Annotated in this window: 112 protein-coding genes, 1 tRNA gene and 2 riboswitches (2 of these 115 cut by a window edge); of the genes, 58 read left to right on the top strand and 55 right to left on the bottom strand. The window is 69.1% G+C overall.

The annotated features are described in order from the left end of the window. Positions 1-155: the 3' portion of an aminoacyl-tRNA hydrolase gene (gene pth / locus ABD736_RS06285; protein ID WP_344790883.1), read on the top strand. The gene continues 439 nt to the left of window position 1, outside the view; the window shows 155 of its 594 coding nt (coding positions 440-594); its start codon lies beyond the left edge, outside the window; it ends in the stop codon at positions 153-155. A gap of 110 nt (positions 156-265) precedes the next feature. Continuing rightward, the gene (mfd, locus tag ABD736_RS06280) at positions 266-3,835 is read left to right on the top strand and encodes a transcription-repair coupling factor (RefSeq protein WP_344790882.1); all 3,570 of its coding nucleotides are present in this window, start codon (positions 266-268) and stop codon (positions 3,833-3,835) included. Here the strand turns inward: mfd and ABD736_RS06275 are convergent. Together ABD736_RS06275 and ABD736_RS06270 are read right to left on the bottom strand one after the other, a co-directional pair. Beyond that, positions 3,832-4,881, bottom strand: a complete 1,050-nt coding sequence (locus tag ABD736_RS06275) for an alanine racemase (protein ID WP_344790881.1) — start codon at positions 4,879-4,881, stop codon at positions 3,832-3,834. The genes mfd and ABD736_RS06275 overlap by 4 nt on opposite strands. Further along, the gene (locus ABD736_RS06270) at positions 4,878-5,597 is read right to left on the bottom strand and encodes an alanine racemase C-terminal domain-containing protein (protein WP_344790880.1); all 720 of its coding nucleotides are present in this window, start codon (positions 5,595-5,597) and stop codon (positions 4,878-4,880) included. The genes ABD736_RS06275 and ABD736_RS06270 overlap by 4 nt, the downstream gene beginning before the upstream one ends. Positions 5,598-5,715: 118 nt before the next feature. Between ABD736_RS06270 and ABD736_RS06265 the strand changes: the two genes are divergently transcribed. After that, positions 5,716-6,738 (top strand): sugar-transfer associated ATP-grasp domain-containing protein, encoded by a 1,023-nt coding sequence (locus ABD736_RS06265; protein WP_344790879.1) that lies wholly within the window; start codon positions 5,716-5,718, stop codon positions 6,736-6,738. Between the two features lie 3 nt (positions 6,739-6,741). Here ABD736_RS06265 and ABD736_RS06260 read toward each other — a convergent pair whose 3' ends face one another. The 6 genes from ABD736_RS06260 to ABD736_RS06235 all read right to left on the bottom strand — a co-directional run bounded on the left by ABD736_RS06260 (position 6,742) and on the right by ABD736_RS06235 (position 12,100). Then, positions 6,742-7,278: a hypothetical protein gene (locus ABD736_RS06260; RefSeq protein ID WP_344790878.1), complete on the bottom strand. Its 537-nt coding sequence runs from the start codon at positions 7,276-7,278 to the stop codon at positions 6,742-6,744. Positions 7,279-7,488: 210 nt separating this feature from the next. After that, complete coding sequence (locus ABD736_RS06255) at positions 7,489-8,079, bottom strand: VIT1/CCC1 transporter family protein (protein WP_344790877.1); 591 nt, start codon at positions 8,077-8,079, stop codon at positions 7,489-7,491. Between the two features lie 63 nt (positions 8,080-8,142). Then, positions 8,143-8,883 carry an FAD:protein FMN transferase gene (locus ABD736_RS06250; protein ID WP_344790876.1) on the bottom strand — a complete coding sequence of 247 codons (741 nt, stop codon included), beginning with the start codon at positions 8,881-8,883 and terminating at the stop codon, positions 8,143-8,145. After that, on the bottom strand, positions 8,880-9,350 hold the full coding sequence (locus tag ABD736_RS06245; RefSeq protein WP_344790875.1) for an FMN-binding protein: 471 nt from the start codon (positions 9,348-9,350) through the stop codon (positions 8,880-8,882). The genes ABD736_RS06250 and ABD736_RS06245 overlap by 4 nt, the downstream gene beginning before the upstream one ends. Next, complete coding sequence (locus ABD736_RS06240; protein ID WP_344790874.1) at positions 9,347-10,645, bottom strand: ferredoxin reductase family protein; 1,299 nt, start codon at positions 10,643-10,645, stop codon at positions 9,347-9,349. The genes ABD736_RS06245 and ABD736_RS06240 overlap by 4 nt, the downstream gene beginning before the upstream one ends. A 165-nt stretch (positions 10,646-10,810) precedes the next feature. Beyond that, positions 10,811-12,100 (bottom strand): S53 family peptidase, encoded by a 1,290-nt coding sequence (locus ABD736_RS06235; RefSeq protein ID WP_344790873.1) that lies wholly within the window; start codon positions 12,098-12,100, stop codon positions 10,811-10,813. A gap of 169 nt (positions 12,101-12,269) precedes the next feature. Here ABD736_RS06235 and ABD736_RS06230 point away from each other — a divergent pair, with 169 nt between their 5' ends. Next, positions 12,270-12,908, top strand: coding sequence for a nucleoside triphosphate pyrophosphohydrolase (locus tag ABD736_RS06230; protein WP_344790872.1), 639 nt, complete (start codon positions 12,270-12,272; stop codon positions 12,906-12,908). On the opposite strand, the gene ABD736_RS06225 is transcribed toward ABD736_RS06230, so the two are convergent. Further along, positions 12,905-14,353: an MDR family MFS transporter gene (locus tag ABD736_RS06225; RefSeq protein WP_344790871.1), complete on the bottom strand. Its 1,449-nt coding sequence runs from the start codon at positions 14,351-14,353 to the stop codon at positions 12,905-12,907. The two genes, ABD736_RS06230 and ABD736_RS06225, sit on opposite strands and share 4 nt — an antisense overlap. A 56-nt stretch (positions 14,354-14,409) precedes the next feature. Here ABD736_RS06225 and ABD736_RS06220 point away from each other — a divergent pair, with 56 nt between their 5' ends. The 13 genes from ABD736_RS06220 (at position 14,410) to ABD736_RS06160 (ending at position 27,221) form a co-directional block, all read left to right on the top strand. After that, positions 14,410-15,696 carry an ATP-binding protein gene (locus ABD736_RS06220; protein WP_344790870.1) on the top strand — a complete coding sequence of 429 codons (1,287 nt, stop codon included), beginning with the start codon at positions 14,410-14,412 and terminating at the stop codon, positions 15,694-15,696. 1 nt (position 15,697) lies between these two features. Beyond that, positions 15,698-16,744, top strand: a complete 1,047-nt coding sequence (locus ABD736_RS06215) for a tetratricopeptide repeat protein (protein WP_344790869.1) — start codon at positions 15,698-15,700, stop codon at positions 16,742-16,744. Positions 16,745-16,761: 17 nt separating this feature from the next. Next, on the top strand, positions 16,762-18,039 hold the full coding sequence (gene hisS / locus ABD736_RS06210) for a histidine--tRNA ligase (RefSeq protein ID WP_344790868.1): 1,278 nt from the start codon (positions 16,762-16,764) through the stop codon (positions 18,037-18,039). A gap of 111 nt (positions 18,040-18,150) precedes the next feature. Continuing rightward, positions 18,151-19,431 carry a phosphopyruvate hydratase gene (gene eno, locus ABD736_RS06205; protein ID WP_344790867.1) on the top strand — a complete coding sequence of 427 codons (1,281 nt, stop codon included), beginning with the start codon at positions 18,151-18,153 and terminating at the stop codon, positions 19,429-19,431. A gap of 110 nt (positions 19,432-19,541) precedes the next feature. Then, positions 19,542-19,997 carry an FtsB family cell division protein gene (locus tag ABD736_RS06200; RefSeq protein ID WP_344790866.1) on the top strand — a complete coding sequence of 152 codons (456 nt, stop codon included), beginning with the start codon at positions 19,542-19,544 and terminating at the stop codon, positions 19,995-19,997. 25 nt (positions 19,998-20,022) lie between these two features. After that, positions 20,023-20,538, top strand: a complete 516-nt coding sequence (locus tag ABD736_RS06195; protein ID WP_344790865.1) for a DUF501 domain-containing protein — start codon at positions 20,023-20,025, stop codon at positions 20,536-20,538. Between the two features lie 53 nt (positions 20,539-20,591). Continuing rightward, positions 20,592-22,142, top strand: a complete 1,551-nt coding sequence (locus ABD736_RS06190) for an NAD(P)/FAD-dependent oxidoreductase (RefSeq protein ID WP_344790864.1) — start codon at positions 20,592-20,594, stop codon at positions 22,140-22,142. A 95-nt stretch (positions 22,143-22,237) separates the two neighbouring features. Continuing rightward, a tRNA-Leu gene (locus ABD736_RS06185) sits at positions 22,238-22,311 on the top strand. A 198-nt stretch (positions 22,312-22,509) separates the two neighbouring features. Further along, positions 22,510-23,787, top strand: coding sequence for an MFS transporter (locus ABD736_RS06180; RefSeq protein ID WP_344790863.1), 1,278 nt, complete (start codon positions 22,510-22,512; stop codon positions 23,785-23,787). Beyond that, the gene (locus tag ABD736_RS06175) at positions 23,784-25,031 is read left to right on the top strand and encodes an alanine racemase (protein WP_344790862.1); all 1,248 of its coding nucleotides are present in this window, start codon (positions 23,784-23,786) and stop codon (positions 25,029-25,031) included. Before ABD736_RS06180 ends, ABD736_RS06175 begins: the two co-directional genes overlap by 4 nt. Positions 25,032-25,102: 71 nt before the next feature. Further along, complete coding sequence (locus ABD736_RS06170; protein ID WP_344792221.1) at positions 25,103-26,419, top strand: D-arabinono-1,4-lactone oxidase; 1,317 nt, start codon at positions 25,103-25,105, stop codon at positions 26,417-26,419. 2 nt (positions 26,420-26,421) lie between these two features. Beyond that, positions 26,422-26,817 carry an SRPBCC family protein gene (locus tag ABD736_RS06165; RefSeq protein WP_344790861.1) on the top strand — a complete coding sequence of 132 codons (396 nt, stop codon included), beginning with the start codon at positions 26,422-26,424 and terminating at the stop codon, positions 26,815-26,817. Positions 26,818-26,873: 56 nt separating this feature from the next. Next, positions 26,874-27,221 (top strand): YciI family protein, encoded by a 348-nt coding sequence (locus ABD736_RS06160; RefSeq protein ID WP_344790860.1) that lies wholly within the window; start codon positions 26,874-26,876, stop codon positions 27,219-27,221. Positions 27,222-27,337: 116 nt separating this feature from the next. Here the strand turns inward: ABD736_RS06160 and ABD736_RS06155 are convergent, their stop codons facing one another. Further along, positions 27,338-29,869 (bottom strand): DEAD/DEAH box helicase, encoded by a 2,532-nt coding sequence (locus ABD736_RS06155; RefSeq protein ID WP_344790859.1) that lies wholly within the window; start codon positions 29,867-29,869, stop codon positions 27,338-27,340. 139 nt (positions 29,870-30,008) lie between these two features. On the opposite strand from ABD736_RS06155, the gene ABD736_RS06150 reads away from it, so the two are divergent. From ABD736_RS06150 to ABD736_RS06140, 3 genes are read left to right on the top strand one after another with little or no spacing between them, the layout of a single operon-like run. Further along, on the top strand, positions 30,009-30,545 hold the full coding sequence (locus ABD736_RS06150) for a MarR family transcriptional regulator (protein ID WP_344790858.1): 537 nt from the start codon (positions 30,009-30,011) through the stop codon (positions 30,543-30,545). A 47-nt stretch (positions 30,546-30,592) separates the two neighbouring features. Next, positions 30,593-30,874: a hypothetical protein gene (locus tag ABD736_RS06145; RefSeq protein WP_344790857.1), complete on the top strand. Its 282-nt coding sequence runs from the start codon at positions 30,593-30,595 to the stop codon at positions 30,872-30,874. 5 nt (positions 30,875-30,879) lie between these two features. Beyond that, a complete protein-coding gene (locus tag ABD736_RS06140) occupies positions 30,880-31,779 on the top strand; it encodes a serine/threonine-protein kinase (RefSeq protein WP_344790856.1) in 900 nt (299 codons plus the stop codon). Between the two features lie 58 nt (positions 31,780-31,837). Here ABD736_RS06140 and ABD736_RS06135 read toward each other — a convergent pair whose 3' ends face one another. Genes ABD736_RS06135 through ABD736_RS06125 form a run of 3 tightly spaced genes read right to left on the bottom strand, consistent with a single transcriptional unit; the run spans position 31,838 to position 33,988 of the window. Further along, on the bottom strand, positions 31,838-32,572 hold the full coding sequence (locus tag ABD736_RS06135) for an ABC transporter permease (RefSeq protein WP_344790855.1): 735 nt from the start codon (positions 32,570-32,572) through the stop codon (positions 31,838-31,840). Further along, complete coding sequence (locus tag ABD736_RS06130; RefSeq protein ID WP_344792220.1) at positions 32,569-33,315, bottom strand: ABC transporter ATP-binding protein; 747 nt, start codon at positions 33,313-33,315, stop codon at positions 32,569-32,571. Before ABD736_RS06130 ends, ABD736_RS06135 begins: the two co-directional genes overlap by 4 nt. Next, positions 33,308-33,988: a TetR/AcrR family transcriptional regulator gene (locus ABD736_RS06125; RefSeq protein WP_344790854.1), complete on the bottom strand. Its 681-nt coding sequence runs from the start codon at positions 33,986-33,988 to the stop codon at positions 33,308-33,310. The genes ABD736_RS06130 and ABD736_RS06125 overlap by 8 nt, the downstream gene beginning before the upstream one ends. A 154-nt stretch (positions 33,989-34,142) precedes the next feature. Between ABD736_RS06125 and ABD736_RS06120 the strand changes: the two genes are divergently transcribed. Both ABD736_RS06120 and ABD736_RS06115 read left to right on the top strand, forming a co-directional pair. Continuing rightward, positions 34,143-34,712 carry a LemA family protein gene (locus tag ABD736_RS06120; RefSeq protein ID WP_344790853.1) on the top strand — a complete coding sequence of 190 codons (570 nt, stop codon included), beginning with the start codon at positions 34,143-34,145 and terminating at the stop codon, positions 34,710-34,712. Positions 34,713-34,742: 30 nt separating this feature from the next. Beyond that, on the top strand, positions 34,743-35,657 hold the full coding sequence (locus ABD736_RS06115; protein ID WP_344790852.1) for a M48 family metalloprotease: 915 nt from the start codon (positions 34,743-34,745) through the stop codon (positions 35,655-35,657). Between the two features lie 91 nt (positions 35,658-35,748). Here ABD736_RS06115 and ABD736_RS06110 read toward each other — a convergent pair whose 3' ends face one another. Beyond that, on the bottom strand, positions 35,749-36,669 hold the full coding sequence (locus ABD736_RS06110; protein ID WP_344790851.1) for an aminoglycoside phosphotransferase family protein: 921 nt from the start codon (positions 36,667-36,669) through the stop codon (positions 35,749-35,751). A 35-nt stretch (positions 36,670-36,704) separates the two neighbouring features. After that, the gene (locus tag ABD736_RS06105) at positions 36,705-37,955 is read right to left on the bottom strand and encodes a winged helix-turn-helix domain-containing protein (protein ID WP_344790850.1); all 1,251 of its coding nucleotides are present in this window, start codon (positions 37,953-37,955) and stop codon (positions 36,705-36,707) included. Between the two features lie 73 nt (positions 37,956-38,028). On the opposite strand from ABD736_RS06105, the gene ABD736_RS06100 reads away from it, so the two are divergent. Further along, complete coding sequence (locus ABD736_RS06100) at positions 38,029-39,252, top strand: AI-2E family transporter (RefSeq protein ID WP_344790849.1); 1,224 nt, start codon at positions 38,029-38,031, stop codon at positions 39,250-39,252. Positions 39,253-39,256: 4 nt separating this feature from the next. Next, complete coding sequence (gene ilvA, locus ABD736_RS06095; RefSeq protein WP_344790848.1) at positions 39,257-40,519, top strand: threonine ammonia-lyase; 1,263 nt, start codon at positions 39,257-39,259, stop codon at positions 40,517-40,519. Positions 40,520-40,826: 307 nt separating this feature from the next. Here the strand turns inward: ilvA and greA are convergent, their stop codons facing one another. Together greA and ABD736_RS06085 are read right to left on the bottom strand one after the other, a co-directional pair. Then, entirely contained in the window at positions 40,827-41,318 is a 492-nt protein-coding gene (greA, locus tag ABD736_RS06090) for a transcription elongation factor GreA (RefSeq protein ID WP_344790847.1), read from the bottom strand. 94 nt (positions 41,319-41,412) lie between these two features. Further along, a complete protein-coding gene (locus ABD736_RS06085) occupies positions 41,413-41,817 on the bottom strand; it encodes a DUF4307 domain-containing protein (protein ID WP_344790846.1) in 405 nt (134 codons plus the stop codon). A 145-nt stretch (positions 41,818-41,962) separates the two neighbouring features. On the opposite strand from ABD736_RS06085, the gene mca reads away from it, so the two are divergent. Both mca and ABD736_RS06075 read left to right on the top strand, forming a co-directional pair. Continuing rightward, complete coding sequence (mca, locus tag ABD736_RS06080) at positions 41,963-42,835, top strand: mycothiol conjugate amidase Mca (RefSeq protein ID WP_344790845.1); 873 nt, start codon at positions 41,963-41,965, stop codon at positions 42,833-42,835. Next, on the top strand, positions 42,832-43,095 hold the full coding sequence (locus ABD736_RS06075; RefSeq protein WP_344790844.1) for a hypothetical protein: 264 nt from the start codon (positions 42,832-42,834) through the stop codon (positions 43,093-43,095). Before mca ends, ABD736_RS06075 begins: the two co-directional genes overlap by 4 nt. Here the strand turns inward: ABD736_RS06075 and trhA are convergent. After that, a complete protein-coding gene (trhA, locus tag ABD736_RS06070) occupies positions 43,085-43,792 on the bottom strand; it encodes a PAQR family membrane homeostasis protein TrhA (protein ID WP_344790842.1) in 708 nt (235 codons plus the stop codon). The genes ABD736_RS06075 and trhA overlap by 11 nt on opposite strands. Positions 43,793-43,843: 51 nt before the next feature. Here trhA and ABD736_RS06065 point away from each other — a divergent pair, with 51 nt between their 5' ends. The 3 genes from ABD736_RS06065 (at position 43,844) to phoH2 (ending at position 47,375) form a co-directional block, all read left to right on the top strand. Continuing rightward, on the top strand, positions 43,844-44,638 hold the full coding sequence (locus ABD736_RS06065; protein ID WP_344790841.1) for an isoprenyl transferase: 795 nt from the start codon (positions 43,844-43,846) through the stop codon (positions 44,636-44,638). 83 nt (positions 44,639-44,721) lie between these two features. Beyond that, positions 44,722-45,837, top strand: a complete 1,116-nt coding sequence (locus tag ABD736_RS06060) for an aminotransferase class V-fold PLP-dependent enzyme (RefSeq protein ID WP_344790840.1) — start codon at positions 44,722-44,724, stop codon at positions 45,835-45,837. A gap of 224 nt (positions 45,838-46,061) precedes the next feature. Continuing rightward, on the top strand, positions 46,062-47,375 hold the full coding sequence (gene phoH2 / locus ABD736_RS06055; RefSeq protein ID WP_344790839.1) for an RNA 5'-3' helicase PhoH2: 1,314 nt from the start codon (positions 46,062-46,064) through the stop codon (positions 47,373-47,375). Between the two features lie 139 nt (positions 47,376-47,514). Here phoH2 and ABD736_RS06050 read toward each other — a convergent pair whose 3' ends face one another. From ABD736_RS06050 to xseA, 5 genes are read right to left on the bottom strand one after another with little or no spacing between them, the layout of a single operon-like run. Continuing rightward, positions 47,515-48,915, bottom strand: a complete 1,401-nt coding sequence (locus ABD736_RS06050; RefSeq protein WP_344790838.1) for a class II fumarate hydratase — start codon at positions 48,913-48,915, stop codon at positions 47,515-47,517. Between the two features lie 47 nt (positions 48,916-48,962). After that, positions 48,963-49,604 (bottom strand): carbonic anhydrase, encoded by a 642-nt coding sequence (locus tag ABD736_RS06045; RefSeq protein WP_344790836.1) that lies wholly within the window; start codon positions 49,602-49,604, stop codon positions 48,963-48,965. Beyond that, positions 49,604-50,266, bottom strand: coding sequence for a DUF4245 domain-containing protein (locus tag ABD736_RS06040; protein WP_344790835.1), 663 nt, complete (start codon positions 50,264-50,266; stop codon positions 49,604-49,606). Before ABD736_RS06040 ends, ABD736_RS06045 begins: the two co-directional genes overlap by 1 nt. Beyond that, entirely contained in the window at positions 50,267-50,533 is a 267-nt protein-coding gene (locus ABD736_RS06035) for an exodeoxyribonuclease VII small subunit (protein ID WP_344790834.1), read from the bottom strand. Positions 50,534-50,578: 45 nt separating this feature from the next. After that, entirely contained in the window at positions 50,579-51,808 is a 1,230-nt protein-coding gene (gene xseA, locus ABD736_RS06030) for an exodeoxyribonuclease VII large subunit (protein ID WP_344790833.1), read from the bottom strand. A gap of 77 nt (positions 51,809-51,885) precedes the next feature. Here xseA and ABD736_RS06025 point away from each other — a divergent pair, with 77 nt between their 5' ends. Genes ABD736_RS06025 through ABD736_RS06015 form a run of 3 tightly spaced genes read left to right on the top strand, consistent with a single transcriptional unit; the run spans position 51,886 to position 54,043 of the window. Continuing rightward, positions 51,886-52,917, top strand: coding sequence for a 4-hydroxy-3-methylbut-2-enyl diphosphate reductase (locus tag ABD736_RS06025; protein ID WP_344792219.1), 1,032 nt, complete (start codon positions 51,886-51,888; stop codon positions 52,915-52,917). Then, positions 52,914-53,567, top strand: a complete 654-nt coding sequence (locus ABD736_RS06020) for a DUF6264 family protein (RefSeq protein WP_344790832.1) — start codon at positions 52,914-52,916, stop codon at positions 53,565-53,567. The genes ABD736_RS06025 and ABD736_RS06020 overlap by 4 nt, the downstream gene beginning before the upstream one ends. A 23-nt stretch (positions 53,568-53,590) precedes the next feature. Further along, positions 53,591-54,043, top strand: coding sequence for a GNAT family N-acetyltransferase (locus ABD736_RS06015; protein ID WP_344790831.1), 453 nt, complete (start codon positions 53,591-53,593; stop codon positions 54,041-54,043). A 13-nt stretch (positions 54,044-54,056) separates the two neighbouring features. Here ABD736_RS06015 and fbaA read toward each other — a convergent pair whose 3' ends face one another. From fbaA to ABD736_RS06000, 3 genes are all read right to left on the bottom strand, one after another. Then, entirely contained in the window at positions 54,057-55,085 is a 1,029-nt protein-coding gene (gene fbaA / locus ABD736_RS06010; RefSeq protein ID WP_344790830.1) for a class II fructose-bisphosphate aldolase, read from the bottom strand. 50 nt (positions 55,086-55,135) lie between these two features. Next, positions 55,136-56,398, bottom strand: a complete 1,263-nt coding sequence (locus ABD736_RS06005) for a DNA recombination protein RmuC (RefSeq protein WP_344790829.1) — start codon at positions 56,396-56,398, stop codon at positions 55,136-55,138. 145 nt (positions 56,399-56,543) lie between these two features. Continuing rightward, positions 56,544-57,131: an exonuclease domain-containing protein gene (locus tag ABD736_RS06000; protein ID WP_344790828.1), complete on the bottom strand. Its 588-nt coding sequence runs from the start codon at positions 57,129-57,131 to the stop codon at positions 56,544-56,546. Positions 57,132-57,162: 31 nt separating this feature from the next. Between ABD736_RS06000 and ABD736_RS05995 the strand changes: the two genes are divergently transcribed. Continuing rightward, positions 57,163-57,924 (top strand): class I SAM-dependent methyltransferase, encoded by a 762-nt coding sequence (locus ABD736_RS05995; RefSeq protein WP_344790827.1) that lies wholly within the window; start codon positions 57,163-57,165, stop codon positions 57,922-57,924. Here the strand turns inward: ABD736_RS05995 and ABD736_RS05990 are convergent. After that, positions 57,893-58,915 (bottom strand): DMT family transporter, encoded by a 1,023-nt coding sequence (locus ABD736_RS05990; protein WP_344790826.1) that lies wholly within the window; start codon positions 58,913-58,915, stop codon positions 57,893-57,895. The genes ABD736_RS05995 and ABD736_RS05990 overlap by 32 nt on opposite strands. 60 nt (positions 58,916-58,975) lie before the next feature. Between ABD736_RS05990 and ychF the strand changes: the two genes are divergently transcribed. The 3 genes from ychF (at position 58,976) to ABD736_RS05975 (ending at position 60,823) form a co-directional block, all read left to right on the top strand. Further along, on the top strand, positions 58,976-60,052 hold the full coding sequence (ychF, locus tag ABD736_RS05985; RefSeq protein ID WP_344790825.1) for a redox-regulated ATPase YchF: 1,077 nt from the start codon (positions 58,976-58,978) through the stop codon (positions 60,050-60,052). Between the two features lie 149 nt (positions 60,053-60,201). Further along, positions 60,202-60,444, top strand: a complete 243-nt coding sequence (locus ABD736_RS05980) for a DUF433 domain-containing protein (protein ID WP_344790824.1) — start codon at positions 60,202-60,204, stop codon at positions 60,442-60,444. Between the two features lie 19 nt (positions 60,445-60,463). Next, entirely contained in the window at positions 60,464-60,823 is a 360-nt protein-coding gene (locus ABD736_RS05975) for a DUF5615 family PIN-like protein (protein ID WP_344790823.1), read from the top strand. Positions 60,824-60,827: 4 nt separating this feature from the next. Here the strand turns inward: ABD736_RS05975 and ABD736_RS05970 are convergent, their stop codons facing one another. The 4 genes from ABD736_RS05970 to ABD736_RS05955 all read right to left on the bottom strand — a co-directional run bounded on the left by ABD736_RS05970 (position 60,828) and on the right by ABD736_RS05955 (position 64,791). Continuing rightward, on the bottom strand, positions 60,828-61,931 hold the full coding sequence (locus ABD736_RS05970; protein ID WP_344790822.1) for a tyrosine-type recombinase/integrase: 1,104 nt from the start codon (positions 61,929-61,931) through the stop codon (positions 60,828-60,830). A gap of 484 nt (positions 61,932-62,415) precedes the next feature. Then, a complete protein-coding gene (locus ABD736_RS05965) occupies positions 62,416-63,309 on the bottom strand; it encodes an arginase family protein (protein WP_344790821.1) in 894 nt (297 codons plus the stop codon). Positions 63,310-63,775: 466 nt separating this feature from the next. Further along, positions 63,776-64,420 carry a dihydrofolate reductase family protein gene (locus ABD736_RS05960; protein ID WP_344790820.1) on the bottom strand — a complete coding sequence of 215 codons (645 nt, stop codon included), beginning with the start codon at positions 64,418-64,420 and terminating at the stop codon, positions 63,776-63,778. A gap of 29 nt (positions 64,421-64,449) precedes the next feature. Then, a complete protein-coding gene (locus ABD736_RS05955) occupies positions 64,450-64,791 on the bottom strand; it encodes a YciI family protein (protein ID WP_344790819.1) in 342 nt (113 codons plus the stop codon). 94 nt (positions 64,792-64,885) lie between these two features. Between ABD736_RS05955 and ABD736_RS05950 the strand changes: the two genes are divergently transcribed. The 5 genes from ABD736_RS05950 to ABD736_RS05930 all read left to right on the top strand — a co-directional run bounded on the left by ABD736_RS05950 (position 64,886) and on the right by ABD736_RS05930 (position 67,784). Beyond that, positions 64,886-65,509 (top strand): GNAT family N-acetyltransferase, encoded by a 624-nt coding sequence (locus ABD736_RS05950; RefSeq protein ID WP_344790818.1) that lies wholly within the window; start codon positions 64,886-64,888, stop codon positions 65,507-65,509. A 39-nt stretch (positions 65,510-65,548) separates the two neighbouring features. Next, on the top strand, positions 65,549-65,839 hold the full coding sequence (locus ABD736_RS05945; RefSeq protein WP_344790817.1) for a DUF1905 domain-containing protein: 291 nt from the start codon (positions 65,549-65,551) through the stop codon (positions 65,837-65,839). Then, complete coding sequence (locus ABD736_RS05940) at positions 65,836-66,489, top strand: CHAD domain-containing protein (RefSeq protein ID WP_344790816.1); 654 nt, start codon at positions 65,836-65,838, stop codon at positions 66,487-66,489. The genes ABD736_RS05945 and ABD736_RS05940 overlap by 4 nt, the downstream gene beginning before the upstream one ends. A gap of 81 nt (positions 66,490-66,570) precedes the next feature. Next, entirely contained in the window at positions 66,571-66,972 is a 402-nt protein-coding gene (locus ABD736_RS05935; protein WP_344792218.1) for a DUF929 family protein, read from the top strand. Between the two features lie 68 nt (positions 66,973-67,040). Beyond that, positions 67,041-67,784, top strand: coding sequence for a class I SAM-dependent methyltransferase (locus ABD736_RS05930; protein WP_344790815.1), 744 nt, complete (start codon positions 67,041-67,043; stop codon positions 67,782-67,784). Here ABD736_RS05930 and ABD736_RS05925 read toward each other — a convergent pair. The 5 genes from ABD736_RS05925 to ABD736_RS05905 all read right to left on the bottom strand — a co-directional run bounded on the left by ABD736_RS05925 (position 67,778) and on the right by ABD736_RS05905 (position 74,002). Then, complete coding sequence (locus ABD736_RS05925; RefSeq protein ID WP_344790814.1) at positions 67,778-68,659, bottom strand: MerR family transcriptional regulator; 882 nt, start codon at positions 68,657-68,659, stop codon at positions 67,778-67,780. The two genes, ABD736_RS05930 and ABD736_RS05925, sit on opposite strands and share 7 nt — an antisense overlap. Positions 68,660-68,803: 144 nt before the next feature. Beyond that, positions 68,804-69,922: a substrate-binding domain-containing protein gene (locus ABD736_RS05920; protein ID WP_344790813.1), complete on the bottom strand. Its 1,119-nt coding sequence runs from the start codon at positions 69,920-69,922 to the stop codon at positions 68,804-68,806. A 71-nt stretch (positions 69,923-69,993) separates the two neighbouring features. After that, the gene (mmsB, locus tag ABD736_RS05915; protein WP_344790812.1) at positions 69,994-71,298 is read right to left on the bottom strand and encodes a multiple monosaccharide ABC transporter permease; all 1,305 of its coding nucleotides are present in this window, start codon (positions 71,296-71,298) and stop codon (positions 69,994-69,996) included. Then, a complete protein-coding gene (gene mmsA, locus ABD736_RS05910; RefSeq protein WP_344792217.1) occupies positions 71,299-72,816 on the bottom strand; it encodes a multiple monosaccharide ABC transporter ATP-binding protein in 1,518 nt (505 codons plus the stop codon). It lies immediately after the preceding gene. A 172-nt stretch (positions 72,817-72,988) separates the two neighbouring features. Then, positions 72,989-74,002, bottom strand: a complete 1,014-nt coding sequence (locus ABD736_RS05905; protein WP_425554993.1) for a LacI family DNA-binding transcriptional regulator — start codon at positions 74,000-74,002, stop codon at positions 72,989-72,991. A gap of 132 nt (positions 74,003-74,134) precedes the next feature. Between ABD736_RS05905 and ABD736_RS05900 the strand changes: the two genes are divergently transcribed. Further along, complete coding sequence (locus ABD736_RS05900; RefSeq protein WP_344790811.1) at positions 74,135-74,725, top strand: DinB family protein; 591 nt, start codon at positions 74,135-74,137, stop codon at positions 74,723-74,725. Here the strand turns inward: ABD736_RS05900 and ABD736_RS05895 are convergent. Further along, positions 74,722-76,215, bottom strand: a complete 1,494-nt coding sequence (locus ABD736_RS05895; RefSeq protein WP_425554992.1) for a DHA2 family efflux MFS transporter permease subunit — start codon at positions 76,213-76,215, stop codon at positions 74,722-74,724. The genes ABD736_RS05900 and ABD736_RS05895 overlap by 4 nt on opposite strands. 140 nt (positions 76,216-76,355) lie before the next feature. Next, positions 76,356-76,442: riboswitch (glycine riboswitch) on the top strand. A gap of 1 nt (position 76,443) precedes the next feature. Beyond that, positions 76,444-76,534, top strand: a riboswitch (glycine riboswitch). Between the two features lie 26 nt (positions 76,535-76,560). On the opposite strand from ABD736_RS05895, the gene gcvT reads away from it, so the two are divergent. The 3 genes from gcvT to gcvP all read left to right on the top strand — a co-directional run bounded on the left by gcvT (position 76,561) and on the right by gcvP (position 80,965). Beyond that, positions 76,561-77,706, top strand: a complete 1,146-nt coding sequence (gcvT, locus tag ABD736_RS05890; RefSeq protein ID WP_344790809.1) for a glycine cleavage system aminomethyltransferase GcvT — start codon at positions 76,561-76,563, stop codon at positions 77,704-77,706. Positions 77,707-77,708: 2 nt separating this feature from the next. Next, positions 77,709-78,080 (top strand): glycine cleavage system protein GcvH, encoded by a 372-nt coding sequence (gene gcvH, locus ABD736_RS05885; RefSeq protein WP_344790808.1) that lies wholly within the window; start codon positions 77,709-77,711, stop codon positions 78,078-78,080. Positions 78,081-78,151: 71 nt separating this feature from the next. Beyond that, positions 78,152-80,965: an aminomethyl-transferring glycine dehydrogenase gene (gcvP, locus tag ABD736_RS05880; protein ID WP_425555023.1), complete on the top strand. Its 2,814-nt coding sequence runs from the start codon at positions 78,152-78,154 to the stop codon at positions 80,963-80,965. Positions 80,966-81,050: 85 nt separating this feature from the next. On the opposite strand, the gene ABD736_RS05875 is transcribed toward gcvP, so the two are convergent. After that, entirely contained in the window at positions 81,051-81,797 is a 747-nt protein-coding gene (locus ABD736_RS05875) for a CPBP family intramembrane glutamic endopeptidase (protein WP_344790806.1), read from the bottom strand. Positions 81,798-81,970: 173 nt separating this feature from the next. Between ABD736_RS05875 and ABD736_RS05870 the strand changes: the two genes are divergently transcribed. The 3 genes from ABD736_RS05870 to ABD736_RS05860 all read left to right on the top strand — a co-directional run bounded on the left by ABD736_RS05870 (position 81,971) and on the right by ABD736_RS05860 (position 86,572). Further along, positions 81,971-83,758, top strand: coding sequence for an ABC transporter family substrate-binding protein (locus ABD736_RS05870; protein ID WP_344790805.1), 1,788 nt, complete (start codon positions 81,971-81,973; stop codon positions 83,756-83,758). A gap of 193 nt (positions 83,759-83,951) precedes the next feature. Continuing rightward, positions 83,952-85,499: an ABC transporter permease gene (locus ABD736_RS05865; RefSeq protein WP_344790804.1), complete on the top strand. Its 1,548-nt coding sequence runs from the start codon at positions 83,952-83,954 to the stop codon at positions 85,497-85,499. Then, entirely contained in the window at positions 85,496-86,572 is a 1,077-nt protein-coding gene (locus ABD736_RS05860; RefSeq protein WP_344790803.1) for an ABC transporter permease, read from the top strand. The genes ABD736_RS05865 and ABD736_RS05860 overlap by 4 nt, the downstream gene beginning before the upstream one ends. An 8-nt stretch (positions 86,573-86,580) precedes the next feature. On the opposite strand, the gene ABD736_RS05855 is transcribed toward ABD736_RS05860, so the two are convergent. Continuing rightward, entirely contained in the window at positions 86,581-87,300 is a 720-nt protein-coding gene (locus ABD736_RS05855) for a PH domain-containing protein (protein WP_344790802.1), read from the bottom strand. Between the two features lie 87 nt (positions 87,301-87,387). Here ABD736_RS05855 and ABD736_RS05850 point away from each other — a divergent pair, with 87 nt between their 5' ends. Continuing rightward, the gene (locus ABD736_RS05850) at positions 87,388-89,076 is read left to right on the top strand and encodes an ABC transporter ATP-binding protein (RefSeq protein ID WP_344790801.1); all 1,689 of its coding nucleotides are present in this window, start codon (positions 87,388-87,390) and stop codon (positions 89,074-89,076) included. Positions 89,077-89,181: 105 nt separating this feature from the next. Next, positions 89,182-91,101 (top strand): translational GTPase TypA, encoded by a 1,920-nt coding sequence (typA, locus tag ABD736_RS05845; protein ID WP_344790800.1) that lies wholly within the window; start codon positions 89,182-89,184, stop codon positions 91,099-91,101. Between the two features lie 251 nt (positions 91,102-91,352). On the opposite strand, the gene ABD736_RS05840 is transcribed toward typA, so the two are convergent. The 3 genes from ABD736_RS05840 to efeU are packed head-to-tail and all read right to left on the bottom strand — an operon-like array spanning position 91,353 to position 95,486. Continuing rightward, on the bottom strand, positions 91,353-92,657 hold the full coding sequence (locus ABD736_RS05840) for a Dyp-type peroxidase (RefSeq protein WP_344790799.1): 1,305 nt from the start codon (positions 92,655-92,657) through the stop codon (positions 91,353-91,355). Next, positions 92,654-93,904, bottom strand: coding sequence for an iron uptake system protein EfeO (gene efeO / locus ABD736_RS05835; RefSeq protein WP_344790798.1), 1,251 nt, complete (start codon positions 93,902-93,904; stop codon positions 92,654-92,656). The genes ABD736_RS05840 and efeO overlap by 4 nt, the downstream gene beginning before the upstream one ends. Continuing rightward, complete coding sequence (gene efeU / locus ABD736_RS05830) at positions 93,888-95,486, bottom strand: iron uptake transporter permease EfeU (protein ID WP_344790797.1); 1,599 nt, start codon at positions 95,484-95,486, stop codon at positions 93,888-93,890. Before efeU ends, efeO begins: the two co-directional genes overlap by 17 nt. Before the next feature lie 115 nt (positions 95,487-95,601). Between efeU and ABD736_RS05825 the strand changes: the two genes are divergently transcribed. The 8 genes from ABD736_RS05825 to ABD736_RS05790 all read left to right on the top strand — a co-directional run bounded on the left by ABD736_RS05825 (position 95,602) and on the right by ABD736_RS05790 (position 102,058). Continuing rightward, positions 95,602-95,976 carry a hypothetical protein gene (locus tag ABD736_RS05825; RefSeq protein ID WP_344790796.1) on the top strand — a complete coding sequence of 125 codons (375 nt, stop codon included), beginning with the start codon at positions 95,602-95,604 and terminating at the stop codon, positions 95,974-95,976. Positions 95,977-95,985: 9 nt separating this feature from the next. Then, a complete protein-coding gene (gene fdxA, locus ABD736_RS05820) occupies positions 95,986-96,306 on the top strand; it encodes a ferredoxin (RefSeq protein ID WP_344790795.1) in 321 nt (106 codons plus the stop codon). Positions 96,307-96,319: 13 nt separating this feature from the next. Beyond that, the gene (gene dapC, locus ABD736_RS05815) at positions 96,320-97,435 is read left to right on the top strand and encodes a succinyldiaminopimelate transaminase (protein WP_344790794.1); all 1,116 of its coding nucleotides are present in this window, start codon (positions 96,320-96,322) and stop codon (positions 97,433-97,435) included. Positions 97,436-97,499: 64 nt separating this feature from the next. Next, positions 97,500-98,783, top strand: coding sequence for a citrate synthase (locus tag ABD736_RS05810; protein ID WP_344790793.1), 1,284 nt, complete (start codon positions 97,500-97,502; stop codon positions 98,781-98,783). A gap of 90 nt (positions 98,784-98,873) precedes the next feature. Then, a complete protein-coding gene (locus tag ABD736_RS05805) occupies positions 98,874-99,365 on the top strand; it encodes a flagellar protein FlgN (RefSeq protein ID WP_344790792.1) in 492 nt (163 codons plus the stop codon). Next, positions 99,365-100,795 carry a flagellar hook-associated protein FlgK gene (gene flgK, locus ABD736_RS05800; RefSeq protein WP_344790791.1) on the top strand — a complete coding sequence of 477 codons (1,431 nt, stop codon included), beginning with the start codon at positions 99,365-99,367 and terminating at the stop codon, positions 100,793-100,795. Before ABD736_RS05805 ends, flgK begins: the two co-directional genes overlap by 1 nt. A gap of 13 nt (positions 100,796-100,808) precedes the next feature. Then, entirely contained in the window at positions 100,809-101,690 is an 882-nt protein-coding gene (gene flgL / locus ABD736_RS05795; RefSeq protein ID WP_344790790.1) for a flagellar hook-associated protein FlgL, read from the top strand. Beyond that, positions 101,687-102,058: a flagellar assembly protein FliW gene (locus ABD736_RS05790; protein ID WP_344790789.1), complete on the top strand. Its 372-nt coding sequence runs from the start codon at positions 101,687-101,689 to the stop codon at positions 102,056-102,058. The genes flgL and ABD736_RS05790 overlap by 4 nt, the downstream gene beginning before the upstream one ends. 250 nt (positions 102,059-102,308) lie before the next feature. Here ABD736_RS05790 and csrA read toward each other — a convergent pair whose 3' ends face one another. The 13 genes in view from csrA to ABD736_RS05725 are tightly spaced (at most 50 nt apart) and all read right to left on the bottom strand, a layout consistent with a single transcriptional unit that may run on beyond the window. Beyond that, on the bottom strand, positions 102,309-102,560 hold the full coding sequence (csrA, locus tag ABD736_RS05785) for a carbon storage regulator CsrA (protein WP_344790788.1): 252 nt from the start codon (positions 102,558-102,560) through the stop codon (positions 102,309-102,311). Positions 102,561-102,578: 18 nt separating this feature from the next. Beyond that, entirely contained in the window at positions 102,579-104,579 is a 2,001-nt protein-coding gene (locus ABD736_RS05780) for a flagellar biosynthesis protein FlhA (protein ID WP_344792215.1), read from the bottom strand. Between the two features lie 50 nt (positions 104,580-104,629). Further along, positions 104,630-105,727 (bottom strand): EscU/YscU/HrcU family type III secretion system export apparatus switch protein, encoded by a 1,098-nt coding sequence (locus ABD736_RS05775; RefSeq protein ID WP_344790787.1) that lies wholly within the window; start codon positions 105,725-105,727, stop codon positions 104,630-104,632. A 4-nt stretch (positions 105,728-105,731) separates the two neighbouring features. Next, entirely contained in the window at positions 105,732-106,499 is a 768-nt protein-coding gene (locus tag ABD736_RS05770) for a flagellar biosynthetic protein FliR (protein WP_344790786.1), read from the bottom strand. 1 nt (position 106,500) lies between these two features. Next, positions 106,501-106,773: a flagellar biosynthesis protein FliQ gene (gene fliQ, locus ABD736_RS05765; protein WP_344790785.1), complete on the bottom strand. Its 273-nt coding sequence runs from the start codon at positions 106,771-106,773 to the stop codon at positions 106,501-106,503. Next, on the bottom strand, positions 106,773-107,438 hold the full coding sequence (gene fliP / locus ABD736_RS05760) for a flagellar type III secretion system pore protein FliP (protein WP_344790784.1): 666 nt from the start codon (positions 107,436-107,438) through the stop codon (positions 106,773-106,775). The genes fliQ and fliP overlap by 1 nt, the downstream gene beginning before the upstream one ends. 10 nt (positions 107,439-107,448) lie before the next feature. Then, a complete protein-coding gene (locus ABD736_RS05755; protein WP_344790783.1) occupies positions 107,449-107,856 on the bottom strand; it encodes a FliO/MopB family protein in 408 nt (135 codons plus the stop codon). Further along, positions 107,856-108,569: a flagellar motor switch protein FliN gene (gene fliN / locus ABD736_RS05750; RefSeq protein WP_344790782.1), complete on the bottom strand. Its 714-nt coding sequence runs from the start codon at positions 108,567-108,569 to the stop codon at positions 107,856-107,858. The genes ABD736_RS05755 and fliN overlap by 1 nt, the downstream gene beginning before the upstream one ends. Continuing rightward, the gene (locus ABD736_RS05745; protein ID WP_344790781.1) at positions 108,566-109,465 is read right to left on the bottom strand and encodes a flagellar motor switch protein FliM; all 900 of its coding nucleotides are present in this window, start codon (positions 109,463-109,465) and stop codon (positions 108,566-108,568) included. Before ABD736_RS05745 ends, fliN begins: the two co-directional genes overlap by 4 nt. Continuing rightward, complete coding sequence (locus tag ABD736_RS05740) at positions 109,465-110,286, bottom strand: OmpA/MotB family protein (protein ID WP_344790780.1); 822 nt, start codon at positions 110,284-110,286, stop codon at positions 109,465-109,467. The genes ABD736_RS05745 and ABD736_RS05740 overlap by 1 nt, the downstream gene beginning before the upstream one ends. 1 nt (position 110,287) lies before the next feature. Beyond that, positions 110,288-111,121 (bottom strand): motility protein A, encoded by an 834-nt coding sequence (locus tag ABD736_RS05735; protein WP_344790779.1) that lies wholly within the window; start codon positions 111,119-111,121, stop codon positions 110,288-110,290. Between the two features lie 12 nt (positions 111,122-111,133). Next, a complete protein-coding gene (locus tag ABD736_RS05730) occupies positions 111,134-111,352 on the bottom strand; it encodes a flagellar FlbD family protein (RefSeq protein WP_344790778.1) in 219 nt (72 codons plus the stop codon). An 8-nt stretch (positions 111,353-111,360) separates the two neighbouring features. Further along, a protein-coding gene (locus ABD736_RS05725) for a flagellar hook protein FlgE (RefSeq protein ID WP_344790777.1) crosses the window boundary here: on the bottom strand, positions 111,361-111,508 show its final stretch. The gene runs 1,022 nt beyond the window's last position; only the last 148 of its 1,170 coding nucleotides appear in the window; its start codon lies off the right edge, out of view — the gene reads right to left on this strand; the stop codon is at positions 111,361-111,363.

The raw sequence follows: 111,508 nt of genomic DNA, 5'->3' as shown, positions 1-111,508 counted from the left end.
CATCGGATGCCGCAGATCACGTCCTCAAAGCGTTCAGTTCCGCCGAGCGGAAGAATCTGCCGATCTTGATCGCCGATGCCGCCGACGCGATCGAGCTGATCACCACCGACGGCCTCACCGCCGCCCAGCTCAAGTTCCACACGAAGTCGGCGTAGCGCGCCCTCTCGACTGCGCCAGACGGTCACCACCGCACCCGCCGGCGGCTCACGCGGCGCAGCGGTGACCGTCCAGGGCAGTTGGACGCGCCTTCCGTAGACTTGAACGCGTGGTACTCGAGGGATTGATCGAGGCGCTTTCGCGCGCCCAGAGCTTCGACGACGCCCTCGCGTACGCGAGTCGCGCCGCCGATTTCCAGGCCACTGACGGCCTTCGGGTGCCGCTGCTCGCGGCTCTGTTCGCAAAGCGCCCGAAGGAGCAGCAGGCGCTGCTGGTGGTCACCGCGACGGGCCGCGACTCCGAGGCTCTGCGCCAGGCGCTGCCGAGCTTCGCGCCAGAGGCAGAGATCATCGAGTTCCCCGCGTGGGAGACCTTGCCGCACGAGCGCCTGAGCCCCAGCGCCGAGATCGTGGGGCGCCGACTCACGACGCTGCGGCGGCTGAAGCAGTGGCAGTCCGAGGCGCCGGAGACCAGGCATCCGCTCATCGTCGTCGCCAGCGTGCGCGCCGCTCTGCAGCCGATCGCCGACAACCTCACCGACATCGACCCCGTCGAGCTCGAGGTCGGTCATCGGGGTTACGACCTCGATCGCATCACGCAGACGCTCGTCGATCTCGCCTACGCGCGCGTCGACATGGTCACGCGCCGCGGCGAGTTCGCGGTGCGCGGCGGCATCCTCGACGTGTTCAGCCCGATTGCCGAGCACCCGTACCGCATCGACTTCTTCGGCGACGAGGTCGACCAGATCCGGTGGTTCTCGGTCGCCGACCAGCGCTCGCTCGCCGAGCCCGTGCACAAGGCGACGCTGCCGCCGAGCCGCGAGCTGCTGCTCTCCGAGAGTGTGCGTCAGCGCGCCCGCGAGATGCAGCACGAGTTCCCGAGCCTGTCGAGCCTGCTCGAGCGGGTCGGCCAGGGCATCCCGGTCGAGGGCATGGAGTCGCTCGCACCGGCCCTCGTCGACAAGCTCGTCCCCGTCACGGCCTATCTGCCCGAGGGCGCCGCCGTCGCCGTCGTCGCGCCCGAGCGGGTCGCGAGCCGCGCGGTCAGCCTCGCCGAGACCAACCGCGAGTTCCTCGCCGCGGCGTGGAGCGCCGCCACGGTCGGCGCCGCCGCGCCCATCGACCTCGAGGCGGGCGACTTCTTGACGCTCGAGGCGCTGAAGGCGAGCGTCCCCGACAGCCCGTGGTGGACCTTCTCGACCTTCGACGCCGGCGAGGCGGGCGACGCCGTACGCGTCGCGGGCAACGCGGTGCCGAGCTTCCAGGGCAATGTCATGGGCGCGCTCGAGCACGTCGGCGAGCTGCTGCAGGGCGGCTGGAAGGTCGTCATCGCCGCCGCCGGCCAGGGCCTGGTCGGCCGCGCGTCCGACGTGCTCGGCGAGGCAGGGCTTGCCGCACGCGTGGTCGACGATTACCCGGCGGATGCCGAGGCGGGCGTCGCCTACCTGGTGAAGGCCGCCGTCGAGCACGGCTTCGAGCTGCCCGAGGAGAAGCTCGCCCTGATCGGCGAGACGGAGTTCTACGGGCGCACGATCGGCTACGACTCCCGCCAGGTGAAGAAGCTGGGCAGTCGGCGCAAGAACGTCGTCGACCCGCTGCAGCTGAAGGCAGGCGACATCGTCGTGCACCAGACGCACGGCATCGGCCGGTTCGTCGAGCTCGTGCAGCGCGAGGTCTCGAGCGGCGGCCGCAACGCGGTGAAGACGAAGCGCGAGTACCTCGTGCTCGAGTACGCGCCGTCGAAGCGCGGCGGCCCGCGCGACAAGCTCTACGTGCCGACCGACCAGCTCGACCTGCTCACCCGCTACGTCGGCGGCGAGGAGCCCGCGCTGTCGAAGATGGGCGGCAGCGACTGGGCCGCCGCGAAGTCGAAGGCGCGCCGTGCGGTGCGTGACATCGCGGTCGAGCTCGTGAAGCTGTATTCGGCGCGCATGGCCGCGAAGGGCTTCGCGTTCCCGCCGGACACGCCCTGGCAGCAGGAGCTCGAGGACGCGTTCCCCTTCGCCGAGACCCCCGACCAGCTGCAGACCATCGACGAGGTCAAGGCCGACATGGAGCGGCCGATCCCCATGGACCGCCTGATCTCGGGCGACGTCGGCTTCGGTAAGACCGAGATCGCCGTTCGCGCTGCGTTCAAGGCGGTGCAGGGCGGCAAGCAGGTCGTGGTGCTCGTGCCGACCACGCTGCTGGTGAAGCAGCACTTCGAGACGTTCAGCGAGCGCTTCGCCGGCTTCCCGGTGCACCTGCGCCAGCTCAGCCGCTTCCAGACCGACAAAGAGGCGAAGGAGGTGCTCGACGGGCTCGCCGACGGCACGGTCGACGTCGTCATCGGCACCCACCGCCTGCTGGCGAAGGGCGTGACCTTCAAGGATGTCGGGCTGGTCATCGTCGATGAGGAGCAGCGCTTCGGCGTCGAGCACAAAGACGCGCTGAAGAAGATCAAGACCAACGTCGACGTGCTGGCGATGAGCGCGACCCCGATCCCGCGCACCCTCGAGATGGCCGTCACGGGGATTCGCGAGATGTCGACCCTGGCGACGCCCCCCGAAGACAGGCATCCGATTCTCACCTTCGTCGGCCCCTACAACGACAAGCAGGTGGCGGCGGCGATCAGGCGAGAGATCCTGCGCGAGGGCCAGGTGTTCTTCGTGCACAACCGAGTCTCGTCGATCAACCGGGTCGCGTCGCAGATCGCGGAGCTCGTGCCCGAGGCGCGCGTCGCCGTCGCGCACGGCCAGCTGAGCGAGCACACGCTCGAGCAGATCGTGGTGGATTTCTGGGAGCGCAAGTTCGACGTGCTCGTCTCGACGACCATCATCGAGACCGGGCTCGATATCTCGAACGCGAACACGATCATCATCGACCGCGCCGACAAGTACGGCCTGTCGCAGCTGCACCAGCTGCGCGGGCGCGTCGGCCGCGGGCGCGAGCGCGCCTACGCGTACTTCCTGTGGGACGAGAACAAGCCGCTCTCCGAGACGGCGCACGACCGGCTCTCGACGCTCGCGGCCAACAACGAGCTCGGCTCGGGCATGCAGATCGCGCTGAAGGACCTCGAGATCCGCGGCGCGGGCAACCTGCTCGGCGGCGAGCAGTCCGGCCACATCGCAGGCGTCGGCTTCGACCTGTACCTGCGCATGATCGGCGAGGCCGTCGGCCAGTTCCGCGGCGACGTCGCGGAGGGCCAGACCGAGCTGCGGCTCGAGCTGCCCGTCGACGCGCACATTCCCGAGGACTATGTGGATTCAGAGCGCCTGCGGCTCGAGGCGTATCAGAAGCTGTCGGCGGCGTCCGGCCCGAACGCGCGCGACAACGCGATCGATCTCGTCGTGGAGGAGCTCACCGACCGCTACGGCGAGCTGCCCGAGCCCGTGCAGAACCTCGTCGCGGTCGCGCGTCTGCGCAGGCACGCGCAGCTCGCAGGGCTCGGCGAGGTCGTGACCATGGGGTCGAACCTGCGCCTCGCGCCGGCGGATCTCGCCGACTCGATCCAGGTGCGGCTGCAGCGCATGTACCCGGGGGCCAAGCACTTCCAGCAGCAGCGCGCGATCTCGGTGCCGATCAAGACGGTCGACGGGCAGCACCTGCCCGACACCGAGCTCATCGCCTGGGTCGGCGACCTGCTGAAGGCGATCTTCCCGCTGCCCGAGAAGGTGGCGGAAGAGGCGGCGTCGGCCTAGCCGACGTACTCGCGCGGAAGGCGCGCGTCGAGCCGGGTGTGCAGCTCCTCGCCGATCGTGCCGATCGCCTCGGCCCAGGTGGTCGAGGTGATCGAGTGCTCGGCGCCGTCGCCGAACACGACGGCCTCGTCGCCGACGGCGAGCTCGGCGTCGGCAGCGGCGATCACGAGGTACTCGGCGTCGATGCGGATGACGGGGCGAGCCGCCCCGCGCACCGCCACGGTCACCCGCCCCGCGGCGCTCGACGGCAGCCCGTGCCAGGCGCCGACCGCGACGAAGGCCTGGCCGCCCTCGACCGCGGCGACCGGCGCGCGCAGCGAGGCGATGGGGGTGATGCCGAGCTCGTCGGCATACGGGCCGCCGGCCGGCGCGATGCCATAGCTGAACGCCCCGATGCGCACCAGGTCGTAGTCGAATTCTGGCCGCAGCGTGCCCGCCGCGCTCGCCGCCAGATGCCGCAGCCTCGGCCGCAGCCCCGCCTCGCGCGCTTGGTCGACGGCCTCGTCGAAGCGGGCTCGCGCGAGGTCGTCCTCGGCGTCCGAGGCTTCGGAGATGTGGCTCCAGACGCCCTCGACCGCGACCCGGCCCTCGGCCTCGAGCACCGCGGCGCGCGACACGAACTCCGGCCACGCCTCGCGTCGCACGCCGTTGCGGTTGAGCCCCGTGTCGATCTTGAGGTGCACGCGCGGCACCAGTCCCAGGGCAGCGCCCGTCGCAGCGACCGCCTCGAGCACGACCGCGCTGCCGACGCCCAGATCGACGTCGGCGCGGATGCCTGCCGCGAGGTCCTCATCGGGCGACAGCAGCCACGCGAAGAGCCGCGGCGCGCCGCCGGCGAACGCCCGCACCGCCAGCGCGGTGCCGAGGTCGAGGCATCCGACCCATTCGACGCCCTGCGCGAGCGCCCGCGAGACGATGGGTTCGAGACCGTGCCCGTACGCGTCGTTCTTGACCACGAGCATGAACTGCGCGGGCGCGACGCGCGCACGCAGGGCGGCCACGTTGCGGTCGAACGCGGCGAGATCGATGACGAGCCGGGCGGTCACGAGCGGTACTCCTTGTCGAAGCGCGAGGCGACGCCGACGGCGAGTTCGGCGGCGTCGAGCTTGGTCGCCTCGGCCCACTCCGCCAGCGTCGGCTCCCCGTCGGCGGTGCCGAGATAGACCACCTCGTCGCCGATCGCGACGGGGTCGTCGCCGATGTCGACGACGCACACATCCATCGCGACCCGCCCGACGATCGGGTGTCGCCGCCCGTCGATCATCACGTCGGCTCGGCTGCCGAGGGCGCGCACGACGCCCTGCGCGTAGCCGCCCGTCACCAGCGCGAGCCTGCTGTCGGTCGGCGCGCGGTGCAGATAGCCGTACGAGACGCCTTCCCGAGCCCGCACCGGCTTGACGTTCACGACGCGCCCGGCGGCGCGCAGCACGGGCTCGCCCGCGGTGCCGGGCAGGCCGTAGAGCTCACGACTGACGAGCGCCCACTGCGCGGGCACGGCGGCGGCGGGCGACGCCGGCACGATCGTCGCGTCGGGGAACGCCGCGCGTGCGGCATCCGTCTCAGCGGGCGAGACGAGCAGGCCCTCGACGCCCGCGTCGAGCGCCGCGCGCGCGACCTGCGTGAGCCCGTGACCGAGCGCATCGTGGCGCACGTCGGCGAGCAGGGGAGTGAGGGCGGATGCCACGGCCGCGCGCGCATTGCGCGTGATCGCGCCGAGATCGATGACGGCGCTGACCTCGACGCCGGGGCGGCCGATCGGCATTGTTGGGTCCTTTCGTCTGGGCCCGTTCTGGGGCCAGCCTAACCAGCGGTGGTGGCATCGGCGGCTTCCCTATAATCGGGTGACCCCGTCGACCCGTTTCCCCTTTTCAGGAGTCCTCGTGAGCCCTCGCTCCGGCCTCAGTGCCCGCATCAATCAGGTTGTGAGCCGTGCTCGGCGCATCGACGTCGGCTCGGTCGTGCACCGGGCTCGGGAAGCCGCGAAGCAGCACCACAAGTCGACCGCGGTCGTGCTCGTCGACATGCTTCTTGAGGCAGGGTTCCACGAGACCGCCTTCCAGGACTACGTCGACTGGGATTTCGCGATGCTGACCGCCGCCGAGCGGAAGACGTTCATGACGCACCCGCTCTCGCAGCGCCTCTCCGAGCAGTTCGACGCTCCGGCAGGCCGGCTGATCTTCCAGGACAAGATCGCCTTCAACGAGGCCTTCGACGAGTTCCTCGGCCGCGAATGGCTGCGGGTCGAGGGGGCGTCTGTCGACGAGGTGCGCGACTTCGTCACCCGGCACGGGCGCGTGATGGGCAAGGTGCCGTTCAGCAACTCGGGGCATGGCGTCGAGCGGCATGAGGCCAAGGACGTCACCGACTGGGCCGGGTTCCGCGAGTCGCTGATCGCCAAGGGGCAGACCCTGCTCGAAGAGCTCATCGTGCAGCATCCGACGCTCGCCGAGCTCTGCCCTGGCACGGTCAACACGACGCGTGTCACCGCCTTCTACGACGGGCAGCGCGCCCGCATCCTCTCAATGGCGCAGAAGTTCGGCCGCGGGGCGGCGAGTGACCAGCAGACCTACGGCGGCTTCTACACGATGCTCGACATCGAGACCGGACACTCGAAGGGCCCCGGCTACGACTCCCACGACAGCGTGCACCACGTGCACCCGGAGTCCGGCGTCTCGATCCCGGACTTCCAGCTGCCGCTGTTCGAGACGGTGCAGCCCTTCATGGACAAGGTCGTCGGGGTCGTGCCCGAGGTGCGCTACGTCGGCTGGGACGTCGTGATGGGGCCGACCGGCCCCGTGCTCGTTGAGGGCAACTGGGCCGTCGGCGTCTACGACAACAAGCCGAGCGTCACGGGCGTACGCACGGGCAGCCGCCCGCGCTTCCAGCAGGTGATGGGGTTCTAGGAGTCACTGTGGCTTTCTCTCCCGACCAGTCAACAGGTGGTGGGCCGTCCACCCGTATTCGGGATCGTCTACAAGCGATTTGAGGATCTTGCGGCCTTCTTCACCGCCGTAACGCCTCACCTTCCGCAAAAAGAACGCAGAGGCGTAGCGTCCGGCATGTTCACCGGTGACGAGAGCGACCAGCTTCGGATAGTCGATCTTCTTCGCCCGCACCTCGATCGCCGAGGCCAGCCCCTCCTCAACGCTCGGATCGTCGGTGCCGAGGTAGAGCTCAATCAGCTCGTCGAAGGACACGGTCTTGGTCGCACGTTCCAGACCACGAGCGAGGTAGTTCCGGCTGTATCCGAACAACGCCTGATCGTGCATCAGCTCCAGGACCACTGCGGTTTCCGCTTCGGTCAGCGGCTCCTTCAAGGTGAGCCACTCGTCCAGATCCGCCTCGTAACCCGCGGCACGAAGACGCTCCAGCACGATTTGGTTCGAGGTCTCGCGGTCAGCGTGCCGTCTCTCGAACCCCTCCCTTGCCTCGTTCACATCCATCTCTTCCCCTGGCCCCATGGCATCACCATAGGTTCTCCGAGTCTGTCGGGATTTTTGCGTAAGTGGCTCGGCGCGATGCCGCGGGCTTTGCTCGTGGTGGAAGGAGCATCACGCCATGCGCACACATCTTCCGATGCTCTCGACGGATGTGTCGGCGAGGCGCATCGCGCCCGTCCGTTACTACAGCTCGCGCTGGCTGAATCGCACCGTCTACACGCCCACGCCGGTGCCCAGCAGGGCGCCGATGGCGAAGGTGATGGCGAGGGCGATCGCACCGCCGATCACGACGCGCAGGGTGGCGCGCAGCGGGGGAGCGTCGCCGAAGCGCGCCCCGAGCCACCCGGTCAGCGCGAGCGCGAGCAGCACGGCGGCGAAGGTCACGGGAACCTTTGGCGGCACCGGCACGAGCACGGCACACAGGAACGGCAGCAGGCCGCCGATGAAGAAGGCGGTGAGCGACGCCAGCGCGGCGCTCACGGGGCTGACGTCGTCGGTCTCTGCCGCCTCGCCGCGCGTGATGCGGGCGCGCACGGCGTCGCGCTGCGAGCTCACCGACACGTATTCGCCGAGCGCCATCGACAGCGCGCCGCCGATGAGCGCGGCGGCCCCGGCCAGCAGGATCGGGTGCACCGCGGTGGTCGCGCCGGCCACGCCGATGACGACGGCTGCGACCGACACGATGCCGTCGTTCGCGCCGAGCACGCCCGCGCGCAGCCAGTTGAGCCGCGAGGCAAGGCTCTCAGGCGCGGCCTCGCTCGAGGTTCCGAGCAGGGCGCGCAGCGGCGAGAGAACGTTCGACATAGCTCAATGGAAGCATTCGAGACGGACCCTCGCTAGCAAGGTGAGGCGAGCCTAAATCCCTGGTCAGCCCGCGCTACCGGCCCAGGTCACCGGCCCGGTCACGGTGAGCTCGCCTTCGCGGCCTGCGGCGATCACCGAGCTGCCGAACTCCGCGTGCGCCCAGGCCGGGCCGGCCGCGCCCATCGCGAACACCGTCGTCGCGAGCACGTCAGCGACGGTGAGGTCGGTGTCGATCACGGTGATCGAGGACCAGTGATCGGATGCCTCGCCCGAACGCCCGTCGACGATGTGCGCGCCCCGCTCGTACGCCCCCGACGTCGCCATCGCTCTGGCGCCGAGCGCCACCACGCCGCGCAGCCCCTCGGGTCGCGCCGGGTCGCGCAGTCCCACCTGCCAGACGGCGCCCGGACTCGGCGCCCCGCGCGTGACGACATCGCCGCCGGCGTTCAGGCAGAAGTCCGTGGCACCCCCGGCGGTCAGCGCGTCGGCGGCGCGCTGGGCCGCCCACCCCTTCACGAGGCCGTTCGCGTCGAGCCCGCCTGCGCGCCACACCGAGAACACGCCGCCGCTCGCGCGCTCGAAGGCGTCGGCGAGGGCGAGCACCTCGGCCAGGTCGGTGCTCGCCTCACGGGCATCCAGCTCGCCCCGAGAGATGCGCGACAGCTCGCTGTCGGTGCGGAACGGGCTGAACCGCGCATCGGCATCGTCGAAGACAGCGAAGGCCTGAGCCACGAGCTCGTCAGGCACCGCGCACCGCAGGTCGAGCGAGACGACCGTGCCCATCGTGTGATGTGTGCGGTTCACCGGTGTGCGTCGATCGCCGACTGGACGCTCGCGAGGTAGCCCTCCGAGGTATAGGTCGCGCCCGAGATCGTGTCGACCCGGGCCGACTGCGACGCGATGACCTCCTGCTCGAGCTGGGGCGTCGCCATCTGGGTGAGCATCTGGTCGCGGCCGCTCTCGCTCGGGGCCTGCAGCGTCGTGACCGCCGTGATCTTCGTGCCGTCGAACGTCACCGCGACCTGCACGGCGCCGAAGCGCGTCTGCTCGACGTCGCCGGTCACGGTGTCGCCCGAGGTCGTCGCCCCGGACCCCGACGAGCTCGCTCCGGACCCGGTCGAACTCGAGTCGGACCCGGTCGAACTCGAGCCGGCGCCCGACGGCCCCGCTTCGGCGATGCCGCCGCCCGCCAGCATCCGGCCTGCGATCGTCACCGACACGCCCGCCATGATCGCGGCGAACAGCGCCGTGCCCTGCCACTTGCGGCTCATGCGAAACTCAACTCCTCGAAGTGCACGTGCGCCGTCGGCACGCCGAGTGCCCGCAGGCTGTCGGCGGTCTTCGCGATCATCGTGGGCGGGCCGCACACGAAGGCCTCGCGCTGCGCGGCGTCGGGCACGTGATGTCCGAGGGATGCCGCGTCGAGCGGATCGAAGCCGAGCTCAGTGCGCCGCCCGATCAGCGGGATCAGGTTGACGGCCGGCTGCTCGGCGAGCTCGCCGTAGAGCGCCAGGTCGTCGCCGCGGCTCGCGCGATAGACCACGGTCACCGAGCGCCCCATCCAGGCGAACTGCTCGGCGAGCCCGCGGATCGGGCCGATGCCTGCGCCGCCCGCGATCAGCAGCACGCCGCCCGTGCGCCGTCGCCCGACGAATCCGCCGAACGGACCCTCGAGCAGCACACGGGTGCCGACCGGCAGCTCGCGCAGGCGCCCGGAGTGATCGCCGAGATCGGCGACCGTGATGCGCATGAGCCCGTCGGCGGGCAGGTTCGAGATCGAATACGGATGCGCCGTCAGCACGTGCCCGCGGGCGAGGAACCGGAACAGCAGGAACTGGCCGGGGCGCACGTCGAGCAGCTCCGGGCGGCGCGACCTGATCCACACGCTGGTCATGCGCGCCGACTCCGGCACGACTGCGACGACCTCGAAGCGGTGCTGCGCGAACCGCAGCACCGGCAGCGCGATGCGCCAGAGCACGATGCAGGCGGCGGTGGCGGCGTAGAGCGCGATCCACAGGCCGCGGGTGACCGGATGGCCGACGAACACCGGCCCCGCGCTGATCTGGTGCAGGAAGGTGAGGAAGATCGCGCCGTAGATCGTGACGTGCGACCAGTACCAGACCTCGTAGGGCAGCAGCCGCCGCAGCGCCCGCGCGCTCAGCAGCCCGGCGAGCAGCAGCGCAGCCGTGCCGATGGTCGCGGTCAGCATGTCGGGGTACAGGCCGAACAACCCGAGATACGCGGCGACCGGTCCGTGGCCGGCCGTGATCCACTGGCCGATGATCATGAAGCCGACGTGCGTCAGCACGAGGAACAGCGTGCTCGTGCCGACCACGGTGTGCCACGCGACGAGCCGGTCGAGGCCGACCGCGCGCTCGAGCCAGGGCACTCGAGCGATCAGCAGCAGCTGGATGCACACGAGGTACGACGCGATCATGCCGGCGAGCTCGGCGACGGCCGTCGTGAGCGCGGCGCCCGATGCGGTCACGACCGCGCTCGACCACCACAGCCCGATGACCGCGAGGCCCCCGGCGATCACGAGCAGAACTGCCGGTGCACGTTTCATGAGGGAAAGTTACGGACGGAGTTTCAAAGACTCTTATGAGAGCGGGCTGTGCCCGATAACCGTCCTGGGCGCAGCGCCACAGCCGTCGCGGCCCGTGTCGTGCGAAGGCGCCCCACCCCGCGATCTTCGCGGGCTGGGGCGCCTCTCGGGGTGATGAGCGGCCGGCTACTTGAGCGCCGCGATGATCTTTCCGACGTCGGGGGTGCCCCAACCCGTCGGCGCGTCCCACCCGGCGCTCGCGGCGAAGCCGCCGCTGAACGTCGTCGTGGCGTTGTCGCCCACGGTCACGTCAGAGAGCAGCCCGTTCGCCGCCCACGACTTCGCCAGCGTGCTGACGTTCCCGACGGAGTGCCCCGTGGCCTGAGCCACGTCCGCCGTCAGGGCCGCCCACTGCGGGGCGCCGGCCGAGGTGCCGCCCATGAAGTAGAGGCCGCTGTCGTCGCCGAGGAAGCCGAGGTAGGTGAGCACGCCGGTGTAGACGGCCGCGTTGTACGCGACATCCGACCCCTGCTTCGCATCGAACAGGCTGGGTGCGCCGCCGGTGGCGCCGAAGCCACCCTGCCAGCAGCCGAGCGGGCAGGCGTCGTCGTCGTCCCACACGGTCTCGTTCGGCTCGTCGAGGCCGCTGCCCTTCCAGAGGTTGGTGCCGCCGACGGCGGTCACGTTCGGGTCAGACGCCGGGAAGCCGAAGTTCGCGAAACCCGCGCCGTTGTCTGAGCCCGCGTCACCGGAGGACGCGAAGAGCGAGATGCCCTCGGACGCGGCCTTCGTGAAGGCCGCCTTCGCCTGCGAGGCCTGGCCATTGTTGGCGTGGGAGTTCCTGATGAGGTTGTCGGCCTCGCCGTAGCTCATCGACAGCACGTTTCCGAGCTTGTTGTCGGCGACGTACTTCTCGGCGTTGTCGATCGTGGCACCCGAGTCGTTCGCGGCGACGACCAGCTTGATCTTCGCGCCGGGGGCCACCGCGTGCGCCCACTGCACGTCGAGCGAGGTCTCCTGCGCCCAGCCCAGCTGCGTGCCGTGGCCGGTGAAGGTCGGCTTGCCGCCGGGGTAGATCACCTCGAGATCGGCCGCCGGCAGGCCGAAGGCCGTCGAGAAGGTCGCGAGGTCGGACTGCACGGTCGGGCTGCCGAACGCGTCGATGATGACGATCGTCTGGCCGGTGCCCGCGGGGACGCCGTCGATGGTCGCCGGGATGTCGTAGGCCGCGCGGATGCTGTCGGGGGTCTGGCACGCGAACCCGTCCTCGGCCAGGCACTCGGCCGGCGTGAGCGAGAGCGTGGGCTTCGCGGCGGTCGTCGTCAGCCCTGACTTCACGGCGATCGGGTGGACGGAATACGTCAGGCTGCCGCCGGACGTGGTGCTCGCCGCGGTTGCTGCGGCCGCGCCGGACAGCGCGAGGGCGACTGCCCCGACCGAGGCGGCCGCGAGCGTGATGGCGGATCTGTGCTTCATTGACACTCCCAGGGACTGCGTCGCGCTTTCGCGACGGTTCGGAGTCAAAGCTAGCCACCCGTCGAGGGGGCACGGTGCAACTTCCGCGGCGCGCTGACGCGATGTTTCGCAGCTTTCACACGGGCGTCTCGGCCCCGAAACACCGCACGCGGCGGGCGATACTGGCACCATGACCGAGAGTCAGCTCGACGCCTTCGCCGCCGCCATGTCCGACGTGCTGGACAGATGCGTGTGGAGCCAGCGCGAGACCCACGAGAGCCTGGTGCCGTACCTGATCGAAGAGAGCTATGAGCTCGTCGAGGCGATCGAGTCGGGCAGCCGCGAGGACCTGCTCGAAGAGCTCGGCGATGTGCTGTGGCAGGTCGTCTTCCACGCCGAGATCGCGCGCCGCACGCCGGCGGAGGGCTTCGACGTGCAGGAAGTCGCGGCCAATGTGCGAGCCAAGATGGTGCGCCGCCACCCGCACGTCTTCGGCGGCGAGGTGGCAGAGACTCCTGAGGACGTCGTGCGCCTCTGGACGGCCGCCAAGAAGGCCGAGAAGCGCGAGCGGAAGAGCGTGCTCGACGGCATCCCCACCGCCCTGCCTGCGCTCGCGCTGGCAGACAAGACGCTCGGTCGCGCGGCATCAGTGGGAGTTGAGACGGATGCCTCGGCCGCGGCGTTCTCGAACGAAGAAGACCTGGGCGTCCTGCTGCTCGGAATCGTCGCCGCCGCCCGCGCCCGCGGACTCGACGCCGAGCGCGCGCTGCGCTCCCGGGTGCGCGCGCTCGCCGAAGACGTCCGCGCGGCGGAATCCTCGGGCGGCTAAGCCGCGACGGCCTCCGCGGCATCCGACTGCTGCGCGGACTCGCGACGGTGCGCGGGCAGGAACAGCACCGCGGCCAGCAGAACCAGCGCGACGAAGAAGATCGACAGGTACACGAGGTGCATCGCCGCAGAGAGGCCGGGGCCCTCCGGCACGCCGGCGAGGTTCAGCGTCACCCGCGAGTTGACGATGGCGCCGAAGATCGCCACGCCGATCGCCGAGCCCATCGAGCGGGCGAACATGTTGGTGCCGGTGACCGCCCCGCGCTCGTTCGGGCCGGCCGACGACTGGGCGGCGATCAGTGAGGGCACCGCGGTGAAGCCCATGCCGCAGCCGATCACGAAGCAGAACAGCGCCACCAGCCAGATCGACGAGTGCGCGCCGAGCAGCAGCGTGAGCGCGGTGCCCACGACCACCAGCAGCGACCCGACGACCGAAGTGACGCGGAATCCCCAGCGCAGATAGAGGCGCCCGGCCTGCGAGGCCGCGGCCGGCCACCCGATCGTCAGCGCCGCGAGCGCGAGGCCCGCGATCAGCGCGCCGAAGCCGAGCACGTTCTGCGCGTAGATGGGCACGTAGGTCGACAGGCCCAGCACGACGACGCCGACCATGAGCGAGGCGATCGTGGAGGCCGCGATGACGCGTCGCTTGAGCAGAGCGAGGGAGAAGATCGGATGCTCCGTCCGCAGCTCGACGTACACGAAGGCCGCGAGCAGCACCGCGGCCAGCAGGAAGATGCCGACGCCGAGGGCCGAGCCCCACGCCCAGCTCTGGCCGCCCTCGAGCAGGCCGAGCAGCAGCATCGTGGTGCCCGCGCCGAGCAGCACCGCACCGAGGTAGTCGATCGGCTCGCGCTCACCCGCCGCGCGCTTCTCGTGGTACGAGCGCCAGAGCATGAACACGGCGACGGCGCCGAGCGGAAGATTGATCCAGAAGATCCACCGCCACAGGCCGAACTGCGCGAAGACGCCGCCGAGCGTCGGCCCGACGACCGACGCGATCGCCCACACCGAGGCCAGGTAGCCCTGCACCTTCGCGCGCTCCTGCAGCGTGTAGAGGTCGGCGGTGATCGTCATCGAGACGGGCATGACGGCGCCGGCGCCGAGGCCCTGGATCACGCGTGCCGCGATCAGCACCGGCATCGACCATGCGGCCCCGCAGAGGATCGACCCGAGCAGGAACACCGCGATGCCGAACAGCAGGGTGTTCTTCCGGCCGAGCACGTCGGCGAGGCGCCCGTAGATCGGCACCACCACGGCCTGCGCGAGCAGATACACCGAGAACAGCCACGGCAGCTGCTGGAAATGCCCGAGATCCTTCGCGATCGACGTCGACGCGGTCGCGATGATCGTCGAGTCGAGCGCGACGAGGCCCGTCGCGAGCATCTGGGAGAGCAGGACCGGTCCGCGCTCAGAGCGCAGGCCGACCCCCGAGGATCGTTCAGGCATGTGAACTACAAGTCATCGCGGCTCCTGGCGTATTCCCAGCCGATATCATTCCCGCCATGGGGGACGAACGGGACTCGGCGCTGATCGCGTCGTTGCGCAAGGCGGTCGAGGCGGTGCCGACGGACGGCGAGCTGCGACTGCACCTCGGTGAGCTGCTGCTCGGTGCCGGGCGTGCGGATGAGGCGGTGGCCGAGGCCGCGCAGGTGCTGCAGCTCGACCCTGCGTCCGGTCGGGCGCGAGAATTGATGGCCCGCGCGCTCGCACCCGAGTCCTCGCCAGCCGGGACCGCGGCGGCCGGAACCGCGGCGGCCGGGACTGCGGCGACCGAGCCGACGACGGAGGCGCCGAGAAGCACGTCGCCGGCGGACACCCACTTCGATTGGCGCAGCGCCGAGGCCGACCTCGACTCCGACGTCGAGCCGCCGTTCATCTCGACCGTAGAGGGCGCCGGCGTCGCGCCCGTCTACGACGTGGAGCGATCGCATCTCACGCTGGCAGACGTCGGCGGCATGCAGACCGTGAAGTCGCGTCTCGAGGCGGCCTTCCTCGCCCCGCTGCGCAACCCCGAGCTGCGCAAGATGTACGGCAAGAGCCTTCGCGGCGGCCTGCTGATGTACGGGCCGCCCGGGTGCGGGAAGACCTTCATCGCGAAGGCGCTTGCGGGCGAGCTCAACGCAGGGTTCATGTCGCTCGGCGTCGCGGATGTGGTGTCGAACTACTTCGGCGATTCCGAGCGGAACATTCACGAGTTCTTCCAGAAGGCGCGCCGGAACGCACCTGTGGTCGTCTTCATCGACGAGCTGGACACGCTGGGCCAGCGGCGTTCCGCAGGCGCCGGCGCGAGCCACTGGAACGCGGTCGTCAACCAGCTTCTGACCGAGCTCGACGGCATCGAGACCGACAACGAGGGCCTGTACGTGCTGGGCGCGACGAATCAGCCCTGGCAGGTCGACTCTGCGCTGCGCCGCCCCGGTCGTTTCGACCGCACGGTCATCGTCCTGCCGCCCGACGCGCCCGCGCGGGAGGCGATCTTCCGTCATCATCTTGAGGACCATCCCGTCGAGGGGATCGACCTGGCGCGGCTCGCCGCACAGAGCGAGGGACTCACCGGCGCGGACATCGCGCTCGTGTGCGAGACCGCGGTCGAGGCGGCGCTCATGGACAGCGTGCGCAGCGGCGTGCCCCGCTACGTCGGGATGCCGGATCTGCTCGCCGCACTGTCGCAAGCGCGTCCCTCCATCGCGCAATGGCTGGAGGCCGCCCGCAACGTCGTGACGTACGGGGAGGACGACGGCACGTTCGCCGAGCTGCGTGGCTATCTCAAGTCCGTGAAGCGGCTCTGACTTGCCCGACGTTCGTCTCGCGCAGGCCGAGGCATACCTCGACGCCGGACGGGCCGAAGAGGCGCGAACGCTCGCCGGCCAGGTTCTCGCCGAACGTCCCGGTGACCTTGCGGCAGGTGCCGTGGAGACCCGCGCGCTTCTGCACCTGGGCCGAGACGGGCAAGCACGCGACCGGGTCCAACGCCTCCTCGCCGAGCACCCGGAAAGCGAGCAGCTCTGGCGCCTGCACGCGATCGCCTCGGCCCGGCTGAGGGATTTTGCCGTCGCGTGGCAGTCTTCGCGGGAGGCGGTGCGCCTGGCTCCGTCGGAGTGGCGCACCCATTACGTCGCGGCGCAAGTCGATCTCTGGGCGGGGCACCCCTATGCCGACACTTGGAACCGTGCCCTCGAGGCTGTTCGGCTGTCGCCCGGCAACCCCGAGGCGCATCTGCTGTTCGGCAATGTGGCCCTCGCCATGAAGGATCTGCGCTCGGCACGGCAGGCCTACGAAGAGACACTGAGACTGGATCCGCAGAATGCCGTGGCGCGTCAGAACCTCGGTGTCGTCGCGATCCGCATGGGCGACACCACCGCCGCGGCGGCGGGCTTCGCGGGCGCGCTCGGACTGGACGCGAACGTCGCCAACGCGCAGCGAAACCTGCTGGTCGTGACCCGGATCGCACTGAACCGGGTGCAGCTCATCGGCGTGGGGGTGATGTTCGCCGTGGTCGCCCTCGTCATGGGCGCGAGTGCGGAGAGCGGCAGGGTGCAGCTCACCTGCCGCCTCGTCGCGTTCGTTCTCTGGAGCGGGGCGCTCGCCGGCGCGGCCCTCTATCTGCGTCGCGCAGTCCGATCAGGGGGCGCACCGCTGCGCGGTTTCCTGCGCGCCTTCCCACGGCGCAGCCCTGATTCGATGACGCGCGTCGTGCTTCTCGCCGTCGCACTCGTCGCCCTCTTGGCGATCATCGTCGCGCCGTTTCCGTTCGCCGTTGCGGGCGTGCCGATCGCGTTCCTGTCGCTGATCATCTGCAACCTGATCAGCTGGGTGCAGCGGTTCAGCTCCCCGTGAACTGGCAGGATTGACGCATGGCCCAAGACGTGAACCCGCCTCGTGGCATGCGCGATTTCCTCCCCGCCGAGAAGGCCAAGCGTGAGCGGCTGCTCTCGATCATCCGGTCGCAGTACACCGCCCGCGGCTTCGAAGAGATCGAGACGCCGGTCGTCGAGGACTCGGCGCGGCTGCACTCCGGGCTCGGCGGCGACAACGAGAAGCTGGCCTTCGGGGTGCTGAAGCGGGGGCTCGACTCCGACGATGTCAGCAAGGCCGCGGCATCCGGCGATCTCACCTCGCTCACCGACCTGGGCCTGCGCTTCGACCTCACCGTGCCGCTCGCCCGGTTCTACGCGACCAACCGCGCCAAGCTGCCGGGCGTCTTCAAGTCGATCCAGATCGCGCCGGTCTGGCGCGCTGAGCGCCCGCAGAAGGGCCGCTACCGCCAGTTCGTGCAGTGCGACATCGACATCATCGGAGAGCCCGGCATCCTCGCCGAGGTCGAGCTGATCACGGCGACGGCGGCGACCCTGACCGCGCTGGGGCTGGCCGGCTGCCGCATCCGCATCAATCACCGCGCGATCCTCAAGCACCTGATCGCCTCGTGGAAGATCGCGCCGAAGCAGACCGAGCGCGCGCTCATCACAATCGACAAAGAGGACAAGATCGGCGTCGACGGCGTCGTCGCCGAGCTCGTCGCCCTCGAGCTGCTCGACCCCGAGCTCGCCGAGCAGGCGCGCGCCGACCTCGGCGAGCTCGCCGACGACGGCTGGAACCTGACGGGCGAGAACGCGCCGGCGTGGCTCGACAGCGACGCGTATGCCCAGCTGCGTGAGATCCGCGACGCGGTGAAGGCGGCGGCCCCCGAGGTGCCGCTGATCTTCTCGCACAACCTCGTGCGCGGCATGGGTTACTACACCGGCGCCATCTTCGAGATCCAGCACCCCGAGTTCGGCTACTCGCTCGGCGGCGGCGGACGTTACGACGGCATGATCGGGCGATTTGCGGGCACGGATGCCCCTGCTGCCGGCTTCTCGATCGGATTCGAGCGCATCGTCGATCTCATTCCCGACGCCGAGACCGATGCGGAGGGCGCCATCGTGCTGCTGCACGACAAAGACGTGCCGCCCGCGACGCTCATCGCGCTGCAGACCGAGCTCGTCGCCGGCGGCAAGCGCGTGCGGCTCGAGAAGCGCACCAAGAACGTGAAGGCGCTGCTCGCCCGCGCGGCCGAGTCGGGCTACGGCGCGGTCGCGAACGTTAACCCGCAGACCACCTCGGTCGGCGAGCTCGAGTTCCGACCACTCGGCTGAACCGCGGACGTATTGGCGAAAAACTTCCGTCTTCCGGCGCGAGTTCTGCTTTCCGCCCCTCACTGACCGCTCACTAGTCTTGAGACCGAACCCCATCAGAAGGAGATAACAGTGGCTGCTATCGAGGCCGTTGGCGCTCGCGAGATCCTGGATTCCCGCGGCAACCCGACCGTCGAGGTCGAGGTCCTGCTCGACGACGGGACCGTGTCCCGCGCGGCTGTCCCGTCAGGTGCATCGACCGGCGCGTTCGAGGCGTACGAGCTGCGCGACGGCGACAAGGGCCGCTACCTCGGCAAGGGCGTGACCAAGGCCGTCGACGCCGTGCTCGACGTGCTCGGCCCGGCCATCGAGGGCCTCGAGGCCACCGAGCAGCGCGTCATCGACGCCACGCTGATCGAGGCCGACGGCAGCGACAACAAGTCGAGTCTCGGCGCCAACGCGATCCTCGGCGTCTCGCTCGCCGTTGCGCGCGCGGCCGCCGACTCGGTCGACCTGCCGCTCTACCAGTACGTCGGCGGCCCGAACGCGCACGTTCTCCCGGTGCCGCTGTTCAATGTCATCAACGGCGGCTCGCACGCCGACAACGGCATCGACTTCCAGGAGTTCTTCCTCGCGCCGATCGGCGCAGAGGACTTCTCCGAGGCGCTGCGATGGGGTGCAGAGACCTACCACGTCCTCAAGGGCGAGCTGAAGGCTGCCGGCTTCGCGACCGGCCTCGGCGACGAGGGCGGCTTCGCGCCCGACCTGCCCAGCAACCGGGAGGGCCTCGACTTCCTCATCAAGGCGATCGAGAAGGCCGGCTTCACGCCGGGCTCCGACATCGCGGTCGGCCTCGATGTCGCCGCGACTGAGTTCTTCAACGACGGCGTGTACCGCGTCGAGGGCAAGGACTGGACCGCCGAGCAGCTCATCGAATACTTCGAGGGTCTGGTGAACGACTTCCCGATCGTCACGATCGAGGATGCCCTCGCCGAGGACGACTGGGACAACTGGAAGGTCTTCACCGAGGCGCTCGGCCGCAAGGTGCAGCTCGTCGGCGACGACCTGTTCGTCACGAACCCGACCCGCCTCGCGCGCGGCATCGACCTCGGCGTCGCGAACTCGCTGCTCGTCAAGGTGAACCAGATCGGCACCCTGACCGAGACGCTCGACGCGGTCGAGCTCGCGCACCGTGCGGGCTACACGACGATGTTTTCGCACCGCTCGGGCGAGACCGAGGACACCACGATCGCCGACCTGGTCGTCGCCGTGAACTCGGGCCAGATCAAGGCGGGAGCGCCGGCGCGCAGCGAGCGCGTCGCGAAGTACAACCAGCTGCTGCGCATCGAGGAGGAGCTCGGCGACGCCGCGACCTTCGCCGGCACGCGCGCGTTCCCGCGCTTCGGCAAGTAGCACGTCCGCGGGTCGACTCGGCGAAGCCGAAGGGAGACCCAGCAACCTTTCAGAAGGCGCGCCGTCCCCATGGGGCGGCGCGCCTTCGCGTCTCGCCTACGCTCAGGAGCATGTCGACCGCCCGCCCCACCGCCGTCACCGCGCGGGGCTGGCTGCGAGGCATCCGGGTCTCCTGGTTCGCCGTCGTCATGCTGCTCATTGTCGTGGTCGCGGTCGTCGTTCTCGCGCCGACGGTGCGCATGTACACCTCGCAGCAGCAGCAGATCTCGAAGTTGCAGCAGCAGAACGCGGCGCAGAAGGCCGAGGTCGGCAAGCTCAACCAGCAGATCAAGGACTGGGACGACCCGGACTACGTCAAGGCGCAGGCCCGCGACCGGCTGCTCTACGTGATGCCCGGCGAGACCAGCTACCTGATCATCGACGACCTGCCCGCCGCGCCGCAGACCGCGCCCAAGAAGGTCAGCACGAAGGTGCAGCAGCGCAGCGGCGATTGGTCGGCGACACTGCTGCGCTCGATGCTCGAGAAGCCTGCGGCATCCGGAACGAGCTCGACCGGCACCCACTGACGCGAGCTGCTGGGACAATGGAGGGGTGACCACTCCTCCCTTCGCGCCAGCCACCGACCGCGACATCGCCGTGGTCTCGGCCCAGCTGGGTCGCCCCGCTCGCGGCGTGCTCGGAATCGCGGCGCGCTGCGCCTGCGGCAACCCGACGGTGGTCGCGACGGCGCCGCGCCTGCCGGGTGTCGGCACGCCGTTCCCGACGCTGTACTACCTCAGCCACCCTGCCGCGACCGCCGCGATGTCGCGCCTCGAGGCCGACCACGTCATGGTCGAGCTGCAGGATCTGCTGGTGACGGATGCCGAGGTGCAGGCCGCCTATCAGAAGGCGCACGAGGCATATCTCGCCGATCGCGAGTCCATCGAGATCGTTGAAGAGATCAGGGGATTCTCCGCCGGGGGCATGCCGAGTCGCGTGAAGTGCCTGCACGCGCTCGCCGCGCACGCGCTCGCCGCCGGCCCCGGCGTGAATCCGATCGGCGATCTCGCCCTGCAACGTGGGAATTGGTCGCCTGATGTCTGCGAATGCGCCGATTACGGCCTCTGATTGTGCGCCTGTAGGCTAGAGACACACTTTTTCCTTCGAGGAGTCGCTGAACTGTGCCCAAGATCCTGATTGTCGGCGGTGGCTACGCCGGTTTTTACACCGCGTGGAAGCTGGAGAAATCCCTGCGTAAGGGCGAAGCCGAGGTCACGCTGATCGACCCGCTGCCCTACATGACCTACCAGCCGTTCCTCCCCGAGGTCGCCGCGGGCTCCATCGACCCGCGCTACGCAACGGTGAACCACCGCCGCCACCTGAAGACGACCAAGCTGATCGCCGGCCGCGCGACCTACGTCAACCACGCGAAGAAGACGGTCACGGTGACCCCCGTCGCGGGCGAGCCGTTCGAGGTGGAGTACGACCAGGTGGTCGTCACCGCGGGTGCCGTCAGCCGCACCTTCCCGATTCCGGGCGTCGCCGACCTGGCCTACGGCATGAAGAACATCGAAGAGGCAGTGGCCGTGCGCGACCGCCTCATCACCAACTTCGACAAGGCCGCCGTGCTGCCCAAGGGCGACCCGCGCCGCGAGCGCCTGCTGACGGTCACGGTCGTCGGCGGCGGCTTCGCCGGCATCGAGGCCTACGGCGAGCTGCGCTCGGCCGCGTCGTCGCTGCTCAAGGTCTACCCCGAGATCGACTTCGAAGAGACCAAGTTCCACCTGGTCGAGGCGATGGGGCGCATCATGCCCGAGGTTTCGCTCGAGACCAGCCACTGGGTCGTCAACCGCCTCGCCGAGCGCGGTGCGCCGATCCACCTCGACACGCAGCTCAAGAGCGCAGAGGGCGGGCGCGTCGAGCTGTCGAACGGTGACGTCTACGAGTCCGACCTGATCGTCTGGACCGCCGGTGTCATGGCGACCCCGACCGTCACCCGCAACACCGACCTGCCCATCGAGGCCCGCGGCCGCATCACGACCAATGCCTCGCTGCGCGTGATCGACGCCGACGGTGACGTCATCGAGGGCGCCTGGTCCGCCGGCGACGTCGCGGCCGTGCCCGACCTCACCGGCAAGGGCGTCGGCGGTTTCTGCGTTCCGAACGCCCAGCACGCCGTGCGTCAGGCCAAGCGCCTCGCCTCGAACCTCATCGCGGTGCTTCGCGGTGAGGAGCCGGTCGACTACATCCACAAGAGCCTCGGCGCCGTCGCGTCGATCGGCCTCTACGACGGTGTCTTCCAGTCGGGCAACATCGCGATCAAGGGCCTCATCGCGTGGTTCATGCACCGCGGCTACCACGGCCTCGCGATGCCGTCGTGGGAGCGCAAGTGGCGTGTGATCTTCGGCTGGCTCGGCAACTTCTTCCTCGGCCGCGACTTCGCGACGCTCAGCGCCGTGCAGAACCCGCGCGCCAACTTCGAGGAGTTCGCGTCGCGCCCGAAGCCCGCCGCCCCGGCTGAGGCGCCTGCCGCCGCCGCGCCCGCGCCCGCTGCGGCGCCGGCTGTTCCGGCCGCACCCGCCGCGGCGCCGGCCGAGACCGCTGCCGCCGAGGCGCCCGCCGCGCCGAAGCGCGCGCCGCGCAAGACGGCCGCGCAGAAGGCTGCAGAGGCCAAGGCCGCCGCTGAGGCCGAAGCCGCTGAGTCCAAGACGGCCGAGACGCCTGCCGAGTAGGCATCCGTTTGTTTCATGAATCCGGGCTCGCCCTTCGGGGCGGGCCCGCATTCGTATCTGCGCCGTCGCCTCTACGCTGACAGGCGAGCGCACCCGCCCCCGTAGCCCAATTGGCAGAGGCAGCCGACTTAAAATCGGCCAAGTGCCGGTTCGAACCCGGCCGGGGGTACCGCACCCGCAGTCGGGCAAGGTGCGCGTTCCGATCGGCAGAGATGAGCCGATATGCAGACCGAACCAGCCCTTTCGCTCTGCATGTCGGCCCGCGTCTGCGAGTCGGAACGGCACCGGCTCACGACCGCACCGCACCCGTCGGCTAGTGTTCGGTGACAGGTGGGACATCCGTCCCCGTCGCAGCAGGGGGCGCGCCTTGGCTCACATCCCGGCGAACGAGAGCGAGTTCGCCGCACTCACCCGCACCGAGCCGACCACGGCGGTCACCGGGAGGTGGATCGCCCTGTTCGCCACCGCGTGGCTCGGGGTCTGGATGGCGCAGCTGACCCCGATCCAGCTGCTGCTGCCCGCGCAGATCCAGACCGAACTGCGCACGAGCTACTGGGTCGACAACGTGCTGTGGTTCGGTGTCGTCTCGGGCATCGCCGGCGTCTGCGCGATCGTCGCCTACCCGCTGACCGGGGCGCTCAGCGACCGTACGACGAGCCGGCTCGGCCGCCGCCGGCCGTGGGTCGCCGGCGGCGCGCTGCTGTTCGCACTCGCCCTGGTGGCGCTCGGCGAGCAGACCACGCTCACCGGCATCGCGATCTTCTGGGCGCTGACGCTGACCGGGTTCTGCGTGCTCACGGCCGCGCTCACGGCGATGATCTCGGATCAGGTGCCGGTCGCCCAGCGCGGTTACGTCTCGGGCTGGATGAGCGCCCCGCAGGCCATCGGCATCATCCTCGGCCTGGCGCTGGTCACCGTTCTCGGCCTCGGCACGCTTGGCGGCTATGCCTTCGCGGCGGTCGCCCTCGTCGTCCTCGTCGCACCGTTCCTCGTCGCCATCCGCGACCCGCGCCACGCCACCAGCGCGCTGCCGCCACTCACTCCCCGCCGTGTCATCGGCGAGCTGTGGATCTCGCCGCGCGCCCACCCCGACTTCGGGTGGACGCTGCTCTCGCGCGTGCTCGTCAACCTCGGCAACGCGCTCGGCACGGGCCTGCTGCTCTACTTCCTCGAGTTCGGCCTCGGCGATCGCAACGCAGAGAACGATCTGATCCCGCTCGTCTTCGTCTACATGGTGTTCGTGATCGCGGCATCCCTCGCGCTCGGCCGCATCTCCGACCGCCTCGAGCGGCGCAAGCTGTTCGTGTTCCTCGCCAGCATCATGCAGGCGGTCGCCGCGCTGCTGCTCGCGTTCCTCCCGTCGATGCCGATGGCGTACGTCGGGGCGGCGCTGCTCGGCATCGGCTACGGCTGCTTCCTCGCCGTCGACCAGGCGCTCGCGACGCAGGTGCTGCCCGACCCTGAGACGCGCGGGAAGGACCTCGGCATCATGAATATCGCGTGGGCCATTCCGCAGGCGTTCGGCCCGCTGCTCGGTGGCATCGTGGTTTTCTGGCTGGGCGGATTCACCGGCCTGTTCCTGCTCGCGGGCGTCGCCGCCCTCGGCGGGGCGTTCGCGGTTGCGCGAGTGAGGAGTGTCGCATGATCGATCTGACGGCCGCGCCCGTCACGCAGCCCTGGCTTGATGAGCGCAACTACTGGCTGAGCCTGACGGATGCCACGCGCGAGCTCGACCCGCCCTATGCGGTGATCCACCTCGGAGCGCTCGCACACAACGCCCACGACATGCTGCGGCGGGCGGGCGGCAAGCCGATCCGGGTCGCGTCGAAGTCGGTGCGTGTGCGCGAGGTGCTCGACGCGGTGCTCGCCCTGCCCGGCTACGAGGGAGTGCTCGCCTACACGCTGAGCGAGGCGCTGTGGCTCGCCACCGACGAGCCGGAACTGCCCGGCCTGCGCGATGTGGTCGTCGGCTACCCGACCGCCGAGCGCGGGGCCATTGCTCGGCTCGCGCGCGTCCCCGCGCTCGCCGCCCGTGTGACGCTGATGGTGGACTCCGTCGCGCAGCTCGATCTCATCGACGCGGTCGTACCGCCCGGTCAGCGCGAGATCATCCGCGTCGCGCTCGAGCTCGACGCCTCATGGAACGGCCCGGCCGGGCGCATCGGGGTGTGGCGCTCGCCCGTGCACACGCCGGCGGCTGCGCGCACGCTCGCCGAGCACATTGTCGAGCGGCCGGGGTTCGCCCTCGTCGGCATGATGTCGTACGAGGCGCAGATCGCCGGCCAGGGCGACGACCCCGCGGGCAAGCCCGCCTTCGCCCGAACCGTGAGGTGGATGCAGAGCCGGTCGAAGGCCGAACTGCTCGAGCGCCGTGCCGCGGCGGTGGCGGCCGTTCGCGAGATCGCCGCCCTCGAGTTCGTCAACGGCGGCGGCACGGGCTCGCTCGAGTTCACCTCGTCTGACCCGTCGTGCACCGAGATCGCCGCGGGCAGCGGGCTGTTCGGCGGCCACCTGTTCGACAACTACCGTGACTTCACGCCCGCGCCCGCGATGGCGTTCGCGCTCGCGGTCGTGCGGCGGCCGCGACGCCAGACCGCGACCGTGCTCGGCGGCGGCTGGATCGCCTCGGGCCCACCAGGACCCGATCGGATGCCTCGCCCGGTCTGGCCCATGGGCCTGACGATGGCCCCGCGCGAGATGGCCGGCGAGGTCCAGACGCCGCTGTCGGGTCTCGCCGCCGAGGCGCTGCGCCCCGGCGACCGGGTGTGGTTCCGGCACACGAAGTCCGGCGAGCTGTCCGAGCACGTCAACGAGTTCGCGATCGTCGGCGACGGACGCGTGCTCGGCACGGTGCCGAGCTACCGCGGCGAGGGAAAGGCCTTCCTGTGACCGCGCCCACCCCGCCCTCCGCTCCGCCTACCGCTGGTGGGCTCGCCGCAGCCGAAGGGAGACCGAAGGCCCTGCGCGCCCCCGAATGGCGCAACTGGTCGCGCGCGGAATCCGCCCGCCCGATCCGCATCGAGACCCCGTCGACGCCCGACGCCGTGCAGCGCGCCGTGCAGGCGGCCGCTCGCCAGGCGCTCACGATCAAGGCGATCGGGGCCGGTCACTCGTTCACCGGCATCGCGGTGGCGGAAGGCGTGCAACTGCTGCTCGACCGACTCTCGGGCGTGGTCGCCGTCGACGAGGCATCCGGTCGCGTCACGCTCGCCGCGGGCACGCGGCTCTGGCAGCTGCCCAAGCTGCTCGCCCCCTACGGGCTCGCGCTGCAGAACATGGGCGACATCGACCGCCAGACGATCGCGGGCGCCACGAGCACGGGCACGCACGGCACCGGCGGGTCGTTCGGCGGCCTCGCGACCCAGATCACCGGGCTCACGCTCGTCACCGGTGCCGGTGAGTTGCTGCGCATCTCCGAAACCGAGAATGCCGAGCTGCTGCCCGCCGCGCGCATCGGCCTCGGCGCGCTCGGCATCGTCGTCGACGTCACGATTCAGTGCGTGCCGGCGTTCAGCCTGCAGGCCGTCGAACGCCCCGAGCCGCTGCCCGAGGTCCTCGACGGCTACCTCGAGCGCTCGGCCGCCGCCGACCACTTCGAGTTCTACTGGTTTCCCCACACGCAGCTGGCGCTGACGAAGACGAACACCCGCCTGCCCGCGGACGCACCGAAGCAGCCGCTCAACCCCGTCGGCCGCTGGATCGACGACGAGCTCATGGCCAACGGCCTCTACCGCGGGCTGTGCGCCCTCGCGACGCTGACTCCCGCGATGGTTCCCAGCGTGAACCGGCTCGCCGGGCGCCTCACCGGCGACCGCAGCTTCACGGATGCCTCGCATCGGGTCTTCGTCACGAACCGCACCGTGCGATTCCGCGAGCTCGAATACGCGCTGCCGCGCGCCGCCGTCCCCGAAGCGCTGCGCGAGCTCGACCGTCTGATCGAGCGCCGTGGCTGGCGCGTCTCCTTCCCGGTCGAGGTGCGGTCCGCGGCATCCGACGACACCTGGCTCTCAACCGCATACGGGCGCGCGACGGGGTATATCGCCGTGCATCGCTACTACCGCGAAACCCGACCCGATCAGCTCGAGTACTTCACCGAGGTCGAGAAGATCATGGTGGCTGCCGGCGGCCGCCCGCACTGGGGGAAGTTGCACACGCGAGATGCCGAGTTCTTCGCCGGCGCCTACCCGCGCTTCGGCGAGTTCCTCGCGGTGCGCGACCGGCTCGACCCGGGGCGCCTGTTCCGGAATCCGTATCTCGATCGCGTCCTGGGGGAGTAGCCATGCCGTTCGAATCGCACCACGCCAGCGTGTTCATCGCGCGCGAGGCGGCCGACGTCTATGCGTACGCCGCCGACCCCACGCACCTGCCTGAGTGGGCCGCGGGCCTCGCCGGATCGATCGAGCTGATCGACGGCCGCTGGGTCGCCGACCTCGCGATGGGCCGCATCGTCGTCGAGTTCGCGCCGCCGAACCCCTTCGGCGTGCTCGACCACTGGGTGACGGATGCCTCGGGCAACGTCTTCTACAACCCGGTGCGCGTCGTCACAGCGCCGGGCGGCAGCGAGATCGTCTTCAGCGTGCGCCGGCTCGAGGGCATGAGCGACGACGAGTTCGCCCGCGACGCCGGCCTCGTGCAGAAGGACCTCGAGACGCTGAGGCGCATTCTCGAATCCTGAATTGTCGAGATCGGATGCCTCGGCCCGACCACCTCGCGAGAGAAAGGACCACAACCATGTCCAGATTCCTGATCCTGATCTACGGCGATGACGAGAAGTGGGGCGAGCGCACGGCCGAAGCGGGCGCCGCGGTGGATGCCGCGCACCGCGCGTTCCGGGAAGCGGGTGGCGTGGTCGCCTCCGGTGAGCTCGACTCGCCCGCGCTGGCGAAGACGATCCACGGCCGCGCGGGGGAGCGCGCCTACGTCACCGATGGGCCCTTCGCCGAGTTCAAGGAAGTTCTCGGCGGCTACTACGAGATAGAGGCCGAGAGCATCGACGAGGCGGTCGCTCGCGCGTCGACCCTCTACGAGACGAACGAGCCGCACGTGCGCATCGAGGTGCGCCCGCTCGTCGCGCACTGACCGTCGCGAGTACGCAGTACTCGCGCGCAAACGGCTCTCGAACTCGCGAGTACGCAGTACTCGCGCTCAAGAGACGTGCGAAGTCGCGAGTACTGCGTACTCGACGCGAGGCGGGGTCAGAGCCGGCCGGCCCAGTCGACGTGCAGCACGGCCTCGCCGGCCTCTTCCGAGGCGGCGAGGTCGACCGTCGCGCGGATGCGCCAGTCGTGGTCGCCCGCCGGGTCGTCGATCGTCTGCTCGACCTTCCACTCGGTGGGGCCCTCGTCGACCGAGAAGAGCGCGGCCGACCGCGACGCCGGCCCGGTGAGCACCTCGTCGTGCTCGGCGTAGTAGCCGTCGAGGAACGCACCCCAGTCGACGTCGGGGTCGAGCTCCGCGAGCTCATCGTCGCGCTCGAGGGCGGCGAGCTGCACGCGGCGGAACAGCTCGTTGCGGACGAGGATCGTGAAGGCGCGCCGATTCGTGAGGATGCTGGGCGGTGCAGGCGGCACCACGGGGGTGTCGTCGGTGACGGTCGGGTTCACGAGCTCCGTCCACTCGTCCACCAGCGAGGAGTCCACCTGGCGCACGAGCTCGCCGAGCCACTCGATGATGTCGCGCAGCTCGTCGGTCTTCGCTTCGTCGGGAACGGTCTGGCGAATCGCTCGATACGCGTCTGAGAGGTACCGCAGCACCAGCCCTTCAGACCGCGCGAGCTGGTAGTGCTGCACGAACTCGGCGAACGACATCGCCCGCTCGAACATGTCGCGCACGACGGATTTCGGTGACAACTCGAAGTCGCGCACCCACGGCTGGCTCGCGGCGAAGGTCTCGTAGGCCTGCTCGAGCAGCTCGGCGAGCGGCTTCGGCCACGTGATCTCTTCGAGCAGCTCCATGCGCTCCTCGTACTCGATGCCGTCGCGCTTCATCGCCGCCACGGCTTCGCCGCGCGCGGCGAACTGCTGCTGCGAGAGGATGCCGCGCGGGTCGTCGAGCGTCGCCTCGATGATGCTCACGACGTCGAGCGCATAGTGCCCGGTGCCCACCGCTGCGCTGGTCGACTCGCCGCCCGCGGCGAATGGCGACCGAGTCTCGTCGGGGTCGAGCAGCTCGATCGCCGCGAGCGCGAACGGCGACAGGGGCTGATTGAGGGCGAAGTTGGGCTGCAGCTCCACGGTCAGCGAGACCTGGCCTGAGGCATCCGCTCGCACAACGCCCGACGTCACCAGGGTGCGATAGATGCCGAGCGCGCGCCGCGCCAGCTCATATTGCCGCGCACGCGGCTGGTGGTTCTCGAAGATCAGGCGGCGCATGTTCGCGAGCGGGTCGCCGCCCCTCGCGATGACGTTGATGAGCATCGCCGCCGTGACCTCGAAATGGGGTGTGAGCGGCTCGGGCTCTGCGGCGACGAGGCGCTCGAACGACCCCTGGCCCCACGTGACGAAGCCGGCCGCGGGCTTCTTGCGCACGACCTTCTTGAGCTTCTTCGGGTCGTCGCCGGCCTTGCGCAGCGCGGCGGCGTTCTCGATCTCGTGCTCGGGTGCCTCGACCACCACGGTGCCCGCAGTGTCGTAACCGGCGCGACCCGCGCGCCCCGCGATCTGGTGGAACTCCCGCGCGGTCAGCTGCCGCATGCGCGTGCCGTCGAACTTCGACAGACCCGTCAGCAGCACCGAGCGGATCGGCACGTTGATGCCGACTCCGAGCGTGTCCGTGCCGCAGATCACCGGCAGCAGCCCGCGCTGGGCGAGCGTCTCGACCAGGCGGCGATAGCGCGGCAGCATGCCGGCGTGATGCACGCCGATGCCGGCGCGCACGAGCCGCGACAGCGTCTTCCCGAACGCGGTCGTGAAGCGGAATCCGCCGATCGCCTCCGCGATCTCATCACGCCGCTCGCGCGAGGCGATGCGCATGCTCGACAGCGCCTGCGCGAGCTCGAGCGCCGCCGCCTGCGAGAAGTGCACGATGTAGATCGGCGCCTCGCGGCCCTCGAGCAGTGACTCGACCGTCTCGTGCACCGGGGTGTCGACATAGGAGTACGACAGCGGCACCGGCCGGGCGACCCCCGTGACCTCGGCGACGTCTCGCCCCGTGCGCGCCTTGAGATCCGCGACGATCGAGCTGACGTCGCCCAGCGTCGCCGACATGAGCACGAACTGCGCCCGCGGCAGCTCGAGCAGCGGCACCTGCCAGGCCCACCCGCGGTCGGGGTCCGCGTAGTAGTGGAACTCGTCCATCACCACCTGGTCGACCTCGGCGTCAGCGCCCTGGCGCAGCGCCAGGTTCGCGAGGATCTCGGCCGTGCAGCACACGATGGGCGCGTCGGCGTTCACCGAGCTGTCGCCCGTCACCATGCCCACGTTCTCGGCGCCGAAGATCTCGACGAGCGCGAAGAACTTCTCGCTGACCAGCGCTTTGATGGGCGCCGTGTAATACGAGCGCTTACCTTGGGCGAGGGATGCCGCATGCGCGGCGACCGCGACGAGGGACTTCCCCGTGCCCGTCGGCGTCGACAGCACCAGGTGCGCGCCGAAGAAGAGCTCGAGCGCGGACTCCTCCTGCGCGGGGTAGAGCGTGAGCCCGCGGTCAGAGGCCCAGCCGGCGAACGCCTCGTACATCGCGTCCGGATCGTAGGGGCGCGGAAGGCGCTCGGGCAGGCTCGCAGGCATCCGCTCAATTCAATCGCATCGGCGCCCGCGCGCCGGGGTCCGCCCTCTAACACATGCCATACGTTGGTGTATAGCCCACTCGGTAAAATTTGTCGGTGAATATTTCACCGAGTAGTTTCATCCACGGAAAGGAACGCACGTGCCCCTGACTGTCGTACGCCGCGAAAGCGAGCACCTCTACAGCCGTCTGCCAAGGACGGAAGCGGGACTGCGGGCTGTCGAGGCGCTTCTCGCGCTGCAGCGCGCAGAGACGATCGCGCTCGAGAACGCACGGCGCGCGGCCCACCTCACCCGCAGCGAGTTCCAGGCGTTGCGCTACCTGCTGCAGGCGCAGCGTGACCAGCGCCCGATGGGCCCGAAGGACCTCGTCATCATGCTCGACCTGTCGCCGGCTGCCGTCACCAAGGTCGTCGACCGCCTGGTTGCGCTCGGCGATCTGCAGCGCACCGCGCACCCCCGCGACCGTCGCGCCATCTACCTGACGCCGACGCCGGCAGGCGAAGAGAAGATCAACTCCGCCTACGCGCCTTTCCACCAGACCCTGGTCGACGTGATCGACGAACTCGACGAAGAGACCAACAACGCGCTTCACGACGGCCTGCTCGCCGTCGTCGAGAAACTCGGCGCGAGCCACTCGGCTGAGCCGCGGCGTTCTGCCGAGCTCGTCGCCAACTGACACCGATCGACCTGCCCGCAGATCGACCTTCCAGCAAAGGACTCACCGTGACGACCTTCCTCGAAGCACCGGGTGACCGGCGCAACGCGCATGCCGCCGCACCCGCGGCCCGGCGTGCCGGGTTGCTGTGGCAGCAGGTCGAGCCGGGCTTCTGGGTGGCGAACGCCGACGGCAACTTCGGCGGCACGGTCGAGCGCGTGGGGCGGCGGTATTGCGCACGCGACGCAATGGGAACCGTTTTGGATGTGTTCGCGGATGCCGCGAGCGCTCGTGATCGGGTGGCTGAGCGCTACGCCCAGGTTCTTCCGACCGCTGACGGGTGGGAGTGAAAGACATGAATGCTCTGGATGAGCCCGAGAACCGCTCGATGGTCATCGGCGGGCGCTACTCGGTGCGCGAGGCGCTGGGCCGCGGCGGGGCCGCCACCGTGTATCGCGCCGTCGACCTCAAGCTCGACCGCGAGGTCGCGCTCAAGATCTTCGCCTCAGACGACGTCACGGGCACCGACCAGGAGCGGCGCGACCGCCGGACGCGCGAGATCTGCCTGCTGGCACGCGCGAATCACCCGAACCTCGTGACCCTGTTCGACGCGGACTGGGACGCGGAGCACTCCGGCAACGGCTACCTCGTCATGGAGCTCGTGCGCGGCCTGACCCTGCGCCGTCGCCTCGACGTGCGGGGGCCCGAGCCTGCGCTCGCCGCCCAGCTCGCCATCGAGCTCGGCGCTGCGCTCGCGTATCTGCACGACGACGGCATCATCCACCGCGACCTGAAGCCCGAGAACATCCTGCTCGCGGCCGGGCATGGCGGCTCGGTCACGACGAAGCTTGTCGATTTCGGCATCGCCCAGCTGCTCGGCGACGAGCGCCTGACCGCCGATCGCAGCATCCTCGGCACAGCCGCCTACCTCGCCCCCGAGCAGGTCGCCGGCGAGGGCGCCGTGCCCGCGAGCGACATCTACGCGCTCGGCCTGGTGCTGCTCGAATCTCTGACGGGGCGCCGCTCGTTCCCGGGCGGAGCGGTCGAGGCCGCCGTCGCGCGCATGACGCAGAACCCGCCGCTTCCGGCCGGCCTGCACCTGCAGTGGCGCGAGCTGCTGACCGCGATGACCGCGCGCGAGCCGGGCGACCGCCCGACCGCCGCGCAGGTCGCAGAGACCGCCGCATCGCTTCCGCGCGACCTCATCCTGCGGCCGGAGCCCGAGGCGATCACCGAGCTGCTGCCCGTCGCGTAGCGCGGTCGAAGTCGGCCCGAAGCTGCAGCCGATGCGGTGGCGGCACCGGCGACCGGCCCTACGCCGTCCGCCGGCGCAGCGTGAGCGCGCCGACGATCACCGCTCCGACGATCCAGCAGCCGAGGAATCCGATGCGGATCCACACCCAGCCGTCGTCGTGCGTGCCGTTTGCGACCGCGTTCAGCGCGTCGATCGCATGCGAGAGCGGCAGCCAATCGCCGATCACCCGTAACACGTCCGGCATCGACGAGCGCGGCACGAAGATGCCGCCGAGCAGGACCTGAGGGAAGACGAGCGCAGGCATGAACTGCACCGCCTGGAACTCGGTGCGGGCGAAGGCGCTGGCGAGCAGGCCGAGGGTCGTGCCGAGCAGCGCGTCGGCGACGGCCACCGCGAACAGCAGCCACACCGAGCCGGTGATGTCGAGGCCGCACACCCACACCGCGAACGACACCGCGATCGCCGACTGCACGAGCCCGAGCAGCCCGAACGCCAGCGCGTAGCCGACGATGAAGTCGCCCTTGCCGAGCGGCATCGCCAGCAGCCGCTCCAGCGTTCCGGTGCGCCGCTCGCGCAGTGTCGTGATGCTCGTGACGAGGAACATCACGATGAAGGGGAACAGGGCGATCATCGCCGGGCCGATCTGGGCGAAGACGTCGGTGTCGTCGAAGATCCAGGCCACGAGCCCGATCAGCAGACTCGGCACGACGATCAGCAGCCCGATCGTGCGCGGATCGTGGCGGATCTGCAGCAGCACCCGGCCCGCCGTCGCGACGGTGCGCCCGGGGCTCACGCTGCGCCTGCCTCGTCTCGGGCGGTGCCGCGATCACGATCGCGGATGACCGCGAGGAACGCAGATTCCGCGTCGTCGGCGCCGGTCTTCGCGAGCAGCCCGTGCAGCGTGTCGTCGGCGATCAGCTCGCCGTCCCGCAGCAGCAGCAGTCGGTCGCAGCGCACGGCCTCGTCCATGACGTGGCTCGACACCAGCAGGCTCGTCCCGGCGTCCGCGAGGCGATGGAAGAGCTCCCACAACTCGGTGCGCAGCACGGGGTCGAGGCCGACCGTCGGCTCGTCGAGTACGAGCAGCTCGGGCGCGCCGAGCAGGGCGGCGGCGAGCGAGACCCGCCCGCGCTGGCCGCCGGAGAGGCTTCCGGTCAGCTGGGTCGCCTGTTTGCCGAGCCCCGTCTCATCGATGACGCGGTCGACATCGGACGCCGGTGCCGAGAGCACGCGGGCGAAGTAGCGCAGGTTCTCGCGCACCGTGAGGTCGTCGTAGACGCTGGACGCCTGTGTCACGTAGCCGATGCGCCGCCGCAGCTTCGGGCTTCCGGCGCGCTCGCCGAGGACCGCGACCGTGCCCGAGGTGATCTTCTGCACCCCGACGATGCTGCGCATGAGGGTCGTCTTGCCGCTGCCGCTCGGCCCGAGCAACCCGACGACCTGTCCGCGCGGCGTGCTCAGTGTGATGCCGCGCAGCACCTCATTCCGCCCACGGCGCACCCGCAGGTCGGCGACATCGACAGCGCGGTCATTCATCACGTGATGAATTATTGATCCGGATGCCCCCGGCGTCAACGCCCTCGCCCGCTCCTGCCGCCTCGCCCAGCCGGTCGAAGAGATAGCGCTGCAGAGTGGGCCCGAGCTGAGCGGCCAGCTGCTGCGGACTCGCACTGGCGATCGGCTCGAGCTCGAGCACGTATCGAGTGATCAATAGGCCGATGATCTGCGAGCCGACGAGGTTCGCGCGCAGCTCGGCGTCTGCCGCGTCGGTGACCTCGGCGAGCCGGCTCAGCACCTCGCGCACGAGGAACGCCTTCGCGAGCGACGCGACCGGCTCGTTGGCCACAGCGGCACGCACGAGAGCCACGGCGCGCTGGCGCCGGCGCGGATCCTCCAACTGGGTCGTGATCGCGAGCACGATGCGCGCGCCGAGCTCGGGATGCGGGCCGGCGATCAGCTGGTCGAGCAGCCTGTCCGGTCGCACGGGGAACTCGATGGCGGCCGCGAGCAGGTCGGCCTTCCCGTCGAAGTAGTGGTGCACGAGAGCGGCATCGACGCCTGCTCGCCGGGCCACCGCACGCAACGAGGTCGCGTCATAGCCGTTGTCCGCGAACTCGGCCACGGCCGCCTTGAGGATCGCGGCACGGGTATCGACGGATGCCGCAGACGGCGGCCTTCCCCGGCGACGCGCGGTCTCGTCGGCGCTCATGCCAGAAGCGTACGCGGGCACCGGCGCCCGGCATCCGACCCCGGCTTGCTTTGAGTGAGCCGACAAGCGCCCGCATGGACCATGCGCGTGGATAGGATGTGCGCGACGCCGGATGAAAGCCGTCCGGCACTCACCTTCTCGAGGAGCTCCTGCCATGCTCGCCTGGCTCATCCCGCTGATCATCGTCGTCGTGATCCTGCTGATCATCGGCATCTGGTACTGGGCCACGTACAACTCGCTGATTCAGCTCAACATCCGGGTCGACGAGGCATGGAGCGACATCACGGTGCAGCTGAAGCGCCGCGCCGACCTGATCCCGAACCTGGTCAGCACCGTCCAGGGCTACGCCACCCACGAGAAGACGGTCTTCGAAGACGTCACGAAGGCCCGCGCAGAGACCATCGCGGCGCAGACGCCCGGCGAGGCATCCGTCGCAGAGGGCCACTTCCAGTCCGCGCTGAAGAGCATCTTCGCCGTCGCCGAGAACTACCCGCAGCTGCAGGCGAGCCAGAACTTCCTGCGCCTGCAGTCCGACCTGGTCGACACCGAGGACAAGATCCAGGCGGCCCGCCGGTTCTACAACGGCGGGGTGCGCGAGTACAACACCAAGATCCGCCAGTTCCCCTCGAACATCGTCGCGAAGAACCTGCACTACGCAGACCGCGAGTTCTTCGAGGTGCCCGACGCCGCGGCGATCTCCGAGCCGCCGCGCGTGCAGTTCTGAGCCGCTGAGCTGCGGCTCGGCTAGCCGAAGATGTACCGCGCGATAGCCCGGAACAAGCGGAACACGGTCTTCTTCATCCTGTTCTTCCTGGTCCTCGTGGGGCTGATCTCCTACGTGATCAGCTACCTGCAGGGCGGGGGCTGGACCGTGACGATCGTGGCGCTGGTGATCGCCAGCGCCTATGCCGTGCTGCAGTACTTCACCGCGGGCTCGCAGGCCGTGGCGATGGCCGGCGCGGTGCAGCTGCAGCAGAAATCCGATCACCCCGTGCTGTGGCAGACGGTCGAGAACATCTGCATCTCGACGGGAATGCCGATGCCGAAGATCTACATCGTCAACGACCCGGCACCCAACGCGTTCGCGACCGGCCGCGACCCCGATCACGCGGTCGTCGCCGCGACGACCGGGCTGCTCGAGATCATGGACCCGACCGAGCTCATGGGCGTCATGGCGCACGAGATGGGCCACGTGCGCAACTACGACATCCGGGTGTCGACCATCGTGTTCGGCCTCGTCGTCGCGATCGGATTCATCGCCGACATCTTCATCCGCATGTCGATCTTCGGCGCCGTCTTCGGCGGCGGGAACAATCGCGGCCGTAACAACAACAACGGCGGCGGGAACTACATCACACTCATCATCGGCCTGATCGCGATCGTGCTCGCGCCGATCCTCGCCGCGCTCGTGCAGGCGGCGATCTCACGGCAGCGCGAGTACCTCGCCGACGCCACGAGTGCCGAGATCACGCGCTTCCCCGAGGGGCTCGAGTCGGCCCTGCTGAAGCTCGAGAGCTACGGCCGGCCGATGAAGCGCCAGAACACGTCGATGGCGCACCTGTGGATCTCCGACCCGCTGCAGCCCTCGCTCACCTCGCGCCTGTTCTCGACGCACCCGCCGATCGCGGACCGCGTCGCGCGGCTCAAGAAGATCGGCCAGGGCTTCTAACCAGCGCGGACCGCGTCGGCTCGTGTCGCCGAATGGCGCTTCTGCGGCCGCTGCAGCGGGCACGACTGCGCCGAATGGGCGCACGAGCGCGCTAGACGGATTCCCGCGCGAGGGCGCGCAGCGCGCGGGTCGCCATCTCGGCCATGCCGGCGTTCGTGTTCCGGTAGTAGGGAAGCGCGAGCACCGCCTGCGAGACGGCCCAGCCGCGGCCCCGGCGCCACATCGCGTCGTCGAGCTGGAGGCGGTCTTCGAGCCGGGCGCGGAACAGCTCGCGAGCATCGTCCGGGAACACGTTCCACGCAGCCAGCAGCTCGCACGATGGGTCGCCGACGCCGGCCGCGGCCCAGTCGAGCACTCCCGCGAGCCGCCCGCGCTCGTCGACGAGCAGGTTGCTGGGCAGCAGGTCGCTGTGCACCCACACCGGGTCGCCCTGCCAGCCGGGGGCCGCGAGCGCGTCGTCCCACAGTGCGCGCAGCACCTCGGTGTCGAACTCGCCGTCGAGCTCACGCATCGTCTCGTGGACGAGGTCGGCGAGCGGCGCGAGCGACCCGCCGCGCTGGGCGACGCGCACGCCCTCGGTGGGCAGCTCGCGCAGGCGCACGAGAACAGCGATGAGGTCGTCGATGAGACCGGATGCATCGGCGAGCGCCTCTGGCACGGGCATCTCGCCCGGCACCCAGCCGAGCACGTTCCAGGTGAAGGGGTAGCACTCGTCGGCCCTGCCGGTCGCGATCACCTCGGGAATCGCCACCGGCAACTCGCCGCTCACGCGTTCGAGCAGCGCGGTCTCGACGGCCACCCCGGCGCCGTCGCCCGGGATGAAGGGCAACCGGACGACCTTGTCGGCGCCGAGGGTGAACATGGCATTGGTGGTTCCGTACGACGGAATGCGCGCGACCGGCTCACCGGTCCACTGCGGGAACTGCGTCGAGATCAGCCGCAGCACATCCTGTTCAGACACGTCGATCTGGTGCTCGTGCATCTTGGGCGCGGAGTCGCGAGAATCAGCCATCACTCCCAGTGTGCCCGCTCAGGCTATGCGCTCAGTCACACGGCGGCGCGGTCGGCTCCCTCGATCTCGGCGGCGAGCTCGGCCGCGAGGTTCCCGCGGCCCGCCACCGCGATGTCGCCTAGGCCCTGCCACTCGGCCGTCGCCTCGAGCAAGGGCGCGAGCCGCTCGGCCACGAGGCCGGGGGAGCGCCCCTCTTCCACCCAGGCCGACTGCACGCGCAGGATGCCTGCCTGCCGGTCGCTCTTGAGGTCGACGCGACCGACGATCTCGTCGTCGACGAGGACGGGCAGCGTGTAGTAGCCGTAGACGCGCTTCGGCGCGGGCGTGTAGATCTCGATGCGGTAATGCATGCCGAACATGCGCAGCAGTCGGTCGCGTTCCCACACCACGGGGTCGAACGGCGACAGCACGGCGGTGGCAGAGATCGAACGGGGCACGCGCACTCCCGACGGAACGAAGGCCGCGAGCGGCCGCCCGCCTGCCCCGACCCAGCCGTCGACGTGCACGCGCTCCACGTCGCCCGCCTCGATGAGCTCGGCGAGAGCGGCCTTCGTTTCGGCCGTGTAGAGCCGGTAATAGTCGGCGATGTCGCTCAGAGTTCCGATGCCCAGAGCGGTGACGGCACGCCGCACCAGCTCGCGCAGCGCGTCGCTCTCAGCGGGCGACGTCTGCAGCACAGAAGCGGGAAGCACGTGCTCGGCGAGCGCGTAGCGGCGCTCGAAGCGCATGCGCCCCGCTGTCGCGAGCTCGCCCGCGCGGAACATGACCTCGAGGCCCTGCTTCACCTCTGACCAGCCCCACCACGGGCCCTGGCGCACGTTCGCGTCGTGCTCGATCTCGCTCGCGGCGAGCGGGCCCTTCGCCGCAAGCTCTGCGCGTAGCCACTCGATGGTGCTACGCCCCGCGGTCAGCCCCCAGCTCTCTTTCCCGGCGAGGTACTTCTCGCGATAGCGGCGGTGACGGAAGCGGAACAGCGGCCAGTCGCGCACGCGGATGAACGCCGCTTCGTGCGCCCACACCTCGGTGTAGCCGGTCTCGGAGGCGGGCGAGCCCGGCCGGAACGTCAGCCGGTCGAGCAGCGCCTTGTCGTACGCGCCGAGCCGGGCGAACGGCGGGAGGTAGTGCGAGCGCTCGAACACGTTCACCGAGTCGATCTGCAGCAGCCCGAGCCGGTCGAACAGCCCGTTCAGCTGCCGGGTTCCGACCCGGCCTGCGGGCGCGCGCCCGAAGCCCTGCGCGGCGAGCGCGATGCGGCGCGCAGCGGCCGCGCTGAGTGTCTGGACCATCGATTCGACGTTATCGCGCGCCACCGACACTGGGGTCGGCCACGCGACATCGCGGAGCCCTAGACTCACCCGCATGCCCGCCCCACGGCCACGCAGCTTCCGGACGGCCGCGCAACGCGCCCGAGTCGCATCCGCAGGCGTGCGCTCAGAGTCTCAGAAGGTCGACGACTCCCTGCCTCGCGGCGTGCTGCTGGCATCCGCCTGGTCCTGGCGCCTGCTGCTCATCGGCGCCGCGATCGCCGTGCTGCTCTTCGTCGTCGTCCAGCTGCGCCTCATCGTCGTACCGGTGCTCATCGCGATCCTGCTGTCGGCCGTGCTCATGCCGCTCAAAGAGCTGCTGATCAGGGGGCGCGTGCCCAAATGGCTCGCGATCGTCATCTGCATGGCGCTCACGATCGCGGTGATCGGCGGCCTGCTGTACCTCGTGGGCCAGCAGGTGCGCTCCGAGTCGGGCGTGCTGCGGCATCAGACGATGGCGGCCGTCGAGTCGCTTCGGGCGTGGCTCACCGGCCCGCCGTTCAACCTCTCCGACCGGCAGATCGACGACGGCATCCGCCAGATCACGGATGCAGTGCAGACCGACAGCCAGGTGCTCATCTCGGGCGCGCTGTCCGTCGGGTCGACCGTCGGCCACTTCGCGACCGGGCTGCTGCTGACGCTCTTCAGCACCCTGTTCATCCTGATCGACGGCGAAGGCATCTGGCGCTGGGTCGTCAGCGTCTTCCCGAAGCGGGCGCGCGCCGCGGCTGACGGCTCGGGCCGCGCGGGCTGGATGACGCTGCAGAGCTTCGTGCGCGTGCAGATCCTGGTGGCGTTCATGGATGCCTGCGGAATCGGCCTCGGCGCGTTCTTCCTCGGGCTGCCGCTCGCGGTGCCGATCGCCGTCGTCGTGTTCCTCGGGGCGTTCATCCCCATCGTCGGCGGCCTCGTGACCGGCATCCTCGCGGTGTTCATCGCACTCGTCTACAAGGGGTTCTGGTTCGCGCTGATCATGCTGGCGATCGTGCTCTTCGTGCAGCAGCTGGAAGGCCACGTGCTGCAGCCGCTGATCATGGGCACTGCGGTCAAGGTCCACCCGCTCGCGGTCGTGCTCGTCGTCGCGGCGGGGGCGCTGCTCGCGGGCGTCACGGGCGCGCTGTTCGCCGTGCCGTTCGCGGCCGTGCTCAACGTGATGATCGGCTACATCTCCACCCAGGCGTGGAAGAACGCCCCACCGTCGCCGCTCGCGCAGCGCTCGCGAACCGCGCTGTGGCAGGTCGTGCCCGCCGAGCGGGTGCGGCGCGCAAAACTAGACTGACGCAATGACGTCCGCGCCTGACTCCACCGCCACCGTGTACCTCGGCCCGACGCTCGACGAGATCGAGCGCGCTCGCGAGGTCGTGGCACAGGTGATTCAGCCGACGCCGATGGAGAAGAGCGCCTTTCTCGAGCAGCTGCTCGGCGTGCCCGTCTGGCTCAAGGCCGAGAACCTGCAGCGCACCGGCTCCTACAAGATCCGCGGGGCGTTCCACCGGCTGAGCCGCCTGACCGACGAAGAGAAGGCGCGCGGCGTCGTCGCCGCCTCGGCTGGCAACCACGCGCAGGGCGTCGCCCTCGCCGCGCAGCGCCTCGGCATCGAGGCGACCATCTTCATGCCGGCCGGCGTCGCGCTGCCGAAGCTGCAGGCCACCCGCGCATACGGCGCCGAGACCGTGCTCGACGGCCCGAGCTTCACCGAGACCCTCGCCGCCGCGCAGGACTTCACCGCGCGCACCGGCGCCGTGTTCATCCCCCCGTACGACCACGAGGACGTCATCACGGGGCAGGCCACGCTCGGTCTCGAGATCATCGAGCAGCTGCCAGAGGTCGAGACGATCCTCGTGCCGATCGGCGGCGGCGGGCTCATCTCGGGCGTCGCGCGCGCGGCCAAGCTCACCGCAGAGGCCGAGGGGCGCAGCATCCGTATCATCGGCGTCCAGGCCGAGAACGCGGCCAGCTACCCGCCCTCGCTCGCCGCGGGCGAGAAGGTGTCGATCGGTCTCGAGCCGACGATCGCCGACGGCATCGCCGTCGCGCGCCCCGGCAATCTCAACTTCCCGATCGTGCAGCGGTACGTCGACGAGGTCGTCACGGTCACCGAAGACGACCTCGCCCGTGCGATCCTCGTGCTGCTCGAGCGCGCCAAGCTCGTGGTGGAGCCCGCGGGCGCCGCGGGTGTCGCCGCGATCCTCGCGGGCAAGGTGCGCGCGAGCGGCCCGACGGTCGCGATCCTCTCCGGCGGCAACATCGACCCGCTGCTCATGCAGCGCGTGATCGCGCACGGCCTCGAGGCATCCGCCCGCTATCTCACGGTCCGCATCATGCTGCCCGACCGCCCCGGCCAGCTCGCCACGATCTCGCAGCTGCTCGCCGAGGCGAGCGCCAACGTGATCGAGGTGCTGCACACGCGCCACCACAACGGCCTGCAGATCAGCCAGGTCGCCCTCGAGATCTCGGTCGAGACACGCGGCCCCGAGCATCGCGAGCAGGTGCTGCAGCACCTGCGCGACGCGGGTTACGAGCCGCTCGTGGAGCAGACGGAGTAGCCGTTGCGCGCGTGCGCGGTTGCGGTCGGTGATCGCGACGCAGCGTGCGCATGAATGGTCCGGATGCCGACGCTAAGCAACGCGGACGTACACATCACCCCGCGCGCAAATTGGACAAAATGCCGCAGGTCAGACGAATCGCGGCACGTCGTACGAAGGCTGGGGGCGATGCAACCCGGCGCGTATCACACGAATGGCCGCCGAATGACGGGCCCGTGAACGACAGGAGCCCCGTCGAATGACGGGGCTCCTGTCGGTGGCGGGTCTCGATGCGCGCGCGTTCGCGAGCTACTCGAGCGCCGGAGTGCTACTGACCGCTCCAGGTCTGGACGTCGGTGATCTCGACGGAGATCTCCTTGCCGTTCGGCGCGGTGTAGCTGGTCTCGTCGCCGATCTTCAGACCGAGGATCGCGGAGCCGATCGGGCTCTGCTCGCTGTAGACCGAGTACTCGCTGTCCTTCGCGATCTCGCGGTTGCCGACGACGAAGGTGTCTTCGCTGCCGGCGATCTTGGCGGTCACGAGGGTTCCCGGCTCGACGATGCCGTTGCTCTCGGGGGCGACGCCCACCTTGGAGTGAGCGAGCAGGTTCTTGAGGGTCGCGATGCGCGCTTCCTGCACGCCCTGCTGGTCCTTCGCGGCGTGGTAGCCGCCGTTCTCCTTGAGGTCGCCCTCTTCGCGTGCCGCCTCGATGCGCTTGGCGATCTCGGTGCGGCCGGTCGTCTCCAGGTAGGTGAGCTCGTCGTTCAGACGGTCGTAGGCCTCTTGAGTGAGGAAGGTGACCGTGGTCTCCTGGGACATGATTGCTCCTTGCTTCGACGGCGGTCGGAGGTGCCGTCTCGTTCGGGATAAGGTCACGCCCCGACGATTCACGTCGAGGCGTTGAAGAGAGATTCTACGACAACCAGCACTTGTCGAGCGAGCCTGACACCGCAGGTTCGTACGTGATCAGGCTTTTTGTGACGACCTGATGCGTCTTCGGAGTGGGCTTCAAGTGCACGACGTCGTAGCCCACGACGGTGAAGCCGACGTTCTGCGCCTCGACGGCGCACGAGACCGCGGTGTTCGCCGGCGCGTCGACCGCGAAGCTCACCTTCATGTGCGAGCCGTCGACCGCCTCGCTCGCCGTGGCGGTGTACTGCAGGGTCGACGATGCCCCGCCCAGCCCTGAGCCCCAGATCGCCCAGGCGATCATCACGACGGCGATGAAGACACCGAGCCCGATCAGCAGCCAGCGGGTCGTGGTGCGCCGCTTCGCGGTATCGCCGTAGCGCCCTGCGAGGGCCGCGCCGTCGGGCATGTCGCTCCTTGGAATGCGGGTGAAGCGAGGCGCATGGCCTCGCGCCGCCGAAGGGGCGGCGCATAAGAAAGTAGTCTTGGTAAACAGTACGGCTCGTTCCTGAGCCGGAAGCTGAGTTCCCTTCCCGTACGACGAGAGGCCGTGTGTGGCCAAGCGGCTGATGGCGGTGCACGCCCACCCCGATGACGAGTCCAGCAAAGGCGCGGCCACCTACGCGCGCTACCTCGCCGAAGGCGCAGAGGTCATGGTCGTCACCTGCACGGGCGGCCAGCGCGGAAGCATCCTCAATCCCGCCATCGAGGACATCCCGATGGCGCACCGCGATCTCGCCGGGCTGCGTCGCGTCGAGATGGCGCAGGCGCAGGCGGCGATCGGCTTCGAGCACCGCTGGCTCGGCTACTACGACTCGGGACTGCCGGAAGAAGGCGACCCGCTGCCGCCGCTGTCGTTCGCGACCATTCCGCTCGAGATCTCTGCGGAGCCGCTCGTGCGCCTCATCCGCCGCTTCCGGCCGCACGTGATCATCAGCTACGACGAGAACGGCGGCTACCCGCACCCGGATCACATCCGCAGCTACGAGATCACCGCGTATGCGCGGGATGCCGCGGCGGATGCCTCGCGCTACCCCGACGCGGGCGAGCCGTGGCAGATCCCGAAGTACTACTTCGACCGCCTCTTCAGCTACCAGAAGACGCGCGCGGTGTACGACGCGCTCGTGGCGAAGCATCCGGATTCGCCGCTGATCGCCGAATTCGAGAACATGCGCCGCTGGCTCACCGAGACGCCGTTCCTCGCGACCACGCGCGTCGACGTGGGCGACTATCTCGACGCGAAGGATGCCGCGCTGCGCTCGCATGCGAGCCAGGTGGCGCCCGACAGCCCGTTCTTCTTCTGGCCCAACGAGGTCGTGCGTGCCGCCTGGGCGACCGACGACTACCAGCTCATCGATTCGAAAGTTCCTGCAGTGACCCCTGAGACCGATCTGTTCGCCGGCATCCCCGAGGAGGAGCTCGCGTGATCCTCTCAGCACTCATGCTCGCGGCGGCGACCCCCTCGCCCGCGCCCAGCATCCCCGCAGAAGACGTCACGACGCCGGGGCCGTGGGGCTTCATCGCGTTCTTCGGCGTCGCGATCGTCGTCGTGCTGCTGGTCATCGACATGACGCGGCGCATCCGCCGCGTGCGCTACCGCGCCGAGGTCAACGAGAAGCTCGACGCTGAGGCCCGCGCGCAGGCCGAGGACCGCCCCGACGACGGTTCCGGCACACCTACGCGTTGAACGGCGGGTGCAGCGCCAGCACCAGCATCGCCGCCCAGTGGCACGCGAAGGACGCGGCCGTGAAGGCGTGGAAGATCTCGTGGAAGCCGAAGTGCGTGGCCGCGCGTCCGGGCCACTTGGTGCCGTAGACGATCGCGCCCAGCGTGTAGAACAGGCCGCCGGCGCCGATCAGGATGCCTGCGGCGATGGCGCCGGATGAGATGAAGGGGTCGAAGCCCGAGAGCGCGCACACGGCGACGCCCGCCCACCCCAGCACGAGATAGAGCGGAACGTAGAGCCAGCGGGGCGCCGTGATCCAGAAGACCCGGAAGAAGACGCCGGCGATCGCACCGGCCCAGACGACGGAGAGCACGAGGACGCCCTCCCACACGAGCGGCAGCATGGTCAGCGCAACGGGCGTGTAGGTGCCGGCGATCAGCAGGAAGATGTTGGCGTGGTCGACGCGCTTGAGCGCGAGTTTCGCGCGCGGAGCCCAGTTGAAGCGGTGGTAGAGCGCGGAGTTGCCGAACAGCAGGATCGAGGTGCCCATGAAGATCGCGGCGCCGGTCTTGGCGGCCGCGCCGTGGGCGAGGCAGATGAGCACGATGCCGGCGGCGATGGTGAGTGGCGTGGTCGCGGCGTGGATCCAGCCGCGCCAGCTCGGCTTGAGCTCGACGTCGACGGCGGGAATGCGGGGGAGCGGCGCTGCGATCGTCATGCGGTCGAGCGTAACGGCAGAGGCTGAGACGAACTTCGGTAAGTTGTGCCTGTGAGCGATCGACGCCCCGCCCCGGGCCGTGGGGTGTTGTATGGGCTCTACCAGCGACGCCTGCGTCGAGCGCTCGCCGCAGCCGGCCCGGAAACCCTGCCGCACCACGTCGCGATGATCATCGACGGCAACCGGCGCTGGGCGCGCCAGGTCGGCTACACGACCGTCGAGCACGGACACAGGGCCGGCGCGGCCAAGATGATCGAGTTCCTCGAATGGTGCGACGAGCTCGGCATCCGCGTCGTCACGCTCTATCTGCTCTCTGCCGACAACCTGACCAACCGCAGCTCTGACGAACTCGATGCGCTGATGAAGATCATCGCCGGGCTCGCCCTCGACCTGTCGCGCCACCGCAACTGGCGGGTGCAGCACGTCGGCACCAATGTCGGCCTGCCCGGCCCGCTCGCCGAAGCGCTGCGCACGGCGGAGCAGGCGAGCCGCGACAACACGGGGCTGCACGTGAACCTCGCCGTCGGCTACGGCGGCCGCACCGAGATCACCGACGCGATGCGCTCGATCGTCGCCGAGCACCACGCCGCAGGGCGCTCGCTCGAGGACCTCGCCGAGACGCTCACGCCTGAGCTCATCGGCGAGCACCTCTACACCGGCGGCCAGCCGGACCCCGATCTCGTGATCCGCACCTCGGGTGAGCAGCGGCTCTCGGACTTCATGTTGTGGCAGAGCGCGCACAGCGAGTTCTACTTCGTCGAGGCGCTCGGGCCGGACCTGCGCGAGGTGGACTTCCTGCGCGCGCTGCGCGATTTCACGCGTCGACAGCGCCGCTACGGCGGGTGAGCCGGGCCGCAGCCGGGCGCAAGCCCCGGCCGCGGATTTAGGCGGGAACCTCTCGTTCGGTCAGAATTGACCCGGAGGTTCATGTGACGACGTTGGACGAGTACCGGGCCGGGTTCCTGGAAGAGCCGGGCTATCTGGACTACGGGAGCGTCGGCCCGATCTCCCGGACCGTGCAGCAGGAGCTCTACGCCCACGCCGATCTCTTCGCCAGGGCGCGCTTCGGCGCACTCGCGCAGCTCGGCCATGAAGACGAGCGCGTGCGGGTCGCGGCATCCGCCCTCACCGGATTTCCCGCCGACCAGATCGTCTTCCAGCCGTCGACGACGCAGGGGCTGATGCACGCGATCTTCGGCATCACGGGCGATGTCCTGCTGTCGCCTGGTGAGTTCCCGAGCCTGCCCGTCGCGGTGCAGCGGGCCGCAGAGGCGCTGCACGTCGTGAACCCGGTATGGCTGCAGACCGACCACGGCAAGGTCACCCCGTCCGAGATCCGCGAGCAGCTGACCGACTCGGTCACGGCCGTCGCGGTCTCACTCGTCGACTCCCGCACGGGCTACGTGGTCGATCTCGACGGCATCCGCCAAGTGATCGGCGACCGGCTGCTCATCGTCGACGCGATCCAGGGATTCGGAGTGGTCGACGCGCCGTACGAAGTCGCCGACGTGGTCGCGACCGGCGGCCAGAAGTGGGTGCGCGCGGGCTGGGGCACGGGATTCCTGGCCCTGTCGGCCCGCGCGATCGAGCACATCACGCCGGTGTTCAGCGGCTGGACCGGCACGGATCTGGTCGAGCCGTGGGATGCGGTGCCGCCCTATTCGCACTCGGCCAAGGCCTTCACCGTGAGCAACCCCGACCGCGTCGCGCAGGCGTGCCTCGCCTCGGCGCTCGAGGAGATCGCGGCGGTCGGCGTGCCCGAGATCTCCGCGGCGGTCGCCGACAGCGCCGCCCGCGTGATCGACCTCGCCGACGAGTACGGCATCGCCGTGGCATCCTCTCGCGCTGAGAATGAGCGCGCCGGAATCGTGGTTCTCGAGCCCGAGCCCGAGTCGCTCACCAAGCTGACCGCCAGTCTGCACAACCATGGCGTCACGGCGCGCTCGCGCGGCGGCTCGGTGCGCCTGTCGGCACACGCCGGCACGACGGAGGAGACGCTCGCCATGCTGCGGGGCGCCCTGACGTCATACGCCAGCACGTACTGAGAGCCGGTTTACGCGCTTGTTACCCGTGTGACGCGTGTCGGGGGTAGCGGATCGAATTACAGCGACGTAACTTGTGACGCATCGGGCACGGCGCCCGGTCGAGGTGGCCACATAAGTTCACTTCGAGACCAAGCGGCCACTTCGCTTCAAGTGAACCGCGCGCGGGCCGAGTCCCGCGCCGGACGGGAGTGGTTGTGGCTTCAGTTTCGACCAAACAGCCGAGCTTGATCGAGAAGGGGGAATCGCCGAGCGAGACGCGACAGACCGAGAGGACCTTCGTCCTCGACACCTCTGTTCTGCTGTCGGACCCACGAGCGATCTTCCGCTTCGCCGAGCACTCGGTGGTCATCCCCGTTGTGGTCATCAGCGAGCTCGAGGGCAAGCGGAACGACCCCGAGATCGGCTACTTCGCGCGTCAGGCGCTGAGGCACCTCGACGACCTGCGCGTCGAGCACGGCCGGCTCGATTTCCCGGTGCCCGTCGGTGACGGCGGCAGCCTGCGTGTCGAGCTGAACCACTCGAACATGACGGTGCTGCCGTCGGGCATGCAGCTCGGCGACAATGACGCCCGCATTCTCGCGGTCGCGATGAACCTCTCGAACGACGGGCTCGACGTCACGGTGGTCTCCAAGGACATGCCGATGCGCGTCAAGGCGTCGTCGATCGGCCTGCTCGCCGAGGAGTACCGCGCAGAGCTCGCGGTCGACTCGGGCTACACGGGGCTCGCCGACCTCGACCTCTCGGCGTCGCAGATGGCCGACCTGTACGAGCACGAGGAGCTCGAGACGGATGCCGCGGCCGGCCTTCCCGTCAACACGAGCCTCGTTCTTCATTCCGATCGCGGGTCGGCGCTGGGGCGGGTCACTGGGGAAGGTGAAATCCGCCTCGTGCGCGGCGACCGCGACGTCTTCGGGCTGCATGGCCGCTCGGCCGAGCAGCGGCTCGCGATCGACATGCTGCTCGACCCCGAGATCGGGATCGTGTCGCTCGGCGGCCGTGCGGGCACCGGCAAGTCGGCGCTCGCCCTGTGCGCCGGCCTCGAGGCCGTGCTCGAGCGGCAGCAGCACAAGAAGATCATGGTCTTCCGCCCGCTGTTCGCGGTCGGCGGCCAGGAGCTCGGCTACCTGCCCGGCGATCAGCAGGAGAAGATGAATCCCTGGGGCCAGGCGGTGTTCGACACCCTCGGCGCGCTGGTCTCCGACAACGTGCTCGACGAGGTCGTCGATCGCGGCATCCTCGAGGTCCTGCCTCTCACGCACATTCGCGGGCGCTCACTGCACGATGCGTTCGTGATCGTCGATGAGGCTCAGTCGCTTGAGCGCAACGTGCTGCTCACGGTGCTCTCACGGGTCGGTCAGAACTCGCGGGTCGTGCTCACGCACGACGTCGCGCAGCGCGACAATCTGCGCGTCGGACGGCACGACGGGGTCGCCTCGGTGATCGAGACCCTGAAGGGACACCCGCTGTTCGGCCACATCACACTGACCCGCTCGGAGCGCTCTGCGATTTCGGCGCTGGTGACGGAGCTTCTGGAGTAGTACATTCACGGCAACGCCGAGGGCCCCGGAGAGACCTCCGAGGCCCTCGTGCTGTGCCGGGGCCGACACAGCACTGCGCCGCCGCTTTCGGCTGAAAAACCTTGCGGTTCGAGCCGAAAGCGGCGGCGCGGCAGGTGCGTTAGGGGTGCGTCATCGACAGCACGTCGAGCTTCTCGTCGAGCTGCGCCTCGGTGATCTCGCCGCGCTCGACGTAGCCGAGCTTGATGACGGCCTCACGGATGGTGAGCCCCTCGGCGACCGAGTACTTGGCGATCTTCGCCGCGGCCTCGTAGCCGATGAGCTTGTTGAGCGGGGTCACGATCGAGGGCGATGCCTCGGCGAGGAAGCGTGCGCGCTCGAGGTCGGCCTCGAGGCCGCGCACGGTCTTGTCCGCGAGGACGCGGGTGACGTTCGACAGCAGGCGGATCGACTCGAGCAGCGCCGAGCCCATCACCGGGATGGCGACGTTGAGCTCGAAGGCGCCGGAGGCGCCGCTCCACGCGATGGTCGCGTCGTTGCCGATCACCCGCGAGGCGACCATCAGCGTGGCCTCGGGGATCACGGGGTTGACCTTGCCCGGCATGATCGACGAGCCCGGCTGCAGGTCGGGAATGTGCAGCTCGCCGAGGCCGGTGTTCGGGCCGGAGCCCATCCAGCGCAGGTCGTTCGCGATCTTCGTGAGCGACACGGCGACCGTGCGCAGCGCGCCGGAGGCCTCGACGAGTCCGTCGCGGTTCGCCTGCGCCTCGAAGTGGTTCCGCGCCTCGGTGATCGGCAGCTCGGTCTCGTTCACGATGAGCTCGATGACCTTCTGCGGGAAGCCGAGGGGCGTGTTGATGCCCGTGCCGACCGCCGTGCCGCCGAGGGGCACCTCCGCGACGCGGGGGAGCGCCGAGTTGACGCGCTCGATGCCGTAGCGCAGCTGGGCGGCGTAGCCGCCGAACTCCTGGCCGAGGGTGACCGGAGTGGCATCCATCAGGTGGGTGCGGCCCGCCTTCACGGCGTCCTTCCACAACTCGGCCTTCTCTTCGAACGCGACCGCGAGGTGGTCGAGCGCCGGGATGAGCTGGTCGATGAGCGCGCTCGTGACCGCGATATGAACCGAGGTCGGGAACACATCGTTCGACGACTGCGAGGCGTTCACGTGGTCGTTCGGGTGCACCGGGCTGCCCAGGCGGCCGGAGGCGAGGGTGGCGAGCACCTCGTTCATGTTCATGTTCGACGACGTGCCGGAGCCCGTCTGGTACACGTCGATCGGGAACTCGCCGTCGTACTTGCCCGAGATGACCTCATCGGCGGCCCAGGCGATCGCGTCGGCGATCTGCCCATCGAGGGTGCCGAGCTCCTTGTTGGCGAGCGCCGCGGCCTTCTTGATGCGGGCAAGCGCGGCAATCTGGGCGGGCTCGAGGGTGCGGCCGCTGATCGGGAAGTTCTCGACGGCGCGTTGCGTCTGCGCGGCGTAGAGCGCGTTGCGAGGAACCCTCACCTCGCCCATGGTGTCGTGTTCGATGCGGTAATCGGCGTCGGTTTCGGTCGTCACTTCGGTGTGCACTTCCCTTTGTATTGCGTGGTGGTGGATGCCTGCGCCTAGGACGGCAGGCCGATGAGCACGTCGGGCACCGCCGTGCCCTCGTGCAAGCGGTAGTTGGCGCCGACGATGCCGACGGTGCCGTCGACGACCTTGCGGCTGATGAGCTCGCTGCCGGTCAGCAGGTCGGTGATCGTGTCACGCAGGTGCTCGCGGCCGACCTCGCCCGCATCGATCGAGGCGGTGTCGAGCGGCTCGGTGCCGCGGGCGCGCGCCACCCGGCGCACCGCCGGAACGATCGGGCCGATGAGTTTCTCGATCTTGGGGGTCAGGCTCGGGGCATCCGTCGCCTGCGAATCGATCGCCGCGCGCACCGCGCCGCATGCGTCGTGGCCCAGCACGAGGATGAGCGGAACGCCGAGCACGCAGACGGCGTATTCGAGCGAGCCGATAGCAGAGTCGGATGCCACCTGGCCGGCGTTGCGGATGACGAAGGCGTCGCCGAGGCCGAGGTCGAAGATGATCTCGGCAGCCAGACGCGAGTCGCTGCACCCGAAGATCGCGACCATGGGGTGCTGCCCCTCGGTGAGCTCGTGGCGGCGCTCGACGTTCTGATTCGGCCGCTGCGGAGTTCCGGCGACGAAGCGGCGGTTGCCGTCGAGAAGGGTCTGCCAGGCCTCTGCCGGGGTCGGCGTGCTCATCAGTTCGTGCTCCCGTCTGATTGGGGCGCCCCGAGCTGCGGGCTCAGAGCGCGTGCGACCGTGTCGAAGTACTTGGGGGCCGCCGTACCGGCGAGCACCACGGTGCTCGAGCCGTGCGTCGTGACGAGCGCGTACGTCACGTTGGCAGACGAGTCGGCTCGGTTGTCGTAGACGACCCACTTCACGCCGTCGATCGTCTGCGACCCGGTGGCGCGGATGCTGTCGACCTCGGTCACGACCCAGGTGTCGTCGGCCTTGAAACCCTGGTCGAGCCCGACGTACTGCTTGTCGGGGGCGATGAAGCCGATGTGCCAGTCGTCGATGTCGGCGGCACCGCCGGTGCGCAGTTCGGCGGCGTTCGCGGACCAGCCCTTGGGGAGGTCAGGGGAGAGCAGCGAGTCGGGCTCCGTACCCGTGCCCTGCGCCGCGACGGACTTCCAGTCGACGGGCTTGCCGACGGTGCCCGGGCTGTTACGCGGCACGAGCAACACGATCACGAGGACGATGCCGAGCGTCGCGATCAGCGAGTAGACGAGGTTGTTGACGGTCTGCCGCTGGCGGTGCAGCCGGCTCGACTCGGCCTTGCGCGCCGCGGTCTCGGCGGGCGTCTCTGGGCGCCCGAGCTCGGCGACGACGCGGCCCGCCGGTCTGTTGTCACTCATCTAGAACTCGTCGCCGCCTGTCTGCGTCGGGGTCTGCTGCGCCCGCTGCCCGAGGCGGGCGGCGTCGAGGCGCGCCTTCGCACCGATCAGCCACTCTTCGCAGCGGCGGGCGAGGGCCTCGCCGCGCTCCCACAGCTGCAGCGACTGCTCGAGGCTGGCGTTGCCCTGCTCGAGCTCGCTGACGACCCGCACGAGCTCGTCGCGCGCCTGCTCATAGGAGAGAGCGGAGACGTCGCTCGCGGCTTCCGGGGTGGGCACGGCGTTCATTCTAAGTGGCTCCTCTGGGCAGTCGGCTGGGTGAGTGCGGTGTCGTCAGGGGCGCTCGCGCGCGCCGCCCGAGACCGCGTCGAGAGCGCCGTCGGCGAGGGTGATCACCAGGGGGGTGCCGTCGGGCGCTGCATCCGGGCTCTTCACCACGTGGCCGCCAGCTTGGACGATCGCGTAGCCGCGATCGAGTGTGGACTGCGGCGACAGCGTGCGCAGGCGCGCGGCCAGTTCGCGAACGGATGTCTCAGCCCGCTCGATCGTGCGCGCCGCCAGCTCTGCGCCCCGCGCCACATATCGCGTGACCTCTTCCGACCGGGTGTCGACGATCCAGCTGGTGGTCGCGAGCGCCGGCCGGCTGCGCAGCTGCGCGATGCGGTCGATCTCGATGTTGATGTGGTGGGTGATGCGCTGCTGCATGCGAGTGCGCGCCTGCTGCACGCGCACGAGCTCTTCCGCGACGTCGGGGACGACCCGCTTCGCGGCGTCCGTCGGGGTCGAGGCGCGCAGGTCGGCGACCTCGTCGAGCAGCGGGCGGTCGTTCTCGTGGCCGATCGCCGAGACGAGCGGGGTGCGCGTCGCGGCGGCGGTGCGCACCAGCGTCTCATCGCTGAACGGCAGCAGATTCTGGAAGTCGCCGCCGCCGCGGGCGACGATGATCACGTCGACCTCGGGGTCTGCGTCGAGCTGGGTGATCGCCGCCGTCACCTCGGCCGCAGAGCGCTCGCCCTGCACCGCGGCATAGACGGTGCGGAACTGCACGGCAGGCCACCGCAGCAGCGCGTTCTTCTTGACGTCTTTCTCTGCGTCGGAGTCTTTGCCGGTGACCAGCCCGATCAGGTGGGGCAGGAAGGGCAGCGGCTTCTTCCGCGCCTGCTCGAACAGCCCCTCTGACGCGAGCTGGCGCCGCAGCCGCTCGAGACGCTCGAGCAGGTCGCCGAGGCCGACGTGCCGCAGGTCGTAGACCTGCATCGAGAGGGTGCCGCCCTTGACCCAGTAGTCGGGCTTCACCGCAGCGATCACGCGGTCGCCCTGCTTGAAGTCGGCATCGAGGCGGGAGGCGACCGACGACCACACGTTGATGCTGATCGTGACGTCGACCTCGAGGTCTTTGAGCTTGCCGTAGACGTTGCCGCCGCGCACGTTCCACTGGGTGAGCTCGCCCTCGACCCACGCGGTGCCGAGACGGTCGATGTACTGCTTGATCTTGCTGGACAGCAGCGCGACGGGCCACGGCGACTCGAGGGTCGGCGGGGCCTCGGGCGTGAACGCTGCCATGAACGACCTCTTCCCAGGTTGAATGCACCCGCCGACCTAAACTGAACGGCGTGAGCGACTCTTCGATCAGCCTCGGCATGCCCCGCGTCGCGGGCGCCGGCGGGCGGCTCAAGAATATCCCCGGCCCCGGACATAAGCGGGTTCTGCTGGCCTCCCCGCGGGGCTACTGTGCAGGAGTCGACCGTGCCGTCGTGGCTGTGGAAAAGGCGCTCGAGCGCTACGGAGCACCCGTCTACGTGCGCAAGCAGATCGTCCACAACAAGCACGTCGTCGCGACCCTCGAGCAGCAGGGCGCGATCTTCGTCGACGAGGTCGACCAGGTGCCGGAGGGCGCCCACGTCGTCTTCAGTGCCCACGGTGTCGCCCCGGCCGTCGTGCAGGCGGCATCCGATCGCGGCCTGCGTGCCATCGACGCGACCTGCCCGCTCGTGACCAAGGTGCACCGCGAGGCCGTGCGTTTCGCACGCGATGACTTCGAGATCCTGCTGATCGGCCACACCGGCCACGAAGAGGTCGAGGGCACCGCCGGCGAGGCGCCCGACAACGTGACCGTCGTCAACAGCCCGGAAGAGGCGGACCACGTCGTGGTGCGCGACCCCGAGAAGGTCGTCTGGCTGTCGCAGACCACGCTCTCGGTCGACGAGACGATGGAGACCGTGCGGCGCCTGCGCGAGCGCTTCCCCGCCCTGCAGGACCCGCCTAGCGACGACATCTGCTACGCCACCCAGAACCGCCAGGTCGCGATCAAGAAGGTCGCACAGGAGGCCGACGTCGTGATCGTCGTCGGCTCGGCGAACTCGTCGAACTCGGTGCGGCTCGTCGAGGTCGCGCTCGAGAACGGCGCGAAGGCCGCCTATCGCGTCGACTACGCGAGCGAGGTGCAGCAGGAGTGGCTCGACGGCGCCGAGACCGTGGGCGTGACGAGCGGCGCCTCGGTGCCAGAGGTGCTCGTGCAGGAGGTGCTCGAGGACCTCGCTCAGGCGGGCTACGCCGACGTGCAGACCGTGCAGACCGCCGAAGAGGACCTGATGTTCTCGCTGCCGCGCGAGCTGCGCACCGACACCTCGGGCAACCGCGACGCCCGCGCGCTGGGCGGGCGCCACCGATGAGCGACCACGACGCACCGCGTCCGCCGCGCCCCGCCTACGGCGAATACGCGACGCCCGAAGAGCAGCGCGCGGCGATCAAGCAGCCGGCGGAGTGGCAGCTCGAGGGATTCGAGGCGGCCAAGGCCGAGCCGGATGCCTCAGCCCCGCCGCCCGTACCAGGCGCGTACCACCCGGGCGGCGTACAGCATCAGCCCGGCCCGGGCGCCCCGCCGCCGTACCACTGGCCTCGGGAGGAGTCGCGCCCGCCGCAGCAGCCCGCACGTGTCGGGTTCGGCGACCGACTGGTCACGTTCCTGCTGCTCGGCTTCGGCTTCTACAACGTGCTGTCCATGGTGTTCAACGCCATCGACGGCGGTGCGGCCATGCGTCAGAGCGCCGACCTTCTGGGTGGCGATGAGGGTCAGCTCATGACCTCGCTGCCGAGCTGGGTGTGGGTGGCCGCCGCGGTCGCCTACGCGGTCGTGTGGCTCATCGCGCTGTTCGCGTCCCTTCGCGCGATCCGCGCCGGCCGGGTGGCGTTCTGGATTCCGCTCGTCGCGGGTATCGTCGCGACTCTGCTCGCCGTCGCGCTGATCGTGATCGCGCTCGGCGAGAACCCCGAGCTGATGCACCTCTTCCCGACACCGGGCGAGACGGGATCGCCGACCTGATTCCGGTTCGGTAGCCTCGCCGCATGCCCGACATCACCATCGAGGAAGTGACCGAGTTCAGCGACGAGCTGGCCGAGACCATCGAGAGGCTGCTGCCCGCGCTGTCGTCGACCGCGGTCTACAACGTCGAGGTCGTCAAGGCGATCGTGGCCAGTGACGCGACGCACCTGTACCTGGCGCGGCTCGACGGCAGGATCGTCGGTGCGGCATCCCTCGTCGTGTATCCGATCCCCACCGGCATCCGCGCCCACATCGACGACGTCGTCGTCGACGAGTCGGCGCGCGGTCACGGGCTGTCGCGACTGCTGCTCAATCACCTCATCGACGAGGCGAACGCGCGCTTCCACGTGCGCACGATCGACCTGACTTCGCGGCCCGACCGCGAGGCGGCGAACCACCTCTACCAGACGAGCGGCTTCGTGCAGCGGAACACGAACGTGTACCGCTGGCAATCGAAGCCGCCCGCCGAGCAGTAAGGCGCGCTGAGCGCTACTGGTGGGCCTTGCCGGCCGAGCCGAGCTGCTGAGTGGCTTCGACCACGCGCTTGGCCATGTCGGCCTCGGCGACCTTGCCCCAGGCGCGCGGGTCGTACTTCTTCTTGTCGCCGACCTCGCCGTCGATCTTCAGCACGCCGTCGTAGTTCGAGAGCATGTAGCCGGCGATCGAGCGCGTGAACGCGTACTGGGTGTCGGTGTCGATGTTCATCTTGATGACACCGTTGCTGACGGCCTCGGCGATCTCCTCCGCGGACGAGCCGGAGCCGCCGTGGAAGACGAGGTCGAGCGGCTTCGGGCCGTGGCCGAACTTCTCGGCGATGCCCGCCTGGATCTCGCCCAGCAGCTCGGGGCGCAGCTTCACGTTTCCGGGCTTGTAGACGCCGTGCACGTTGCCGAAGGTGAGGGCGGCGATGTAGCGGCCGTTCTCGCCGAGGCCGAGCGCCTCGACGGCCTTCGTCACGTCGCCGACCGTCGTGTACAGGGCTTCGTTGGTGCCCTCGTGCTTGACGCCGTCTTCCTCGCCGCCGACGACGCCGATCTCGACCTCGAGGATTGCGTTGATCGCCTTGGTGCGCTTCAGCATGTCCTGGGCGATGGAGATGTTCTCGTCGAGCGGCACCGCCGAGCCGTCCCACATGTGCGACTGGAAGATCGGCTCGCCGCCGGCCTTGACCTGCTCTTCGCTGGCCGCGAGCAGCGGCAGCAGGAAGTCGTCGAGCGCGGGCTTCGGGCAGTGGTCGGTGTGCAGCGCGACGGTGATGCCGTAGGACTTCGCGACCTCGGTCGCGAACCGCGCCATCGCCAGTGCGCCGGTCGCGCGCGCCTTGACGGACTGGCCCGCGAAGTAGTCGGCGCCACCGGTCGTGACCTGCAGGATGCCGTCGGACTCGGCGTCGGCCAGACCCTTCAGAACCGCGTTGATGGTCTGCGAGGACGACACGTTGAAGGCCGGGTAGGCGAAGCCGCCTGCCTTCGCCTTGTCGAGCATCTCGGCGTACTGGTCGGGGGTTGCGACGGGCATCGTGTCTCCTCTGGCAAGCGGGCCTGTTTGCTGGTCAGTCTAGGGCCGCGTCAGTCGCGCTCAGACAGAAGCTCTGCGTGAACGAGAACGGATGCCTGCGCGTCAGCGGCCTCGAGCTCGGCGACGAGCTCCGGCGCCGCGAGCTCGCGCACGGGTTCTTCCAGAGGCTCGGGCGCGGCGATGAACTCGTCTTCGTTCAGCGCCCCGATCTTGCGCGCGGTCGGCAGCACCTGCCGCTCGAGGCTGCCGACGAAGCCGTTGTAGTTGTTCACCGTGCTCTTGATCGCCCGACCGAGCTTCTCGACGTGCTCTGCGGTCTTGGACAGGCGCGTGTAGAGCTCGCGGCTCAGGTCGAACAGCGTCTTCGCCTCGTGGGTCAGCACGTCTTGCTGCCAGCTGAAAGCGACGGTCTTGAGCACCGACCACAGCGTGACAGGCGACGCGAGCGCGACGCGCTTCGCGAAGGCGAACTCGAGCAGCGCGGGGTCGGTCTCGAGCGCGGACGAGATCAGGGACTCGCTCGGAATGAACGCGATCGTCATCTCGGGGGCGTTGTCGAGCCCGCTCCAGTAACCCTTCGTGCCGAGTGCCGTGATGTGCTCGCGCACGGCTTTCACGTGGTCTTTGAGCAGCTCGGCCCGGCGCGCGCCCTCCGCGCCGGCGGCCGTCGCGGGAATGGCGCTCGCCTCGAGATAGGCGTTGAAGGGCACCTTCGCGTCGACCGCGATGTTCTTGCCCCCCGGCAGGTGCACCACCATGTCGGGGCGCCTCGCCCCTGAGTCGGCCGTGATGTTCGCCTGCGTGTCGAAATCGACGCGCTCGAGCAGCCCGGCGGCCTCGACGACGCTGCGCAGCTGGGTCTCACCCCAGACGCCGCGCGTGCTGTTGGACCGCAGTGCGGATGCCAGCGACTCGGCGGTCGCCCGCAGCCGCTCTTCGGACTCGAGAGCCGATCGCAGCTGCTGCTCAAGTGCACCATGCTGCTCGGCGCGCTGCGTCTCGAGCGCCTCGACGCGGCTCTTCATCTCGCCGATGCTCTTGCTCACCGGTGCCAGCGCCTGCAGCACCTGATTCTGCTGCCGGTCGCGAGCCTCGCGCGCGGCTTGGTCGGCGCGCAGCTGCTCGGCCGTCTCGCGCTGGGCGGCGAGCTGCTCGCGCAGCGCCGAGACCGTCGCCTCGGCAGCGGCGAGTTCGACGCGCAGCTCGCCGGCCGCGTCGTCGGCGATCGGAGTTCGACGCAGGGCGAGCACGGCCAGCGCGCCGATGCCGGCGCCGACCATGAGGCCGATGATCAGGGGCAGCAGGAAGTCCATGCCGTCAGTCTTGCGAGCACCACCGACATCACGGTCGAGGCGCGGCGGCCTCCGTCGCCGTACGGCACGCTGCTGTGCCCGAACGGCGCAGTTGTGTCCGCCCTACCGGGCACATTCGCGCCGAACGGACGCAGTTGCCGAGGCGCTACGCGGCCGCGCGAGCCGGCGCGCCGAGGCGACCGACCTTGATCGCGCAGGCGCGCGCGAGGGCGATCAGGTCGTCGACGCCGTGACGGCGGGCGGCGTGCACCATGATGGCGGCGCAGGCTTCGGCATCCGCTGCGGCATTGTGGTGCTCGAAATCCTCGAAACCGGCGGCCATCGCCGCGGACGGCAGGCGGTAGGAATCCAGGTTGTAGGTCTTTCGCGCGACCTGCAGGCTGCAGACATACGCGGCGGGCGGAACGGCGAGCCCCGTCACCTCGCACGCCTTGCGGATCACGCCCATGTCGAAACCCGCGTTGTGAGCGACGAACGCGTCGTTCTCGGCGAACGCGACCAGATCGGGCAGCTGCTGCGCCCACGTCAGCGCACCGACGACATCGGAGGCGCGGATGCCGTGAATGCGCGTGTTCCACTCGAGGAACTCGTCGTGGCCGGCCGGCGGCTGGATGAGCCAGTACGCGCGATCGACCACCCGACCGCCGCGCACCTTCACGAGCCCGACGCTGCAGGCGGAGGCGCCAGAGGAGTTCGCCGTCTCGAAGTCGATCGCGGTGAAGTCCAGTGCCACGTGCCCCATGCTCGCACGCCAAGATGAGACCGTGGTCAGTGACACCCCCGAAGCCCGCCCCAGCAAAGAAGAACATGCGCGCAGCTTCGATGCCGCCGCTCGAATCTACGAGGAATCGCGCCCCGGGTATCCGGCCGAGGCCGTTGAGTGGCTCGTCCCGGCGAGCGCGCGCCGTGTGCTTGATGTCGGCGCGGGCACAGGGAAGTTCACGCGGCTGCTGCCGCGAGCAGGCCGCGACCTCGTCGCCGTCGATCCCAGCGCCCAGATGCTCGAGGTGCTGCGAGAGAAGGTTCCTCGCGTCGAGACTTTGCTGGGGAGCGCCGAGCGCCTGCCGCTTTCCGATGAGAGCGTCGACGCGGTCACCGTTGCCCAGGCCTGGCACTGGGTCGACACCGCTCAGGCCGTGCGCGAGGTCGCGCGCGTGCTGAAGCCGGGCGGAACCCTGGGCCTCATCTGGAACAGCCGCGACGAGCGGGTCGACTGGGTGCGCGAGTTCGGCGAGGCCATGGAATCCAACGACGCCTTCGTCGCCAAGACGGCAGAGGATCACGGGGTCGGCGCACCGTTCGAGCCGGGCGAGACGCTTGAGGTGACGTGGACTCAGCAGCTCGATCGTGCCGCGCTGCTGACCCTGGTGCGCTCGCGCAGCCACTTCCTCGTAAAGGACTCGGCAACACAGACGCGGGTGCTGTGTGCCGTCGAGGACGTGCTCGACAGTCATCCCGAGATCGAGAAGAACGGCAAGATCGCGTTGCCGTATGTCACGCAGGCGTTCCGCTATCGGCGGGGCTGATGCCCGCCATCGGGGTCACGGATGCCTCGGCCTCGCGTCGAGGCAGCGTGACCCGCACCGCGAGCAGCACGCCCGCGGTCGAGACGACGAGGCCCGCGACTTCCCACCAGTTCGGCAGCGTCAGCGTGACGAGGTGCACCATGATGACGCCGGCGATCGTGCCGCCGACGATGAGCTGAGCCGCCAGCGACACCGGAAGGGCGATCGACGCGACGTTCCAGAGGATCGTCGCGACCCACGACAAGAGGATGCCGATCGCGACGCTCACGGCGATGAGCCACACCCAGTCGACCGCGGACATGGCGGGCTGCTCCCGGTGCTGCGCGGCGGCCGCCGGAATCAGCAGGAGAGCGAGGGGCAGGCATCCGATACCCACTGCTGCCGCCCAATCATGGGACGAGACATGCGGATGCCGCTCGAGGAATGTCGCATTCGCCTCTGCATACCAGGCCCAGCCGAGCATGCCGAGGAGAGACAGCGCGACGCCGAGAGCATACGGCGCCGGCCGCGCGATGTGATGCCCGACGAACGACTCGCCCGACAGCAGCAGGATGCCCACGATCGTGAGCGCGATCGGCGCAATGAGGCGGCGCATGGGCACCTCGCGGCGCTTGAGATTGCCCCAGATGGCGAGTGCGACGGGCAGCACTCCGTAGACGATGTCGGAGGTCGCGCCGTCGGCCAGCCGCACCGAGAGCAGCACCAGCACGAACTGCCCGACGTTGCCGATCGCCGCGAAGACCAGGGCCGTGAACCACTCGCGCGGGCCGAGCGATCGCAGCGCGCGCCCGGCGCGGGGGAGAAGCGCGAGGGCGATCAGTCCGAACACCGTGTAGCGCCCGACGGCCAGCGCGATCGGCGGCACGGCAGGCGGCGTGATCAGCCCGACGAAGAACGCGGTGGCCCAGATGACGTTCGCGCCGATGCCGGCGGTGAGCCCGGCGCCGAGGCCGGGGCGGCCGCCCAGCCTGAGCGAACGTGAGGATGCCACGAGGATCAGCGTAGGCAGGGCGACCGGCACGGAGGCATCCGCAACGTAAAATCGCTACACGTGGCTCTCACTATCGGAATCGTCGGTCTCCCGAACGTCGGCAAGTCGACCCTCTTCAACGCGCTGACCAAGAACGACGTGCTCGCGGCAAACTATCCGTTCGCGACGATCGAGCCGAACGTGGGCGTCGTCAATTTGCCCGACCCGCGGCTGCAGAAGCTCGCGGAGCTCTTCCACTCCGAGCGCATCGTGCCGGCGACCGTGTCGTTCGTCGACATCGCCGGCATCGTGAAGGGCGCCTCGGAGGGCGAGGGGCTCGGCAACCAGTTCCTCGCGAACATTCGCGAAGCCGACGCCATCGCGCAGGTCGTGCGCGGCTTCACCGACGACGACGTCGTGCACGTGGCCGGCGCCGTCGACCCGCGCGGCGACCTCGACACGATCAACACCGAGCTGATCCTCGCCGACCTGCAGACCCTCGAGAAGGCGCAGCCGCGCATTGAGAAAGAGGTGCGCGGGAAGAAGACCGACCCTGCCGTGCTCGTGGCGGTCAACGACGCCATCGCCGCGCTGTCGGAGGGCAAGGTGCTCTCGCACGCGCCCGGCATCGACCTCGCCGCACTGCGCGAGTTCGGGCTGCTCACCGCGAAGCCGGTGATCTACGTCTTCAACGTGGACGAGAGCGTGCTGACGGATGCCTCGCGCAAGGCTGCCCTGGAAGAGCTGGTCGCCCCGGCCAAGGCCGTCTTCCTCGATGCCAAGATCGAGTCGGAGCTGATCGACCTTCCTGCCGACGAGGCGCTCGAGCTACTGCAGTCGACCGGCCAGGAGGAGTCGGGCCTCGACCAGCTCGCTCGCGTCGGCTTCGACACCCTCGGCCTGCAGACGTATCTGACTGCCGGCCCGAAGGAGGCCCGCGCATGGACGATCCGCAAGGGCGCGAAGGCGCCGCAGGCGGCCGGGGTGATCCACACCGACTTCGAGAAGGGCTTCATCAAGGCCGAGGTGATCTCGTTCGAGGACCTGGTCGAGCTCGGGTCGGTGGCTGAGGCGCGTGCGCACGGCAAGGCGCGCCTCGAGGGCAAGGACTACGTGATGGCCGACGGCGACGTGGTCGAGTTCCGCTTCAACGTGTAGCGCGGGTGCATTAGGCCCGGAAAACCGCGGAATTACGGGGAAGTTGGCCGAGTCAGTCCGCAGCTAGTCCGCAAAAAGTCCGCAGAAGTCCGGATGCCGGTAGCTGTGGAACCTCTCGATTCAGGCGGTGATCGTGCGAAACTGAGGACATGACCGCCACCGCCAGCCGCCTCGACCGGATCGCCGTCGATCCGGAGGTCGTGCACGGCAAGCCGCGCATCCGCGGCACGCGCGTCACGGTGCAGGTCATCCTCGAACTCCTCGCCGCCGGCGAGACCATCGACGAGCTGCTCTCCGAGTACGACGAGCTCACGCGCGACGATGTGCTCGCAGCGCTCGAGTACGCAGCCTCAGTCGCCGGCGGCACGAAGGTGCTGTCGTTCGTCGCCTGACGGCGCGGCCCTGCCGGTGATGAAGTTCATCGTCGATGCGCAGCTGCCGCGCATCCTTCAAGTGCGCTTGAACGACCTCGGTCACGATGCGATTCATGTCAAAGACCTGCCACGTTCCGGCGACACATCGGATTCAGAGATCACTGCGTTGGCCGACGCGGAGGATCGCGTCGTCGTCACAAAGGACAGCGACTTCCGCCACGCTCACGAAACCGGTGGGCACCCCGAGCGGCTGCTGTATGTCACCCTCGGGAACCTGCGCAACCGAGATCTCCTCGCCCACGTCTCGGCCCACCACGCGGCGATCATCGCGGCGTTCGACGAGGCGGACTTCATCGAACTGGGCGCGCGCGGACTGACCCTGCATCCGCGCCGCTGAGACCTCAGCTCGAGCGGCTCTCGCCTTTCGTCACGGACGCGAGCGCACTCGTGACGAGCGCGCCGGCCGCGGCGCGCGTGCGGTCCTCGGCGGTCGGCCAGAGGTGGCTGTAGGTGTTGAGGGTTGTCGTGGCGCGCGCGTGCCCGAGCGCGCGCTGAACGGTGACGACGTCGCACCCGGAAGCGATCAGCCCGGACGCGTAGAAGTGCCGCAGATCGTGCAGACGCAGCCCATCGATTCCCGCCGCCTTGAGGGTGGTGCGCCACCAGTGGCCGACGGTGTTCTGATGCGGTGGCTGGCCGTTCTGGCCCATGAAGAGCCACCGGCTGGCGCCGAAGGTGCCGAATTCGGCGAAGTGCTCGCTGAGCAGCGTCAGCAGCTCGTCCGCGGCATAGACGTCGCGTTCGGATCCGTACTTCGGTGCAGAGATCGCGACCGCGCCAGGAGCGTTGCGCTGAACCTGCCGACGAACGTGGATCGTGCGGCGCAGGAAGTCGATATCGCCGAGCTGGACTCCGGCCGCTTCGCCGAGGCGCAGGCCCGCGAACGCACACAGCGCGATGAACGGCCGGAAGTGCCAGCCAGCGGCCCCGAGGAGCGCCCCCACCTCGTCGGGAGTCGGCACGCGCATCGACGCTTCGGAACGCCGCAGGCGGGGGAGCGGCACGCCCGCCGACGGGTCGTCGGGGATCCGGCGGTCGCGCACGGCCGCCCGGATCACGCTGCGCACGTTGTTGACCCGCGTCTTGATGGTCCCCGGCGCGAGCCCGCGCGTCGACATCTCTTTCACCCACGCTTCGACGTGCGAGCGGCTGAGGCGACGCAGCTCGATGTCTTTGAAGCTGCAGCTGCGCATGGCGAGGTTCATCGCGACGGTGGTGCCGGACGCCCACACCTGGCGCTGTGACCAGTCGGCGTAGTACTGCGCGAGCGTGATCGTGCCCGCTTTCGGGTCCACATATCGGCCCGTGACAACGGAGGTCGTGATCTCGTCGAGCCAGCGTTGAGCTTCGCGCTTCGTGGCGAAGTGCCGCGAGTGCTCCTTGTGCGCGTCGTCGCGGTAGCGAGCTCTCCAGGAGCCGTCAGGGCGTTGCTTGATGCTCGCCATCCTTCGCTCCTTCCGTTGACGTGGACCCGCCAATCCCCGGCCCATTCACCGCCCCGCGAGCGACCCTAGATCCGGCTGCTGACATTGCGGTGATCCCTCTCACCAGCACGTTGCACATCGATTCGTCTTTTGGCGCGCATCCGTCAGAAATGTCGTGTTCGGGGACGTAACCCGGTTGTCACGGCATCCCTTGCGCCCCGGGCAATTCTTCGGTTCACCGGAAATGGTGCCTGCGTGCATCCGCACTTTGCTTATCCCATTCAATGACGTAGCTCGCCGACTTCTCGACCATCTCGCCCTACGCCCCATCATGTTGCGTGTCATGGTCCGGCGTCTTCATTTCGATGTCGCAGTTGAGGTACGTACCTCTGCGGGCACCTTCACCGGGCGGGGTGAACGGGCAGTGGTACAAACTACGGCGATGCAGGAGCTGCCTGCGGCGTCGCTCCGCACGCAGAGTGACCGGCTTGCGCGCGTGCGGCGCTCAGTTGCTGAATGCGAATGTGAGCGCGTCGACGAGCCGCGGGAGTGCCGTCGGGTCGGCGTCGGCGTGCGCCGGGTTCAGCTGGCCCACGGAGAGGCCGAGGCAGTGCGGGGCCTGCGCCAACTCGCGCAGCGCGATACCCAACTGCTCGAGTGTCGGGCCACTGTTGGCGCCGTTGGTGTCCTCAGCCAGCGGAGCGTCGAGGAAGTCCAGCACGTCGACATCGACGTGCGCGACGAAGGGGCCGGCGGGAAGTAGGCCCAGCGCCCGTTGAGCGGCGGCTGCCGGATCGGCGACCAGCTCGGACTGCGGCACGAGCGGAACCGCCAGGACCTCTCGCTGTCGCCGCTCCCACTCAGTCGACTGCCCCTCGCTCACCCCGAGGTAGACCAGCTCCTCAGGTATCAGCAGCGGATCCGGGCCGAACGCTTCGGCCAGCTCCGTGGCAGCGCCCTCGATGCGGAGTGCGTGGGCCATGCCCATCCAGCTCAGCGACCCTTGTTCGGTGCTGGCGGGGGTGTTCAGATCAAGATGCCGGTCGATGTAGACGAGCCGGGGACGTCCGCTGTGTCGCGCGACCGCGGCGCTCAGCCCAAGCGCCACGAGGCAGCTGCCGCCGAGGACGAGGAGACGCCCCCCGTATTCAAGAAGCTCGGATGCCGCATCCGCCAGCTCTCGTGCGGCATCGACCTCGTCGGGCAGGTTCTGCGCACGCGGGTGGGCGTGATCCGGCTTCCACCGCCGCATGATGAGATCGCCCGCGTCGTTCAGCTCGTGGCCGGCACCGGCCAGAGCGTCGAGCAGACCGGCCTCACGTACTGCGGTGGGCCCGTCCTCAACTCCAACGCAATAGGCGCCGGCGCTGTCCGGAACGCCCAGCACTGTGACCTTCACTAGCAGCTCCTCACGGCATCGTCACGACCAGAATCACACGAGCGGTTGGTGCTTCGGGAGGTCTCAGCGGAGCCGCACGGCGGCGACAAGCTCGGCCGGTATGGCTGTGCCTGAGACAAGCGGCAGCTGACTCCTGCCCGCTGATCGATCATTTCACGCGCACCGGAAACGCTCCTCGACGCAGCCTGGCGCAGGCCGATCCAGTCCGCAAAAAGTCCGCAATCGTACGTGATCGTAAGTGACCCTATGTGATCTAGGCGCAGGCAAAAGGCCAGGTCAAGTCATCTAAACAGGGCTTACCTGATCCTGCGTGATCACTCGTCTAAGTTCCGCTTCAACGTGTAGCGCGAAGCATCCGTGTCGATATGCGGATTTGGGTCGATAAAACGGATGCCTGCGCCGATTCGTTCTGCATAGCGACTCATTTCCGCTCAGCGGACCGGGGGAGTGCTGTCGTTGCAGCCGCCTACCGCCGGAAGGTCACGTGGATGACGCCGCTCTCGGCCGTCTCTGATGTCACCGAGTAGCCGGATTCCAGTCCGCGGAGGTCCTGCCACAGGCTGCCGCCGCGGCCGAGCAGGATCGGCACGATTCCCACGTGCAGTTGATCGACGAGGCCCGCCTTCAGGAAATCCCGCACCACTGAGACGCCGCCGCCGATGCGGACGTCCTGATCGCCTGCGGCCTCCAGCGCGCGATCGAGCGCCTCGCGCGGCGTCGCAGACAGGAAGTGGAAGGTGGTGCCGACCAGTTCGATCGACGGGCGCGGCGCGCGGTGGGTCAGCACGAAGACGGGCGCGTGGAACGGAGGCTCGTCGCCCCACCAGCCCTGCCAGCCCGGGTCGTCGGGGTTGTCGTGGAAGCCGAACATGCCGGCGCCCATGATCTCGGCGCCGATGCCCTCGAAGTACGCCTTCCCGTATCTGTCATCGACGCCGGTCGTGCCCTCGCCAGACGTGTCGTGCATGACGCGCTCGCGGAACGTCTTCGTCGAGACATACGCCTTGGTCAGCCGAGCCCAATCCTCACCGAACGGGTTCTCGGGGGTCTGGTCGGTCGTCGTCGCGAAGCCGTCGAGCGAGATGTTGAGGTCAACGCGAACTGCCACCATGCCTCCAGAGTCGGGTCGAGCCGCAACGCTCAGACCAGGGGATCGTATTGGAACTCGCGGAGCTCTTGTGAGCACCGGCACGCGGCTGCGGTCTTCGTCGCCCACCGTTCGGCCTCGGCGCGCGTCGGCGCCTCGATCACGGTGAAGCCGCCGTCGAGCTGTGCGGTCTCGGGGTAGGTGCCCTCAGTGACCGAGCCGTCGGCCGCGACCAGCACTGCGGGCACGCCCTCGTTCACGCCGCCGCCGAAGACGTACACGCCGGCCTCTTTCATCTCGCGAATGACCGCATGCGCGGCATCCGCCACCGCAGGCAACTCGCCCGGCGAGACCTTCATCGCCGAGCTGGGAAACGAGATCAGGTACTTCGTCATGGCCGCTCCTCCTGCGGCGAGCGAAGCACCGCACGGCGGCGGCGTCAACAGACGCATGCACGCCCCGGTCGGCCCCGCTCGCTAGGGTGCCAACATGACCCAGGGCACGAGCCGCGCCCCGCACTGGGAGCGCTCAGAGCAGGCATCCGAATACGGCAAGCGCGCGCTGACGGGCGAGCTTGTCCGCCTGCGCGCGGCCGAAGAGGACGACCTCGTCACCATCGCCGATTGGTACCGTGACCCCGAGTACACGGTGCTGCAGAGCACGACCTACCAGATCACCTCGCGCGCCGAGACCGTTGAGCACATGCGCAAGTGGTTCGACAACACCACAGCGCAGGGCGGCGGCAACTTCGTGGTCGAGGCGCTCGACACTGGTCAGGTTGTCGGTGCGGTCAACATCTGGGGCGGTTCGCTGCCGCTGCGCACGGGCACGCTCGCGATCCAGATCGGCGGAGATTTCGTCGGCAAGGGCTACGGCACCGACGCCCTGCGCGTCGCGGTCGACTTCTCGTTCCGCGAACTCGGTCTGAACCGGCTGCAGCTGAACGTCGCGGCGTTCAATCCGCGCGCCATCCGCGCGTATGAGAAGGCCGGATTCGTGATCGAGGGGCGCCGCCGACAGGCGACGTTCCATGACGGTTGCTTCCACGACGACCTGATCATGGCGATCCTCTTCGACGACTGGGCGGCACGGGCCGCCGAGCGCACCGCCTGAGCCCTCGGCGCATGTCCGCCGATGGCCTAGATTCGCCACATGGAACTCCGCTTCCGTGGCGAGATGATCTACTGGCGCGGGCCTGCGCCATTCACTTTCGTGCGCATCCCGCAGGCCGAGAGCGATGACATCGCCGAGATCGCGTCGATGGTGACGTACGGCTGGGGCGCGATCCCCGTCAATGCGCGCATCGGGCAGACGGATTTCTACACCGCTCTCTTCCCGAAAGACGGCGCCTACCTGCTGCCGGTGCGCGTTGCCATCCGGCGCGCGGAGGGAGTCGACGTCGGCGACGAGGTCGAGGTCGAGCTGTCGGTGGGCGCATCGTGAACGAGAGCGAGGCCCTCGACGACTGGCTGCGCGACACGATCGCGACGCTCGTCGGTCTCGGCACCGCCGTGCGCCGCGACGACGCGGATTCCGTGCACCAGGCCCGCACGACGACGCGCCGCCTGCGCGCGGTGCTGAAGCTGGCACCGGGGGATGCCGCGGCCGAGCTGCGTCACGAGCTGAAGCGCTACGGCCAGTTGCTCGGCACCGCGCGCGATCTCGAGGTGCGAGCAGACCTGGCGACCCACCTGCTTGGTGAGCTGGGTGATCAGAGCGAGACGGATGCCGCGCACGAGCGCCTCATCGCAGGGCCGCGCGCCGCCTACCGCGACGCCCATGCGGTCGTCGTCGACTACCTCGACGGGCCCGGCTACCGCCGCCTGCTCGAGCTGCTCGATGCCGTGACCGACGACGCCGACGGCCTCGACGTGCTCGCCGTCGAGCATGAGATCCGCAAGCACGCGCGGTCTGTGCGCTACCTCGCCGAAGCGCTCGGCGACGACGAGACCGCGGCAGAAGGCGCCCGGCTGCAGGACGCGTTCGGCGACCGCCGCGACCTCGAGCTGCTCGCCCGCTCGCTCGACGGCGAGACCGACGAGTCGCTCGTGCGGGTGCGCGAAGCGGCGCGGAAGCGGGCTGAGGGCGCGTAGCGCGTAGGGTGGCGACACACAGCAGGGGCGCGCGTCGCCGGCCCGGCATACTGATCCCGCGGCCCGACCCCTCCGAACCCGCTGGTCCCTGGAGATCATCGTCGGCGTCGTCGTCCTCGTCGTGGCGGCAGCGGTCGTGTTCGCCACGATGGGCACGATGCGCTCACGAGCGACGAGCAGAAGGTGTTCGCGAAGTATGACGCGCCGCCGTACACGCAGACGTCCGGCTCGATTCCGTTCATCGATTTCGGCGGGGGCTGGGCGATCGCCGGCGCCCAGTACGGGCCGGACACCCTCAAGGGGAAGACGCAGGCGCAGATCGCTGTGGCCCTCAGCGAGCCGAATTCACCGATCGCGCAGGCGGTCATCGGTTCCGCGAACGTGCTGACCGTGGCGCTGTGCGAGCAGACGGGCGGCACGCCGGCGGCGGTCTGTCAGTCGAAGGGTGTGCAGACCGCGGTGCGTGCGATGGGCGGCAGCTAAGTCGCCCGCTGCGCCTTGAGCCGGCCGCCACGTGGCCGCATCGCGCAGTTTTCGATAACGTCGAAGTCGTGCCCGATGACATAGACGGCTATGACAGATCCCGCCTTGCTGCACTGTACGACCCGCTGGACCCCGACCGCTCAGACCTCGACGTCTACGTCGACATCGTCAGCGAGCTGGGCGCCCGGCGCCTGATCGACTTGGGCTGCGGCACAGGCACCTTCGCCCTGATGCTGGCCGGCCGAGGCATCCGCGTCACCGCTGTCGACCCCGACGAGGACGCCGTGACGGTCGCCCGCTACAAAGAGGGCGCGGACGCGGTCGAGTGGATCGTCGGCGACGCCTCAGACCTGCCGCCGATGTCGGCCAACGTGGTCACGATGACGGCGAACGTCGCGCAGCATTTCCTGACGGATGCCGAGTGGGATGCTGCGCTCGCCTCCATTCGTGATGCCCTGCTGCCCGGCGGCTACCTGGTCTTCGAATCGCGCAGGCCGGAGGCCCGCGCCTGGGACAACTGGACGCCGGAGCGCACCCGGGTCGAGGCCGACATCGACGACATCGGCCATGTGGAGTCGTGGCAGGAAGTGCTCGACGTGACGGGCCACGACGTGACCTTCCGCACCTCGAACGCCTTCGACGACGGCACCGTCATCGAGGTCGACACCACCCTGCGGTTCCGCACCGAGCAGGAGCTGCGCGTGTCGCTCGCCGCCGCCGGCTTCGAGACGCTCGAGGTGCGCGAGGCGCCGGACCGCCCCGGGCGCGAGTTCGTCTTCATCGCACGCTCGGTGGAGGAATCCGACTACTGAGTCGCTGCGCGCCGCACCGGCTGCACCAGGTCGGTGACCCACTCGCTCTGCGGTCGGTCGCCCGGTGTCCAGTACACCTCGCGGCAGACGCCGGCCAGTTCGTAGCCGTTCGCCTGAATCCAGTTCACCAGTGCCTCCCACGACTCGCCGATGCGGGTCATCTCGCCGCGGTGCACGGTGACGGCCGCCTGCTCGACGCCGGGAAGCTCGGTGACCTCGACGCCGTCGATCGCACCTGTGCCGTCCGGCACGACGAAGCCTGCGGTGACGAGTGCTCCGGAGCCGTCGCCGCCCTCATCGGCCGCATAGAGCGCGATCGCGGGGCCGTAGCCGTCGCGCCGCACCCCGGCGCGCTCGAGTGTTCCGGCGACGGTGGGGAAGATCGGGCCGATCACCGGACCGATGTTCTCATTGCCGAACCCGGGCGCCTGGCGCGTGATCGTCGCGACGCGCTGCGCGGGAATCGCGCGCACCTCGACGCTGATGGTCTCTGCAGTAGCCATGATGTTCTCTCCTCTCAATTGGCGCAGTCGTGCATCGAGCCGGGCGAGCGCGGCCGTGTCGGCCGCCACCCGTCGTGCGAGTTCGAGCCGAGCGGATGCCAGCATCCGCTCGGTCTCGCCCGCGTCCGCCGCCCCGCACATGACGCGAGTGATCTCGTCCAGCTTGAGGCCGAGGCCCTTCAGCTCGACGATGCGGCTGAGCTCGGTCAGCTGCGCCGCCGCGTAGGAGCGGTAGCCGGTGAACGGGTCCACGCGCGCGGGCCGCAGCAAGCCGATCTCGTCGTAGTGCCGCAGCATGCGTACGGTCACCCGGCCGATCGATGCGAATTCTCCGATGCTGTACATGTCGAGATTGAGCATGGCCCCTGACACGGTGTGAGGGTCAAGGGCGACACATTTCGGTGTTGGGGCCATGCGCTGTGGGACTTGCGGTGCACAGCTCGGGGGAAGCATCCGTCGGCGAAATGAAGCGGCCCCGGAGCGAGTGCTCCGGGGCCGCTTTCGAAGGGCGCAGATCTACTTGTTGTCGACCGCGAGCTTCTCGAGGGTCGCGTTGTTCTTGTACGCCTCGACCGCGTTGTCCTTGGTCACGAGGACCGGGTTGAGCTCGATCGCAGGCACGATGAACGAGCCGTTGTCGTTGTTCTTGTCGTTGTCGACGGTCTTCGGCTTCTCGCCCTTGCTCAGCTTGGTGACGAGGTCGATCGCAGCCTGGGCCTCAAGGTTGGTGTCCTTGTAGATCGTCGAGTACTGCGTGCCCTTCATGATCAGCGGGATCGAGTCGGTCTCCGAGTCCTGACCGGTCACGACCGGGTTGGGGAGGCCGGCCGACTTCGTCGCCTGCAGGATGGCGCGGGCGAGCGTGTCGTTGGGGGAGAGGACGCCATCGAGCTTGGTGCCCTTGGCGTAGTTGCCCGTGATCAGGTCGGTCATGCGCTTCTGCGCGTTCTGAGCCAGCCAGCCCTGGGTGACCACCTTCTGGAAGTCGGTCTGCCCCGAGACGACCTTCAGGGTTCCGTCGTCGATCTTCGGCTTGAGAACGCTCATGGCGCCGTCGAAGAAGACCTTCGCGTTGGCGTCGTCCGGCGAGCCGGCGAAGAGCTCGACGTTGTAGGGGCCAGAGCCCTTCTCCTTCTTGAGGCCGTCGAGCAGGGCCTGGGCCTGAAGCTCACCGACGTGGAAGTTGTTGAACGCGACGTAGTAGTCCACGTTCTTCGTTTTCAGGATGTTTCGGTCCCAGGCGATGACGATGGCGCCGTCCTTCTTCGCCGTGGCGACCTGGGTGCCCAGCTGCGAGCCGTCGGCCGCACCGATGATGACGACCTTGGCGCCCTTGGTCAGCATCGAGTTGATCTCGGCCTGCTGGCTCGGGACCTTGTTCGAGTCGTCCGCGTACTGGACGTCGGCCTTGAAGCCGGCCTTCTCGATCGAGTCCTTGAATGCCTGGCCGGCAAGCACCCAGTTCTGCGAGGTCTTGGCGGGCAGGGCGACGCCGATCAGCGAGCCCTTCGGGACAGACGAGGAGCTGCTGCTGTCGCCCGAGCCGCTCGTGGTGCGGCCGGTCGAGCAGCCGCTCAGCGTCAGCGCCGCTGCCGCCGCAACGGCGGCGATGCCGACGATGTACTTCTTCTGCATGTGATTGCCTTTTCTTCTCTTCTTCGAGCGTGGGCGACGGAGTGCGCCGCCCGGATTTCTACCTGCGCCGCTTAGGGCAGGGAGACTGTGGACTGGTCGTCGATCGACTTCGGCGGCGTCGCGGCGTCCGCAGGGGCATCCGCGCTGCCCTTGCCGCGACCTCCGGTCGCGCCGCGCAGCAGGCGGCCGGTCAGCGACGGGCGACCCTGGGTCTTGGAGTACACGTCGAAGGCGACGGCGAGCAGCAGCACGAGACCGCGGATGATCTGCTGCAGGTTCGACTCGGCACCGACCAGTTGGAGGCCGTTCTGCAGGAGCGCCATGACGAGCGCACCCACGATCGAGCCGGCCACCGTGCCGATGCCGCCGGAGACCGCTGCCCCACCGACGAAGACCGCCGCGATCGCATCGAGCTCCCAGCCGGTGCCGTCCGAGGGGCCGGAGGCCCCGGCGTAGCCGACGTAGACCATGCCGGCGATGGCCGCGAGGAGTGACATGTTCGCCATGACGAAGAAGTTGACCTTGCGGATGTTGACGCCGGAGAGGGCTGCCGCGTTGGCGTTGCCGCCGACCGCGTAGACCTGGCGGCCGAAGATCGTGTTCCGCGTCAGGAAGCCGTAGAGGATGGTGAGAATGCCGGCGATGATCGCGACGACCGGAACACTGGTGCCGGCCGCGCCGGCGCCGAACAGGTAGGTGCCGAACAGGGTGACGGCGACGAGGATGCCGGTGCGGACGACGCTCACCCACAGTGGAACGAGCTCGGCGCCCATCTTGCGGCGCTTGGCGCGGCCCCTGGCCTCGGTCCAGATGAGGGCCGCGATCGTGATCAGGCCGAGCAGCAGGGTGCCGTTGCTGTAGCCGGTGTTCGGCCCGAAGTCGGGAATGAAGCCGCCGCCGATCACCTGGTAGGAGCTGGGCACGCTGACGGAGGTCGAGTTGCCGATCCACTGGTTCGCACCGCGGAAGATCAGCTGGCCGGCGAGCGTCACGATGAACGCCGGAACGCGCACGTAGGCGACCCAGAAGCCCTGCCACGCGCCGACGAGGGCGCCGACGACGAGGCCGAGGATGATTGCCTCCCACCACGACCAGTGCCACTGGCTCATGGCCTGCGCGACGATGATGCCGACGAACGCGGCGACCGACCCGACCGACAGGTCGATGTGACCGGCGATGATCACCATGACCATGCCGAGCGCCAGGATCAGGATGTAGGAGTACTGCTGGAAGACGTTGATCACGTTCGTCGGGTTGAGCGTGAGTCCGTGGGTCCAGGCCTCGAAGATGATGACGATCGCGATGAGCGCGATGATCATGCCGTACTGGCCCGCGCTGGAGCCGCGGCCGCCGAAGAGCTGACGGAGGGGGTTCATCTAGATCAGTGCATCCTTCTTGACGCTGGTCATGCTGCGCATGAGGGTTTCGGGGGTCGCCTCGGCGACCGGGAATTCATCGGTGATGGCGCCCTCGAAGATCGTGTAGATCCGGTCGGAGAGGCCGAGGAGCTCCGGCAGCTCCGAGGAGATGAGGATCACGCCCTTGCCCTGATCGGCGAGCTGCTGGATGATCCGGTAGATCTCGAACTTCGCGCCGACGTCAATGCCGCGCGTGGGCTCGTCGAGGATCAGCAGGTCGGGGTCGGTGAACATCCACTTCGAGAGCACGACCTTCTGCTGGTTGCCGCCCGAGAGCTTCGAGACGCCCTCTTCGACGGTCGGCACCTTGGTGCGCAGCATCTTGCGGTAGCGCTCGGCGATGTCGTACTCCTTCAGGGAGTCGACCACGCCGCCTTTGGAGATCTTCGGGAGATCGGCTGAGACGGTCGACCGCTTTACGGAGTCGAGCAGGTTGAGGCCGAGCGCCTTGCGGTCCTCGCTGACGTAGCCGAGGCCTGCCTCGATCGCCTGCCGAACCGTGTTGATCTTGATCTCGCGCCCGTCCTTGAAGACCTGGCCCCCGAGCCACGTGCCGTAGCTGTGGCCGAAGAGGCTCATCGCGAGTTCGGTGCGGCCGGCGCCCATCAGACCGGCGAAGCCGACTATCTCGCCGCGGCGGACGGTGAAGCTCTCGTTCTTGCAGACGAGGCGGGACGAGTCGAGGGGATGCTGGACCGTCCAGTTCCTCACCTCGAAGAACACGTCACCGATATGCGGCGTGCGATCCGGGAACCGGCTCTCCAGGGAGCGGCCCACCATGCCGCGGATGATGCGGTCCTCATCGACGCCGGTGTGCACGTCGAGCGTCTCGATCGTGCGGCCGTCGCGGATGATCGTGATGTCGTCGGCGACCTGCTCGATCTCGTTGAGCTTGTGGCTGATCATGATCGACGTGACGCCGCGCTCCTTGAGGCCGACGATCAAGCTCAGTAGGTGCTGCGAGTCCGTCTCGTTGAGCGCAGCAGTCGGCTCGTCGAGGATGAGCAGCTTGACGTTCTTGTGCAGCGCCTTGGCGATCTCGACCAGCTGCTGCTTGCCGACGCCGAGGTTCTTGATCTGCGTGTCAGGGTCTTCGTCGAGGCCGACGCGGGCGAGCAGCTCGCGGGCGCGGATCTGCGCCTGCGTCCAGTCGATGACGCCGTGCCTGCCCAGCTCGCTGCCGAGGAAGAGGTTCTCGGTGATCGACAGCTCGGGGATGAGCGCCAGCTCCTGGTGGATGATGACGATGCCGGCTTCCTCGGACTGCTTGATGTTCGAGAACTGCACGACCTCGCCCTGGTAGACGATGTCGCCGCTGTAGGTGCCATACGGGTAGACGCCCGAGAGCACCTTCATCAGCGTGGACTTGCCAGCGCCGTTCTCGCCGCAGATCGCGTGGATCTCGCCGGCCTTGACGGTCATGCTGACCTCAGAGAGCGCTTTGACGCCCGGGAATTCCTTGGTGATGGAGCGCATCTCCAAGATCGTGTGATTGCTCACGTGTTCTCTTCACTCCTCGTCGGTGCTTCCGAGACGGGGAGCACTGAGACTCCGTCGTCAGGGAATGACGGCCCCATGTGAACGGTCACACGGGGCCGGAGCAGATCATAAGCCGAACGGTCTGTGAGTTGTCAAACCGAGCTCAGGATCAGGCGCGTCGTGCGGCCCCGCTCGACCGCCGCACGACGAGGTGCGGCTGCACGTCAACCGTGTCGTCGTCGCGCCCTTTGAGCAGCACCTGCACGCAGCGCCTGCCGAGTTCGGCGAAGTCCTGGCGCACAGTCGTCAGCGGTGGCCAGAAGTGCGCGGCCGCAGGAATGTCGTCGAAGCCGATCACGCTGATGTCCTCCGGCACGCGCACCCCGAGAGAGTGCGCTGCGTGCAGGACCCCGAGTGCCATCTCGTCGTTCGAGCAGAAGAACGCCGTGGCGTCGTTCGCGGCGATCAGCTGTTGGCCCGCGAAGTAGCCGAATTCCGCAGTCCAGTCACCGCGGATCGGCGGCAGCGTCGGCAGGTCACGGTCGGAGAGCTCGAGCAGATAGCCCTGCATGCGGGCATCCGCTTCGATCCAGTCCTGCGGCCCGGCGAGGTGCCGGATGTAGTGATGGCCGAGCTCCGCGAGGTGCGCGACGGCCGCCCTTGCACCGGCCGCCTGGTCGACCCAGAGCGCGTGCGGGTCGCCGTCGAGACCAGAGCGCAGCGTGACCATCGGCGGAAGGTCGTCGAGCTGGGCGAGTGTCTCGAACACCCGTTGCTGCGGAGCGATGACGACGAGGCCCTCGACGTCCTGCTCGATCATGCGGTCGACAGCCGCATTGATGGACGCCCCGTCGATCTCGGTGAGATGGGCGGTGTTGACGTAGATGCCTTCGGCGGCGGCAGCCGCCTCGATCGCCTGCACTGTCAGCGCCGGCCCATAGGTCGCCCTGATCGAAGCGAGCACGCCGATGGTGCGCGACCGGCCCGTCTTCAGCGCACGAGCTGCCCTGTTCGGCCGGTAGTGCAGCTCTTCCATCGCGGCGAGCACGCGATCGCGGGTCTCGGGTCGCAGAGCTTCGGAGTTGTTCAGCACGCGAGAGACCGTCTGATACGAAACGCCCGCCAGACGCGCAACATCCCGCATGTTCGGAGCCCGCGTGCGCGCGGATTCTGGGGAGCTCATCTGTGCCTCTCGTGGGGGGTGTGTTCGTTCACACCGCCGGAGTCATTATGCCGAAGCGGTCGCAGATGTCTGGCCGGCGGTGCCCCACCGGGGGTGCTGGCGGATGTCGGCGGCCCGCAATACGGTCGAGGCATGACGCGAGGCGACGACCAGAAGGCCGTGCTCAAGCGCTACCTGCAGCGGCAGCGCGATGCGGTGGTGTGGAAGCTCGACGGGCTGAGCGAGCGGCAGGCGCGGTGGCCGGTGACACCCACGGGGACGAACCTGCTCGGCCTTGTGAAGCACCTCGCGCACATGGAGTACGGCTACTTCGGTGACGTCTTCGATCGGCCCGCCACGGACCCGTTGCTGCTCGACCTGGACGTCGCCGACGAAAACGACGACTTCTGGGCCAGGGCCGACGAGCCGCTGAGCGAGGTCGTCGCGTTCTACCGGCGGGCCTGGGCGCACGCCGACGCGACGATCGATGCGCTGCCGCTCGATGCCACAGGCACCGTGCCGTGGTGGCCAGACGACCGCAGGCACCCGACGCTGCACACCGTGCTGGTGCATCAGGTGCACGAGTCCGCGCGGCACGCGGGGCATGCCGACATCTTGCGCGAGCTGCTCGATGGCAGCGCCGGCATGAACCGCACGTCGTCGAATCTGCCCGACTTCGATGAGGAGCGGTGGGCTGGCTACCGCGCGAAGCTGCAGGGCATCGCCGAGCAGTTCCCCGGCTAGACCACTTCGCCGGTCTCCTCAGCGACCTCTTCGAGCGGCCGGCGCACGAAGAACGCGCCGACGATCGCGGCGAGAGAGACGATCGCCCCGATGAGGAACGCTGCGCGCACGCCGGATGCCTGCGCCGGCAGCGCCTCGGCGCCGTCGGCCGTCGCCGCGAGCGTCACGGCGGCCAGCACCGTCACGAACACGGCCGTGCCGGCTGCGCCCGCCACCTGCTGCACCGTGCCGACGATGGCGCTCGCGTGCGAGTAGAAGTGCTTCGTGACCGATCCGAGCGCGGTGGTGAACAGCGGCGTGAACATGAGGGCAAGTCCGAAGCTCAGCACGATGTGGGCCACCAGCACGAGCCAGATCGGGGCATGGTCTGTGGCGAACAGTGCGAGAAACCAGAGGTCCGCCGAGACGATCACGGCGCCGGGCACGAGCAGCACCGTGGGTCCGCGGCGGTCGTACACCCGCCCGACGGCGGGCGCGAACAGGCCCATCACCAGGCCACCCGGCAGAAGCAGCAGCCCGGAGAGCAGCGACCCGATGCCGAGCACGGTCTGCATGTAGATCGGCAGCACGATGATCGTGCCGAACAGCGCGATCATCATGATCACCATCACGACGACCGAGACGGTGAAGTTCCGCACGAGGAACGGCCTGAGATCGAGCAGAGCGCGGTCGCGGCGGGCGAGCCGGCGCTGCCGCAGCACGAAGAGCGCGAGCGCGATCGCACCGACGCCGAGCGCCGTCGTCATGACCCACACAGCCGAGGAGCCGCCGCTCGAGGCATCCGTCGCCCCGCCGATCTGAGCCAGCCCGAAGACCACGCCGCCGAACCCGAGTGCCGCGAGCGGAATCGACCAGCCGTCGAGCGGCGCACGCTCAGGCGGGCTCACGTTCTCGACGCTGAGGACGCCGATGACGAGCATCGCGACCGCGATGGGCAGCACGATCAGGAACATCCACCGCCAGGACAGCGAGTTGAGCACGAGCCCCGAGATCGTCGGCCCGATGGCCGGCGCCACAGAGATCACCGTCGATACCCGGCCCATCAGGCGGCCGCGCTCGTGCGGCGGCACGAGCTCCATGATGGTGGTCATCAAGAGCGGCATCATGATCGCCGTGCCGCAGGCCTGCGTGACGCGCGCGATGAGCAGCACCGTGAACCCGGGGGCGATCGCGGCGAGCAGCGTTCCCGCCGAGAAGAAGCTCATGGCGAGGATGAACGCCGGCCTCGTCTCGAGCCGCTGCAGCAGCCACCCTGTGACGGGGATCACGACGGCCATCGTGAGCATGAACACCGTCGTGAGCCACTGCGCGAGCTCGACCGACACCTTCAGATCGACGACGAGCCGGGGAATCGCGACGCCCATGATCGTCTCGTTCAGGATCACGACGAAGGTCGCCCCGAGCAGCAGCCAGATGACGCGGCTCGAGCGCGCATCGAGGCTCGCGGGCGCGGCGGTCTCAAGCTCTGCGGTCACTTCACCAGTCCTCATGCAATGACGTCGATCGGGGCGACGGAAGATCGACATCGACAGGCTAAAGACGACCAGTGACATCGGCTCGCCGCAAGAGGGAAGAGCCCCGGGCTTCCGGTACGCTGGGCGCAGCACCACACAATCGAATACCGGGCCGACAGGCCGCCGCGGGAGAGCTGCGCGAGCAGCACCGAAGGAGCAATCCTCCCCGACAATCTCTCAGGTACATGTACCGCGGCAGGCTGGCCACTCTGAAGAGTGGAATTGCGAAGCAACTCCCGCCGATGGTGAAAGCGCCTCGTGGTGCGAATCTCTCAGGCACAGATACAGAGGGGGAGTTCGTTCCTTTCCCAAGGAGAGCTCTTGTCTGATCGTGTCTCACCGCTTGCCGAGGTGCACGCAGCGGCCGGTGCCCAGTTCACCGATTTCGCCGGCTGGCAGATGCCGGTGCGCTATTCGAGCGACCTCGCCGAGCACAAGGCCGTGCGCGAGGCCGCGGGCATCTTCGACCTGTCGCACATGGGCGAGATCGTGCTCGTCGGCGACGAAGCGGCCGCGGCGCTCGACTTCGCCGTCTCCGGGCGGATGTCCGCGCTGCAGCCCGGGCAGGCGAAATACACGCTGCTGCTCAACCCCGGCGGCGGCGTGATCGACGATCTGATCGTCTACCGCACGGGCGATGACCGCTATCTGGTGGTCGCGAACGCGGCGAACGCGGGCGTGGTCGCCGAAGCACTGCGCGAGCGCGCGAGTGGATTCGCCGCCCAGGTGTTCGACGAGAGCGACGACGTGGCGCTCATCGCGGTGCAGGGTCCGCGCGCGCTCGAGGTCATCCTCGCCACCGAGGGCTTCGCGATCGAGGGCGGCCACCCCGACGGCGAGGACGTCGCAGCGGTCCTCGGCGCCCTGCGCTACTACCGCGCCGTCGCCGGCATGTTCCGCGAGCGGCCGGTGCTGTTCGCCCGCACGGGCTACACCGGCGAAGACGGCTTCGAGCTGTTCTGCGCCCCCGACTTCGCGAAGGAGCTGTGGGAGGCGCTCGTCGAGGCGGGCGCCCCGCTCGGCCTGCTGCCCGCCGGCCTCGCCGCGCGCGACACTCTGCGCCTCGAGGCGGGCATGCCGCTCTACGGCCACGAGCTCGGCGCAGACATCCTGCCCGAACAGGCGGGGCTCGGTCGCGTGGTTGCGCTCGACAAGGACGGCGAGTTCGTCGGCCGGGCCGCGATCGAGAAGGGGCCGGGGCAGGATGCCCGCGTGCTGGTCGGCCTCGCCGGCGAAGGCCGCCGGGCAGCCCGCGCCGACTACAAAGTCTTCACGGCCGACGGCTCGACCGAGGTGGGCAGCGTGACCTCCGGTGCGCTGTCGCCCACGCTCGGGCATCCGATCGCCCTCGCCTACATCGACCCCGCATATCGCGAGGTGGGCACGCAGCTCACCATCGACGTGCGCGGCGCCAAGCATCCCTACACCGTCACGAACGTGCCCTTCTACAAGCGAAAGCAGAGCTGACCATGGCCGCCCCTCTAAACCTCAAGTACACGGAAGAGCACGAGTGGGTGCTCATCGACGGCGACGTCGCGACGGTGGGCATCACCGACTATGCGCAGGCCGCGCTCGGCGACGTGGTTTTCGTCGATCTGCCTGCTGAGGGCACCGCGGTGACTGCCGCGGCCGTGGTCGGCGAGATCGAGTCGACGAAGTCGGTCGGCGAGCTGTTCGCTCCCATCGACGGCGAGGTCGTCGAGGCGAACCAGGCCGTCGTCGACAGCCCCGACCTCGTGAACTCGGATCCCTACGGCGCCGGCTGGCTGATCAAGGTGCGCTTCACCGAGCTTCCCGAGCTGCTCGACGCCGCCGCGTACGACGAGCTGACGAGCAAGTGAGCGACGCCGGCTCGCTGACCCGCACGTTCGCCGACCGCCACATCGGCGCGGACTCCGACCAGACGGCGGCGATGCTCGCGGCCGTCGGCTACGACAGCGTCGACGCGCTCGTGCGCGCCGCGGTGCCCGGGTCGATCCAGCTGCCCGCCGGCGCCCCGTCGAGCATCCCGGCTGCCGCCTCTGAGCGCGCCGCACTCGCCGAGCTGCGCGCGCTCGCCGCCAAGAACACGGTGAACCGCTCGCTCATCGGCCAGGGCTATTACGGCACGCTGACGCCCGCGGTCATCCAGCGCAATGTGCTCGAGAACCCCAGCTGGTACACGGCGTACACGCCGTATCAGCCCGAGATCTCGCAGGGGCGCCTCGAGGCGCTGCTCAACTTCCAGCAGGCGGTCTGCGACCTGACCGGTCTCGCGATCGCCAACGCCTCGATGCTCGACGAGTCGACCGCGGTCGTCGAGGCGATGCTGCTGGCGCGGCGCGCATCGAAGTCGAAATCGTCGCGCTTCATCGTCGATGCGGATGCCTTCCCGCAGACGCTCGCGCTGATCGAGGGTCGGGCGGCGGCGGTCGGCATCGAGGTCGACGCAGTGCGGCTGAGCGAGGCCGACGCGGCCGCGCTCGGCGAGTTCTTCGGGGTCTTCGTGCAGTACCCGGGCGCCTCAGGGCTCGTCTGGAACCCGGCATCCGTCTTCGCCGCCGCGCATGAGCAGGGCGCGCTCGCGATCGCCGCGGCGGACCTGCTCGCGGTCGCGATCATCACGCCCCCTGGCGAGCTCGGCGCCGACATCGCGGTCGGCTCGTCGCAGCGCTTCGGCGTGCCGATGGGCTTCGGCGGCCCGCACGCCGGCTACATGGCGGTGCGCGCGGGGCTCGAGCGTCAGTTGCCCGGGCGTCTCGTCGGCGTCAGTCAGGACGCCTTCGGCAAGCCCGCCTACCGCCTGACGCTTCAGACGCGCGAGCAGCACATCCGCCGTGAGAAGGCCACTTCGAACATCTGCACGGCGCAGGTGCTGCTGGCCGTGATGGCCTCGATGTATGCGGTGTACCACGGGCCTCGCGGCATCCGGGCGATCGCGACGCAGGTGCATCAGACGGCGTATGAGTTCGCCTCCGAGCTGTGGTCGCACGGCGTCGACGTCGGGGGCAGCAACTTCTTCGACACCGTCACCGTTCGCGTCGACGACGCCGGCGCGGCGGTCGCAGCAGCGCACGAGCGCGGCGTGCTGCTGTGGAAGGTCGACGACGAGACGGTGTCGTTCAGCGTCGACGAGGCCGTCGCCGCCGACCCTGAGCCCGTGCTCGACGTGCTCAAGGACGTGTTCGGGTTCGATGCTGACCTGTACCGCACCGACTTCGGTATGGCGGGCCCGGCGATCCCCTTCGAGCTCGAGCGCACTTCGGCCTACCTCACACACCCGGTCTTCAACTCGTACCACTCCGAGACCGCCATGATGCGGTACCTCAAGCTGCTGGCCGACCGCGACTACGCCCTCGACCGAGGGATGATCCCGCTCGGCTCATGCACCATGAAGCTCAACGCGGCGACCGAGATGGCGGCCGTCACGTGGCCGGAGTTCGCCGAGCTGCACCCGTTCGCGCCCGCCGCAGATGTCGCCGGCTATCTCGAGCTGATCGGCGACCTCGAGACGTGGGTCGCCGAACTCACGGGCTACGACACGGTGTCGCTGCAGCCGAACGCGGGCAGCCAGGGCGAGCTCGCCGGGCTGCTCGCGATCCGCGGCTACCACCGCTCGCGCGGCGACGACCAGCGCACCGTCTGCCTCATTCCGCAGTCTGCGCACGGCACCAACGCGGCCTCGGCCGTGCTCGCCGGGCTGCGCGTCGTCGTGGTCGCGACGGATGCCGGCGGCAACGTCGACCTCGCCGATCTGCGCGCCAAGATCGAGGCGAACCGCGACGAGCTCGCGGCGCTCATGATCACCTACCCGTCGACGCACGGCGTCTACGAGCACGACGTGGTGGAGATCACGGATGCCGTGCACGAGGCCGGCGGGCAGGTGTACATCGACGGCGCGAACCTCAACGCACTGCTCGGCTACGCCCAATTCGGCCGCTTCGGCGGGGACGTCTCGCACCTCAACCTGCACAAGACGTTCTGCATCCCCCACGGCGGCGGCGGCCCGGGCGTCGGGCCGGTCGCGGCGAAGGCGCACCTCGCGCCGTTCCTGCCCGGCCACCCGCTCGCGCAATCGAACGAGCACGTCGGTCTCGAGCACGGCGGCGCGCCGGTTTCCGCTGCGCCGTTCGGCTCGCCCAGCATCCTGCCGATCTCATGGGCCTACGTGCGCATGATGGGGCTCCACGGGCTCACGCGCGCGACGGGCGCCGCGGTGCTCGCCGCCAACTACGTCGCCGTGCGCCTGCGCGACCACTACCCGGTGCTGTATGCCGGTGAGAGCGGGCTGGTCGCGCACGAGTGCATCCTCGACGTGCGCACGCTGTCGGCCGAGACCGGCGTGACGGTCGACGACGTGGCCAAGCGACTGGTGGATTACGGATTCCACGCGCCGACGATGTCGTTCCCGGTGGCGGGCACGCTGATGGTCGAGCCGACCGAGTCGGAGGACCTGCGCGAACTCGACCGCTTCATCGACGCGATGATCGCGATCGAGCGCGAGGCGCGGCAGCTTGCGGACGAGGCGTGGCCCGCCGACGACAACCCGCTGCGCGGTGCACCGCACACGGCGGAGTCGGTCATCGCGGGGGAGTGGACACACCCCTATTCGCGCGAGCTCGCGGTGTACCCGGCCGGCCCCGCCCAGGCGCGGGCGAAGTACTGGCCGCCGGTGGGCCGCATCGACCAGGCGTGGGGCGACCGCAACCTGTTCTGCGCCTGCCCGCCGCCTGAGGCTTTCGCCTAACGCGCGGCCCGCAGATCGGCTCATCGAGTACGCAGTACTCGCGGTTTTGGTGGCGCCAGACTCGCGAGTACTGCGTACTCGACGCTCACTTGAAGACCCCCGGCCACAGCGCCACGGCGAGGGGATAGCCGACGAACGACACGATGTCGAGCACGGTGTGGGCCACGACCAGAGGTGCGGTCCGGCCCCACCGTGCATAGACCCAGCCGAAGACGACGCCCATGACGGCGTTGCCGAAGAACGGCCCGATGCCCTGATAGAGGTGGTACGAGCCGCGCAGCACCGCCGAGGCGATGATCATCGGCCACTTCCCCCAGTCGAGCAGCCGCAGCCGGTCGAAGATGTAGCCGACGACGATCACCTCCTCCTGCAGCGCGGCGCGCAGGGCAGAGAGCACGAGGACGGGCACCGTCCACCAGTGGGAGTCGACTGGGGATGCCTGCACCGACACGGTGATGCCCAGAAGCCTCCCGAGCGCATAGAACCCGAGGCCCGGAACGCCGATGCATGCCGCGAGCAGCAGCCCCGCGCCCAGATCGCGCGCCGGCCGCCGCCACGTCAGTCCGATCCGCTCGAATCCGCTTCGCCCCGGTTCCCACAGCAGATAGATGGCCAATGCAACAGGGAACAGGTCGAAGAAGACCCCGAGAACCTGGTACGTGAAGTCGAGCCACTGCACCGGAGACTGCGACGTGTTGAGGGCTGTGGACTGGTCTGCGAGCGGCTTTCCCGACGAAAGGTCAGCAAGCAGGGCGACAATCGAGTACACAGCGGATGCCCCGAGCGAGAGCCCGAGAACGATGGCGACCTCCGACCACAGCTTGCGTTTCAATTGAGCAAACCTCGCCACGCTGGGCCTCCGGCGCAGAGCGTTACGCGCATGTAACGGTTTGGTCGCCGGTTTGGCCTTGCGCGCAATGGGTGCATATCTTGCTTTCTATCAAGAGCGCTATGAACGCCTAACAGGCGTGCCCATGGCTCTGCACCATTCCTACAGGAGGACAATTGAAGATCAAGCGGATCGGGGTGGCGCTGGCAGCGGTTGCAGCGGCTTCCGCCCTGGCGCTGACGGGGTGCTCCGGCACGTCGAATAATTCGAGCGGCGACGAGATCAACAAGAACCAGTCGCTGACCATCGCGCAGAACGGCCCGTTCACGGCCTACAACTCGAACACCGGCCAGGATTACACGACCTACAACTCGAACGTCAGCTACATGACGCTCGCCGGGTTCAACTACTACGACAACACCCCGAAGCTCGTGAAGGACACCAAGTTCGGCACGTACAAGGTTGTCTCGAAGGACCCGCTGACCATCAAGTACACGGTCAACAAGGGCGTGAAGTGGAGCGACGGCACCCCGGTCGACGCATCCGACCTCCTCCTCACCTGGGCCAGCGACCTGACCAAGTACAACGACCCCAAGGGCAAGGTGAACTTCACCTCCGTGAGCGCCGGCGCTCTGCCCCTGGACGAGTCGACCCCGCCGAAGGTGAGCGACGACAACCGCTCGATCACCTTCTCGTACAGCGCGACCTACCCTGACTGGGAGCAGCTGGCGTTCAACCCCGGCATCGCCGCCCACGCGGTCTACAACCTCGCCTTCCCGGACAAGAAGCTGAGCGGCAAGGAAGCCAACAAGGCCGTCATCGACGCGATCGAGAACGACGACCAGACCACCCTCGCCGCGATGGCGAAGGTGTGGGCGACCGGCTTCGAGTTCACGGGTGACCTGCCCTCGAACAAGCAGCTGTACCTGTCTGACGGCCCGTACGTGATCACTGACTTCAAGAAGGACCAGTACGTCACGCTCACGCGCAACAAGAGCTACACCTGGGGCCCGATCCCCAAGGTCAACAAGCTGACCATCCGCTTCATCCAGGACCCGACCGCACAGGTGCAGGCCCTGCAGAACGGCGAGGTCTCGATCATCCAGGGCCAGGCCGACGCAGACACGGTGGCGTCGCTCAAGGCACTGAAGGGCAAGGGCGTCGAGACGAAGACTGAGGCCGGCTCGACCTACGAGCACGTCGACCTCACCTTCGACAACAAGGGTCCGTTCGACCCGGCGACCTACGGCGGCGACGCCAACAAGGCCAAGCTCGTGCGTCAGGCGTTCCTCGCCGCGCTGCCCCGTCAGCAGATCATCGACAACCTGATCAAGCCGCTCAACCCGAACGCCACGGTCATGGACTCGCAGACGTTCCTGCCCGGCACCCCCGGCTACGACAAGTCGGTCGCGGGCAACGGCTCGAGCGACTACGACAAGGTCGACATCGCCAAGGCGAAGTCGCTGCTGCAGCAGGCCGGTGTCAAGACGCCGGTCGACGTCCGCTTCCTCTACGGCAAGAGCAACACCCGCCGTGCGCAGGAATACGCGCTGATCGCCGCCTCTGAGAAGCAGGCCGGCTTCAACGTGATCGACAAGGGCGACGACAACTGGTCGTCGATCCTCGGCAACGGCTCGTATGACGCAGCCCTGTTCGCCTGGCAGTACACCTCGCTTGCGGTGACCGGCAGCCAGGCCGCCATCCAGACCGGCGGCGGCAACAACTTCAGCGGCTACAGCAACAAGGACGTGGATGCTGACTGGAAGACCATCGGCGGCACGCTCGACAAGTCCAAGCAGGACGCGGCTCTGACGGACATCGACCAGAAGATGTGGGCAGACGCCTACGGCGCCACCATCTTCCAGTTCCCGGACGTCGTGGCGTACTCGAGCAAGGTCAAGAACGTCTCCTACTCGCCCCTCGCCCCGAACCAGTTCTGGAACTTCTGGGAGTGGACCAAGTAGCCCTGACGTACCCTGATCGGTAACGCCAGGTTCACTTAGAACCGAACACCGGTGTGCCGGGGCGAGGAAATCGCCCCGGCACACCCACGTCAGGCCCCGAGTTCGACGCGATCCGTCGGGCCGTGGGCCACGTCCGAGGAAAATCTATGAAGACCACATCCACGCGGAAGCGGCAGAGCGCGAGGATTCCGCTGTGCTGACCTTCCTGTCGAGGCGCCTGCTGGCATCGATCATCGTTCTGCTGCTCGCGTCGTATCTCGTCTACATCCTTTCGGCGAACGCGGGTGACCCGCTCGAAGCGCTGCGCACCAGCACGGCGAAGAACAAGGAAGAGCTGATCGAGCAGCGCATCCAGCAGCTCGGGCTCAACGTTCCGACGCCGCTGCGCTACTTCCTCTGGCTCGGCGGCATCCTCAAGGTCTTCGTCGGCCACTTCACCCTCGGTCAGACGATCTCCGGCACCCCGGTGACCACCGCGGTCGGCAACGCCGCGATCGTCACGCTGCAGCTGATCATCGCGAGCGTCGTGCTGGCGATCATCTTCGGTGTGCTCATCGGCATCACGACCGCCCTGCGCCAGTACAGCGGCTACGACTACACGGTGACGTTCCTCGCCTTCCTCTTCTTCTCGCTACCGTCGTTCTTCATCGCGGTCGTGCTGAAGGCATACCTCGGCATCACCTTCAACAACTACCTCGCCGACCCCCACGTGGCGTGGTGGGCCTACGTGTTCATCCCGCTGATCATCGGCGGCGCAGCCGCCGGCGTCTCCGGGGGCACGCGCCGCTTCCGCTTCGTGACCTTCGTCATCGCGACGATCGCGACGCTCGCCGTCGTGGTGTTCATCGCTGCGACGAACTGGTTCGTGACTCCGACCCTCGGCGCGGCCGACATCGTGATCGTCGCGATCGTCTCGGTGGCGCTCGCGCTGCTCGTCACGGTGCTGACGACGGGGCTGCGTAACCGCAAGGCGCTCTACACGGGGCTCACGGCGGTTGCGGTCGGCCTCGTCGCCTACTTCCCGTTCATCCAGATCTCCGGCCAGCTCCAGCTCTGGTCGCTCTCTCTGCTGGGCCTGCTCACCATCGCGGTCGGCCTGCTGATCGGGTACCTGTATGGCGGCCACGACCGCGGCCAGTCCATGCGCAACGGTGCGATCATCGCCTTCATCACGGGCCTCGTGATCGTGATCAACCGCTTCATGCAGTCGTGGAACGTGTACGTCAACGAGGTCGTCAGCGGCCGCCCGATCGCGACGGTCGGCTCGGGCACTCCCGACCTCAACTCGATGACGTCGAGCTTCTGGATCCACGGCCTCGACACCTACACACACCTGCTGCTGCCGACGATCTCGCTGTGCCTCATCTCGATCGCGGGCTACAGCCGCTACATGCGCTCCAACCTGCTCGATGTGATGAACAGCGACTACATCCGCACGGCGCGGGCGAAGGGCCTGAACCAGCGGACGGTCGTCATGCGTCACGCCTTCCGCAACTCGCTCATCCCGCTGACGACGATCGTGGCGTTCGACCTCGGCGCGCTGCTCGGCGGCGCGGTCATCACCGAGAACGTCTTCGCGTGGTCCGGCATGGGGAAGCTCTTCACCGACGCGCTCCACAACGTGGACGTCAACTCGCTGATGGGCTACTTCGTGGTGGCCGGTGTCGCCGTCGTCGTCTTCAACCTCCTGGCGGACGTCGCGTACTCCGCCCTTGACCCGAGGATCAGGATCGCAGCATGAGCCAGCTTCCCCCCATCGAACCCGACCTCAACGAGGCGGCCGCGGGAGCAGCGGCACCCTCGACCGTCGCGGCGACCGACCAGCAGAGCAACTTCGAGCTCAAGGAGGTCGAGGGTCTCAGCCAGGGCCGCATCGTGTGGCGGCGCTTCCTGCGCCACCGCGGCGCGATGATCTCGGCCGTCATCCTGCTTCTCGTGGTGCTCATGGCGTTCACCTCTGAGGGCATCGACGCCGCCGGCATCACGATCCACGGCTGGTGGCCGTACACCTACACCCAGCTGACGACGCTGCACGGCGGAGGTGCGCCTACGTGGCAGCATCCGTTCGGCGAGGACTCGCTCGGCCGCGACATGTTCGCGATCGTCATGCGCGGCTGCCAGCAGTCGCTGACGATCGTGTTCGTCGTCGGCATCATCTCCGTCGTCATCGGCGTCATCATCGGCGCGGCGTCGGGCTTCTTCCGCGGCTGGATCGACACGATCCTGATGCGCTTCACCGACATCGTGCTGATCATCCCGCTGATCGTGCTCACGGCGACGCTCGGCCGCCGCTACGGCGCGCACGGCCCGCTGATCCTCGCAGTGGTGCTGGGCCTCGCATCGTGGACGGCGCTCGCGCGCCTCGTGCGCGGCGACTTCCTAAGCCTGCGCGAGCGCGAGTTCGTGGATGCCGCCCGCGTCGCCGGCGCGAGCCCGTGGCGCATCATGATGGTGCACATCCTGCCGAACGCCATCGGCGTGATCATCGTCAACACCACGCTGCTGATGTCGGCGACGATCCTCACCGAGTCGGCCGTGTCGTTCCTCGGCTTCGGTGTGCAGGCGCCCGACGTGTCACTGGGCTCGGTCATCGGCGAGTACCAGGCCGCGTTCGCGACCAGGCCGTGGCTGTTCTTCTGGCCGGCCGCCTTCATCGTGATCATCTCGCTGACGATCAACTTCATCGGCGACGGCCTGCGCGACGCCTTCGACCCGCGCCAGAAGCGCGCGCTGAACAAGGCTGCGCGCAAGGCGGCGGCGGCCGCCCGCGAGAAGGCACGCGCCGAGTCGGCAGCCAGCACCCAGCCGGCTTGAGCGAGATGTCAGTGCACGAGAGCCACGCACGCCGCCGCGATGATCGCCAGCGCGATCAGCGCGGCGGCCTCGCGGCCGAGCCAGCGCGTCGTGACGCCGGTGCCTTCGACGGCTCCGCTGTCGAGGTACCCGGCGCCGTGCAGCTCGTCCCAGTAACGGCGGACGTAGAGCGCGGCCAGGCCCGAATCGCTCGAGGGGATGTCGCTGGGGCGGATGCTTCCAGCCATGAACGTCGAGTCGGGAATCCCCTGGAGGTCGCCGCGGCGAACTCGCTGCGGCGGCTGGTCGAGCAGGGCGTCGGGGCGCGTCGCGCTTCCGCTCTCGGGCCCGACGAGGAACTCGGGGTGCCGCGTGGCGCCCACACCGGTCGCCCTCATGGTCGCGTAGCGGCTGGGCGCCGGTGCGCCCCAGGCGACGATCTTGCCCTTCGGGGTGAAGAGCGTGAGCGCGTACTTCGTGTCGACGTTCTGGATCGCGGGCCAGCTCACCTCGTGCACGCGCAGCAGGTTGCGCACGCTGACGCCGGCGAGCGAGATCGTCACGCTCGGCGACCAGAACAGCAGCCACACGACGTATGCCACGAGCAGGGCGAGCACGCCGTAGCGGGCCAGGTCGCCCCAGCGCCCGGTGACGATCATCGTCACCAGTGCGGCGGCACAGACGCACCACACCAGCACCGTGAGGACGATTCCGAATCGGGGCCGCAGAGTCTTGGATTCCTCGGTCACGCGCATCCCGCTATCGTCCCAGATCTTTCCCCACTTCCCGCCGCCACCGCGGCCTGACCCGCCCTCCACGAGAGGAAGAGACAACTTATGGCCAACAACACTTCGTCGACTCAGACCGAGGCTCCCATCCTCGAGGTCACCGGCCTCGGCGTCGACTTCTGGGTCGACGGCACGTGGTACCCCGCCGCGATGGACATGAACTACACCGTCGCGCCGGGCGAGGTGCTCGCGATCGTCGGCGAGTCCGGCTCCGGCAAGAGCTCGAGCTCGATGGCGCTGCTCGGTCTTCTGCCGTCGAACTCTCGCGTCAGCGGGTCGATCAAGCTCAACGGCCGCGAGCTCGGCGGCCTCACCGAGGGTCAGCTGCGCCAGATCCGCGGCAAGGACGTGTCGGTCATCTTCCAGGAGCCGATGACGGCGCTGAACCCCGTCTACACCGTCGGCTTCCAGATCGTCGAGTCGTTGCGCCTGCACCTGAACCTCACGCCCGCAGAGGCCAAGGCTCGGGCGATCGAGCTGCTCGAGATGGTCGAGATCCCCGACCCGGCCGGCTCGTTCGACAAGTACCCGCACCAGTTCTCGGGCGGGCAGCGCCAGCGCGTCATGATCGCCATCGCCATCAGCTGCGACCCCGTGCTGCTCATCGCCGACGAGCCGACCACCGCGCTCGACGTCACGGTGCAGGCCGAGATCCTCGACCTGATGCGCAACCTGCGCCACCGCCTGAACAGCGGCATCGTGCTGATCACGCACGACATGGGCGTCGTCGCCGACCTGGCAGACAAGATCATCGTGATGAAGGACGGCGTCATCGTCGAGGCCGCACCCATCCGCGAGATCTTCAACGCGCCCAAGCATCCCTACACCCAGCAGCTGCTCAGCGCGGTGCCGCGTCTGCAGGTCTCGGACCGCGCGGAGGGCGTCGACCCGTTCGCCGGCGCCGAGACGGTGCTGAAGCTGCAGGACGTCTCGATCGAGTACCCGAAGCACGGTCGCGTCCCCGCGTTCCGCGCCGCTGACGGCATCAACCTCGAGATCCGCAAGGGCGAGGTGCTCGGGCTCGTGGGCGAGTCAGGCTCCGGCAAGACCACGATCGGCCGCGCCGTCGTCGGGCTGCTGCCCGTCGTCGAGGGAAGCCTCACGATCAACGGCCGCGACCTGGCCAAGGCCGACGCGAAGGGCCTGCGCGACATCCGCCGCCACATCGGCATCGTCTTCCAGGACCCGGGCTCTTCGCTCAACCCGCGCTTCCCGATCGGCCAGTGCATCGGCGAGCCGCTGCTGCTGACCAAGCAGTTCGACAAGAAGGCGATCGACCGCCGCGTGGAGGAGCTGCTCGACCAGGTCGAGCTGCCGCGGTCCTTCCGCAACCGCTACCCGCACGAGCTCTCGGGCGGTCAGCGCCAGCGCGTCGGTATCGCCCGCGCCCTCGCGCTCGAGCCGTCGCTGCTGGTGGCCGACGAGCCGACGTCGGCGCTCGACGTCTCGGTGCAGGCGCGCTTCCTCGATCTGCTGCAGACCATTCAGCAGGAGCAGCAGTTCGCCTGCCTGTTCGTCAGCCACGACCTCGCCGTCGTCGACCTGCTCGCCGACCGCATCGCGGTGATGCACCGTGGCAAGCTCGTCGAGCAGGGCTCGGCCGACCAGATCCTGCGCAACCCGCAGGACCCGTACACGCAGCGGCTCATCGCCGCCGTGCCCGTGCCGGACCCCGACGAGCAGCAGGACCGCCGCGAGGCGCGCGCTGCACTGCTGGCCCAAGGTGCTGCCAGCTAGCGAAGCGAGTCACACGTAGACTGAGAGGGCGGCCGTCGTGCCGCCCTCTCTCGCGTGCACGGAAGCCGCAAAAATCCGCTCTTCATAAAAGGACGTCGTACACCCATGGCCACTGCCCACCGCACCGACCTGCGCAACGTCGCCATCGTGGCTCACGTCGACCACGGCAAGACGACCCTCGTCGACGCGATGCTGAAGCAGACGAACTCCTTCGGCGAGCACGCGCACGTCGAAGAGCGCGCGATGGACTCGAACGAGCTCGAGCGTGAGAAGGGCATCACGATCCTCGCCAAGAACACGGCGATCTCGTACAACGGCGAGCACGCCGCCGAGCACAACCCCGGCGGCCCCATCACCATCAACGTCATCGACACCCCCGGCCACGCAGATTTCGGCGGCGAGGTCGAGCGCGGCCTGTCGATGGTCGACGGCGTCGTGCTGCTGGTGGACGCCTCTGAGGGCCCGCTGCCGCAGACGCGATTCGTGCTGCGCAAGGCGCTCGAGGCGAAGCTGCCCGTGATCCTCGCGGTGAACAAGACCGACCGCCCCGACGCCCGCATCGACGAGGTCGTCGCCGAGGCGCAGGACCTGCTGCTCGGGCTGGCATCCGATCTGTCCGACGACGTCCCCGACCTCGATGTCGACGCCCTGCTCGACGTGCCCGTCGTGTACGCGAGCGGCAAGGCGGGGCGCGCCTCGCGCAACCAGCCGGCCGACGGCTCGCTGCCCGACAGCGAGAACCTCGAGCCGCTGTTCGAGGCGATTCTCGAGCACATCCCCGCCCCGTCGTACGACGACGAGGCTCCGCTGCAGGCCTGGGTCACCAACCTCGACGCGTCGCCGTTCCTCGGCCGCCTCGCCCTGCTGCGCATCTTCTCTGGCACGATCAAGAAGGGCCAGACGGTCGCGCGCGTGCACCACGACGGCACGACGTCGAACGCCCGCATCACCGAGCTGCTCATGACGAAGGCGCTCGAGCGCTTCCCGGCCGAAGCCGCTTCCGCGGGCGACATCGTCGCGGTCGCCGGCATCGAGGACATCATGATCGGCGAGACCCTCGCCGACCCCGAGGACATCCGCCCGCTGCCCGCGATCCACGTCGACGAGCCGGCGATCTCGATGACCATCGGCATCAACACCTCGCCTCTCATGGGCAAGGTGAAGGGCCACAAGCTCACCGCGCGCATGGTGAAGGACCGCCTCGACCGCGAACTGGTCGGCAACGTCTCGCTGCGCGTTCTCGACATCGGCAAGCCGGATGCCTGGGAGGTGCAGGGCCGCGGCGAGCTCGCTCTCGCGATCCTGGTCGAGCAGATGCGCCGTGAGGGCTTCGAGCTGACGGTCGGCAAGCCGCAGGTCGTCACCAAGAAGGTCGACGGCAAGGTGCACGAGCCCTACGAGCACGTCACGATCGACATCCCCGAGGAGTACCTCGGCGCGATCACGCAGCTGCTCGCCGCCCGCAAGGGCCGCATGGAGGGCATGTCGAACCACGGCACCGGATGGGTCCGCATGGAGTTCATCGTGCCGTCGCGCGGTCTGATCGGCTTCCGCACCGAGTTCCTCACCACGACGCGCGGCACCGGCATCTCGAACGCCATCTCGCACGGCTACGACGAGTGGGCCGGCTCGATCGTCACCCGCAACAACGGCTCGATCGTCGCCGACCGCCAGGGCGTCGTGACCGCGTACGCGATCATCGGCCTGCAGGAGCGCATGAGCTTCTTCGTGAACCCCGGCGACGAGGTCTACGAGGGCATGGTCGTGGGTGAGAACTCGCGTGCGGACGACATGGACGTGAACATCACGCGTGAGAAGAAGCTCACCAACATGCGCACGTCGACCGCCGACAACTTCGAGGCCATGACGCCGTCGCGCCAGCTGACGCTCGAGGAGTGCCTCGAGTTCGCCCGCGAAGACGAGTGCGTCGAGGTCACGCCTGAGAAGGTGCGCATCCGCAAGGTCGAGCTCGACGCGACCGCCCGCGGCCGTGCCGCCGCCCGCGCGAAGAAGCAGGACGCGTAGCGGAGCGCTTCGCAGACAAAAAGGTGCCCTCATCGATTCACTTCGACGAGGGCACCTTTTCTCGCGGCGAGGACACCAAACTTGACGGCGAGGGCACCATTGGTGCCCTCAGCGAAGTGGTGCGGGGCAGACGACGCGCGCCGATCTGCAGTTTTGGGTCGATAGGAGGGAACGACTCCGATCGACGGTCTGCGTATCGACCCAAATCCGCGGTGGCGGACGGTGGGGCGTTTGAGGCGTGCGCGACCCAGCTACGCGAAGAGGCCCTCTGCGAGGTAGTGGCCCTGCTTCGCGGCCGGGGGAACGAAGAAGATCGCCGAGCCGATGTGCGAGATGTACTCGTTGAGGCGGTCAGACGACCCGAGCTTCGCCTGGATCGTCTCGAACGACGCGGGGTCGTTCTGGTACGAGATGAACAGCAGGCCGGCGTCCAGTAGGCCGTACTGGTTCAGCCCGTCGGTGTAGTTGTAGCCCCTGCGCAGGATCTTGAGCCCGCCGTTGTTCTCGTGCGCGGCCAGCGCGATGTGCGAGGTGGGGGAGATCTTGGGCTGGCCGTCGGCGCCCTTCGCGTGGAAGTCCGGCGTCGTGAACTCGTGGCCGCCCGACAGCGGCGCGCCGGCCTTCTTGTCGCGCCCGAACACGGCGTTCTGGTCGCTGACCCGGTCGGCGTCCCAGTTCTCGATGTTCATCTGGATCTTCCGCACCACCTGGTACGTGCCGCCCTGGGTCCACGCGGGGCCCGAGTCCTTCACCCAGACGAACTTGTCGAAGTCGGGCTCCTCTTTGAGGTTCCGCGTGCCGTCTTTGTAGCCCATCAGGTTGCGCGGCGTCGTCTGCCCCTTGCCGGCGGAGGCGCGGCCGAAGCCCATCACGGTCCAGCGGGTCGCGGCCGTTCCCTTGGCCATGCGCGCGAGGTCGCGGATGGCGTGGTAGGCGACCTGCGGGTCGTCGGCGCACGCCTGCAGTGACAGGTCGCCGCCCGACAGCTCGGGCTTCATGGCATCTGACGGCAGTGCCTTGAGCTCGCGCATCAGCGTCGGCTTCTTCGCCGCGAGACCGTACTTGTCGGTGAAGAGCCCGGGGCCGAGGCCGACCGTGACCGTGAGCCCGGCGGGCGCCAGGTCGAGCGCCTCGCCCGTGTCGACGCCGATGCCGTCCACGCGGTTCGGCTCGACCTGGCCGATCGTCTTGCCCTTCATGAGCTGAGCGATGGCGCCCGACCAGCGGGCGAGCAGCACCTGCAGATCGCGTGCGAGCGGCGACGACATGTCGAACGTCATGTAGACGCAGTAGCGCTGCTGCGAGGTGCGGATGCCTGGCTGCTCGGCGTCGCCGTAGAAGGGATGCTCGAGCGACAGGTCGACGACGTCGCCGTCATCGGTCGTGCCGGCCGCGGCTGCGGGGTCTCCATTCGCGCCGCGCGCGAGGAGACCGCCTGCGAAGCCGCCCGCGCCACCGACGACGAGGCCCCCGGCCGCGGCCGCTCCGTAGAGCAGGCCGCGGCGCGAGACGCCCGCGCCGTCAGAGGTCTCGGGCTCGTGAGGCGTGTTGCTCAACCGGCCGTCGCCACCTTCTCGGCGATCTTGGACAGCGGCTCCTGCAGCGCCTGCACGGCGAGGCTGATCTTCGAGGCATCCGTCTGCTTCAGCGCCGGCGTCCAGTACTTGTAGCCACCGGGGATACTCGGGTCCTTGTAGCCGTCGAGCAGTGTCGTGACGGTCGTGAACTGCGACTCGATCTGCTTGGTCAGGGCCGGGTCGATCTTCGTGAGCCCGGGGCGCAGGAACTCGAATGCCTGCTGGGCACCCTCGACGTTCGAGGCCATGTCGATGAGGTCGGTGTGGCTGTAGGCATCCTCACCGCCCGTGATCTTGCTCGACTGGACCTCTTCCAGCAGGCCGGCCGCGCCGTTCGCGAGGTCCTCGGGCTTGTAGGTGATGCCCTTCGCGAGCGTCGCGAGCTGCGTGACGTTGGCGTTCAGCTCGCTCGCGTACTTCTTCGTCTGGGCGGTGATCGCGCCGCCCTGCCACAGGTCGCGCTCGACGGCGTGGAAGCCGTGCCAGCCGACCGCGGGGTCGAGGTTGTCGGCGCGCATGTCGATCAGGTAGTCGAGGTTGCCCGAGTTGTCGGTCGCGTCGTGCCCGGGAAGCACGAAGCCGTCGACGTCGGACTCGACCTTCTCGTAGAAGGGGCGCGCGAGCGCGTAGTCCTTCTTCGCCTCCGCGACGTTCCCGGACTGCACGGCCGTGTTGAGGTTGCCGACCGCGGTGACCATGTCGGCGAGCGTGCCCGCGACGTAGCTGCCGTACCCGTCGGTGCCCTGCTTCAGCAGGTCGGCCGTGCTGCCGCCCCCGGCCGACTTCGACTTGCCGGTGACCGTGAACTTCTGGTGCTCGGTGTCGGCGCCGGGGCAGTACAGGTCGTAGGTGCCGCCGTCGAGCGTGAGCGTCAGCTTCACCGCGCCGAGCCCCGGCGCGAGGTTCTCTTTCTCGCCGATAATGCGCTGCTGCGACAGCAGCTCGACCTCGGTGATGGCGGTCGAGCTGGTGTTCTCGATCGTGAACGTGACGGGGCCGGCCTTCGCGCTGGTGTGGTCGAGCGCGCACACGTCGCCACTGCCGCCGGTGAGCGTCACCTTCACCTGGCTGGCGCCCGATATCTGAGGGGCGACGGATGCCGCGGGCTTCGCCGCGCCGTCGGTGCCGGTCTCGCCCCCGGACGCGCATGCCGTGAGCGCGAGCGCGGCGGCGGCCACGAGGCCGGCGGCCGCGGCCAGGCGGCGGGGGTTACTGCTGAGCTGCATAGCTGGTACTCCTCTGCGGCGCCGTCTGGATCGCCGACGGCGCGGTGGGGATGACAGGGGTGTTCTGGTCTGTGAGGGCGCGACGGCGCGAGCGCAGCCCGAAGGCCGCGAGCGTCAGCGCCGCGACGCCGAGTGCGATGGGCAGCTGCACGGCCCAGAGCTCGTGCTCGGCCTGTGCCGACGAGACCGCGCTCGCGGCGCTCTGCGCGGCGGCGTCGGTCACGGCCCAGTTCGAAATGGCGAGATCGGTGAGGCTGATCGACAGCGTGCGCGGGGTGGTGAGGCCGCCGCCGGAGAGCGTCACGAGCGTGTGGGTGCTCTGCTGCGCGTCGATCAGCGCGCCGCCCGCGGACCAGACCTGGAGCTTCCCGGTGAGTTTCCAGGACGCGTCGAAGGGACCCGGGTCGCTCGAGGGGTTGATGCCGACGGGCAGGCGGCCGCCGTTTTCGGCGACGAGCTGGTTGAGGGTGAGCTGCTTCGGGGCAGACAGACTGCCGGGCGTTACAGGCACGCTCCACTCGCGCGCGGAGACCCCGTTGTGCTGCACGCGCGTGCCTGCGCCCGCCAGGCGGACGGTGCTGCTGCTCGCGCCGAGCGTGTAGCTCAGGGTCGAGCCCTTCAGCTGCGCGGTGCCGGAGCCTGCGGCATCCGTCGCCCCCGCAATCGCCAGTGCATGCGGCTGCGAGCCGTGCGTGAGCGGCGCGAGCACGGCGAATCCGAGCGCGACGACCGCGACGGCGCCGGCCAGCCAGAACTGCACCTTCGCGACCTGCATGCCCTGCGCGCGCCGGGCACGCGGCCAGTAGACGAACAGGACGACCGGGATGAGGTACGCGAACCAGCCGATGACCTCGATGAGGCGGGGGTCGGCGGGGATGCCCAGCACGCCGGTCAGCAGCGAGGACTGCACCGTGCCCGGGCGCACGAGCGCGCCGAGGTCGAGCACGGTCTGCTGACCGCCGTTCAGCCAGCCGGCCTCGTGGGCGGTGCGCAGCGAGGTCAGCACCAGGCCGGCCGCGACCAGGATCAGGAACGCGCCGGTGGCGCGGAAGAAGGTGGAGAGGTTGAGCTTGACGCTGCCGGCGTAGATGCCGATGCCGATCAGGATCGCGATCACGACCCCGATCACGGCGCCGGCCGCAGCGAGCGTCATGCTGCTCGAGGCGGTGAAGGTCGCCAGCAGGAACACGCTCGTCTCGAAGCCCTCTTTGAGCACGGCGAGGAAGGCCATGCCCGCCAGCGCATAGGCGTGGCCGTCGCGGATCGCCTCGGTCGCCTCTGCCTCGAGCTCGCGCTTCAACCCGCGCGAGTGGGTGTTCATCCACACGATCATCCCGGTGACGAACACGACGGCGACGGCGCCGATGATCGACTCCATGCCCTCTTGCGCAGCCTGGGGGAGCGAGCGCTCGACGACTCGAAGCACGACGCCCACGGCGATGCTGAGCGCGACCGCGACGCCGACCCCGACCCACATCGGTGCGAGGCTCTTGCCGTTCTTGCGCAGGAACGCGGCGATGATGCCGACGATCAGGGCGGCCTCAAGGCCTTCGCGCAGACCGATGACAAGGGTGGGGAGCACAGGATGCTTTCGCTGGGCGGGTGGGCCGGGAACGGTTGGTAAGGCTTACCTTACGTAGGTCAGCCTAAGGCGAGCTTGGAACCTCGCCAAATCCCGGCTTGCCTAGCATGGGCTCATGCACAATCGCCTCGGCGCGTCGCTTCTCGCCCTCGTCGTCGGACTGATCCTCGGCGTCGTCGGTACCTTCGGGCACCGCGGCGTGATCGGCGTCGGCGGGACTGACTTGCCCTGGGGCATCGTCGTCTCGGTGGTCGGGGCCGCGTGCTTCCTGATCGGCACCCGCCTCTATTCGGGCAGCAGGCTCGTGACGCTCGCCGGCACGGTCGGCCTGCTCGTGCCCATCTTCGTCTTCTCATTCCAGGGCCCCGGCGGCTCGGTCGTGATCGTCGGCGACACCATCGGCCGCATCTGGGACTTCGCGCCCGCGCTCATCGCGGTCGGCGTGCTGGCCTGGCCGCGGCTGAACTTCGCAGCACCGCAGACTCCATAAACTGGTCGCATGACCTACGTGATCGCCCTTCCGTGCGTCGACGTCAAAGACCGCGCCTGCGTCGACGAGTGCCCGGTCGACTGCATCTACGAGGGCGAGCGCTCGCTGTACATCCACCCCGATGAGTGTGTGGACTGCGGCGCCTGCGAGCCCGTGTGCCCCGTCGAGGCGATCTACTACGAAGACGACCTGCCGGGCGAGTGGTCCGACTACTACAAGGCCAACGTCGAGTTCTTCGACGAGATCGGGTCGCCCGGCGGCGCTGCCAAGGTCGGCGTGATCGCGAAGGACCACCCGATCATCGCCGCGCTGCCGCCGCAGGGCCACTGAACAGAGCCGCCGCGTGCCGATCACCGATCTTCCGGACTACCCCTGGGACCGGATGGCTCCCTACGCCGAGCGTGCCCGCCGGCACCCAGACGGCATCGTCGATCTCTCCATCGGCTCGCCCGTCGATGAGACCCCCGAGCTGATTCGCACCGCGCTCGCCGAGGCGACTGACGCGCACGCCTACCCGACGACCGCCGGCACACCCGCGCTGCGCGAGGCGATCGTCGCCTGGTACGCGCGCCGCCGCGGCGTCACCGGCCTCACCGTCGACCAGGTGCTGCCGACGATCGGCTCGAAGGAGCTCGTCGCGCTGCTGCCGCTGCTCGCGGGCATCCGCGCCGGCGACATCGTCGCGCACCCGCGTGCCGCCTACCCGACCTACGCCGTCGGCGCCGCGATCGCGAACGCCGAACCGTTCGCCTCGGACGACCCGGGGGAGTGGCCGACGGGCACCAAGCTCATCTGGCTCAATTCGCCGGGGAACCCCGACGGGCGGGTGCTCGACGTCGAGTTCCTGCGTGCCGCCGTCGCGCGGGCGCGCGAGCTCGGGGCGCTCATCGTCAACGACGAGTGCTACGCAGAGCTCGGGTGGGAGGGGCGCTGGGCGGGGGAATCCGTGCCCAGCATCCTCGACCCCAGGGTCACCGACGGCGACGTGACGGGCGTGCTCTCGGTCTACTCGCTCTCGAAGCAGTCGAATCTCGCCGGCTATCGCGCCGCGTTCATCGCCGGCGACCGGGCGGTCATCGGCGATCTGCTCACGCGGCGCAAGCACGCGGGGCTCATGCTGCCGGCGCCGCTGCAGGCGGCGATGGCTGTCGCGCTCGGCGACGACGCGCACGTCGCGGCGCAGAAGGAGCGCTACCGCGCCCGCCGCGCCGTGCTCAAGCCGGCGCTCGAGGCGGCCGGCTTCACCATCGACCACAGCGAGGCAGGGCTGTACCTGTGGGCGAGCGAGGGTACGGATGCCTGGCAGAGCATCGACCGCCTTGCGAGCCTCGGCATCCTCGCGGGCCCCGGCGAGTTCTACGGCGAGTTCTTCCCGAAGCACGTGCGGTTCTCGCTGACGGCGACCGACGAGCGCATCCGCGCCGCGGCCGCCCGCCTCGCGGCCGATTCTTCGCGTTAACACGCCGCGTATATGGTTGAAGAGCAGGCCTGCGGGCCTGTCACAGCAGACGAAGGAGTTCTAGGTGACTGAATCCGACGACCAGTTCGCGACGCTGTCCTACCCGGGCGGGCAGGCGCAGTTCCCCATCCGCGCAGCGGTCGACGGGCACTCCAGCATCGACATCTCGTCGCTGACCAAGCAGACCGGGCTGACGACGCTCGACTACGGCTTCGTGAACACCGCGGCCACGGCATCCGCCATCACCTACATCGACGGCGACCAGGGGATTCTGCGCTACCGCGGCTACCCGATCGAGCAGCTGGCCGAGCGCTCGAGCTTCCTCGAGGTGGCATGGCTGCTGATCTACGGCGAGCTGCCGACGGCCGACGAGCTGGGCGAGTTCGCCGACCGCATCCGCCGCCACACCCTCGTGCACGAGGACCTCAAGCACCTCTTCGGCGCGCTGCCGTATCACGCGCACCCCATGTCGATGCTCTCGAGCGCCGTGGGCGCGCTCGGCACCTACTACGAGGCCGACGTCGAGGACGAGGCCGCCATCGACCTCGCCACCATCCGTCTGCTCGCCAAGATGCCGACGATCGCGTCCTACGCGCACAAGAAGAGCCTCGGCCAGGCGTTCCTGTACCCCGACAACTCGCTGTCGTACGTCGAGAACTTCCTGCGCCTCAACTTCGGCACGATGGCGGAGCCCTACGAGGTGAACCCGGTCGTGGCGAAGGCGCTCGACCGCCTGCTCATCCTGCACGCCGACCACGAGCAGAACGCGTCGACCTCGACCGTGCGCCTCGTCGGCTCGACCAAGGCCAACATCTTCTCGTCGATCTCGGCCGGCATCTCGGCGCTCTACGGCCCGCTGCACGGCGGCGCGAACGAAGCAGTGCTCGAGATGCTCGCCGGCATCCGCGACTCGGGCGAGGGCGTCAAGAAGTTCGTCGAGCGCGTCAAGAACAAGGAAGACGGCGTGAAGCTCATGGGCTTCGGGCACCGCGTCTACAAGAACTACGACCCGCGCGCGAAGCTCGTGAAGGAGAGCGCGGACGCGGTGCTCGCGGAGCTCGGAGTGCACGACCCGCTGCTCGACATCGCGAAGGAGCTCGAGCAGACCGCCCTCGAAGACGACTACTTCGTCTCGCGCAGGCTCTACCCGAACGTCGACTTCTACACCGGCGTGATCTACAAGGCCATGGGCTTCCCGCCGCGCATGTTTACCGTGCTGTTCGCGATCGGCCGCCTGCCCGGCTGGATCGCGCAGTGGCGCGAGGTGAACACCGACCCGGCCAGCAAGATCGGCCGCCCCCAGCAGCTCTATGTGGGTGCCGCCAAGCGCGACCTGCCGCAGCGCTGATACAGTCCACAACGCTGAATATCTGTCAGCGACGCTAACGGCGGTGCCCACGGTGACGATAAGGAACCGTGGATCTGACGGGAGGCGAATATGGGCGCCAGTGAGTTGTCTGCGCTGCTATGGCAGGAGCGCGAACTGCTCGACCTGCTCGAGTACCGGCTCGAGGTGCAGCGGGCGCTGCTGACCGTCGGCGAGTCGCGGTGGGCGCAGCGCGCCGCAGACGACATCGAGGCGACGACCCAGCAGCTGCGGAACCTCAACATCGCCCGCGATGTCGAGGTGCAGGCCGTCGCCGACGACTGGAAGTTCAACGTCGTGAACCCGTCGCTGCGCGAGCTGATCGCCGCGGCGCCGCCCGACGGCCCGTGGCTCGAGATCTTCAACGGGCACCTGCGCGCCATGCTCGCGTCGGTGGAGCGCATCAGCGCGCGGCGAGCGGAGAACGGGCGGATGCTTCGCGAGGCGATCCGCCACACACAGGAGACCCTCGCCGGCAGCGGCGATCGCGCCGGCACCTACACCGCCGCGGGCACGCCGGACACCGGGAAGCGCACTGCGATCCTGTTCGAGGACGACGCCTGATGACGAGCACCTTCAGCGGTCTCGAGACCGCGTACTCCGGGCTGACCGCCGCCCGAGACGCCATGAACGTCACGGGGCAGAACATCACGAACGCCGGCACGCCGGGCTACACCCGGCAGCGTAGCGTGCAGACCGCCGCCGTGCCGGCGACCTCGACCCACTTCGCCTCACCGACGGCGCAGCCGGGGCAGGGCGTCACCGTCACCGGCATCCAGCGCCTCAGTGACGAGCTCGCGAACGCGCGCCTGCGCACCGCACAGGGGCAGCAGGCCTACACCGGGCTGCGCGCGGACGCGCTGCAGACTCTCGAGGACGGCCTGAACGAGCCGAGCGACACCGGGCTGTCCGCGCAGCTGCAGCAGTTCTGGGCGAGCTGGCAGGACCTCGCGAACAACCCGGGGCAGCCGTCGGCCGGCGCGGTGGTCATCTCGGACGCGAAGACCGTCGTCTCGCAGCTCGCCGCCGGCTACACCCAGGTCGCGAACCAGTGGGCGGGCCTGCGCTCGCAGCTCTCCGGCCTGGCCGACCAGGTGAACCAGGCGGCCGACGGCATCGCGGCGCTCAACGCGAAGATCCAGCAGGCGACCGCGGCCGGGGCATCCGCCAATGAATTGATCGACCAGCGCGATCAGCTCGCCTCCACCGTCGCGCAGCTGGTCGGCGGAACCGCAACGCCGCAGCCCGACGGCAGCATGGCCGTGTTCGTCGCCGGCAATGTTCTCGTGACGGGGCAGACCGCCAACCACGTGAAGCTATCCGGCGCGACCGGGCTGCAGGGCGCAGCCGGCGACCCCGTGCGGCTCGAATGGCAGGCGCACCCCGGCCAGGCGATCGACGTCGACGGCGGCCAGATCGCCGCCGGGCTCTCGCTGCTCGCGCCTGCCGCAGCCGACGGCTCGGGCGGGGCACTCGCGCAGACCGCGGAGGCCTACAACCAGGTCGCGACGGCGCTCGCCGCACAGGTCAACGCCGTGCACGAGGGCGCGACGACCGCCGACGGCCGCACCGGCCTCGACTTCTTCGCGGTCGCCTCTGGGGGTCCGGCCGCGCTCGAGCTCTCGGTGGTCGCGGCGACCCCCGCCGACATCGCCGCGGCCGCGCCCGGCGCCGGCAGCCTCGACGGCACCGTCGCCGACGCGATCTCGCAGCTGGGGCTCGCACCTGGCTCACCCGACGCGCTGTGGTCGGGCTTCATCGGTGTCATCGGCAACACCTCGCAGGCCGCCCAGCAGCAGGATGCGCTCGCCCAGTCGACGCTGACGAGCGCCACGAGCGCGCAGCAGTCCATCTCGTCGGTGGACACCGACCAGGAGAACCTCGACCTGGTCACCGAGCAGTCCGCCTATCAGGCCGCCGCACGCGTGCTGACCTCGGTCGACCAGCTGCTCGACACGCTCATCAACCACACCGGCGTCGTCGGACTGAGCTAAGGAGCGCCACGGAATGACGATGCGCATCACGGACCAGATGGTCTACGGCAGCCAGGCGCGGAACCTGCAGAGCTCGCTCGCAGCCCTCGCCGCCGCGCAGCAGCGGGCGACGACCGGGCTCAAGCTGCAGCGGCCGTCCGACGACCCCGCCGGCGCCGTCACCTCGCTGCAGCTGCGCGCGCAGCAGGCGCAGAACACGCAGTACTCCCGCAACATCACCGACGGCACCGCGTGGACCTCTGCGGCGGATGCCGCGCTGAGCCAGACCTCGACGCTGATCCGCCAGGCGCGCGACGCCGTCGTGCAGGCTGGCAACGGGTCGCTTAACCAGAGCGCGCTCGACGCGCTCGCCGACCAGCTCTCCGGCATCCGAGACGGGCTGGTGGCGCAGGCGAACACGACCGTCGGCGGCCGCGCCGTCTTCGCGGGCACGTCGGATGCCGGGGGAGCCTTCGACGCGTCGTACAACTTCACCGGCACAGCCGGCTCGAGCGTGACCCGGCGCATCGGCGACGGCCAGAGCGTGCGCGTCGACGTCGACGGCTCCGCGGTCTACGGCCAGGGCGCGACCTCGCTGTTCGCGCAGCTCGACGGCGTGATCGCGGACCTTCGCGCAGGCAACCCGGTGGGCTACGCCCTCGGGCAGCTGGATGCTGCGCAGCAGGCCGTCGGTTCGGCGCAGGCGGCGGTCGGCTCGGCCGAGGGGCAGCTGCAGGCGGCGAAGAGCGCGCAGGCGACGGCATCCACCCAGCTCGTCCAGCGGCGCAGCGACGTCGAGAACGTCGACATCGCCCAGGCCGCGATCGACCTCACGAATCGGAACAACGTGTACCAAGCCGCCCTGCTCGTGGTGACCAACACGATGCAGAACAACCTGACGGACTTCCTGCGATGAGCGCGACCGTCGAGCTGATCGCGCCGCTCGCCGGCATCCCCGGCACCTCGTACGTGATCGACGAGGTCGACGCGGGCCTGTTCACGCTGCGCTCGCTGAGTGAGCCGCTGCGTCTGTTCGTCGTCGAGGGGGCGTCGCTGCCGACGTATCAGCCCGAGCTGGACGACGCGCAGATCGCCGCACTCGGGCTCACCGAGCCGGACGATGCGGAGCTGTACGTCGTCGTGAACCCGGCCGATGGCACGCCGACCCTGAACCTGCTCGCGCCCATCATCGTGAACCGCCACTCGCGCCGCGGGGCCCAGCTCGTGCTCGACGCGAGCCGCTGGCCGCTGCGCGCCTCACTCGACGAGCTGCTCGCGAGCTAGCGGGGCGCTGCTGGGCGCTCCCTGCGGGGCTCTGTGCGCTGTGCCCGGTGAGCTGCAGCCCGTCTTTGCCGCGTGAAAAGTGGTGTCCTGATCGAAGTGCGCGGCAGGGCACCTTGCTTTCGTCGCAGTTGAAGCAGAGCACCATTGGTGCTATCCGCTCGAAAAAAGGTGCTCTCGTTCAAGTGCGCCGGAGCTTGCGTGTCGGCTGGCGCAACGCCGGCTCGCGCGACGTGGGCCGGTAGACCGCGGCTCAGTCGTGGGGGCGGCGCAGTAGGGCGAGCACGGATTCCTGATCGGAGTCGGCCCCGGCACCGGCGGCTGCCGCCGCGGCGGCCGCCGTCTCGCGCGCGATCTGCTCGAGCACTTCCGAGCGCTGGACCTTGACGTCGCGCGGGGCATCCACGCCCACGCGCACAGTGTCGCCCTTGACGTCGACGACGGTGATCGTGATGCCCTCGCCGATGACGATCGACTCGCCGATCTTCCGCGTGAGCACCAGCATGGGTTCAGCCTATCCGCGTCACCCGATCCGCGCGGGCTGGGCCACGCGCACGACGCCGACCGTCTCGATCGTCGTGCTCTCGCCCGCGGTCGCCTCGTTGTACGACAGCACCGGCAGCTCACCCGCCGCATTCGCCACGACGAAGCGCCGCACCGCGGGGCGCAGCTGCGGCGCGCAGACGAGCGCCGGCGAGAAGCCGTTCGTGGCGGCCTGCTCCAGCTCGCGCTTGAGCGCCGCCGTGACGCGCTCGTGCGCGGTCGGGTCGAGCATGATCTGCGAGCCCGTGGGGGAGGGGCGCAGCGCCTCGAGCAGCGACTGCTCGAGGCTCGGCTCGAACATCAGCACCCGCAGCCGCCCGTCTTCGACATAGCGCGCCGCGACCGCAGCGCCGAGGCCCTCGCGGGCGGCCTCGATCAGCGCCTCGGCGTCGGTCGTCGACCGCGCCTTGAGCGCGAGCGCCTCGTAGATGCGGGTGAGGTCGTTGATCGCGACCTGCTCGGCGAGCAGCCCCTGCAGCACGCGCTGCACCTCGGCGAGCGACAGCGGCGCGGGAATCAGCTCGTCGACGGCCGACGGCGAAGTGGCGCGCACGGCGTCCGTGAGCACGCGCACGTCTTCACGGGTCAGCAGCCGGGCGGCGTTGCTCGTGATCACCGACGACAGGTGCGTGACGACCACCGAGACACGGTCGACGACCGTCGCCCCGCCGAGCTCCGCCGCGTGCCGCTGCTCGGCCGGAATCCACTTCCCCGGCAGCCCGAAGACGGGCTCGACCGTCGTGGACCCCGGCAGCAGCTCGAGCGCGTCGCCCAGGGCCAACAGACGGCCGGAGGGCGCCTGGCCACGGCCGGCCTCGACCCCGGCGACCCGGATCGCATAGGTGCCCGGCGGCAGGTCGACGGCGTCGCGGGTGCGCACGGGCGGCACGATGAAGCCGAGCTCGAGGGCGATCTTCTTGCGCAGCGACTTGACCCGCCCGAGCAGGTCGTTCGCCCCGCCACCGACCAGATCGATGAGGTCGGGCGAGAGCAGCACCTCGAGGGCGTGCACGCGCATCTGGTCCAGCAGATCCTCAGGGCTGTCGCCGCCGGCGCGGGGGACGGACTGCGCCGCCTCGGCGGCGCGGGCTGAGGCATCCGTTCTGCGCTTCATGCGCCAGCCCGCGATCGCGAGCCCGATGCCGACGGCCAGGAACGCGGGCCACGGCATGCCGGGGACGAAGCCGAGCAGCACGGCCGCACCGCCCGCGATGAACAGGGCGATCTGTGACTGCGTGAGCTGCGCGGCGGCCGAGGCGCCGAGCTGGTCGTCCGACCCGCCCCGGGTGACGATCATGCCGGTGGCGACCGCCATCAGCAGCGCCGGGATCTGCGAGACCAGGCCGTCGCCGATCGTGAGCAGCGTGTACTTCTGCACGGCGGTCGTGATGTCGAGGCCGTTCTGCAGGACACCGACGGCGAGGCCGCCGAGGATGTTCACGACGATGATGACGATGCCGGCGATCGCGTCGCCCTTGACGAACTTCGAGGCGCCGTCCATCGCGCCGTAGAAGTCGGCTTCGCTCGCGACCTCTGCGCGACGCTCGCGGGCGCGCGCGTCCGAGATCAGGCCGGCGGCGAGGTCTGCGTCGATCGCCATCTGCTTGCCGGGCATGGCGTCGAGGGTGAAGCGGGCGCCGACCTCGGCCACGCGCTCCGCACCCTTCGTGACGACCACGAACTGGATCACGATGAGGATCACGAACACGACCGCGCCGATCACGACCGAGCCGCCGACCGCCACGTGTCCGAAGCTCTGGATGACGTCGCCCGCGAAGCCGTTCATCAGCACGAGGCGCGTCGAGGCGACGTTCAGCCCGAGCCGCAGCAGCGTGGCCACCAGCAGCAGCGACGGGAACACCGAGAAGTCGAGGGGCTTCCGCACGAACATCGTCGTGAGCAGGATCAGCAGCGCGAACAGCAGGTTGATCGCGATCAGGATGTCGAGCAGCCAGCTCGGGATCGGCAGCACGAGCAGCATGACGATCCCGACGACGCCGATCGGCACGGCGAAGTGCGAGAAGTTGCGGTTCACGAGGCGGCTCCTGGCTGTGCGGCATGGGGGTTGTCGCGCACGCCGGAGGCGGCGCCGCGCGTCTTGAGCATCGCGACGAAGGCGAGCACCTGCGCGATGGGGGTGAAGAACTCCGGGGGGATCTCGCGCCCGACGGCGACCTGCGCGTGCAGGGCGCGGGTGAGCGGCACGTCGCGCACGAGCGGCACGCGGTGCTTCGTCGCGGTTTCGCGGATGCGGGCCGCGAGCTCGCCCTGACCCTTCGCGACCACGCGCGGGGCGGACGCCCCCGGCTCGTAGAGCAGTGCGACGGCATACGTCGTCGGGTTCACGAGCACGACCGACGCCGATTCGACGGCCTGCACCATGCTGCCGCGCGTCGCGGCGAGGTGGCGCGCGCGGCGCTGCTGGCGCACGAGCGGGTCGCCCTCGGTGTTCTTCATCTCGTCGCGCACCTCGCGCTTGGTCATCATGGTCTGCTTGCGGTTGCGGCGCATGACGACGAGCACGTCGAACGCGGCGATCACGAGGCCGGCGGCGATCGCGGCGATGAGCAGCCAGGTGACGGATTTCTCGGCCACACCGACGAGCGAGGAGGTCGACCGCGCCCCCGACGCGAGCAGCTCCGGCTCCAGCGCCCGCACGACGAGCCACAGCGCGAGCCCCACGCCCCCGGCCTTGAGCAGCGACTTCGCGCCCTGCCACATCGCCTGACCGCCGAACAGCCGGGTGACGCCCTTCGCGAGGTTGAGGTTCTCGCCCTTGAACTGCGGAGCCCTGAAGCGGAAGCCGCCCTGGATGAGTGTCGAGGCGATGATCGCGAGCACCGCGACGCCGAGCAGCGCGCCGAGGCTCGGCACCACAGACGACAGCCCGGTGGCGAGCGCGTCGACCGCGCGCGCCGGGTCAGGGTCGGCGATCACGTTCGCGACGCCGAGGAGCTGGGCGACGGATGCCTGCGCGGCATTGCCCACGACCAGGGGGATGGTGAGTGCCGAGGCGCCGAGTGCCACCCACGACGGCAGATCGTGCGAGTGGGTGAGCCTGCCCTTGCGGCGCACCTCTTTGAGGTGCCGCTCGGTGGCCTTCTCTGTGCGTTCCTGTGCGTCAGACATCCACTCACCCCCTGCCCATCAGCACGCTCACCGCGCCGCCCGTGAGCGACTGCACCGCAGCGGGCAGCGCGATGAACACGCCGCCGCCGAGCCCGAGCGACAGCAGGATCTTCACGGGGTAGCTCAGCGAGAACGCGTTGAGCGCCGGCGCGACCTTGGTCAGCAGGCCGAGACCGAGGTCGGCGAGGAACAGCACGAGGATCAACGGGCCGGCGATCTCGGCGGCCGCGACGAACATGGCGCTCGTGTGCTGGGCGACCATGTTCGCGGTGAGCGCGGCGGGGAACCCGTGCCCGATCGGCAGGGCCCGGAAGGTGCCGCCGAGGCCGCCGAGGATCAGCTGGTATGCACCAGACGAGAACATCAGCGCGAGCGCGCCCATCTGGAAGAGCCGCGTGAACTGGGCGCCGTTGATGGCCAGCTGCGGGTCGTAGGCGCTCGCCATCTGGAAGCCACTCGACAGGTCGATCAGGCTTCCCGCGCCCTGCACGGCGCTGAAGACGAGGTAGACGAGGAAGCCGAACGCGGCGCCGATGAGCGCCTGCACGAACAGGTCGAGGAAGAAAGCGGTGTCGGTGAGCGCGGGCGTCGCCGGCACGACCTGCGGCGAGACGGCGAGTCCGAGGCCGAGCGACAGCGCGGCCTTCACCATGCCGGGGAACGCGCGGTCGGAGAACGGCGGAGCGATCACGATGAACGCGGCGATGCGCACCGAGGCGAGCACGGTCGCCTCCAGCCAGTGGATGTCGATCGGGATGTCGAGCGCGGGCACGTCAGCCGCCCAACAGCTTCGGCAGCTCGTCGAAGAGCTGCTGGGTGAACTGCACGAGGGTCTGGATCATCCAGTTGCCGCAGACGACGAGCACGATCGCGATGCCGAGCAGCTTCGGCACGAACGACAGCGTAACCTCCTGGATCTGCGTCATCGACTGCAGCAGGGCGACGGCGAAACCGACCGCGAGCGCGGTGATCAGGATCGGCGCCGACAGCTTCGCCGCGACCAGCAGTGTCTTCACGCCGAGGTCGAGCACCATCGCGGAGTCCATCAGCTCACTCCCGAATAGCTCTTGACGAGGGCGGTGATCACGAGGCCCCACCCGTCGACGAGGATGAACAGCAGGATCTTGAACGGCAGCGAGACGAGCACCGGCGGCAGCATCATCATGCCGAGCGACTGCAGGGCGGCAGCGACGACGAGGTCGATCACCAGGAACGGGATGAAGATCACGAATCCGATCACGAACGCGCTGCGCAGCTCACTGATCAGGAACGCGGGGATCAGCGTGGCGGTCGGCACCGCGGCGGCGTTCGAGGGGTTCGCGCGGCCGGCGACACGGGTCATGAGGGCGATGTCGTCCTGCCTGGTGAACTTGAGCATCCACGTGCGCAGGGGCTCGAGCCCGGCATCCACCGCGTGCGTGAAATCGAGGTGCCCGGCGAGATACGGCTGCACCGCGACGTGATTGATGTCGGTCAGCACCGGCCACATGATGAACAGGGTCAGGAACAGCGACAGCCCGGCGATCACCTGGTTCGGGGGCAGCGTGTTGAGCCCGAGCGCGTTGCGCGTCATCGCGAGCACGACGAACACCTTCGTGAACGACGTCATCATGAGCAGCAGCGCCGGCGCGACCGACAGCAGCGTGATGCCGATCAGCGTGACGACGGCCGTGGTCGGGTGGCCGTCGATGCCGTTCAGGTCGATGTTCATGGGGGAGTGCTCAGCGCCCGGCCGCGCGGCGGCCGCGCTTCGCGGGCGCCTGCTGCTGCGACAGGCCGCTCCACTGCGTGCGCGAGATCAGGGATTCGAACGAGGGCAGGTGCACGACGGGCGCGAGCGGGGCCGGGGATGCCGCGGGCTCGACCGCTTCGAGCGGGGGAGCGTCGGCGTCGTGCAGCACCGAGACGCCGTGCTCGGTGACCCCGAGCACCATGCGGCGACCCTCGGTCTCGACCACGACGACCTGCGCCTTGCCGCCCACGCCGGCCTTGCCGAGCACGCGCACGGTCGACGTGCGGCGCCCGGCGGCACCAGTGCCTCGCCGCATGCGCCGCGCGAGGAACCACAGCAGGCCGAAGACGACCGCCAGTGAGACCAGCACGCGCAGGATCTGGAGCATTCCGTCCATCACAGAGCTCTGACTGCCGCCTCGACGATGCTCGTCACGCGCACGGCGTAGTCCTGGTCGACGACGACGACCTCGCCGCGCGCGATCAGGCGGCCGTTGAGCAGGATGTCGGCCGGTGCACCCGCCGAGCGGTCGAGCTCGATGATCGAGCCCGCCTCGAGGTCGAGCACGTCGCGCACCAGCAGTCGGGTGCGGCCGATCTGCACGGTCAGGTCCATCTCGACGCCCGAGAGGCGGCCGAGGCGCTCGAGCACGTCGCCGCCCGCGCGCGGGCCAGAGGTCTGCAGCACGCCGAATGCGCCGACCGGCGAGCCAGAGTCGTCGAGCCGCACGACCACGGCCTCTGGTGTCGCGAACAGCTCGCGCGCGTCGTCGACGTCGAGGCCCGTGAGCACGCCGGCGCCGAACGCGCCCATCGCGTCTTCGAGGGCACCGCGCACGTAGTCGACGACGACGTCGGCGCCATCGCCCGCCGCCGGCAGCAGCTCGGGCGCGAGCGCGAGCGCCACCCGGTACGAGCCCTGGCCGACGAAGGTGCCGACGACGGCGTGGCCTGCGGCCCAGTCGTCGACCGGGGCGGCCGGTCCCTCGAGGGGCGCCGGGGTGAGCCGGGCGACGGTGGGCAGCTGCAGCACGAGCTGCAGCGCGGCGGTGCGCACCTGCTCGGCGAGCACGGCCTGCACGGCGGCGGAGGCGAAGGTGGTGTCGGTCATCGGGCGATCTCCTCGGTGTCGGTGACGACGCAGGCGCGGCGGCTGCCCGATGCGCCTGCGCTCGCGCGGGCGACCGGAACACCGTCGACGACGACGTCCAAGGGCTTGTGGCTCGCGTGCGGCAGGCGGATGACGTCCCCCACGGCGAGCGAGATGACGCGGCCGGCGGTCACCGGCAGCGGGGTGAGCTGGACGGCCAGCTGAACGGGGACCGTCGTGATCTGCGAGCGGATGCCGTCGCCGTTCGCGTCGTCGCCGGCGGGCGGCGCCACGAGCGCAGGCAGGATCGCGTCGGCCGGCAGGGCGACCGTGGCGGTGTCGCACCGGTCGCCGACGGTCACGCGGAAGGTCGCGATGATCATGAGGTCGGCGGGGGCCGCCGCCTGGGCGAACTGCGAGTTGTGCTGGATGCTGTCGAAGACGACCGTGCCGGGAAGCTGCGCGCCGAACGAGTAGCGCAGGTCGTCGACGGTGTCCTCGAGCAGTCGGCGCACGATCGCCTGCTCGACCGGGGTGTAGCCGCGCTCGGGCAGCGGGGCGGTCGTGCCGTCAGCCCCGGACTCCGTGCCGCCCAGCATCCGGCTGATCCAGGCGAGGCCGCCGGGCGCCGGGAACTGCAGGACCCCGCGGGCTCCCGAGGCCGAGGCCTCGAGCCCGATCAGCAGCATGACGGTGGTCGGCGGCAGGCTGCGCGTGTAGTCGTCATAGGTGCGGATCGCGACCGCTTCGAACACGACCTGCGCGCGCACGCGCGTCTTGGCCGTGAGCTGCGTGCCCCACTGGCGCCCGAAGGTCTCGAAGGCGAGCTCGAGGGCGCGCGACTGCTCGCGGGCGAGCGTCGTGGGCCTGCGGAAGTCGTAGTGGAGATAGTCGGTGTCGGCGGGTAGGACGGCCATCAGCTCTGCGCTCCCTTCTGTGCCTGCTTCTCGGCGGCGACCAGGGCGGGGATCAGCGCCCGCACGTCATCGGGCTGGTCGCTCACCACGACGACGTCGACGCGCCGGTTCTCGGCGAGCGCCGCGGCGCTGGTGCCCTTCGCGGCGGGGCGCTCCGAGCCGTAGCCGGTGGCGCCGATGCGGGTGCCCGCGACGTGCCCGTGCTCGACGAGCGCGCGCAGCACGGAGACGGCTCGGCCGGTCGACAGCTCCCAGTTGGTGGCATACGGCGGCTGGGGCGGGCGCGAGTCGGCGTGCCCCTCGACCGCGAGCTGGTTTCCGACCGTGTTGAGCGGGCCGGCGATCGCGGCGAGCACCCGCTGGGCGACGGGCGTGAGCTCGGTCGAGTTGGCGGCGAAGAAGGTGTTCGCGCCCACGAGGTGCACGGTGAGGCCGCGCTCGTCGATGTCGTAGCCCACGGCGTTCTGCAGGCCCTGGGCCGCGAGCGCCGCGTTCATCTCCTGCTCGAGCTTCTCGAGGCGCGCGAGCTCGAGCGCGGCCTTCTGCGAAGCATCCGTCATCTCCCCGTCCTTGCCCACATACTTGGGCGGCACGATCACGCCCTTGGCGGTGTCGACCTTCTGCGTCTTGACCTCGCCGAAGCCGGTCGCGAGCGACGTCTTGAGCTGCTGGAACTTGTGCGCGTCGACCGTCGACATGGCGAACAGCACGATGAACATGCACATGAGCACGGTCACCATGTCCATGTAGGACGCCATCCAGCGCTCGTCGACGTGGTGCTCAGACGAGGTGCTCGTGCGGCGGCTGCGGCGGGCGGCCATCTCAGGCGGCGTCCTGCAGCTCGAGCTCGGCGCCCGACTGGGGGTCGTCGTCGTCACCGGTGCGGTCCTTGGCGCGCGCCTCGCGCTTCGGGGTCTGCGGCGTCATGGCGCGCAGGCGCTCGGCGAGCAGGTGGGGGCCGGCGCCGGCCTGGATCGCGAGCACGGCCTCGACCACGAGCTGCATGCGCTCGATCTCGATGTCGGTGAGGCGGTCGATGCGGTCGCCGAGGGGCAGCCAGATGAAGTTCGCCGAGACGAGACCCCACAGCGTCGCGATGAAGGCGCTCGCGATGAGCGGCCCAAGCTTGTCGGGGCTCGAGAGGTTCGAGAGCACGTGCGTGAGCGAGACGACGGTGCCGATGATGCCGATCGTGGGCGCGTAGCCGCCGGCGGTCTTGAACCACTTCGCCGCCGCCTTGCCCGCGCGCTCGTGCAGCGCGATCTGGTCGTCGAGGACGGTGCGCAGCTCTTCCTCGTCCGCCCCGTCGGCGACGTTCTGCAGGGCGACTTTCAAGAACGGGTCGGATGCCTCTGCAGCATCCGATTCGAGAGAGAGCAGCCCCTCCCTGCGCGCCTTCTCGGCGATTCCGACGAGGGTCTCGATCGCGTCGGCCGGCTTCACCGTCTTGCCCTTGAAAGCGGCGGGGATCGTGCGGAACGCCCGCAGCACATCGGGGATCGTGCTGCTCGCGAACGAGACCGCGATGGTCGCGCCGAGCACCATGATCATGGGCGCCGGCAGCAGGATCGCCGTGACGTTCTGGCCTTCGAGCGTCAGCATCGCGACGAGCGCGCCGAAGGCGCCGACGATGCCGAGGATCAGTGCGATGTCCATGAGTGGGGTGCCTTACTTCAGTGCGTCGCGCGCGTTCTGCGCGGCGGCCCGGGCCAGAACCATGGCGCGGGCGTCGTGGATGCGGTCGATGACCTCGGTCATGGGCTCGCGCACCAGGTGGCTCGAGCCGTCGACGAGGTAGATCGTCGTGTCGGGGTTCTCGGAGATGCGCTCGATCAGGTCGGGATTGAGCGCGAGCCTCTCGCGATTCAGGCGCGTGACGACGATCATGCCGGGGCCTACTGGCGCTTCAGGTCGACGAGCTCCTGCAGCACGGAGTCGCTCGTCGTGATGATGCGGGCGTTGGCCTGGAAGCCGCGCTGGGCGACGATCAGGTTCGTGAACTCCTGGCTCAGATCGACGTTGGAGGCCTCGAGGTAGCCGCCG

The sequence above is a fragment of the Gryllotalpicola daejeonensis genome, from assembly GCF_039538145.1.
GTDB lineage: Bacteria > Actinomycetota > Actinomycetes > Actinomycetales > Microbacteriaceae > Gryllotalpicola > Gryllotalpicola daejeonensis.
Note: the sequence above shows the minus strand (reverse complement) of the source record. Positions and strands in the feature narration are given on the sequence as shown.

Bases quoted from the DNA above. Each gene is read 5' to 3' on its own strand.
- ABD736_RS05860 (WP_344790803.1), top strand. From the start codon at position 85,496: ATGAGCCAGCTTCCCCCCATCGAACCCGACCTCAACGAGGCGGCCGCG.
- ABD736_RS06155 (WP_344790859.1), bottom strand. From the start codon at position 29,869: ATGCCTGCGAGCCTGCCCGAGCGCCTTCCGCGCCCCTACGATCCGGAC.
- fliQ (WP_344790785.1), bottom strand. From the start codon at position 106,773: ATGGACTCCGCGATGGTGCTCGACCTCGGCGTGAAGACACTGCTGGTC.
- ABD736_RS05900 (WP_344790811.1), top strand. From the start codon at position 74,135: ATGACGCGAGGCGACGACCAGAAGGCCGTGCTCAAGCGCTACCTGCAG.
- fbaA (WP_344790830.1), bottom strand. From the start codon at position 55,085: ATGCCCGTCGCAACCCCCGACCAGTACGCCGAGATGCTCGACAAGGCG.
- ABD736_RS06125 (WP_344790854.1), bottom strand. From the start codon at position 33,988: ATGAGCGCCGACGAGACCGCGCGTCGCCGGGGAAGGCCGCCGTCTGCG.
- csrA (WP_344790788.1), bottom strand. From the start codon at position 102,560: ATGCTGGTGCTCACGCGGAAGATCGGCGAGTCGATCGTCATCGGCGAG.
- ABD736_RS06045 (WP_344790836.1), bottom strand. From the start codon at position 49,604: ATGAGCACGCCGACCCCGGCAGAGGCCTGGCAGACCCTTCTCGACGGC.
- ABD736_RS06200 (WP_344790866.1), top strand. From the start codon at position 19,542: ATGTCGACCGCCCGCCCCACCGCCGTCACCGCGCGGGGCTGGCTGCGA.
- ABD736_RS06260 (WP_344790878.1), bottom strand. From the start codon at position 7,278: ATGGATGTGAACGAGGCAAGGGAGGGGTTCGAGAGACGGCACGCTGAC.
- ilvA (WP_344790848.1), top strand. From the start codon at position 39,257: ATGACGTCCGCGCCTGACTCCACCGCCACCGTGTACCTCGGCCCGACG.
- ABD736_RS06110 (WP_344790851.1), bottom strand. From the start codon at position 36,669: ATGGCTGATTCTCGCGACTCCGCGCCCAAGATGCACGAGCACCAGATC.
- ABD736_RS05745 (WP_344790781.1), bottom strand. From the start codon at position 109,465: ATGGCCGTCCTACCCGCCGACACCGACTATCTCCACTACGACTTCCGC.
- ABD736_RS06225 (WP_344790871.1), bottom strand. From the start codon at position 14,353: ATGCCTGAACGATCCTCGGGGGTCGGCCTGCGCTCTGAGCGCGGACCG.
- ABD736_RS06100 (WP_344790849.1), top strand. From the start codon at position 38,029: ATGCCCGCCCCACGGCCACGCAGCTTCCGGACGGCCGCGCAACGCGCC.
- greA (WP_344790847.1), bottom strand. From the start codon at position 41,318: ATGTCCCAGGAGACCACGGTCACCTTCCTCACTCAAGAGGCCTACGAC.
- fliN (WP_344790782.1), bottom strand. From the start codon at position 108,569: ATGACCGACACCACCTTCGCCTCCGCCGCCGTGCAGGCCGTGCTCGCC.
- flgL (WP_344790790.1), top strand. From the start codon at position 100,809: ATGACGATGCGCATCACGGACCAGATGGTCTACGGCAGCCAGGCGCGG.
- ABD736_RS06165 (WP_344790861.1), top strand. From the start codon at position 26,422: ATGCCGTTCGAATCGCACCACGCCAGCGTGTTCATCGCGCGCGAGGCG.
- ABD736_RS06230 (WP_344790872.1), top strand. From the start codon at position 12,270: ATGACCGAGAGTCAGCTCGACGCCTTCGCCGCCGCCATGTCCGACGTG.
- ABD736_RS05735 (WP_344790779.1), bottom strand. From the start codon at position 111,121: ATGGACATCGCACTGATCCTCGGCATCGTCGGCGCCTTCGGCGCGCTC.
- xseA (WP_344790833.1), bottom strand. From the start codon at position 51,808: ATGGCAGCGTTCACGCCCGAGGCCCCGCCGACCCTCGAGTCGCCGTGG.
- ABD736_RS05850 (WP_344790801.1), top strand. From the start codon at position 87,388: ATGGCCAACAACACTTCGTCGACTCAGACCGAGGCTCCCATCCTCGAG.
- ABD736_RS06105 (WP_344790850.1), bottom strand. From the start codon at position 37,955: ATGGTCCAGACACTCAGCGCGGCCGCTGCGCGCCGCATCGCGCTCGCC.
- ABD736_RS06240 (WP_344790874.1), bottom strand. From the start codon at position 10,645: ATGAAACGTGCACCGGCAGTTCTGCTCGTGATCGCCGGGGGCCTCGCG.
- ABD736_RS05950 (WP_344790818.1), top strand. From the start codon at position 64,886: ATGACCCAGGGCACGAGCCGCGCCCCGCACTGGGAGCGCTCAGAGCAG.
- ABD736_RS05970 (WP_344790822.1), bottom strand. From the start codon at position 61,931: ATGGCGAGCATCAAGCAACGCCCTGACGGCTCCTGGAGAGCTCGCTAC.
- ABD736_RS06140 (WP_344790856.1), top strand. From the start codon at position 30,880: ATGAATGCTCTGGATGAGCCCGAGAACCGCTCGATGGTCATCGGCGGG.
- ABD736_RS06235 (WP_344790873.1), bottom strand. From the start codon at position 12,100: ATGAAGCACAGATCCGCCATCACGCTCGCGGCCGCCTCGGTCGGGGCA.
- ABD736_RS05955 (WP_344790819.1), bottom strand. From the start codon at position 64,791: ATGACGAAGTACCTGATCTCGTTTCCCAGCTCGGCGATGAAGGTCTCG.
- fdxA (WP_344790795.1), top strand. From the start codon at position 95,986: ATGACCTACGTGATCGCCCTTCCGTGCGTCGACGTCAAAGACCGCGCC.
- ABD736_RS06255 (WP_344790877.1), bottom strand. From the start codon at position 8,079: ATGTCGAACGTTCTCTCGCCGCTGCGCGCCCTGCTCGGAACCTCGAGC.
- ABD736_RS05920 (WP_344790813.1), bottom strand. From the start codon at position 69,922: ATGCAGAAGAAGTACATCGTCGGCATCGCCGCCGTTGCGGCGGCAGCG.
- ABD736_RS05895 (WP_425554992.1), bottom strand. From the start codon at position 76,215: ATGAGGACTGGTGAAGTGACCGCAGAGCTTGAGACCGCCGCGCCCGCG.
- ABD736_RS05825 (WP_344790796.1), top strand. From the start codon at position 95,602: ATGCACAATCGCCTCGGCGCGTCGCTTCTCGCCCTCGTCGTCGGACTG.
- ABD736_RS05945 (WP_344790817.1), top strand. From the start codon at position 65,549: ATGGAACTCCGCTTCCGTGGCGAGATGATCTACTGGCGCGGGCCTGCG.
- ABD736_RS06085 (WP_344790846.1), bottom strand. From the start codon at position 41,817: ATGCCCGACGGCGCGGCCCTCGCAGGGCGCTACGGCGATACCGCGAAG.
- ABD736_RS05805 (WP_344790792.1), top strand. From the start codon at position 98,874: ATGGGCGCCAGTGAGTTGTCTGCGCTGCTATGGCAGGAGCGCGAACTG.
- ABD736_RS05775 (WP_344790787.1), bottom strand. From the start codon at position 105,727: ATGTCTGACGCACAGGAACGCACAGAGAAGGCCACCGAGCGGCACCTC.
- ABD736_RS06175 (WP_344790862.1), top strand. From the start codon at position 23,784: ATGATCGATCTGACGGCCGCGCCCGTCACGCAGCCCTGGCTTGATGAG.
- ABD736_RS05755 (WP_344790783.1), bottom strand. From the start codon at position 107,856: ATGGACGGAATGCTCCAGATCCTGCGCGTGCTGGTCTCACTGGCGGTC.
- fliP (WP_344790784.1), bottom strand. From the start codon at position 107,438: ATGAACATCGACCTGAACGGCATCGACGGCCACCCGACCACGGCCGTC.
- ABD736_RS06160 (WP_344790860.1), top strand. From the start codon at position 26,874: ATGTCCAGATTCCTGATCCTGATCTACGGCGATGACGAGAAGTGGGGC.
- ABD736_RS05780 (WP_344792215.1), bottom strand. From the start codon at position 104,579: ATGCTGCTCGTGCTGCCGATCCCGAGCTGGCTGCTCGACATCCTGATC.
- ABD736_RS06020 (WP_344790832.1), top strand. From the start codon at position 52,914: ATGAGCGACCACGACGCACCGCGTCCGCCGCGCCCCGCCTACGGCGAA.
- ABD736_RS06220 (WP_344790870.1), top strand. From the start codon at position 14,410: ATGGGGGACGAACGGGACTCGGCGCTGATCGCGTCGTTGCGCAAGGCG.
- trhA (WP_344790842.1), bottom strand. From the start codon at position 43,792: ATGACGATCGCAGCGCCGCTCCCCCGCATTCCCGCCGTCGACGTCGAG.
- ABD736_RS05730 (WP_344790778.1), bottom strand. From the start codon at position 111,352: ATGATCGTCGTCACGCGCCTGAATCGCGAGAGGCTCGCGCTCAATCCC.
- ABD736_RS06120 (WP_344790853.1), top strand. From the start codon at position 34,143: ATGCTCGCCTGGCTCATCCCGCTGATCATCGTCGTCGTGATCCTGCTG.
- gcvH (WP_344790808.1), top strand. From the start codon at position 77,709: ATGGCCGCCCCTCTAAACCTCAAGTACACGGAAGAGCACGAGTGGGTG.
- ABD736_RS05980 (WP_344790824.1), top strand. From the start codon at position 60,202: ATGACCGCCACCGCCAGCCGCCTCGACCGGATCGCCGTCGATCCGGAG.
- ABD736_RS06245 (WP_344790875.1), bottom strand. From the start codon at position 9,350: ATGAGCCGCAAGTGGCAGGGCACGGCGCTGTTCGCCGCGATCATGGCG.
- ABD736_RS06015 (WP_344790831.1), top strand. From the start codon at position 53,591: ATGCCCGACATCACCATCGAGGAAGTGACCGAGTTCAGCGACGAGCTG.
- ABD736_RS05975 (WP_344790823.1), top strand. From the start codon at position 60,464: ATGAAGTTCATCGTCGATGCGCAGCTGCCGCGCATCCTTCAAGTGCGC.
- efeO (WP_344790798.1), bottom strand. From the start codon at position 93,904: ATGCAGCTCAGCAGTAACCCCCGCCGCCTGGCCGCGGCCGCCGGCCTC.
- flgK (WP_344790791.1), top strand. From the start codon at position 99,365: ATGACGAGCACCTTCAGCGGTCTCGAGACCGCGTACTCCGGGCTGACC.
- ABD736_RS06040 (WP_344790835.1), bottom strand. From the start codon at position 50,266: ATGAGTGACAACAGACCGGCGGGCCGCGTCGTCGCCGAGCTCGGGCGC.
- mmsA (WP_344792217.1), bottom strand. From the start codon at position 72,816: ATGCGCTCCATCACCAAGGAATTCCCGGGCGTCAAAGCGCTCTCTGAG.
- gcvP (WP_425555023.1), top strand. From the start codon at position 78,152: ATGCTCGCGGCCGTCGGCTACGACAGCGTCGACGCGCTCGTGCGCGCC.
- ABD736_RS05905 (WP_425554993.1), bottom strand. From the start codon at position 74,002: ATGAGCTCCCCAGAATCCGCGCGCACGCGGGCTCCGAACATGCGGGAT.
- ABD736_RS05790 (WP_344790789.1), top strand. From the start codon at position 101,687: ATGAGCGCGACCGTCGAGCTGATCGCGCCGCTCGCCGGCATCCCCGGC.
- ABD736_RS06035 (WP_344790834.1), bottom strand. From the start codon at position 50,533: ATGAACGCCGTGCCCACCCCGGAAGCCGCGAGCGACGTCTCCGCTCTC.
- ABD736_RS06005 (WP_344790829.1), bottom strand. From the start codon at position 56,398: ATGGACTTCCTGCTGCCCCTGATCATCGGCCTCATGGTCGGCGCCGGC.
- typA (WP_344790800.1), top strand. From the start codon at position 89,182: ATGGCCACTGCCCACCGCACCGACCTGCGCAACGTCGCCATCGTGGCT.
- mmsB (WP_344790812.1), bottom strand. From the start codon at position 71,298: ATGAACCCCCTCCGTCAGCTCTTCGGCGGCCGCGGCTCCAGCGCGGGC.
- ABD736_RS06025 (WP_344792219.1), top strand. From the start codon at position 51,886: ATGCCCCGCGTCGCGGGCGCCGGCGGGCGGCTCAAGAATATCCCCGGC.
- ABD736_RS06130 (WP_344792220.1), bottom strand. From the start codon at position 33,315: ATGAATGACCGCGCTGTCGATGTCGCCGACCTGCGGGTGCGCCGTGGG.
- hisS (WP_344790868.1), top strand. From the start codon at position 16,762: ATGGCCCAAGACGTGAACCCGCCTCGTGGCATGCGCGATTTCCTCCCC.
- ABD736_RS06270 (WP_344790880.1), bottom strand. From the start codon at position 5,597: ATGCCGATCGGCCGCCCCGGCGTCGAGGTCAGCGCCGTCATCGATCTC.
- ABD736_RS05740 (WP_344790780.1), bottom strand. From the start codon at position 110,286: ATGGCCGCCCGCCGCAGCCGCCGCACGAGCACCTCGTCTGAGCACCAC.
- ABD736_RS05960 (WP_344790820.1), bottom strand. From the start codon at position 64,420: ATGGTGGCAGTTCGCGTTGACCTCAACATCTCGCTCGACGGCTTCGCG.
- ABD736_RS06115 (WP_344790852.1), top strand. From the start codon at position 34,743: ATGTACCGCGCGATAGCCCGGAACAAGCGGAACACGGTCTTCTTCATC.